This window comes from Paraburkholderia sp. OAS925 (genome assembly GCF_040543975.1).
Lineage (GTDB): Bacteria > Pseudomonadota > Gammaproteobacteria > Burkholderiales > Burkholderiaceae > Paraburkholderia > Paraburkholderia graminis.
Genome location: NZ_JBEUNO010000002.1, coordinates 2,644,358 through 2,759,700, shown reverse-complemented (window position 1 = coordinate 2,759,700; position 115,343 = coordinate 2,644,358). Strand labels below are relative to the sequence as shown.

General features: G+C 61.8%; 104 protein-coding genes and 3 pseudogenes (2 of these 107 running past the window's edge). 57 read left to right on the top strand and 50 right to left on the bottom strand.

Annotated elements, in window-relative coordinates:
- The 4 genes from ABIE53_RS31075 to ABIE53_RS31060 all read left to right on the top strand — a co-directional run.
- Positions 1-258 carry the 3' end of an aspartate:alanine exchanger family transporter gene (locus tag ABIE53_RS31075; protein ID WP_192700269.1) on the top strand. It extends 1,332 nt beyond the left edge of the window, so only the last 258 of its 1,590 coding nucleotides appear in the window; its start codon lies beyond the left edge, outside the window; its stop codon occupies positions 256-258.
- Positions 259-314: 56 nt separating this feature from the next.
- Entirely contained in the window at positions 315-1,310 is a 996-nt protein-coding gene (locus ABIE53_RS31070; protein WP_192700268.1) for a 2-hydroxyacid dehydrogenase, read from the top strand.
- Positions 1,311-1,508: 198 nt separating this feature from the next.
- Positions 1,509-2,078: a BPSL1445 family SYLF domain-containing lipoprotein gene (locus ABIE53_RS31065; protein WP_192700267.1), complete on the top strand. Its 570-nt coding sequence runs from the start codon at positions 1,509-1,511 to the stop codon at positions 2,076-2,078.
- A 92-nt stretch (positions 2,079-2,170) separates the two neighbouring features.
- Positions 2,171-3,790 (top strand): tetratricopeptide repeat protein, encoded by a 1,620-nt coding sequence (locus tag ABIE53_RS31060; RefSeq protein ID WP_376916647.1) that lies wholly within the window; start codon positions 2,171-2,173, stop codon positions 3,788-3,790.
- An 82-nt stretch (positions 3,791-3,872) separates the two neighbouring features.
- On the opposite strand, the gene ABIE53_RS31055 is transcribed toward ABIE53_RS31060, so the two are convergent.
- Both ABIE53_RS31055 and ABIE53_RS31050 read right to left on the bottom strand, forming a co-directional pair.
- Positions 3,873-4,328, bottom strand: a complete 456-nt coding sequence (locus ABIE53_RS31055; RefSeq protein ID WP_132384610.1) for a hypothetical protein — start codon at positions 4,326-4,328, stop codon at positions 3,873-3,875.
- Between the two features lie 317 nt (positions 4,329-4,645).
- On the bottom strand, positions 4,646-5,500 hold the full coding sequence (locus ABIE53_RS31050; protein ID WP_310076433.1) for a DUF2092 domain-containing protein: 855 nt from the start codon (positions 5,498-5,500) through the stop codon (positions 4,646-4,648).
- 1,342 nt (positions 5,501-6,842) lie between these two features.
- Between ABIE53_RS31050 and ABIE53_RS31045 the strand changes: the two genes are divergently transcribed.
- The 10 genes and pseudogenes from ABIE53_RS31045 (at position 6,843) to ABIE53_RS31000 (ending at position 20,077) form a co-directional block, all read left to right on the top strand.
- Positions 6,843-9,554 carry a TonB-dependent receptor plug domain-containing protein gene (locus ABIE53_RS31045; RefSeq protein WP_192700265.1) on the top strand — a complete coding sequence of 904 codons (2,712 nt, stop codon included), beginning with the start codon at positions 6,843-6,845 and terminating at the stop codon, positions 9,552-9,554.
- A 116-nt stretch (positions 9,555-9,670) separates the two neighbouring features.
- Complete coding sequence (locus tag ABIE53_RS31040) at positions 9,671-10,282, top strand: MotA/TolQ/ExbB proton channel family protein (protein WP_006051606.1); 612 nt, start codon at positions 9,671-9,673, stop codon at positions 10,280-10,282.
- 22 nt (positions 10,283-10,304) lie between these two features.
- Positions 10,305-10,724, top strand: a complete 420-nt coding sequence (locus tag ABIE53_RS31035; RefSeq protein ID WP_006051605.1) for an ExbD/TolR family protein — start codon at positions 10,305-10,307, stop codon at positions 10,722-10,724.
- Entirely contained in the window at positions 10,721-11,491 is a 771-nt protein-coding gene (locus tag ABIE53_RS31030; protein ID WP_192700264.1) for an energy transducer TonB, read from the top strand. The genes ABIE53_RS31035 and ABIE53_RS31030 overlap by 4 nt, the downstream gene beginning before the upstream one ends.
- A 115-nt stretch (positions 11,492-11,606) precedes the next feature.
- Positions 11,607-13,475 (top strand): extracellular solute-binding protein, encoded by a 1,869-nt coding sequence (locus ABIE53_RS31025; protein WP_192700263.1) that lies wholly within the window; start codon positions 11,607-11,609, stop codon positions 13,473-13,475.
- A gap of 34 nt (positions 13,476-13,509) precedes the next feature.
- Complete coding sequence (locus ABIE53_RS31020) at positions 13,510-14,562, top strand: microcin C ABC transporter permease YejB (RefSeq protein ID WP_006051602.1); 1,053 nt, start codon at positions 13,510-13,512, stop codon at positions 14,560-14,562.
- Positions 14,516-15,631, top strand: a complete 1,116-nt coding sequence (locus ABIE53_RS31015) for an ABC transporter permease (RefSeq protein ID WP_029968817.1) — start codon at positions 14,516-14,518, stop codon at positions 15,629-15,631. Before ABIE53_RS31020 ends, ABIE53_RS31015 begins: the two co-directional genes overlap by 47 nt.
- A complete protein-coding gene (locus tag ABIE53_RS31010) occupies positions 15,628-17,286 on the top strand; it encodes an ABC transporter ATP-binding protein (RefSeq protein ID WP_192700262.1) in 1,659 nt (552 codons plus the stop codon). The genes ABIE53_RS31015 and ABIE53_RS31010 overlap by 4 nt, the downstream gene beginning before the upstream one ends.
- Positions 17,279-18,715 (top strand): TldD/PmbA family protein, encoded by a 1,437-nt coding sequence (locus ABIE53_RS31005; protein WP_192700261.1) that lies wholly within the window; start codon positions 17,279-17,281, stop codon positions 18,713-18,715. The genes ABIE53_RS31010 and ABIE53_RS31005 overlap by 8 nt, the downstream gene beginning before the upstream one ends.
- Positions 18,715-20,077, top strand: a pseudogene (locus tag ABIE53_RS31000) (metallopeptidase TldD-related protein). The gene ABIE53_RS31005 and the pseudogene ABIE53_RS31000 overlap by 1 nt, the downstream one beginning before the upstream one ends.
- Before the next feature lie 28 nt (positions 20,078-20,105).
- Here the strand turns inward: ABIE53_RS31000 and ABIE53_RS30995 are convergent.
- From ABIE53_RS30995 to ABIE53_RS30950, 10 genes and pseudogenes are all read right to left on the bottom strand, one after another.
- Positions 20,106-22,907 (bottom strand): ATP-binding protein, encoded by a 2,802-nt coding sequence (locus tag ABIE53_RS30995; RefSeq protein ID WP_192700260.1) that lies wholly within the window; start codon positions 22,905-22,907, stop codon positions 20,106-20,108.
- Positions 22,904-24,038, bottom strand: a pseudogene (locus ABIE53_RS30990) (substrate-binding domain-containing protein). Before ABIE53_RS30990 ends, ABIE53_RS30995 begins: the two are co-directional and overlap by 4 nt.
- Positions 24,039-24,215: 177 nt before the next feature.
- On the bottom strand, positions 24,216-25,124 hold the full coding sequence (locus ABIE53_RS30985) for a LysR family transcriptional regulator (RefSeq protein ID WP_192700259.1): 909 nt from the start codon (positions 25,122-25,124) through the stop codon (positions 24,216-24,218).
- Between the two features lie 94 nt (positions 25,125-25,218).
- Entirely contained in the window at positions 25,219-26,211 is a 993-nt protein-coding gene (gene iolG, locus ABIE53_RS30980) for an inositol 2-dehydrogenase (RefSeq protein WP_192700258.1), read from the bottom strand.
- 40 nt (positions 26,212-26,251) lie between these two features.
- On the bottom strand, positions 26,252-26,488 hold the full coding sequence (locus tag ABIE53_RS30975; RefSeq protein WP_029968829.1) for a hypothetical protein: 237 nt from the start codon (positions 26,486-26,488) through the stop codon (positions 26,252-26,254).
- Between the two features lie 27 nt (positions 26,489-26,515).
- A complete protein-coding gene (locus ABIE53_RS30970) occupies positions 26,516-27,292 on the bottom strand; it encodes an SDR family NAD(P)-dependent oxidoreductase (RefSeq protein WP_376916640.1) in 777 nt (258 codons plus the stop codon).
- A gap of 119 nt (positions 27,293-27,411) precedes the next feature.
- Positions 27,412-27,696 carry a YciI family protein gene (locus tag ABIE53_RS30965; RefSeq protein WP_192700256.1) on the bottom strand — a complete coding sequence of 95 codons (285 nt, stop codon included), beginning with the start codon at positions 27,694-27,696 and terminating at the stop codon, positions 27,412-27,414.
- Positions 27,697-27,706: 10 nt separating this feature from the next.
- Positions 27,707-28,795, bottom strand: coding sequence for a maleylacetate reductase (locus ABIE53_RS30960; RefSeq protein ID WP_192700255.1), 1,089 nt, complete (start codon positions 28,793-28,795; stop codon positions 27,707-27,709).
- The gene (locus ABIE53_RS30955) at positions 28,782-29,132 is read right to left on the bottom strand and encodes a Dabb family protein (RefSeq protein ID WP_006050462.1); all 351 of its coding nucleotides are present in this window, start codon (positions 29,130-29,132) and stop codon (positions 28,782-28,784) included. The genes ABIE53_RS30960 and ABIE53_RS30955 overlap by 14 nt, the downstream gene beginning before the upstream one ends.
- Positions 29,129-30,010 carry an intradiol ring-cleavage dioxygenase gene (locus ABIE53_RS30950; RefSeq protein WP_192700254.1) on the bottom strand — a complete coding sequence of 294 codons (882 nt, stop codon included), beginning with the start codon at positions 30,008-30,010 and terminating at the stop codon, positions 29,129-29,131. The genes ABIE53_RS30955 and ABIE53_RS30950 overlap by 4 nt, the downstream gene beginning before the upstream one ends.
- Positions 30,011-30,325: 315 nt before the next feature.
- Between ABIE53_RS30950 and ABIE53_RS30945 the strand changes: the two genes are divergently transcribed.
- The gene (locus ABIE53_RS30945) at positions 30,326-31,249 is read left to right on the top strand and encodes a LysR family transcriptional regulator (protein WP_029968837.1); all 924 of its coding nucleotides are present in this window, start codon (positions 30,326-30,328) and stop codon (positions 31,247-31,249) included.
- Positions 31,250-31,260: 11 nt separating this feature from the next.
- Here ABIE53_RS30945 and ABIE53_RS30940 read toward each other — a convergent pair whose 3' ends face one another.
- From ABIE53_RS30940 to ABIE53_RS30920, 5 genes are all read right to left on the bottom strand, one after another.
- Positions 31,261-32,235, bottom strand: coding sequence for an ABC transporter permease (locus ABIE53_RS30940; RefSeq protein WP_192700346.1), 975 nt, complete (start codon positions 32,233-32,235; stop codon positions 31,261-31,263).
- A gap of 14 nt (positions 32,236-32,249) precedes the next feature.
- Positions 32,250-33,260, bottom strand: a complete 1,011-nt coding sequence (locus tag ABIE53_RS30935) for an ABC transporter permease (RefSeq protein ID WP_192700253.1) — start codon at positions 33,258-33,260, stop codon at positions 32,250-32,252.
- Positions 33,253-34,836, bottom strand: coding sequence for a sugar ABC transporter ATP-binding protein (locus tag ABIE53_RS30930; RefSeq protein ID WP_192700252.1), 1,584 nt, complete (start codon positions 34,834-34,836; stop codon positions 33,253-33,255). Before ABIE53_RS30930 ends, ABIE53_RS30935 begins: the two co-directional genes overlap by 8 nt.
- Positions 34,837-35,232: 396 nt before the next feature.
- Entirely contained in the window at positions 35,233-36,354 is a 1,122-nt protein-coding gene (locus ABIE53_RS30925) for a Gfo/Idh/MocA family protein (protein ID WP_192700251.1), read from the bottom strand.
- An 88-nt stretch (positions 36,355-36,442) separates the two neighbouring features.
- On the bottom strand, positions 36,443-37,408 hold the full coding sequence (locus ABIE53_RS30920) for a sugar ABC transporter substrate-binding protein (protein WP_192700250.1): 966 nt from the start codon (positions 37,406-37,408) through the stop codon (positions 36,443-36,445).
- 361 nt (positions 37,409-37,769) lie between these two features.
- Between ABIE53_RS30920 and ABIE53_RS30915 the strand changes: the two genes are divergently transcribed.
- Entirely contained in the window at positions 37,770-38,627 is an 858-nt protein-coding gene (locus tag ABIE53_RS30915) for a sugar phosphate isomerase/epimerase family protein (protein WP_192700249.1), read from the top strand.
- A gap of 253 nt (positions 38,628-38,880) precedes the next feature.
- On the opposite strand, the gene ABIE53_RS30910 is transcribed toward ABIE53_RS30915, so the two are convergent.
- Positions 38,881-40,053, bottom strand: coding sequence for a TIGR03118 family protein (locus ABIE53_RS30910; protein WP_192700248.1), 1,173 nt, complete (start codon positions 40,051-40,053; stop codon positions 38,881-38,883).
- A 173-nt stretch (positions 40,054-40,226) separates the two neighbouring features.
- Positions 40,227-41,093, bottom strand: coding sequence for a LysR substrate-binding domain-containing protein (locus ABIE53_RS30905; protein ID WP_029968854.1), 867 nt, complete (start codon positions 41,091-41,093; stop codon positions 40,227-40,229).
- 127 nt (positions 41,094-41,220) lie between these two features.
- Between ABIE53_RS30905 and ABIE53_RS30900 the strand changes: the two genes are divergently transcribed.
- The 6 genes from ABIE53_RS30900 (at position 41,221) to ggt (ending at position 48,553) form a co-directional block, all read left to right on the top strand.
- A complete protein-coding gene (locus ABIE53_RS30900) occupies positions 41,221-42,243 on the top strand; it encodes an ABC transporter ATP-binding protein (protein WP_310076434.1) in 1,023 nt (340 codons plus the stop codon).
- Positions 42,240-43,397 carry an ABC transporter ATP-binding protein gene (locus tag ABIE53_RS30895; RefSeq protein ID WP_310076435.1) on the top strand — a complete coding sequence of 386 codons (1,158 nt, stop codon included), beginning with the start codon at positions 42,240-42,242 and terminating at the stop codon, positions 43,395-43,397. The genes ABIE53_RS30900 and ABIE53_RS30895 overlap by 4 nt, the downstream gene beginning before the upstream one ends.
- 105 nt (positions 43,398-43,502) lie before the next feature.
- Positions 43,503-45,005 carry an ABC transporter substrate-binding protein gene (locus ABIE53_RS30890; RefSeq protein WP_192700246.1) on the top strand — a complete coding sequence of 501 codons (1,503 nt, stop codon included), beginning with the start codon at positions 43,503-43,505 and terminating at the stop codon, positions 45,003-45,005.
- 6 nt (positions 45,006-45,011) lie between these two features.
- Positions 45,012-45,956 carry an ABC transporter permease gene (locus tag ABIE53_RS30885; protein WP_029968859.1) on the top strand — a complete coding sequence of 315 codons (945 nt, stop codon included), beginning with the start codon at positions 45,012-45,014 and terminating at the stop codon, positions 45,954-45,956.
- Entirely contained in the window at positions 45,956-46,852 is an 897-nt protein-coding gene (locus ABIE53_RS30880) for an ABC transporter permease (RefSeq protein WP_192700245.1), read from the top strand. The genes ABIE53_RS30885 and ABIE53_RS30880 overlap by 1 nt, the downstream gene beginning before the upstream one ends.
- 63 nt (positions 46,853-46,915) lie before the next feature.
- On the top strand, positions 46,916-48,553 hold the full coding sequence (ggt, locus tag ABIE53_RS30875) for a gamma-glutamyltransferase (RefSeq protein WP_192700244.1): 1,638 nt from the start codon (positions 46,916-46,918) through the stop codon (positions 48,551-48,553).
- Positions 48,554-48,567: 14 nt separating this feature from the next.
- Here ggt and ABIE53_RS30870 read toward each other — a convergent pair whose 3' ends face one another.
- From ABIE53_RS30870 to ABIE53_RS30860, 3 genes are all read right to left on the bottom strand, one after another.
- Entirely contained in the window at positions 48,568-49,530 is a 963-nt protein-coding gene (locus ABIE53_RS30870; protein ID WP_107707933.1) for a Dyp-type peroxidase, read from the bottom strand.
- A gap of 182 nt (positions 49,531-49,712) precedes the next feature.
- Positions 49,713-50,234, bottom strand: a complete 522-nt coding sequence (locus ABIE53_RS30865; protein ID WP_006050444.1) for a DinB family protein — start codon at positions 50,232-50,234, stop codon at positions 49,713-49,715.
- A 15-nt stretch (positions 50,235-50,249) separates the two neighbouring features.
- A complete protein-coding gene (locus tag ABIE53_RS30860; protein ID WP_376916632.1) occupies positions 50,250-50,834 on the bottom strand; it encodes a GntR family transcriptional regulator in 585 nt (194 codons plus the stop codon).
- Positions 50,835-51,089: 255 nt separating this feature from the next.
- Here ABIE53_RS30860 and ABIE53_RS30855 point away from each other — a divergent pair, with 255 nt between their 5' ends.
- The 3 genes from ABIE53_RS30855 to ABIE53_RS30845 all read left to right on the top strand — a co-directional run bounded on the left by ABIE53_RS30855 (position 51,090) and on the right by ABIE53_RS30845 (position 55,018).
- On the top strand, positions 51,090-51,821 hold the full coding sequence (locus tag ABIE53_RS30855; RefSeq protein ID WP_192700242.1) for an enoyl-CoA hydratase/isomerase family protein: 732 nt from the start codon (positions 51,090-51,092) through the stop codon (positions 51,819-51,821).
- Between the two features lie 264 nt (positions 51,822-52,085).
- On the top strand, positions 52,086-53,486 hold the full coding sequence (locus ABIE53_RS30850) for an MFS transporter (RefSeq protein ID WP_107707931.1): 1,401 nt from the start codon (positions 52,086-52,088) through the stop codon (positions 53,484-53,486).
- A gap of 20 nt (positions 53,487-53,506) precedes the next feature.
- On the top strand, positions 53,507-55,018 hold the full coding sequence (locus ABIE53_RS30845; protein ID WP_006050440.1) for an aldehyde dehydrogenase: 1,512 nt from the start codon (positions 53,507-53,509) through the stop codon (positions 55,016-55,018).
- 229 nt (positions 55,019-55,247) lie between these two features.
- Here the strand turns inward: ABIE53_RS30845 and ABIE53_RS30840 are convergent, their stop codons facing one another.
- Together ABIE53_RS30840 and ABIE53_RS30835 are read right to left on the bottom strand one after the other, a co-directional pair.
- Positions 55,248-56,081: a class I SAM-dependent methyltransferase gene (locus ABIE53_RS30840; protein WP_192700241.1), complete on the bottom strand. Its 834-nt coding sequence runs from the start codon at positions 56,079-56,081 to the stop codon at positions 55,248-55,250.
- 137 nt (positions 56,082-56,218) lie between these two features.
- Entirely contained in the window at positions 56,219-56,653 is a 435-nt protein-coding gene (locus ABIE53_RS30835; protein ID WP_006050438.1) for a GFA family protein, read from the bottom strand.
- 146 nt (positions 56,654-56,799) lie between these two features.
- Between ABIE53_RS30835 and ABIE53_RS30830 the strand changes: the two genes are divergently transcribed.
- Positions 56,800-57,882, top strand: a complete 1,083-nt coding sequence (locus ABIE53_RS30830) for an AraC family transcriptional regulator (RefSeq protein WP_310076436.1) — start codon at positions 56,800-56,802, stop codon at positions 57,880-57,882.
- Between the two features lie 54 nt (positions 57,883-57,936).
- Here the strand turns inward: ABIE53_RS30830 and ABIE53_RS30825 are convergent, their stop codons facing one another.
- On the bottom strand, positions 57,937-58,962 hold the full coding sequence (locus ABIE53_RS30825; protein WP_192700239.1) for a porin: 1,026 nt from the start codon (positions 58,960-58,962) through the stop codon (positions 57,937-57,939).
- A gap of 275 nt (positions 58,963-59,237) precedes the next feature.
- Between ABIE53_RS30825 and ABIE53_RS30820 the strand changes: the two genes are divergently transcribed.
- The 13 genes from ABIE53_RS30820 (at position 59,238) to ABIE53_RS30760 (ending at position 74,475) form a co-directional block, all read left to right on the top strand.
- Positions 59,238-60,212 carry an ABC transporter substrate-binding protein gene (locus ABIE53_RS30820; protein ID WP_107707927.1) on the top strand — a complete coding sequence of 325 codons (975 nt, stop codon included), beginning with the start codon at positions 59,238-59,240 and terminating at the stop codon, positions 60,210-60,212.
- A gap of 24 nt (positions 60,213-60,236) precedes the next feature.
- Positions 60,237-61,262 carry an amidohydrolase family protein gene (locus ABIE53_RS30815; RefSeq protein ID WP_053860503.1) on the top strand — a complete coding sequence of 342 codons (1,026 nt, stop codon included), beginning with the start codon at positions 60,237-60,239 and terminating at the stop codon, positions 61,260-61,262.
- A 96-nt stretch (positions 61,263-61,358) separates the two neighbouring features.
- Positions 61,359-62,210: an amidohydrolase family protein gene (locus ABIE53_RS30810; RefSeq protein WP_053860504.1), complete on the top strand. Its 852-nt coding sequence runs from the start codon at positions 61,359-61,361 to the stop codon at positions 62,208-62,210.
- A 191-nt stretch (positions 62,211-62,401) separates the two neighbouring features.
- Positions 62,402-63,526, top strand: coding sequence for an MFS transporter (locus ABIE53_RS30805; RefSeq protein ID WP_376916627.1), 1,125 nt, complete (start codon positions 62,402-62,404; stop codon positions 63,524-63,526).
- 59 nt (positions 63,527-63,585) lie between these two features.
- Positions 63,586-64,572 (top strand): DODA-type extradiol aromatic ring-opening family dioxygenase, encoded by a 987-nt coding sequence (locus ABIE53_RS30800; RefSeq protein ID WP_006050431.1) that lies wholly within the window; start codon positions 63,586-63,588, stop codon positions 64,570-64,572.
- Between the two features lie 61 nt (positions 64,573-64,633).
- A complete protein-coding gene (locus tag ABIE53_RS30795) occupies positions 64,634-65,491 on the top strand; it encodes an HpcH/HpaI aldolase family protein (RefSeq protein WP_006050430.1) in 858 nt (285 codons plus the stop codon).
- Positions 65,492-65,524: 33 nt separating this feature from the next.
- A complete protein-coding gene (locus tag ABIE53_RS30790) occupies positions 65,525-66,433 on the top strand; it encodes a substrate-binding domain-containing protein (RefSeq protein ID WP_192700238.1) in 909 nt (302 codons plus the stop codon).
- An 81-nt stretch (positions 66,434-66,514) separates the two neighbouring features.
- Positions 66,515-68,443, top strand: a complete 1,929-nt coding sequence (locus ABIE53_RS30785; RefSeq protein ID WP_376916624.1) for a hypothetical protein — start codon at positions 66,515-66,517, stop codon at positions 68,441-68,443.
- A gap of 2 nt (positions 68,444-68,445) precedes the next feature.
- Positions 68,446-69,756 carry an MFS transporter gene (locus ABIE53_RS30780; RefSeq protein ID WP_192700237.1) on the top strand — a complete coding sequence of 437 codons (1,311 nt, stop codon included), beginning with the start codon at positions 68,446-68,448 and terminating at the stop codon, positions 69,754-69,756.
- A 131-nt stretch (positions 69,757-69,887) separates the two neighbouring features.
- Positions 69,888-70,913 carry a porin gene (locus ABIE53_RS30775; RefSeq protein WP_006050426.1) on the top strand — a complete coding sequence of 342 codons (1,026 nt, stop codon included), beginning with the start codon at positions 69,888-69,890 and terminating at the stop codon, positions 70,911-70,913.
- A gap of 298 nt (positions 70,914-71,211) precedes the next feature.
- Entirely contained in the window at positions 71,212-72,153 is a 942-nt protein-coding gene (locus tag ABIE53_RS30770; RefSeq protein ID WP_006050424.1) for a helix-turn-helix domain-containing protein, read from the top strand.
- 129 nt (positions 72,154-72,282) lie between these two features.
- Entirely contained in the window at positions 72,283-73,464 is a 1,182-nt protein-coding gene (locus tag ABIE53_RS30765) for a lactonase family protein (RefSeq protein ID WP_310076438.1), read from the top strand.
- Between the two features lie 57 nt (positions 73,465-73,521).
- The gene (locus ABIE53_RS30760; RefSeq protein ID WP_006050422.1) at positions 73,522-74,475 is read left to right on the top strand and encodes a LysR family transcriptional regulator; all 954 of its coding nucleotides are present in this window, start codon (positions 73,522-73,524) and stop codon (positions 74,473-74,475) included.
- Here ABIE53_RS30760 and ABIE53_RS30755 read toward each other — a convergent pair.
- From ABIE53_RS30755 to ABIE53_RS30730, 6 genes and pseudogenes are all read right to left on the bottom strand, one after another.
- Positions 74,456-76,135, bottom strand: coding sequence for a thiamine pyrophosphate-binding protein (locus ABIE53_RS30755; protein ID WP_192700236.1), 1,680 nt, complete (start codon positions 76,133-76,135; stop codon positions 74,456-74,458). The genes ABIE53_RS30760 and ABIE53_RS30755 overlap by 20 nt on opposite strands.
- Before the next feature lie 149 nt (positions 76,136-76,284).
- On the bottom strand, positions 76,285-76,683 hold the full coding sequence (locus tag ABIE53_RS30750; protein ID WP_006050420.1) for a hypothetical protein: 399 nt from the start codon (positions 76,681-76,683) through the stop codon (positions 76,285-76,287).
- A gap of 11 nt (positions 76,684-76,694) precedes the next feature.
- Positions 76,695-77,363: an RraA family protein gene (locus tag ABIE53_RS30745; RefSeq protein ID WP_192700235.1), complete on the bottom strand. Its 669-nt coding sequence runs from the start codon at positions 77,361-77,363 to the stop codon at positions 76,695-76,697.
- Positions 77,360-78,400, bottom strand: coding sequence for an amidohydrolase family protein (locus ABIE53_RS30740; RefSeq protein WP_006050418.1), 1,041 nt, complete (start codon positions 78,398-78,400; stop codon positions 77,360-77,362). The genes ABIE53_RS30745 and ABIE53_RS30740 overlap by 4 nt, the downstream gene beginning before the upstream one ends.
- A 42-nt stretch (positions 78,401-78,442) precedes the next feature.
- A pseudogene (locus ABIE53_RS30735) lies at positions 78,443-79,766 on the bottom strand (MFS transporter).
- 127 nt (positions 79,767-79,893) lie between these two features.
- Complete coding sequence (locus ABIE53_RS30730) at positions 79,894-80,793, bottom strand: LysR family transcriptional regulator (RefSeq protein ID WP_006050416.1); 900 nt, start codon at positions 80,791-80,793, stop codon at positions 79,894-79,896.
- Positions 80,794-81,013: 220 nt separating this feature from the next.
- Between ABIE53_RS30730 and ABIE53_RS30725 the strand changes: the two genes are divergently transcribed.
- On the top strand, positions 81,014-81,697 hold the full coding sequence (locus ABIE53_RS30725) for an HD domain-containing protein (protein ID WP_006050415.1): 684 nt from the start codon (positions 81,014-81,016) through the stop codon (positions 81,695-81,697).
- A 47-nt stretch (positions 81,698-81,744) separates the two neighbouring features.
- On the opposite strand, the gene ABIE53_RS30720 is transcribed toward ABIE53_RS30725, so the two are convergent.
- From ABIE53_RS30720 to ABIE53_RS30705, 4 genes are all read right to left on the bottom strand, one after another.
- Positions 81,745-83,091 (bottom strand): epoxide hydrolase, encoded by a 1,347-nt coding sequence (locus ABIE53_RS30720; RefSeq protein ID WP_006050414.1) that lies wholly within the window; start codon positions 83,089-83,091, stop codon positions 81,745-81,747.
- 55 nt (positions 83,092-83,146) lie between these two features.
- Positions 83,147-84,499 (bottom strand): epoxide hydrolase family protein, encoded by a 1,353-nt coding sequence (locus ABIE53_RS30715; protein ID WP_006050413.1) that lies wholly within the window; start codon positions 84,497-84,499, stop codon positions 83,147-83,149.
- Between the two features lie 106 nt (positions 84,500-84,605).
- Complete coding sequence (locus ABIE53_RS30710) at positions 84,606-85,616, bottom strand: carbon-nitrogen hydrolase family protein (RefSeq protein ID WP_006050412.1); 1,011 nt, start codon at positions 85,614-85,616, stop codon at positions 84,606-84,608.
- 73 nt (positions 85,617-85,689) lie between these two features.
- The gene (locus ABIE53_RS30705) at positions 85,690-86,172 is read right to left on the bottom strand and encodes a MarR family winged helix-turn-helix transcriptional regulator (RefSeq protein WP_006050411.1); all 483 of its coding nucleotides are present in this window, start codon (positions 86,170-86,172) and stop codon (positions 85,690-85,692) included.
- Positions 86,173-86,528: 356 nt separating this feature from the next.
- On the opposite strand from ABIE53_RS30705, the gene ABIE53_RS30700 reads away from it, so the two are divergent.
- Positions 86,529-87,383, top strand: coding sequence for a PA4780 family RIO1-like protein kinase (locus ABIE53_RS30700; RefSeq protein ID WP_006050410.1), 855 nt, complete (start codon positions 86,529-86,531; stop codon positions 87,381-87,383).
- Between the two features lie 37 nt (positions 87,384-87,420).
- Here ABIE53_RS30700 and ABIE53_RS30695 read toward each other — a convergent pair whose 3' ends face one another.
- Positions 87,421-88,125 carry an SDR family oxidoreductase gene (locus tag ABIE53_RS30695; RefSeq protein WP_006050409.1) on the bottom strand — a complete coding sequence of 235 codons (705 nt, stop codon included), beginning with the start codon at positions 88,123-88,125 and terminating at the stop codon, positions 87,421-87,423.
- A gap of 287 nt (positions 88,126-88,412) precedes the next feature.
- Here ABIE53_RS30695 and ABIE53_RS30690 point away from each other — a divergent pair, with 287 nt between their 5' ends.
- Positions 88,413-88,991: a TetR/AcrR family transcriptional regulator gene (locus ABIE53_RS30690; protein WP_006050408.1), complete on the top strand. Its 579-nt coding sequence runs from the start codon at positions 88,413-88,415 to the stop codon at positions 88,989-88,991.
- Between the two features lie 57 nt (positions 88,992-89,048).
- On the opposite strand, the gene ABIE53_RS30685 is transcribed toward ABIE53_RS30690, so the two are convergent.
- From ABIE53_RS30685 to ABIE53_RS30670, 4 genes are all read right to left on the bottom strand, one after another.
- Complete coding sequence (locus ABIE53_RS30685) at positions 89,049-89,444, bottom strand: nuclear transport factor 2 family protein (RefSeq protein WP_006050407.1); 396 nt, start codon at positions 89,442-89,444, stop codon at positions 89,049-89,051.
- Between the two features lie 62 nt (positions 89,445-89,506).
- Positions 89,507-90,127, bottom strand: a complete 621-nt coding sequence (locus ABIE53_RS30680; protein ID WP_192700234.1) for an NADPH-dependent F420 reductase — start codon at positions 90,125-90,127, stop codon at positions 89,507-89,509.
- Positions 90,128-90,277: 150 nt separating this feature from the next.
- Positions 90,278-91,219: an SDR family oxidoreductase gene (locus ABIE53_RS30675; RefSeq protein WP_006050405.1), complete on the bottom strand. Its 942-nt coding sequence runs from the start codon at positions 91,217-91,219 to the stop codon at positions 90,278-90,280.
- A 52-nt stretch (positions 91,220-91,271) separates the two neighbouring features.
- Positions 91,272-91,907, bottom strand: coding sequence for an NADPH-dependent F420 reductase (locus ABIE53_RS30670; RefSeq protein WP_006050404.1), 636 nt, complete (start codon positions 91,905-91,907; stop codon positions 91,272-91,274).
- A gap of 141 nt (positions 91,908-92,048) precedes the next feature.
- Here ABIE53_RS30670 and ABIE53_RS30665 point away from each other — a divergent pair, with 141 nt between their 5' ends.
- The 6 genes from ABIE53_RS30665 to ABIE53_RS30640 all read left to right on the top strand — a co-directional run bounded on the left by ABIE53_RS30665 (position 92,049) and on the right by ABIE53_RS30640 (position 94,360).
- Positions 92,049-92,501, top strand: coding sequence for a winged helix-turn-helix transcriptional regulator (locus ABIE53_RS30665; RefSeq protein ID WP_006050403.1), 453 nt, complete (start codon positions 92,049-92,051; stop codon positions 92,499-92,501).
- Between the two features lie 332 nt (positions 92,502-92,833).
- Positions 92,834-93,067, top strand: coding sequence for a hypothetical protein (locus ABIE53_RS30660; protein WP_175130895.1), 234 nt, complete (start codon positions 92,834-92,836; stop codon positions 93,065-93,067).
- Positions 93,068-93,156: 89 nt separating this feature from the next.
- On the top strand, positions 93,157-93,390 hold the full coding sequence (locus ABIE53_RS30655; protein WP_175130894.1) for a hypothetical protein: 234 nt from the start codon (positions 93,157-93,159) through the stop codon (positions 93,388-93,390).
- A gap of 89 nt (positions 93,391-93,479) precedes the next feature.
- Positions 93,480-93,713: a hypothetical protein gene (locus ABIE53_RS30650; RefSeq protein ID WP_006050401.1), complete on the top strand. Its 234-nt coding sequence runs from the start codon at positions 93,480-93,482 to the stop codon at positions 93,711-93,713.
- Positions 93,714-93,802: 89 nt separating this feature from the next.
- The gene (locus ABIE53_RS30645) at positions 93,803-94,036 is read left to right on the top strand and encodes a hypothetical protein (protein WP_006050400.1); all 234 of its coding nucleotides are present in this window, start codon (positions 93,803-93,805) and stop codon (positions 94,034-94,036) included.
- A 90-nt stretch (positions 94,037-94,126) separates the two neighbouring features.
- Positions 94,127-94,360 carry a hypothetical protein gene (locus ABIE53_RS30640; protein WP_006050399.1) on the top strand — a complete coding sequence of 78 codons (234 nt, stop codon included), beginning with the start codon at positions 94,127-94,129 and terminating at the stop codon, positions 94,358-94,360.
- Between the two features lie 430 nt (positions 94,361-94,790).
- Here the strand turns inward: ABIE53_RS30640 and ABIE53_RS30635 are convergent, their stop codons facing one another.
- The 7 genes from ABIE53_RS30635 to ABIE53_RS30605 all read right to left on the bottom strand — a co-directional run bounded on the left by ABIE53_RS30635 (position 94,791) and on the right by ABIE53_RS30605 (position 102,525).
- Positions 94,791-95,759, bottom strand: a complete 969-nt coding sequence (locus tag ABIE53_RS30635; protein ID WP_192700233.1) for an ABC transporter permease — start codon at positions 95,757-95,759, stop codon at positions 94,791-94,793.
- Positions 95,756-96,763 (bottom strand): ABC transporter permease, encoded by a 1,008-nt coding sequence (locus ABIE53_RS30630; RefSeq protein ID WP_029968922.1) that lies wholly within the window; start codon positions 96,761-96,763, stop codon positions 95,756-95,758. Before ABIE53_RS30630 ends, ABIE53_RS30635 begins: the two co-directional genes overlap by 4 nt.
- Positions 96,760-98,316: a sugar ABC transporter ATP-binding protein gene (locus tag ABIE53_RS30625; protein WP_192700232.1), complete on the bottom strand. Its 1,557-nt coding sequence runs from the start codon at positions 98,314-98,316 to the stop codon at positions 96,760-96,762. The genes ABIE53_RS30630 and ABIE53_RS30625 overlap by 4 nt, the downstream gene beginning before the upstream one ends.
- A 10-nt stretch (positions 98,317-98,326) precedes the next feature.
- Positions 98,327-99,346: an ABC transporter substrate-binding protein gene (locus tag ABIE53_RS30620; protein WP_006050394.1), complete on the bottom strand. Its 1,020-nt coding sequence runs from the start codon at positions 99,344-99,346 to the stop codon at positions 98,327-98,329.
- Positions 99,347-99,416: 70 nt separating this feature from the next.
- A complete protein-coding gene (locus ABIE53_RS30615; RefSeq protein ID WP_006050393.1) occupies positions 99,417-100,754 on the bottom strand; it encodes a metal-dependent hydrolase family protein in 1,338 nt (445 codons plus the stop codon).
- 106 nt (positions 100,755-100,860) lie between these two features.
- Positions 100,861-101,646 carry an alpha/beta fold hydrolase gene (locus tag ABIE53_RS30610; RefSeq protein ID WP_006050392.1) on the bottom strand — a complete coding sequence of 262 codons (786 nt, stop codon included), beginning with the start codon at positions 101,644-101,646 and terminating at the stop codon, positions 100,861-100,863.
- Positions 101,647-102,525 (bottom strand): fumarylacetoacetate hydrolase family protein, encoded by an 879-nt coding sequence (locus tag ABIE53_RS30605; protein WP_006050391.1) that lies wholly within the window; start codon positions 102,523-102,525, stop codon positions 101,647-101,649.
- A gap of 139 nt (positions 102,526-102,664) precedes the next feature.
- On the opposite strand from ABIE53_RS30605, the gene ABIE53_RS30600 reads away from it, so the two are divergent.
- Positions 102,665-103,402: a FadR/GntR family transcriptional regulator gene (locus tag ABIE53_RS30600; protein WP_006050390.1), complete on the top strand. Its 738-nt coding sequence runs from the start codon at positions 102,665-102,667 to the stop codon at positions 103,400-103,402.
- A 45-nt stretch (positions 103,403-103,447) separates the two neighbouring features.
- Here ABIE53_RS30600 and ABIE53_RS30595 read toward each other — a convergent pair whose 3' ends face one another.
- Together ABIE53_RS30595 and ABIE53_RS30590 are read right to left on the bottom strand one after the other, a co-directional pair.
- Positions 103,448-104,344, bottom strand: coding sequence for an oxidoreductase (locus ABIE53_RS30595; protein WP_006050389.1), 897 nt, complete (start codon positions 104,342-104,344; stop codon positions 103,448-103,450).
- A 270-nt stretch (positions 104,345-104,614) separates the two neighbouring features.
- Positions 104,615-106,024, bottom strand: a complete 1,410-nt coding sequence (locus ABIE53_RS30590; RefSeq protein WP_006050388.1) for an amidase — start codon at positions 106,022-106,024, stop codon at positions 104,615-104,617.
- A 188-nt stretch (positions 106,025-106,212) separates the two neighbouring features.
- Between ABIE53_RS30590 and ABIE53_RS30585 the strand changes: the two genes are divergently transcribed.
- A complete protein-coding gene (locus ABIE53_RS30585; RefSeq protein WP_006050387.1) occupies positions 106,213-106,788 on the top strand; it encodes a TetR/AcrR family transcriptional regulator in 576 nt (191 codons plus the stop codon).
- Between the two features lie 177 nt (positions 106,789-106,965).
- Positions 106,966-107,379, top strand: coding sequence for a VOC family protein (locus ABIE53_RS30580; RefSeq protein ID WP_006050386.1), 414 nt, complete (start codon positions 106,966-106,968; stop codon positions 107,377-107,379).
- 98 nt (positions 107,380-107,477) lie between these two features.
- Here ABIE53_RS30580 and ABIE53_RS30575 read toward each other — a convergent pair whose 3' ends face one another.
- A complete protein-coding gene (locus ABIE53_RS30575; protein ID WP_044021367.1) occupies positions 107,478-108,707 on the bottom strand; it encodes an MFS transporter in 1,230 nt (409 codons plus the stop codon).
- Between the two features lie 148 nt (positions 108,708-108,855).
- On the opposite strand from ABIE53_RS30575, the gene ABIE53_RS30570 reads away from it, so the two are divergent.
- From ABIE53_RS30570 to ABIE53_RS30545, 6 genes are all read left to right on the top strand, one after another.
- Positions 108,856-109,308: a winged helix-turn-helix transcriptional regulator gene (locus ABIE53_RS30570; protein WP_006050384.1), complete on the top strand. Its 453-nt coding sequence runs from the start codon at positions 108,856-108,858 to the stop codon at positions 109,306-109,308.
- 560 nt (positions 109,309-109,868) lie between these two features.
- Positions 109,869-110,921: a glycosyltransferase family 2 protein gene (locus tag ABIE53_RS30565; protein ID WP_006050383.1), complete on the top strand. Its 1,053-nt coding sequence runs from the start codon at positions 109,869-109,871 to the stop codon at positions 110,919-110,921.
- A gap of 48 nt (positions 110,922-110,969) precedes the next feature.
- Positions 110,970-112,016, top strand: coding sequence for a glycosyltransferase family A protein (locus ABIE53_RS30560; protein WP_006050382.1), 1,047 nt, complete (start codon positions 110,970-110,972; stop codon positions 112,014-112,016).
- 68 nt (positions 112,017-112,084) lie between these two features.
- The gene (locus ABIE53_RS30555; RefSeq protein WP_006050381.1) at positions 112,085-112,537 is read left to right on the top strand and encodes a hypothetical protein; all 453 of its coding nucleotides are present in this window, start codon (positions 112,085-112,087) and stop codon (positions 112,535-112,537) included.
- A gap of 203 nt (positions 112,538-112,740) precedes the next feature.
- Entirely contained in the window at positions 112,741-114,747 is a 2,007-nt protein-coding gene (locus tag ABIE53_RS30550; protein WP_376916608.1) for a haloacid dehalogenase, read from the top strand.
- A 283-nt stretch (positions 114,748-115,030) separates the two neighbouring features.
- A protein-coding gene (locus ABIE53_RS30545; protein ID WP_053860539.1) for an ABC transporter permease subunit crosses the window boundary here: on the top strand, positions 115,031-115,343 show its start. The gene runs 527 nt beyond the window's last position; the window shows 313 of its 840 coding nt (coding positions 1-313); the start codon lies at positions 115,031-115,033; its stop codon lies beyond the right edge, outside the window.

The following is a 115,343-nucleotide window of genomic DNA, read 5'->3' as shown; positions in this document are numbered from 1 at the left end:
CTGCTGCTTTATGGCGCGATAACTTTGCTCGTGCTCGTCGGCGTCACGGCGATATGCTGCCTCTGGGTTTTCAAGCTGTCTTTCGATACATCGGTGGGCGTGATTTGCGGTGCAACCGGCAACCCCGCGATTCTCGCCTTCGCGAACCGCGTTGCGCCGACGGATCAGCCCGACATCATGTACGCAATGATTTTCCCGTCGATGACCATCCTCAAGGTGCTTTTCGTGCAGCTTGCCATAGCGATTGCGGCCGGCTAGACAAAGCTGCGCCGCACGAGGACGGACGTTCAATCCGGACACTGAAGGAGTCGATCATGGAAGTAGCGGTATTTAGTTCGACGCGCTATGAACGCCGGTATCTCGACGGAGCGAATCGCAACGGTGCGCACAAGCTGCATTACTTCGACGTGTTGCTGGATACGGATACCGCCGGCCTCGCCGCCGGCTACGGCGCCGTCTGCATCTTCGTCAACGACAAGGCGGACGCGGAAGTACTCGGCGCGCTGCACAGGGGTGGGACGCGTCTGCTGGCTCTGCGCTGCACGGGCTTTAACAACGTCGATCTCGCCGCCGCCGCCGGGCTCGGCATGAAGGTGGTGCGCGTGGTGACGTATTCGCCGAACTCCGTGGCGGAACATGCCGTAGCGCTTCTGCTCGCAATCAACCGAAAGGTCCACCGTGCCTACAATCGCACGCGTGACTCGAATTTCTCGCTTGACGGGCTGACTGGCTTCGACCTTTGCGGCAAGACGGTTGCGGTGATCGGCACCGGCAAGATCGGCTGCGTGTTCGCAAAGATCATGCTCGGCTTCGGCTGCAGGGTGATCGGTTTCGATCCGCAACCGTCGGCGGAATTTCAGGCGCTCGGCCTGAGCTATGCGAAGCCCGGCGAGATAGGGGAGCAGGCCGACGTTATTTCGCTGCATTGTCCGCTTACACCGGCGACACACCACGTGATCAACCCGCAGACGCTCGCACGCGCGAAGCGAGGCGCGATACTCATCAATACCAGCCGCGGGGGCCTGCTCGACACCGAGGCTGCCATCGACGCGTTGAAGACCGGGCAGCTTGGCGGCCTTGGAATAGACGTGTACGAACAGGAGAGCAATCTCTTCTTTCGCGATCTATCGAGCGAAATCATCACCGACGATGTCTTTCAGCGACTCGTGTCGTTCCCCAACGTAATTGTGACGGGGCATCAGGCCTATCTCACGCACGAGGCGTTGACGACCATTTGCGAAACCACGCTTGAAAGCGTCTCGGCATTCGAGAACAATCGGACTTTAGAGAACGAGGTGAAGACCCAGTAGCAGCGTGCGCTATTGACTACGCGAAGCGAGGCTAACGAGGTCGCGACGCATCGGACCAAGGTCCTATACCTGCCCGCGTGCGCGAGGCCTATCGTTCATGTGCGGTGTTGCCGCGTTACTCCGTCGCGTGGCGGATACGAATCGCAATCTCATCTGTTTCCAGGCGCAAATCTGGCGCACTTCAATAAGGGAACGCTCATGAACCGTCGCACTTTTTTTTCGGTTAGCGCAATCGCACTAGCCAGCTCGCTCGCCGCGTGTGGCACGACCTCGAATCCGACGGAAGCGGCCAATAAGCGCAATGAAATCGACGACGGCGTCGATGGCGCCCTCAAGAAGCTATACAGTTCGACGCCGGGTGCTCAGGCGCAGGCCGGCAACGCCAAGGGGATTCTTGTCTTTCCGTCCGTGTTCGCGGCAGGCGTGGTGGTCGGTGGCGAATACGGCGAAGGCGCGCTTCGCGAGCGAGGCGCGTCCGTCGGGTATTACAAGACCAGTACCGCCTCATTTGGCTTGCAGATCGGCGCCCAGTCCAAGGCGGTGATACTCATGTTCATGACGCAGGACGCGCTCGACAAATTCCGCACCACCGACAAGGGCTGGACAGCCGGCGTGGATGGCTCCGTCGCGGTGGCCAAGACTGGCGCCAACGGTTCGCTCGACACTGCAACGACCAGTTCGCCGATCGTCGGTTTCGTGGTCACGAACTCCGGCCTGATGGCCAACCTCAGCTTTGAAGGCACGAAGGTCAGCAAGCTCGACATCTAGAAGCGGTGGCGGACCGGATGAATCTCCGCTGAATCTGGCGGTAACCAACCGGAAGCATCGCTCGTAAGACCCGCTAGACGCGATTCCGTACAATGGGCCTCTACGATCTTTGGACAGATCGCACTTGCCTGGTGCCCAGCGTAATGAGTCACGATACTGAACACATTCTCGCCGCCGCGCAGGCGAACTTGCAGGCCGGTCGGCTCGACGATGCGGCAAGCCTGCTTCACGGCATTCTGAAGACCGCTCCCGACCACGGCGAGGCGCTCACAGGCCTTGGCTATATCGCCGCCCAGCAGGGCGATCATGCACGCGCCGCGGACTATCTGATCCAGGCATCGGAGCGTGCGTCACTCTCGTGGCATCAACTGAAGTTCGCCGCGCAGGTTTGTCGGCTGGCGCAGCGCCGCGATGCTGCTATAGCGCTGCTCGAACGCTGCCTGGCGCAGTGTCGCAACGATGCCGCCGCGTTGCATGGTGTGGCGGTGTCGCTGATAGAGCTTGGCCAATCGCAGCGGGCACTCGAGGTGTTCGTGCATCTTTGCAAGGTCCATCCGCAACTAGCCGAAGCACACTACAACCGGGGAACGCTGCTAGGCACGATGGGGCGCTATGACGACGAGCTCGATGCCTACCGGCAGGCCATCGCGCTCAAGCCGCGGTTCGTGCGCGCATACGTTAACCTCGGGGTCGCCTTGCGAGATCTCCGGCGCTTTGATGAGGCGTTGCTTCAATTCAGGAAGGCGCTTTCGATCGATCCGAACGACGCCGGCGCACGCACGAATCGAGCACAGACCAATTTACTGCTGGGCGAATTCGAACACGGCTGGCGCGAGTACGAATGGCGCTGGCGCGATGGCACGGGCGACCACGGATTTCCGCAGCATTCGCTATGGACTGGCGCGCAACCGATAGGCGGCAAGACAGTGCTCGTTCATCATGAGCAAGGGTTCGGCGACACGCTGCAATTCGTACGCTTCGTGGATCAGCTAAGTGCGGCCGGCGCGCATGTCGTGCTGCGTGTCCAGGACGCGTTGTTACCGCTCCTCCGACATTATCCTGGCGCAGCGGAAGTTATCGGCGAGACCGACCAGGTAAAGCATTTTGACTATCACATTCCAACCATGAGTCTGCCGTTTGCGCTCAAGGTGGGTACACCCGGTCCCGCGCTATCCGGTCCCTATCTGCAGGCCGACGAAGAGCTTGTCCGTCAATGGGACGAGTTGTTGCCGGTCTCCAGACGACGGCCGCGGATTGGGATTGTGTGGTCGGGAAGCTGTACGCATCTGAACGATCACAATCGATCGATTCCGCTTGAGCAACTAAAGCCGGTATTCGAAACCGACGCGGAATTCTTCGCGTTGCAACCGGATGTGCGCGATAGCGATCGGGCGTGCCTCGCACAACTTGAGCAAAGCGGGGCGCTACGCGATGTGTCAGGACGGCTAACCAGCTTTGCCGAAACCGCTGCGCTGATCGCCCGGCTCGACCTGGTAGTCAGCGTCGACACAGCCGTGGCGCACCTGGCCGGGGCGCTTGGAAAACCCGTCTGGATCGCTCTGCCGTTCATGCCGGACTGGAGATGGCAACTCGATAGAAGCGATAGTCCGTGGTACGCAAACGCGCGGTTGTTCCGGCAAACCACGAGAGGCGATTGGACGGATGTAGTCGATGCGCTTCGCGCAGAGATCGATGCATTGCCGGACGTCTAAACGGTGGCTTTCGTGCTGACATTCGAGAGTCAGCAGGACCCAAGCGATGCTCAACCCCCAGCCGTGCGAGAGGCGACCGCGATCAATATCCAGGCGGTGGCGGAACTTGTGTGTACACCACGCCGCCGCTGCCATACCCCGTCGCGAACCACGTCGCGCCGCACTTATAGTACGGCACCTCGTTAACGGCGATTGGTGCGACGTTGCACGGCGGCGCGACAGGCGCAGGCGCTGCGACAACCGCAGCGGTTGCGGGCGGCGGTGCGGTTGCGGCAGCGGTCGCACCAACCACCATTGCCCCGGCCACAAATCCGACTGCCGCAGAGCCGCCGTCCCAATCCGAGTTGGAGCAGTTGTTGCAATCGCCATGGTAGTTGTTCTGCACGTTGCTCACGGTGTTAGCCCGCGTGTTCTGCATCTCCTTAGCGGTGGATTGACGTGCACCCTGGTTCTGGCTCGACGCAGCCTGGCGCTGGGACTGGTTCTGGCTCGCGCTCTGCTGGCGGTTCGCCTGGTTCTGGCTGGAGGTTGCCTGCATCGAACTCGCTGAACTCTGACGCGCGCTCTGATTCGCACTTGAAGTCGAGGTCGCTGTAGCCTGGCGAGAGGTCTGCCGTTGTTGGGCCGTTGCCTGCTGTCCGCCGCGAGATCGTGAACCGCCTTGCACAGCGGTCGAGCCGCCGGAAGAGAGGCCCCCAGCCGACGCTGCCCCGCCACGCGAAAAGCCACCTTCGCTGCCACCGCCACGGGCGCCACCACCTCGCTCGCCTCGTGCATCGACCTGGTTGATCAGCCCCAACGTGAGCACTGCGGCGAACAACGCCGCAATGGCACGGTCCCACGGTCCTGTTTTCATTATTTGGCTCCCTTCTTCGCAGACGACTGGCGAGCCGTGTGCGACGCACGCGGGAGTTGCGCTGCGAACGCGACTTTCTGCAGGCCCTCGGGCACCTGTGCCGAGAAGGTCGCATCGTTAAGTTGGGGCGCGAGATTCCAGTCGATAAAATCCGCCCAGAACTGGGGCTGGCCTACAGCCTTCTTGTAAGTCAGTACGATCCGCTGCAGCAGGGGCTTGTCGCCATCGGCTACCCACACCTGAAAATCCACCGTGTCGGTACGCGCGGCCAGATGATGGGACGCAGTTCCGTAGATACTCGTCTTCTCGACATAGTCCACCGAACCTACCCTGGTTTGCAATTCTTCTGGCAACCGGTTCAACAGCAGCGCAGCGAGCGGCAGGCGCATGCCGAGATCCTTGACGAAATACACGATGCTCTGGTCCAGCGCACCTGGTTGCGGCGCAGTCGCATAGACTTTGCTGGCGAGATCGACCAGAACGATCTCTTTTCCAGTCAGGACAACTAGTGTTTTTGCGCCATCGCTGCGCTCGGTTTCTACTCGCATGCGATCCGGCCGGCTCAACGTAACGGTGCGGTATTCGCCGAATTCGATTTTTTGCCCAGACGGCTGCTCCGCGTCGTAGCCGCTGCGCACACCGACACGAAAGTTCTGCGTCCCGCCAAGGAACTGCGCCATTTTCATGAGAATCGCGCGAGCCTCGGCTTGTGAGGCGGTTTCAGGCTGAACTCGCGCGGCACGCACCGGCGGTTCTTTTTGCCCGGAGGCAGGATAGGCGTGAGGAGCGCTGCTCAATAGCAGAACTAATAGCAAGCTCGCCCACGATGAGCGGCGCAATAAGTTAGTGATCAATTTATTAACTCCTCAGCTGGAACAGCCCTGACAGCTGTCGGTCCGCCCATATAAAGAATAGTGGATTACAAAGTTTTTACCATGCAAGGATGCGCATCTTAGCCAGCTAACGCGCAGCCAGGGTCTGATCAGGTGTAGTCATGGTTGCTCGATTTCGAGCCACGTGAAGTGTATTTCCGCCGGGCGTCAAGGCGTCTTGCCGGTACAGAAGGATTGGCTTGTGGATTTAAAGCCCATCGGACTACGAATGATTTGCGAAGGGATGGTCTCAAGCCACGCGGGCGTTGCTCTAAACGGCTGCTCGAACCTGAGCCGGCACCAACGACTAGCGCCCCACCATTGCATCGCAACAAGCAAGCGCACCGTCTATCTGCCACTCGCATTGCGCTCAGTCTCGTGGCGATAGCTCACCCTTCACAGGCAGTGAAAAGCACCGGAAAATTCGAAAGCCCTAGAACGATCCATCTAATGACAGGTGCGGTGCAAGTTTGAAACAACGGCATCAAAAAAAGTTTGACGACCGATTTTGATTTGTTATTGTCCCTGTCCATTGAGCGCTTTGGTAACACGCAGCGCGCGGCCGTGAGATCCGTGAGTTTCTATCTCCACGCTTTTCCCGCCTGAGCAAAAGTCAGCGTTCCGGTATTCGGACGCCGCTTTCGCTCGCGCTCGAAAGTCGTGGCCGGGTTCGCGTCGTATGGGACACGTCGGACGAGACACTGTGCGGCGTCCATACACCAGATGAAGCCTGGCCAAAAAGGCATCAAACAAGATTTGTATATATCAAACAAATTTTGACTCTGCGTTTCTGGCTTGCTATGTTTCATCCCACCCAAGGCAAGGGCCGCCATGCGCATGCAGGCGTTCCTGGCTGCGCAACGAAGATAGTAGCCAGGTGTCCGCAAACCTTTCGATAGGCTGACGAACCCACCGGCAAGCCGCGGCGCGCGAACCGGGGGGCGAGTCCTGCTGACCGGAGGCGGGGAGAGGCAAACTTAGGCATCCGTACTAGTTACCGGCTGCGCAAGTGATACAGGCGATGCGAAAAAGTCGAATGCCCAACGCTTCGAATTTTTATCGAACCTGAAATGTTCCAGAAAGAAAATACCTTTCATTTTGTTATTTAGTTAGGCATCCATATTTAAAGCCATTGAATAGATGGCTGATCTCTGATTTAACAAAAGTGCACCTGATCAGATTTATCCGTTTTGGACGTATTTGCACACATGCGGGGCATATCCGGTAAAGCGTGGTGCGTGGGCGTTGTAAAAAAGGCGGAGAAGTCCATAAGACTTTTCTTTGCACAACAGGTGTGGTCTTACTGACAAGTGAGAAGGGGAAAATGAAACAAAGGGCATTGGCGTTGGCCATCAGAAAAATGCTTTGGGCAGAACTTGCGCTGTCAGCGGCGATTGCCGCACCCGCGTTTGCACAAAGCCAACCGGCCCCGACCGGTAGTACCGCAGCCGCCACGACGTCGGAAGCCGCGCCGGCCGCGCCGGCCGCGACGGACACGGGTAACGTCACGAAGATGCAGCGCGTGGAAGTCACCGGTTCGCTGATTCGCACGTCGGACAAGGTCGGCAACACGGAAGTGCAGACCATCACGCCCAAGGAAATCGAGCAAAGCGGTTATACGACGGTGGCCGATTTCCTGCGCGGCACGTCGGCGAATTCGGGCAGCAGCTGGGGCCAAACGACCATGAACAGCTCCGCGCAAGGTGGCGGCGGCATCGCGCTGCGCGGCTTGAGTGAGAAGTACACACTGGTCCTGGTCGACGGCCAGCGCGTCGCGAATTACGGCAAGGCGGTCAACTTCACGGACACCTTCTTCGACGTCAATTCGATTCCGCTCAACATGGTGGATCACATCGATATCGTGAAGACCGGCGCCGTGTCTGTGTACGGCTCGGACGCGATTGCGGGCGTGGTCAACATCATCACGAAGAAGAACTTCCAGGGCCTGCAGATAGACGGCCAGCTCGGCAAGGCGCAGCATCCTGGCGATGCCCAGGGCAACTTCGGCGTGCTCGGCGGCTTCGGCGATCTGAACGCGGATCGCTTTAACGTGACGGCCGCGGCAAGCTACTACCGCGACAGCGGATCGTCGCTGGCGGACCGGTCGATGACGGCCAATCAGGACTTCAGCCAGTTCCCCGGCGGCCTGGCAGGCCCGCTCGGCCCCAATCAGCAGTCTTACTGGACAGCACCCGACGGCACCCAGACCGCGCTCAGCCCATGCCCGCCCGGCAGCGTCTCGGCAAACGGCGGCGCGACGTGCAAGAGCAACCCCGCCAGCGCGACATCGCTGGTGCCGTCCACCACGCGTCTGAATGCGAAGGTGCACGGCACCTTCAAAATTAACGACGACGTGCAGGCCTACGCGGACTTGTGGGTGAGCCGAAACGAAACGGTGCAGAACGAAGGTCCGGCCGTGCTTGCAAGCACGACCAACGCGTTCAATCCGGCGACCGGCTCCGCGTTGCCGCTGTCGCGAACCGTCCCGGGAAGCAATCCGTACAACCCGTTCGGCGCGCCGGCGCAAATCAATTACACGTTCCCGAATACGGTTTCAGCCGATACGGTGTCCACATTCTGGCGCGCGACGACCGGCGTGAAGGGCTCGTTCACCACGCAGAAGTTCGGCGACTGGGACTGGTCCGCGGACTACGGCCATTCGCAAAGCACGGTCGACACGACGTACAGGAATGCCCTGAACGTGGCGGGTGTCGAAAACATCTTGCAGAACGGCGTTTATGATTTCTCGAATCCGGCGGCCACGCCTAACGGATTGAACGGCGTGTTCCAGAACGACTACGAGCAGGCCATCTCCAAGCTCGACAGCGTGACGGCCAAAACCTCCACGGGCAATCTCTTCAACTTGCCGGGCGGGCCTGTGGGCGTCGGCTTCGGCACGGAGTTCCGTCACGAGAGCTCGCTGATCAATTCGCGCACCTACAGCGCGCTCGGCATCACCGCGCCGGCCAACGTGCAGACGGTCGACGGCGAGCGCAACGTGGCCGCGGTCTACTACCAGATCGACATTCCGATCATCCGCAACCTGACGTTCACGCAGGCCGGCCGTTACGACCACTACAGCGACTTTGGCGGCGCGTTTTCGCCGAGCTTCGCGCTGCGCTTTCAGCCGGTGCAGGCGCTCACGACATTCGCGTCGTACAGCCGTGGTTTCCGTGCGCCGACGCTCGTCGAAAATTCGCAGGCGACCTATCTCGCGCACCAGAATCTGGTGGACCCGAACGACCCGAGCGGCGTGCCGACCAAGCACTTCACGACCGAACAGGTGAACGGCAATCCGAACCTCGGGCCCGAGCGGACCAAGAACTACAACATCGGCTTCCAGCTATCGCCGGACTCGTCGACGGATATCGGCGCGGCGTTCTACAAGATCCATATCGACGGAGTGATCGGCACCAACGACCCGAACGCGGTGATCAACGCGAACGATCCGTCGACGGTGATTCGCAATGCGGACGGCACGGTAGCGTACATCAAGGAACAGTTCGTCAATCTTGGCTCGCTCGACACCGACGGCTTCGACATGAACTTCCGCAAGTCGGTCGGCACGAAGTACGGCACCTTCACGCTCGCGGGCGACTGGGCCTATGTGTGGCACTTCAAGCTCAATAGTCCGGGCGCGCCCACTCAGGATTTCGCCGGCAACAATCTCGCGCTGCTGCAACCGTTCGGTGCGAGCAATCCGCGCTGGAAGGGCAATACGAGCCTGAGTTGGGACTACCGCAAGTTCACGACGACGCTCACCTGGCAATACACCGGCCCGTACACCAACGCGGTGGCGGACGAGTTCGGCGACGGCGGCACCTTGTCTGTCGCGTCGTATAGCCAGTTCAACCTGATGGCCACGTATCGCGGCTTCAAGCACTGGACCATCTACGGCGGCATCAACAACATCTTCGATCGCAAGCCGCCGTTCGACGTGGAGTGGCAGGCCACGCCGGATATCACCGGCTACGACCAGTCGCTTTACACCAACATTGGCCGCTTCTTCCAGGTCGGCGCGACGTATCGCTTCTAGGCCGCGCGATGTCTGTTTTAGAAACGCAGTCTGTCTAGTCTGGTCGGTCGCCGCCTCGGCTCAGGTCTTCGGACCGAGGCGGCTCAACTTTGTTAAAGACGTAACCGGAGTTTTTCGTGCTCAATACCCTTATCAACTATTCGGTTCAATCGATGGGCCTGATTCCGCTTCTGGCCTTCATCTTCCTGCTCGGCATCTCGATCATCGTCGAGCGCTTCATGTTTTTCTCGCGAGCGGTCAAGGCAGGCAAGACGCTCGAACACGATCTCAAGATGGTCGAGCCGGCCAACCTGTCCGACGCGCAAAAGGTCGCCGAACATTACGGACAGACCGTGCAAGGGGAACTCGTCAAAAGCGCGCTGAAAGTGCGGGGCAAACCGGAAGCGGTGGTCGAGCGCGAACTCGAGGAAACCATCATGTTCCAGATGCCGCGGCTCGACCGCAACCTGTGGATTCTCGACACGGCGGTCACGCTCGGCCCGCTGCTCGGTCTGCTGGGCACGATCATCGGCATGGTGGAGTCGTTCAACGTGCTCGGCACGAGCGGCACCGCGAACCCCAACGGCGTGACGGGCGGCATCGGCCATGCGCTGACGGCCACCGCCTGTGGCCTGACCATCGCGATTGTCTGCGTGATCTTTCTGAACTACTTCAACAAGCGCATCCGCATGACGGTGAATCAGTTCGATCTGATCAAGTCGCTGCTCGTGTCGCGGTTCGCCGCCTGAATGCGCGCTAAGGAGAACGATCATGCGTAACCATCGCAGCCATTACCTGGGCGCGGAAGAGAAGGCGCGCATCGAGATCATTCCGATGATCGACATCATGATGTTCCTGCTGGTGTTCTTCATGCTGGCCACGCTGAAGATGATCCAGGGCGCGGGCATCAAACTCGACCTGCCGCAATCGAGCACGGCGGAGCAGTTGCAGCAGACGGTGAAGGTGTCCATCGGCGTTACCAAGACCGACGAAATCTATCTCGACGCAAAGCCGGTCACGCCGACAGAACTGACCGCGCACCTGCAAGGGCTCGTGCACGATTCGAAGAAGGTCGACGTGGCGATCGCGGGCGACGAAGGCACGAGCTACAAGAACATCGTCAAGGTCATGGATCTGGTGCGCGCGGCGGGCATCAGCTCGGTTGCACTGGCAACGAACCCGACGACATGAGCTCTCCGGTACTCGACATGAAAGACCCGCAAAGCCGTCTGAACGGCGCGCTATGGGCGTCGTCCAATCCGGCGCATCATGGCCGCATGTCCATGAAGACAGCGCTCGCGATCGCGCTCGTCGTCGAACTGCTGATCGTCGCGGGGCTCTCGCACGTGAGCTTCAAACAGGAGCCGCCGCCCGCGCGCGAAGTCATGCAGGTGACCATGCCGCCGCCACCGCCTCCGCCGCCGCCCGAGGTGAAGAAGCTCGAACCGCCGCCCGCGCCGACGCCGGTGAAGCCGCCGCCCAAACCGCAGCAGCCCAGGCCGTTGCCGGTGGCGAAGCCGCCGCCTGCGTTGCCGTCCGCGACGCCTAAGCCCGCCAACATCGCGCCCGCTGCGAATCCGAGCGCGAATGCGCCTGCGCTCGCCACCGCCAATGCAACGCCAGGTCCCGCTACGGCGCCCGCGGCTCCGCCCGCGCCGGTGGCGCCGCCCGCGTTGCACGGCGTGGTCGACGGACGCGGTCACTGTCAGGCGGTGCAGCCGCAGATTCCGCGCCGCGCGCTGCAAGACGGTATCTCGGCGACCGTGATCGCGCATCTGTCGATTAGCCCGGACGGCAGCGTGAGCGACGTCAAGATCGTGCGCGTGACGCCGCCGACCTCGGTCTTCAACGAGGCGGTCGTCACTGCGGGGAAGGCGTACCGGTGCGAGAAGAATGCCGAGCCGTACGTCGGCGAAGTGGCGTTCTCGTTCAAGACCACGCCGGCCGACGACGAGTAACGCGGCATCAGCATTGAAGCAGCGGCGTGCGCGATGAGCATCATCATCGTCGCGCCGGTTCGATGTATCGCGCGCCGGCTCGCAAGCGGCGCGCGACCTCTGGCATTTGAAACAGATGACACCTGTGAAGTTTCGCTGGCCGCGCGCTGTCGGCCTGAGCCTTGCGTTCGGTGTGCTGTGCGCGGGCGCGCACGCGAAGCCCTCCATATCGCAATACGACGAGCCGAAATACGCCGCGAATTTCACGCATTTCGACTACGCCGATCCCACGGCGCGCACGGACGGCACACTGAATTTTCAGAACTACAACGAATTGCAAAGCTACGATTCGATGAATCCGTTCCTCGTGCGCGGCGCGCCCGCGCCGGACGTGCTGCATCTGATGTTCGACACGCTGATGCAGCGAAGCTGGGACGAACTCGCGTCGGAGTATCCGTTGATCGCGAACGATGTCGAAGTCGCGCCCGACCTCTCGTCCGCGACGTTTCACATCGACCCGGCCGCGCGCTTTTCGAACGGCGATCCGGTCACGGCAGCCGATGTCAAATATTCGTTCGACACGTTGACGAGCCCGCGCGCCTCGCCGATGTTCAACGCGCAGTTCGCGGTGATCAGGCGCGCGGTGGTTATCGATCGCGCGACGGTGCGCTTCGACTTCCGGCACGCCGAACGCGATGCGCCGCTGATCGCCGGCGACTTGCCGGTGTTCTCGCCGAAATGGGGGATGCGCGCTGACGGCACGCGTCCGCCGTTCGATCAGATCGCGAACGAGCCGCCGATCTCGAGCGGCCCGTATCTCGTCGAGTCGCGCAAGAACGACAAGGAAATCACCTACCGGCGCAACCCTGCCTACTGGGCGGCGGACCTGCCGTCGCGGCGCGGCATGTACCGCTTCGCGAACATCACGTTCAAGCTGTATCGCGACCATTACACGCAACTGGAGGCGTTCAAGGCGGGCGACGCCGACGCGATCGTCGAATACAGCGCGACGCAATGGGCGCGCAAGTACGTGGGCAAGAACTTCGCGAACGGCCTGCTGAAGAAGGGCGATTTCGCGGACGGCCCCGCGCAGATGCAGGGCATGCTGATGAATCTGCGCAAGCCGATGTTCCAGGACGTGCGCGTGCGCCACGCGCTGACGCTCGCGTTCGACTACGACTGGATGAACCGCATGATGTTTTACGGCCAGTACAGGCGCACGAAAAGCTATTTCGATGCGAGTCCGTTTGGCGCGACCGGCATGCCGGGACCGAAGGAACTCGCGCTGCTCGAACCGTTCCGCGCGAGTCTGCCGCCCGAAGTGTTCGGGTCCATGCTGCCGCCGCCCAACACGTTGCCGCCGAACTCGCTGCGCGGCAATCTGCGCGTCGCCCGCGATCTGCTTGCTCAAGCCGGCTGGCACTATCGCGACGGCGCGCTGCGCGATCAGCACGGCACGCCGATGACGATCGAGATCATCGACGATCAGCCGGGCATGGACCGTCTGATTTTGCCGTACATGCAGGCGCTCGCGAATCTCGGCATAGACGCGCATTTGCGCGAGATCGACAGTGCGTTGTATCAGAAGCGGATCGACAACTTCCAGTTCGATATGACCACGTACATCTATCCGCCGGTGACGATTCCGGGCGTGGAACTGGAACGGCGCTTCGGCAGCGCGGCGGCTTCGCAGGTGGGCTCGGAAAACTATTCTGGCATTCGCTCGCCCGCGGTCGATTCGCTGATTCGCGCGGCGCTCGCCGCGACCACGCTCGACGACCTGCAGGCGGCGACCCGCGCGCTGGACCGTGTGCTGATCAACTCGTATTACCTCGTGCCCGAGTACTACGCGCCGGGGGCGCGCATCGGCTACAAGACGACGCTCGGGTTCCCCAACGTCGTGCCGGCGTCGTATGGATACGAGGACTGGGTGATCAGCTACTGGTTCGCAAGACGCCCGCGCGGCGACGCGGCTACGGCGACCGTCACATCCGCGGCTCACTAGCCGTTATCGAGGGATCGAGGAATCGAGGAGCAGCATGCTTGCCTACATTCTCAGACGATTGTTGTTGATGGTGCCGACGCTCCTTGGCGTCGTCACGCTCACGTTCGTCGTCACGCAGTTCGTGCCGGGTGGGCCGGTCGAGCAGGTGATGACGCAACTCCGCCACGGCGCCGGCCGTGGCGGAGAGGCGGGCGCGGGCGGCGGCGGATATCACGGCAGTCAGGGCGTCGACCCGCAGCAGATCGCGCAGATCAGGAAAGAGTTCGGCTTCGACAAGCCGCCCCTCGAACGCTATGGGCTGATGCTCGAACACTATGCGAGCTTCGATCTCGGACAGTCGTACTACCAGCATGCGCGAGTATGGGACGTGATCCGCTCGAAGCTGCCCGTGTCGATCACGCTCGGGCTATGGACGGTGCTTCTCACGTATCTGGTCTCGGTGCCGCTCGGCATCGCCAAGGCCGTGCGCAACGGCTCGCGGTTCGACACGGCGACGAGCGTGCTCGTGCTCGCGGGCTATGCGATCCCCGGCTTCGTGCTCGGCGTTCTGCTGCTGATGCTGTTCGGCGGCGGCACTTTCTGGCAGGTGTTTCCGATGCGCGGACTCACATCGGACGACTTCGGCGAACTCAGCCTGTTCGGCAAGCTGCTCGACTACCTATGGCATATCGTGCTGCCGGTCACGGCATCGGTGGTCGGCAATTTTGCAATCGTCACGATCCTCACGAAGAACACGTTCCTCGAGGAGATCGGCCGGCAGTACGTGCTGACCGCGCGCGCGAAGGGCGCCTCCGAGCGCGACGTGCTGTGGAAACACGTGCTGCGCAACGCCGCCATCCCGCTGTTGACCGGTTTGCCCGCGGCCTTCGTCGGCGCATTTCTGAACGGCAACCTGCTGATCGAAACATTGTTCTCGCTCGACGGCATGGGCCAGCTTTCCTACGATTCCGTGATTCGCCGCGATTATCCGGTCGTGCTGGGTTCGCTGTTCCTCTTCACGCTGATCGCTCTCGTAACCAAACTCATTGCTGACGTCTGCTATGTCCTCGTCGACCCGCGCATCCAGTTCAACCGGCTGGACCGATGATGTACCCGGCGCGACGCGCCGAGCCGTGACTTCTCCGTGGCGGCGGACGTGGCTGCGCTTCAGGCGGCAGCGTCTGGGCTACTGGAGCCTCGTGATCTTCATGTCGCTGTTTGTCGTGAGCCTTCTGGGCGAAGTGCTGTCGAACGACCGGCCGCTCGTGGTGCGCTACGACGGCCATTACTATTTTCCGATCGTGAAGGACTATCCGGAGACGCTCTTCGGCGGCGACTTTCCGGCACGCGCCAATTACCTCGATCCGTATATCCGCTCGCGGCTTCAGTCGAACGGCAACTTCGCGATCTATCCGCCGAACCATTTCCGCTACGACACCATCGACTATTTCGCCGCGCATCCGTATCCCGCGCCGCCCACCGCGTCGAACTGGCTAGGCACCGATCAATACGGACGCGACGTGCTTGCGCGCCTGCTATACGGCTTCAGGCTGTCGGTGCTGATGGCGCTCGCGCTGACGGTCTCGGGCGTGCTGATCGGCGTCGCAGCGGGCGCGATACAGGGCTTCTACGGCGGCCGCACCGATCTGATCGGCCAGCGCCTGATCGAGATCTGGAGCTCGATGCCCGACCTCTATCTGCTCATCATCTTCGCGTCGATCTTCGAGCCGACGCTATGGCTGCTGTTCATTCTTCTGTCGATGTTCGGCTGGCTCGTGCTGTCCGATTATGTGCGCGCGGAATTCCTGCGCAACCGTTCGCTCGACTACGTGAAAGCCGCCCGCACGATGGGTCTGTCGAACTCGCAGATCATCTGGCGTCACGTGTTGCCGAACAGTCTCACGCCGGTTATCACGTTTCTGCCGTTCCGCATGAGCGCCGCGATCCTGTCGCTCACGAGTCTCGATTTCCTCGGGCTCGGTGTGCCGCCGCCGACGCCGAGCCTCGGCGAATTGTTGCAGGAGGGCAAGAACAATCTCGACGCATGGTGGATTTCGGTGTCGGCATTTGCCGCGCTGGTTGTCACGCTGCTGCTGCTGACGTTTATCGGCGACGCGTTGCGCAATGCGCTCGACACGCGTTCGCGCGGCTCGGCATTCGGTGGAGCGCCGCGATGAACCGCACTGCAAACGAGCGGCCCTTGCTCGAAATCGAGGGCTTTTCGGCGCGTTTCGGCGATAGGCTAGCGGTTCGCGATCTGAGCCTGTCTATCGCGCGCGGCGAGCGCGTCGCGCTGGTCGGCGAATCGGGTTCGGGCAAGAGCGTCACCGCGCTGTCCATCCTGCGGCTCGTCGATCATGCGGAACTCGGCGGGCGCATTCTGCTCGACGGCGACGACCTGTTGCGCAAGACCGAGCAGGAGATGCGCGGCGTGCGCGGGGCGGACGTGGCGATGGTGTTTCAGGAACCGATGACCGCGCTCAATCCGCTCTTCACGATCGGCAAGCAGATTGCCGAAAGCGTGCGTCTGCACGAGGGCGTGCGGCCCAACGCGGCGCGGGCGCGCGGCATCGAACTGCTCAGACGCACGGGCATTCCCGAGCCCGAGCGGCGCATCGACAGTTTTCCGCATCAGTTGTCGGGCGGCCAGCGTCAGCGCGCGATGATCGCGATGGCGCTCGCATGCCGTCCGCGTCTGCTTCTCGCCGACGAGCCCACGACCGCGCTCGACGTGACCGTGCGCCAGCAGATCGTCGATCTGCTGATCGAGCTTCAGGAACAGGAAGCCGCCGAGCGCGGCATGGCCGTGCTGCTGATCACACACGACCTGAATCTCGTCAGACGCTTTGCGCAGCGCGTCGCGGTCATGGAGAAGGGCGTGCTCGTCGAAACCAATACGACGGAGGCACTGTTCGGCGATCCGCAGCATCCCTACACCAGGCGCCTGCTCGACAGCGAGCCGCGCCGTTCGATTGCGCCGCTAGGCAAAGGCGCGCGCCGTCTGCTCGAAGTGCAAGGCTTGTGCGTCGACTACAGCACGCCCGCGAAGGGCTGGCGCTCGCTGGTCCGACGCTCGACATTTCGCGCGGTGCATGACGTCGATCTCAGCTTGCGGCGCGGCGAAACGCTCGGCATTGCCGGCGAATCGGGCTCGGGCAAGTCGACGCTCGCAGCCACCGTACTGGGCTTGCAGCGCGCGGCCGCGGGTCATGTTCATATCGACGGCATGCCGCTGTCCACGCTGAGATCCGCAAGTTCCCGGCGGGCCTTGTATTCGCGCATGCAGGTCGTCTTTCAGGACCCGTTCGGTTCGCTGTCGCCGCGCATGACGGTCGAGCAGATCGTCGGTGAAGGGCTCGCCGTGCATCGCCCGGAGATCGACGCGAAAGCGCGGCGCGCGCGAGTCGCCAGTCTGCTGGACGAAGTGGGGCTCCCCGCTGATGCCATGCCGCGTTACCCGCATGAATTTTCGGGCGGGCAGCGTCAGCGGATCGCCATCGCGCGCGCACTTGCAGTCGAGCCGGAACTGCTGGTGCTCGATGAACCGACGAGCGCGCTCGACGTGTCGATCCAGCAACAGGTGCTCGCGCTGCTGGTACATTTACAGAACACGCGCAAGCTGAGCTACCTTCTCATCACGCACGACCTGGCGGTTATGCGGGCCGTCGCGCATCGCGTGATCGTGATGAAGTCGGGGCGCGTCGTGGAGAGCGGCGACACGCTCGACGTGCTGCGCGCGCCGTCGCATCCCTACACGCGCTCGCTGCTGGCCTCGTCGCTGCTGTCGCCACTGCCTGAGCCCACGCCAAACCTACGGAGCCTGAATGATTGACGAACGCTGGGTGCAAGCCGCCCGTTCACTGACGAGCCGCGCCGGATTCTGGTCGCTGCGCATTGTCGATGAGCGGATCGACGATCACGAAGTCCGCAACGACGTCGCGCAGCCGCTGCGCACCGTGCGCGATCGGGGTGCGATGCTGATCGCGTGGGTCGGGGCGGGGGCCGGTTATGCGGCGACGGCCAACCTGTCGGCGGCGGGCCTTCAGCATGCGCTCGATCTCGCAAGCGCGCGTGCCGAGGCGAGTGCGGCATTGTCGTTGATCGATCATCGCGAGGTGGCGCGGCCGTCGGTCAGCGGCGAATATGTGTCGCCGAATGCACAGCACGCGCTGCCGGGCCGCGCGGAATGGATCGACCGCCTGAGCGCGGAATGCGCGGCTGCGAAGCTTGATTCGCGCATCGTCGAACGCGTGGCGGCGGTGCAGATCACGCATACCGATCAGTTCTATATGACCGGCGACGGCGTGCGGATCGATCAGCGCTTTCGCTTCGTGATGCCGCAACTCAGCGTGGCCGCGCATGCGGACGGCGACACGCAGGTTCGCACGCTCGGCGGCAATTACGGCACGCTTGCGCAGGGCGGCATGGACGTGCTGGCGCGTTTCGGCTTCGACGGCGCAGGTCCGCGCGTCGCCACGGAAGCATTGCAATTGCTGGCCGCGCCCAACTGCCCATCGGGCAAGCGCGATCTGCTGCTGATGCCCGACCAGATGATGTTGCAGATTCACGAGTCGATTGGGCATCCGCTGGAACTTGACCGCATTCTCGGCGACGAGCGCAACTTCGCGGGCTGGAGTTTCGTCAAGCCCGACATGTTCGGCTCATATCGCTACGGGTCCGAACTGCTGAACGTGACCTTCGATCCTGAACTGCGCGAGGAAGCCGCGTCCTATGCATTCGACGACGACGGCACCGAAGCGCGCAAGGAATATCTGATCCGCAACGGCGTGCTGGAGCGGCCGCTCGGCGGCGCGCTGTCGCAGCAACGCGCGGGCATGCCGGGCGTCGCGAATTCGCGTGCGTCGAACTGGAACCGGCCGCCCATCGACCGCATGGCGAACCTGAATATCGAGCCCGGCGACAGTTCGCTCGACGAGATGATCGGCAACATTGAACACGGCATTCTGATGCGAACGAACACCTCATGGTCGATCGACGACCATCGCAACAAGTTCCAGTTCGGCTGCGAATTCGGGCAGCTGATCGAGAACGGCAAGCTCACGCAGATCGTCAAGCAGCCGAACTATCGCGGCATCTCCGCGAATTTCTGGCGCAGCCTGAGCGCCGTGGGCAACGCCGACACGCGCGAGGTGTTTGGCACGCCGATGTGCGGCAAGGGCGAGCCGGCGCAGGTCATTCGCGTGGGGCATGCGTCGCCGGCTTGCGTGTTCAGCAACGTCGACGTGTTCGGAGGCGCATGATGAACCACTTCATGTCGACGCGCGCCGGGCAACTGGTCGACTGGCAGGGGCACTTCACGTCGCTTGCCGACGCTATCGAGCGCCTTCAGCAAGGCGGCGAAACCGCGCTGAGCTCGTTCGCCGGGCGAGCAGTCGGACTTCATCCGCTTCAACGCGGGCAAGGTGCGCCAGAGCGGCACCGTGTCGCAAGGCAAGCTGACTTTGCGGCTGATCGACGGCGCGCGCCAGGCGTATTCCACGTTGACGGTCTGCGGCGATTTGCAGCAGGACATCGACGAAGTGAGCGCCGCGCTGGCGATGTTGCGGCAAGCGCTGCGCGATGCCGCCGACGATCCGCATCTGCTCGTCGATACGTCCGCATGGCAGCGCACGACGCGGCGTTCGGGCAAGTTGCCCGACCCGCACGGCTTGTCGCGCATCGTCGGAGAATGCGCGCGCGGCCTCGATTTCGTGGGCTTCTACGCGGGCGGCACGATCGTGCGCGGCTTTGCATCGACGCACGGCAGCCGCGGCTGGTACGAAGTGGACAACTTCAATTTTAGCTGGTCGCTGTACGACCCGAGCGGCCGCGCGATCAAGACCACTTATGCCGGCGACGACTGGAGCGATGCCGTTTTTGCGGCGAAAGTCGAGCAGGCCGCCGGGCGGCTCGCGGTGCTCGCTCGCGCACCGCGTGTGCTCGCGCCGGGCGCGTATCGCGCGTGGCTCGCGCCGGCCGCGCTCGCGGAGCTGCTGGGTGTAACGGCATGGCGCGGCTTCTCGGCGCGCGCGCAGGCCAGTTCGCGCAGCGAGTTATACAAGCTGCACGTGGGCGAAGTCGCGCTTGACCCGCGCGTCTCGATAGCCGAGGAACTGGAGCTGGGCATCGCGCCGGCCTTCAACGAAGACGGTTATCTGCGTGAGCGGGTCGCGCTCATCGACGCGGGGCGCAGCGCCGGCACGCTGACCAACGCAAGAAGCGCACGCGAATACGGCTTGACGCCGAACGGCGCGCTTGCTGAAGAAGCGCCAACGTCGCTTGCAATGCAGGCCGGCGGTCTCGCGGATCACGACGTTCTCGCCCGGATCGGCACGGGTCTCTATGTCGGCAACTTGTGGTACGTGAACTTTTCGGACCGCATGAATTGCCGCCTCACCGGCATGACGCGATTCGCGACGTTCTGGGTCGAGGACGGGCAGATCGTCGCGCCGCTCGACGCGATGCGCTTTGACGACAGCCTGTATCGGCTGCTCGGCAGCGAGCTCGAGGAGCTTGGCGCGCAAGCGGAATTGCTGCTCAGCGACGGCACGTGGGGCGAGCGGGCGACGGGCGGCATGCAATTGCCGGGCATTCTTGCGCGTTCGTTCCAGTTGACGTTGTAAGGGGGGCGCGGTGGTGATCTGCCCACAATCACGGCACGCTCCTCCTTTCCAGACATCGGTCGACGAAACTTAGGATTGCCTTCGACTGGTAGTCCTTCGCCAACTGGCAAAGGTGATCGGCGAACGGACGATATCGCTCGTCAAGCCCGGCAACCTGCGTGGCGTGTTGCGCGATGGCACGCATGTCGCCGAGTCGCGCCAGGTGGTGCAGCGCTTCAAGTTCCCCTGGCGGCGGCATGATGAAGCTTTCCATCGACGGAGCGGCGGCTTGCGTCCGCGGAACTTCGTAGATCCACTCGATCGAAAGAAGCATCTGGATCTGCGACAGCAGCGCGCTGAAGTCGATTGGCTTTGGCAGAAACGCGTTTGCACCGGCCGCCAGACTTTTCGCGGCGTCGCTCCCCGAGGCGCCGGCGGATACGGCAATGATGGGCCGATCGGCGAACTCGGAAATCGAGCGAAGCTGCCGCGTCGCTTCAAGTCCGTCCATCTCTGGCATGACCACATCCATCAGGATGAGCGCCGGCTGTAGCGCTTGCGCTTTTTCCAATGCTTCGAATCCGTTGATGGCCCCGACCGCGTCGAATCCGAGCTGACCGAGCATATCGATCGCCACAGCACGGTTTACCGCGACGTCATCCACGACGAGAATCAGCTTGCGCGGTCCCTTGTAACCGCTGACCGCTTGCTCGGGCGGAATGGCAACTGACTGATGCGCCACTACCTGCACGTTCAACTCGAAGGAAAACGCGCTGCCCGCGCCGTGGCGGCTGTCGACGCGGATCTCGCCGCCCATCAGGCGCAAGAGCTGCCGGCTGATAGTGAGGCCCAGCCCGGTGCCTCCTATCTGGTGCCGGGCATCGCTTACCTGCTCGAACGGCCGGAAGATTGCCCCCAGACGCGCTTCGTGTATACCAATGCCCGTGTCCCGCACTTCGAAAGACAACCGCGCGGGCGGCATCCACCCGACGCGCAGGCGCACGCTGCCCGTCTCCGTGAATTTGATTGCGTTGGAGAGCAGGTTGAGCAGCACCTGGCGCAGCCGTTTTTCATCGACTCGCACAGCCGCAGGAAGATTGGGCGCCAGCTCGCACGCGAAGGCCAAGCCCTTTTCCATTGCCTTAACCCGGATCGTCTCGGCGATGAAGTAGATAAACCCCTCGAGCGGAACGTCGGACAAAGTGAGCTCCGCCTTTCCGGCCTCCATCTTTGCCATGTCCAGAATGTCGTTGATGATTGCAAGCAGATGTTCGCCGCTGCGCTGGATCACCGTGATTCCATCGACGTGGCGTCGGTCCAGGTTCTTATCGCGCTTCAGTATCTGCGCGTAGCCCAGAATTCCGTTCAACGGCGTACGCAGTTCATGGCTCATGTGCGCGAGAAAGGCGCCCTTGGCCTGATTGGCCGCATCGGCGCGCTCCTTCGCGACGGCCAGTTCGGCCGTTCGCTCGCGGATCATGTCCTCGAGGTGTTCGCGATAGCGCCGCAATTCCTCTTCGGCTCGCCGTTGCCCGGTTATGTCGCGCGAGATGCCGAGCAGAAACTGCGGCTCGCCGCGCTCGTCGACGATGGGGATCTTCATCGTGTGCAGCAGACGCTGCCCGTGAACGGTTTCGACCGGCTCCTCGGGCACGTCGACCATCTGATGCGACTTCAGCACGTCACGATCCTTCAGCGCGAAAAATTCTGCCTCTTGCGCCGGAAACATGTCATGCACGGACTTGCCGATGATCTGTTCGCGCCCGTAGCCGAGCAATTGCTCGCCCGCCTTGTTGATGCGCACGAAGCGCAGCGTCGCCGCATCCTTTACGAAAATCGTGTCGGGGATGTTCTCGACAATGCTGTCCAGGAAGTGTTCGCTCGCTCGCGCAACCTGCTCGGCACGCTGTCGTTCGACGATTTCCGCCGTCTGACCCGCGAGCGCAGCACTGAGTTCAGCCGTGCGCTCCGCAACGCGCGCCTCGAGTCCGGCGTTGAGTTCCTTGAGCGCATCCTCGGCCTGCCGACGCTGGCGCCGATCCTTCAGGAACTGCTCGACGGCGCGCGCCATGTCGGCAATCTCGTCGCCGCCATGAACGGGCACGCCTGCCTGGACGCCGCCGACATCACCGTGACGCAGGAAGTGGCTGACCCGGCGCAGCCGCGCCACGACGTGACGACCGAGGAATGCATGGGCGATCAGCCAGGTAAGCAGCAGGCTCACCGCCACCTCGCCGGCCACCCACATGCGGGTGCGGTTTACATCGTCGGCGAGGCCTTGAACGGCTTTCCGATAATCTCGCGTGAAATAGTCAGACTGATCGCGGGCTGCGGCCGCCAAGGCGTCGGCCTGGCGGCGAAGATCGTCGTCGAGGCTGGCCAATGACGCGCCAGGCCGAGGCACGGCCTGCGACATCGTGTCGGCGCCGAGCGCGGTCTCGCGCAACTGGGCCTCGATATTGACCGTGTTGCGAAAACGCTGGCTCGACCGATGCAGCGTCAGCGCGTCGACGCCCAGGTTGTCGCTGGTGGTCGCGGAGGCCAGGCGGTCCACCGAGCGATCGAACGACACCAGTTGTTCGAGCACACGCCGATGCGTCTCGCGCACCGCGTCGACGGTATCGTCACGCGAGAGCTGTAGCGCGAGGCGCTCGATGATCAGGGTTTGCTGCGCCAGGTCTTGTGCATCCTCCTGGCGAGCCAGCCGCTCTTCGGCCAACTGACGAATTGCGTGGGCAGAGCCGGCCAATGAGTACAGGGTCGTGGCGCCGACCGCGACGACGAGCGCCGCGAGGCAGGAAACCACGAAGGTGAATTGCGCGGTGAGCGAGCGGGGCAGAGGAGCTTTCACGGGCGTTGCCAGATGCGGCGATAGACGTCACGATAACCGTTGGCCGGGTCATAGATCAGACGATCGCCGCCGTCCGCGGCGACATTGTTCGCCGTCACGAGGTGCACGGGGAAGACGTAACCCGTGACGCCTGCACCGGCGAACAGCCGGTTCATTTCATCTACCAACTGCCAGCCATGCAGATTCAGTGGTTCGGCCACGGTGCCGGTCTGGAAGCTGCCCGTCCGGATCCGCAGGAAGGCGGACTCGCTGCCGTCGCCGGCCGACAGCATGGCCATCGCGGTGGTTGGAATCCCGGCCTGCGTCAGTACGGGCGCGGCGTAGTCGAAATAGATGTCGTTGACGGCCAGCGCATACGTCCAGCGCTCGCCAAAACGTGCGAGCAACGCGCGTGTCGTGCGCGGCATCAGGTCCTGGCTGCGCGAGATCGCCACGTCGCGCACTTCAAGCAGGGTACAGCCGCTGCACGCACGCACAACAGCGGCCATTTCGTCTGCCTTGCTTCGCGCAATCCGGAAATTGGAGTCGGTGAAGATGACGACTTGCGCTTGCCCGCCGGACTGCACGATGGCCGCGAGCGCAGTCACGCGCGCGACCTCGAGTGGATCGGTCGCCACGTTCATCGCCACGGGCGTGCCCGGCACCGGTCCGGCCTGGGCGGCGACATGCCAGCCGACGATAGGAATGTCGCGTTCGGCAAACGGCTGCAGGCCGGACAGCAGGGCGCGTGCGTCGCTGCCGACGATGATGAGACCGTCCGGGCCACTTGCCAGCGCGTTCGCAAGCATCTTTAGCCGCAGGTCGGGCGTGCCGCCCGAGTCGAATATTCTTACGTTCCAGCCGATGACCTTGGCCGCCTCGAGCACACCGTCGACCACGCCAATGATGCCGCCGTTGCGCAAATCCTCGGCAACGATGGCGACGCGTCTGCCGGGCCTGGGCGCGCGGACCGCTCCGCGGCCCGTTCCAGGGTGCGGCGGGTTGCGCCGCCGCATCGACGACGCGCTCCGCTGCGGCCAGATAGTCCCTGGCCGCGACAGTGGTCCCGGGCGCTGGCACGAGCGGCATACCTTGCGCTGCGGCAACCGACAGCGCACACACGCACTCCAATGCCACCAGCAAGCGCCTCATGCTGTTCCCCAAGGGCTTCATCGCGGTCGATCAACCGCTGTTGAACACGTGCCCAGACGCCGCACCGCATCTGCCCTGCGGATACGATAGTACACCGCGATGACCGCGTCTTCTATCGTGCGGCTGGCGCTTGCAAAGGGTGATTTCGCAGCGAAAACGATTAACAAACCGGCAGGTTCAATCCAGTCTGCCCTGTTCGGCCAGCTCGACAAAAGTGTCGACCACATGGCGGACTTTGGAGCGTAGATGCGCCACCTTCGGCCAGACCGCGTGCACGTCGATGAACTCACTCGAAACGTCTTCGAGAACTGATATCAACATGCCCGACTCCAGATGAGGTCGCAGCAGAGACATTGGCATCTGGCAAAGTCCCAGGCCCGCGAGCGCGGCCTCCACGATCGAGTCGCCGTCGCTGATTTGATGGGTTGCAGGCGGCGAAATCCGGGAGACCTCGCCATCGACATTCACGCGCCATGAAAGCGGCTGACCACGGCGATGGCCGACAATGCATGAGTGATTCTTCAGATCTTCAAGCGTGCCCGGAGTGCCGCGCTGCGCAAGATAGTCAGGCGATGCCGCAATCACCATCCGTTGGCTGGTCAGACGACGCGCAACGAGACCACTCGAGCTTTCGAGTTCGCCGAATCGAATCACAAGGTCAACGCCTTCCTCAATCGGGTCAATGAGATGGTCCGAGAACGTCATCGTGAACTGCAGGTCAGGATGCTTTCGACCAATGTCCAGCAGAATTGGAACGAGAATGCGTCGGCCGAAAGCTGCCGGCATGTCGATCCGCAAGCGACCGACTGGCCGCTGGTTTCCCGGGCCAAGCGCGGTTTCCGCTGTGCTGATTTCGTCGAGTGCAGAAGCGCATGCCGCAAAATAGGCGTCGCCGTCGGCCGTGAGCGAGATGCTTCTCGTCGTGCGATGGAATAGCTGCGCGCCGAGCCGGTCTTCGAGCTTTGCGATTGCTTTACCGACGGCCGACTTGGTCAGCCCGAGTTCTTCGGCTGCGTCGGTGAAGCTGCGCGACTTCGCTGCGGTGACGAATATCAATATCCCGCTGAATGTGTCGACCTGCGCCATGTCATGCCCCGTTGACGAGTTTGATTCCACCTATAGGGCACGAACGCGAGCACTGTCAACCTGCAACGCGGAAGTCAACGGCCAACGGTCCCGATTAAATCTTGACCGCGCAGCCTGTGTTGGCCGCCTCAAGGGCGCAGTTCGCAATTCGCAGCGCGCGAATACCGTCCCGAGGCGTTGCAGGCATCGGTGCGTTGTTTTCGAGCGCCGTCAGGAAGCGGTCCAGTTCGACCTTGTATGAATCGGCGTGCCGCTCAAGAAAGAAATTGAGCAGCGGCTCGCGCGCTTCGGTCCTGTCGCTCGTCCACCGGCGCAGGCTCGACGGCCTGTGGTTTTCATTCAAAACCATCCCTTTCGAACCAAAGACTTCGACCCGTTGGTCGAAGCCATACACGGCCTGGCGTGAACCGTTGATGTGACACTGCTTGCCCGACGCCGTCCGCAGCAGCACCATCACACTGTCGTAGTCCGGAAGCTCTTCCAGACCCGGGTCGACCAGGCGGTTGCCCATTGCCATCACTTCGACCGGTTCTTCGCCGAGCAGCCAGCGAGCAGTGTCGAAATCGTGAATCGTCATGTCACGGAAGATTCCGCCCGAGTGCTGCAGATACTCTCGCGGCGCGAGGCCGGGATCGCGACTCGTGATGACGACCTGGCGAACATCGCCGACTTCGCCTTCGTCGATAGCCTGCTTGAGCCGCATTGCATCCGGGTCGAAGCGTCGATTGAAGGCGAGCATCACGCGCCCGTTAAGACGCTCGATTTCTTCGACCGCGGCGAGCGCCCGGTCTATGTCGAGGTCGATGGGTTTCTCGCAGAGTACCGGCTTGCCCAGCCGGACGGCCTGCAGCGTCAGGTCGATATGTGTATCTGTCGGTGTGCCGACGATGATGGCGTCGACATCTTCCCGATCGACTACGGACTTGCAATCCACAGACGAGTCGCAACCGAGTTCTGCGGCGAGCGCCTCAACCGCTTGCTTGTTCGGGTCGGCCACAACGACGAGCTTCACTCGACGGTCTGCGGCAACATTGGCCGCGTGAATTTTTCCGATGCGTCCGGCACCGAGAACAGCGATACGCAACATCTGAGTCTCCTATATTTCGTCGGCGCGTGAAGCGCCCCGGCTATTCACTCTTGATTTCGGTAAGCGCCGATACAGCGATCTGTCGGCTAAGCCGCAGGATGTCGTCAAGACCAAACTCCTGGACTTCCGGCACTCGGTCTCCACGCGCTTTTGCTACATCCGTCGCGATGCGAAGCGCGTTTGAGCGCTCACGCATCAACAACTCCAGCGCCTCGACAAGAAATGCGCGTTCTCTCTGCGATACCTTCGCTGCAACCACATGGTCGTAAGCAGACATACGCGGGTCCCCGGAACAATGCGGCCTTCAAATCAGGCTGCGGATACTGCCGCCATCGACACCCCAGACGGCAGAGGTGACGAACGACGCGAGGTCGGAAGCCATGAAAACAATCACGTTGGCCACTTCATCCGGCTGGCCCAGCCGCTTTAACGGCAACTGGCGCAGAGACAACTCATGCTCGACCGCGTCTTTCGGAGCCATGCCATGAAACTTGCCCATCGTGTCGGCGAATCCCCCGTCTTTCGTCCAGAACGGCGTCCAGACCGGACCCGGTGCAACCGCGTTCACGCGAATTCTCGGAGCTTCGGCTCGCGCGAGACCTTTTGTCAGAGCGAGTACAGCCGCCTTGGATGCGGAGTAATCAATCGGAACAGGTTCGGGCTGGCGGGCGAGGTCCGACGCGTTGTTGATAATCACCGAGTTCTCGCGAGCACGCAGTACCGGCAGCAGGTATCGACACGTCCGGACATAGCTCATGAAATTAAGGCTCATCGTGAAGTCCCATTCCTCGTCCGAGAGTTCTTCGAACGTACGGACCTTCCCCGCGCCGACGTTGTTCACGAGAATGTCCACCTGCCCGTTGTGCGGCTTAAGGGCCGCGTCGATGCCGCTTTTCACGCCATCGGCCGTGGATAAATCTGCCTGCGCAGTCGTGACGTCAGTGCCGAGCGCGCGCAATTCCGACTCGGTTTCCTTCAGCGCATGCGCGTCGATGTCGATGATGCAAAGACGTGCGCCTTCACGTGCGAAACCCAAAGCGGTCGAGCGTCCGATACCCTGGGCTCCGCCCGTGATGAGCACGATTCTCCCTTCGAGGCCTGTCTGCATGATGTCTCCATTCAATGTTCTGTAGTTTGCGAGCGTTCAGGAACTCGATGCCATTTCCATTCGCTTTCAAACAGCGCCGTGATACGACGGACTTAGCGGTTGTCGACCCGCTTGATGAAAGGCCTGATATCGACCGCGTCCCAAATTCCGGCTTTGTTGAACGGGTCGGCTTCTACGAATTTTTGAATCTCTTCAATGCCATCGGCTTCATAGAGAAAGAAGCTGCCAATCATCGTCTGGCCGTCAGCTTTCGTCAGCGGCCCGGAGATGAGTGTCTTTACAGGTGCTGTCTGTAAATGGGCCTTGTGCGCGTCATAGTTCTCAAGGCGACGCTCGACCATATTCGGATGATCAAGACAGTAGACTGTGAAGTTCATTTTCGTCTCCTTACTCTGATTGAGTTGTTGTTGCGCCGCGCGGTGCGACGCCATCGAAGGCATCCTGCAGAAGCGCAAGCAGCGCGTCTCGCTCGATTTCACGCGGATTCCAGTAGGGGTTCGAGCTGGCTATATCGGCGGCCTTCGACACATCTTCGGCGGACATCCCGATGTCTTTCAACGCAAGCGGCGCACCGCAGCGTTTAGCGAGCTCATAGACACCCAATGCCGCGTCTTGCGAACCTAGAGCGCGGGCTATCCGTTGCATCGCGTTTGGAGCGGCTTGCCGGTTATACGCAAGCGCATGTGGGAGAACGATGGTGTGTGTCTGAGCGTGCGGCAGGTTGAAACTTCCGCCGAGCGTGTGACACAACTTATGATGAAGCGCCATGCCCACGCTGCCCAACACCGTTCCGCAGAGCCAGGCACCGTACTGTGCTTCAGCGCGAGCTTCCACGTTGTGCGAGTTGGCCACGATAAGCGGTAAAGCACGCGCCAGAGCAGCGATGCCTTCTTCCGCCATCAAACTCGTCACGGGGTTCTCGTCACGCGAGTAGAGCGCTTCAGCGGCATGGGCAATTGCGTTGATGCCGCTCGTGATCGATAGCGCGACAGGAAGCGACATCGTCAGGTCCGCATCGTAGATCACTGTCTTAGGCAACACGCGCAGGTCCGTTCCGGTCTTCTTCAGGCCCGCATCGGTGATGCCATAGATAGGCGTCATTTCGCTGCCTGCATAAGTCGTCGGCACGGCGAGAATCGGCAAGTCCGATTCGAGCGCGATTGCCTTGCCTAAACCTATCGTCGAGCCGCCTCCAACGGCAATGGCGCAATCGGCGTTCAGCTCTCTTGCCAGTGCGCGAGCTTCCTTGGCCAACTCGAGCGGCACGTGCATGACCGCGCGGTCGAACACAGCGGCGGCTCGCGCGCCCAGGCGCGCAGCGATGGCTTCACCGGTCTCTTTTTGCTCCGGGCTGCACAGAATGAGTGCTCGCTCCGAACCCAGTTGAAGTACTTCGCGCTCGAGGTGCTGCAAACTGCCTGGGCCAAAGACAACTCGACCGGCACGCGCCTGATAAACGAACTCACGCTTTTGCATTGGATAACTCCGCTGTACTCTCGAAACTCAACCCCGCTTCCAACTGGTAATCAACCTGGAACCGTGCAGTGCGAAGGTCGCCGAGTTCGTGACGAACGCGCAGATGTTCGGGGTGAGACGCATAGGCTTCCAACGCTTCCTGCGAGTCGAACTCGGTGATGAGAACGGCGTCGCACGCGTAATCGACCTGGCTAGAGTCAAGTCCGACTTCGAGGTGCCGCATGCCGGGGATACAGCCGCGCAAGCCTTCGAAACTGGTCTTAACGAGGTTGGACGCAGCTAGCCGCTCTGCAGGCGAGTCGCCTTTGACACGCCACATGACGATGTGCCGAATCATGCGTGTGCCTCCGACGGGTTGAGCACGAAGTCGTATTCAAGCGAGTACCACGGCACTGTCATTTCGCGGCCGTCCGGCGCTACACCTGGCTCATGACGCTTCCAATCGGCAATCAGCGATGAGCGCACGCCGAACACGACGTCCGAGTCGAGATACTGGTCGCCATCACGAAACACATGCGTAATGAGCGTCTCGTAGCCAGGCGCTTCAATCATGAAGTGCAGGTGCGCTGGTCGCCACGGATGACGACCGACAGCGGCCAGCATGCGGCCAACGGGTCCGTCGTGCGGGATGGGATATGCCTCGGCAAGAATCGAGCGGAAGTTGAAATACCCTTCAGCATCTGCGTTCAGTCGGCCGCGACAGCGATGGACGGCGTTGCCTGCCTCGTCGAGGTTCTGGACATCGTAGAAACCGTCTTCGTCCGACTGCCAAACGTCAATCTGGGCGTTCGCGATGCTTTCGCCTCTGGCGCCGCGAACCTGCCCCTTCACATAACAAGGCGCACCTTTCGCACCATTCGAAATGTCGTCGCCGTTGTTGTAGAGAGGCGCTCCCTCTACGTAGAACGGCCCGAACACGGTTGCTTCCGTGCAATTCGATGGTTTGCGATTGTTCTGCGACATGACCAGCATTGAAAGGCCAAGCGTGTCCGACAGCAGAATGAATTCCTGCCGTTTGTCGTCGGTGATATGACCTACTTCCGTCAGAAACCTGATGGCTTTAAACCACTCGTCCTCAGTGAGATGAACGTCGCGGGCGAAAGCGTGAAGATGTTGAACCAGGCTCGTCATGACGGTCCTGAGTCTCGCGTCCTTGCACTCCGCGAGCGAGGCGATAACGGCCTGAGTGATGGTGTCTTCGTTGATGTTGCGCATCGTGCGTGTCTCCGTTGTGCGCTCAAGGCGTCTTAAACGAAAGGTAATGGGTCATCCGCGTAAATAAAATGCCTCGAAGTGAAATGACATTTCCTTATCCCGGAAGAATCGGCTAAGCGCGCATTGCAGCTTGCGGCGGACCTGCAAGCGCGCACGTCAACGCTCTTTCATTGTAGAAGTCGATTCTACAAACCGGATACCTTGAGTCGGTTTATCAATGCTCCCGTCTACGGCATATTGGGCCCGGAAGGGGTGGAAGAATCCCTTCCGATTTTTTCACCTGAATGTTTCACCTGAATGGGAAGAGGGCAGGCGATGGACCGCTGGACGCAATTGCAGTTGTTTGTGCTCACTGCCGATCTGGGCAGCCTGTCGAAGGCGGCCGAGCAGCTCGACATGTCGAACGCTGCGGCCAGTCGAACGCTGAGCTCGCTGGAAGAGCGCCTCGGCGCACGGTTGATAGAGCGGACGACCCGCCGCATGTGGCTCACTGACGCCGGCCGTGAATATCATCGTCGCTGCACTGCGGTTATTTCCGAACTGTCCGAAGCCGACTCGATTGCTTCCGAAGAGGCAGTGAGCCCGCGCGGTGTACTGCGCGTGACCAGTTCCGTCTCATTCGCAATGATGCATATTGCACCCGCGCTGCCGGAGTTCCTCACGCGCTATCCCAACCTGTCGGTTCAGATAGTCGCGGCGAATCAGTACCAGAACTTCATCGAAGCCGGGATAGACATCGCCATTCGCACCAGGGAGCACGAGGGAGACTCCGGCATCACCATACGACGCCTTGCTGAGACCAGGCGAGTGCTGGCGGCGTCGCCGGCGTACCTCTCCGCGCACGGTCGTCCCCAGAACCCCGAGGACCTCGCGCAGCACAACATGCTCGTCTATAACCTTGCCGTTGACCCCTATCTGCTTCATCTGCGTCGGGGAACGGAAGAACGCAATATCGCCATTACAAGCGCGCTCGACTCCAACGAAGGCCAGGTCATCGTCGCGGCCGGGCGGGCAGGGCTAGGGATTGTTGTCCAACCGCTTTACATCATTCACGACGACATCGTGTCTGGCCGTCTCGTGCCAGTGCTCGACGATTGGCAATTGCCACGTCTGACCATCAACCTCGCTTATCAAAGCCGACGTTACCAGCCCGCGAAAATCAGAGTTTTCACGGACTTCCTCATGGAGCGCGTCAGAAGCCTGAATCTCGAAGAACGTTGGATGACGTTTGCGACCTGAAATGCCGGCCTTCAATGCACTCGGCGAAATGCAATAAATCGCTCGAGCGGCGACGCCAGCACTGCACCGAGGCGCCCATCGAGCAAAACCACAATCAGAAGCAAAAGGCCGTTGACGAGAAGAATCTGCGTAGACGTAGCGCTCAACAGGCCGAGCCCATTGTTCAGCACAGTAAGAATCAGAACACCCATTGCCACGCCGAGCGGCGAACCGATACCTCCACCCAACGCGACACCGCCAACAATCGCCGCTGAAGCCGCCTGAAGCAGGATATTGCTTCCCATCGTTGCGGACGCAGTCGCGAGGCTCAGCGAGAGAAGGCCGCCGCCCAGTGCCGACAGTCCGCCGGAGATGACGAAGCCGACCGTCAGTGCCTTACCCACACGCGCGCCACTCTGAATTGCCGCCTTCCGATGCCCACCCGATGCGTAGATGTCGCGCCCGAGGGTGGTGTAACGCAAGAACAGCGATACGGCGACAAAGCAGGCGATTGTGATGAGGCTACGGGGGGAAAAGATTGCAGCAATGTTCTGGTCAAGGAAGTCGCTGACATCGAGGTTGGCGTAGCTCAGCACGCGGCCGCCCGCAATCCAGTAACCGATGCCGGTAAGGAACATCATGGAGCCGACTGTCGTCACCAGCGAAGAGACACCGAGCCACGGCAGCAGCGCCGCGTTAGCGATGCCGACCACCACGCCAAAGATGATTGCGTACAGCATGCCGAGCATCGCACTATCGCCACCGAACTTCACCGTGATGAGGCCGGCAACTGTCGAGATTGCAGCGACGCTCAGATCGAACTCGCCCGCAATCATCGTGACCGAAAGACCGAGCGCGATGATGCCGAGGAATGCAAACGCCTGGAAGATTGCGTAGAGGTTCGCCTGCGAAAAATAGTGGTCGACGCAGAGGCCGAAGACAATAGGCATTCCCACGAGCAGTACGAGGCGAATGGCCAGATTGAGAAGTCGTTGAGACTGTTCCATTTTCAAATCTCCTGTTATTTCCGTCCCGGACCGAGCCGGGCAAGCAACGCGCCGAACACGACTGCCGCGAGAACGACGATGCCCTTCGCTACCAACTGGTACTCGTAACTCACACCGCTGACCAGAAGGATGTTGCTGATAACGGCGAGGAAAATGGCGCCGGTTACCGCGTCGGAGATTTGTCCGCGTCCGCCTCGAATCGAGATTCCGCCGACGAGCACGGCAGCAATTGCGTTGAAGTCCAGGTCAATGCCGTAGGTCAGGTTGCCTTGCGCCGACGACGATGCAATCAACGAGCCGGCAAGCGCCGCTGCGGCGCCCGCGAATCCATAGCAAACGAGCGTTGCCGTCATCAACCGAAGCCCTGCGATGCGCGCAACTTCGGCTCGCATACCAATCAGTCGAATTTCCCGCCCGATACGTGACTTTTGCAGAATGAAGCTTGCGATGGCCGCAAAGATAGCCAGCACCAGGATCTGATTCGGCAGCCAGCCAAATAACCGTCCTTGACCGAGCCAGGTCGCGTCGCCTTTTCCGATGACGGTAAGCCCGCCGGTGTAGATAACGCCAGCACCAATGATGATTGACGAGGTGGCAATCGTGGTGATGATGGGATTCGCTCTGCCCAATGCGATGATTCCACCCTGGAGAGCCCCAATCAAAAGGCCGCTCAACACGACAAGCAGCAGCGCTGCGCCGAGACCCAGATGAATGAGCGCAGCGAACATCACAGTGGAGACGGCCGCTGTTGCGCCCATCGAAAGCATGAAGAGATTTCCGCTGAGGGTCACTAGCGCCATCCCGATAGCGCCAATGCCGACTGCGGCCACCGAGTACATCAGAGACTGCATGTTTCCGAACTCGGTGAAGTGCGGAACGATAGCCGCAGCCACTACGATAAGTACAAGGGTAGCGATGCGAATCGACGCAGCGTGAATACTCGTCGTGCCGAACAATGCTGCGGCCCAACGTCGTAGCGCAGTCGTCGATACCTGCACGGTAGGCTCAAGAGCTGTCTTATGCATTACCCACCTCCGCAGTCTGGTTCCGGAAAGAGACATGGCCATGAGATGCATCGCCGTCGCCTGCCACGATGTCGTGCAGGAGCGTGTCGCCGTTTATCTCGAAGCGCGGCTTATGACGGACCATCCGGCCTCTGAAGACAGTGAGAACCGTATCCGCGAGCTCCAGGATTTCTTCAAGGTCAGTCGAATAGAAGACGATCGCCAGGCCTTCGTCCGCCATCTTGCGCAGCGTGGCGTAAATTTCGCTGCGCGCGCCAATATCGACGCCCCGAGTAGGCTCGTTCAGAAGCAACAGACGTGGAGCTAGTGCTACTGCCTTCGCGAGAGAGACCTTCTGCTGGTTGCCGCCGCTAAGCGTCGACACTTCGTGCGGAAGACGCCTCGGGTCGATGGTGAACATCGAGGCCAGGCGTCGTGCCTCTTCCTGTTCCCCTGCGCTTCGCATGATTCCCGCTCGGGTGAACTTCGCCATAACGGACGCAGTGATATTGATGGCAATTGGCGCATCCAGGAAAACGCCTTTGTCAGCGCGGTCTTCTGCCACGTACGCGATTCCCGCTCGCAGCGAGTTGCGAATGCTGTCGAGCTTGACGGTTTGGCCGTCCACTTTCACCGCACTGGAAATATCACCGCGCAGGCCGGCAAGGGCTTCAACGAGGACTTCCGCTCCCGAACCCAACTGGCCGACCACGGCGAGGATTTCGCCCGGCGCGACGTCGACTGACAGTTCCTTGACCTTGTCCGCGACCGTCAGGTTGGAAATCGAAAGACGCGGCGCCACATTGGCGCGTTTCTCCGGCGGCATGACCTTGCTGTGCACCAGCTCGCGACCAATCATTGCCTTGACCACCTCTGCGGTCGTCATATCCGCGGTGCGCTGCGTGAGCACATGCTGTCCATTGCGGAAGACCGTTACCCGGTCTGTGAGCGCAAACACTTCGTCGAGTCGATGACTGACGAAAATCATCGCGGTCCCCTGGTCACGCAGTTTGCGCGCGACATCGAAGACCCGAACAATCTCCGCATCCGACAAGGTCGCGGTGGGTTCGTCCAGCAGCAGGACCTTCGCTTGACGCGACATGCCCCGGGCGATTTCGACGAGTTGGCATTCGGCGAGGCTCAGTCGCGACGCAGGCGCGTCGAGCTTGATATGCGACAGTCCGACCGAATCCAGATGCTCACGGACGGAGTCCCGGTATTGGCTGCGACGGTAGATTGCGCTCTGGTTCGCTCCACCGAGAAGAATGTTATCGAGCACCGACAGCGTCGGGACGATAGCCAGCTCCTGGTGAACGATGGAGATAAGTCTCGGGTCGGTGCGATGCCCCAGCTTAAGTTGATGTCCGTCGATGGTAATTTCACCGTCGTCCGGCTGCACCAGGCCACCAAGAATTTTGATAAACGTGCTTTTGCCTGCACCGTTCTCGCCACATAGCGCGTGAATCTCACCAGGTGCCAGCTCGAGGCTGACGCCGGTGAGCGCCTTCACGCCACCATAGTGTTTGGTCAGATTGCGAGCGCACAGCAGACTCTGAGTGGCGAGCGTCTCGCCGCGTGTTTTAGCGTCTTGCAGCATTGTCTTCCTCCATACGCGGACACTCTTCGGTCGTCCGCTGCTACGGGTCGATGCCCGTCACCGTCACCTTGCTCATACGCGTGATTGCTCACGCTTCGTGACGCATACATGTCGAATAACGAAGCCTTGCATCGAGACTGAAGCGCAGGCATGCCGTGGGCGCTGCCGCATCAGCGATGCCGCTGCTGTGAGTTCAGGAGGAGAGGAATTGGCAAAGAATCGCTGCGTGCGCAGGAATGCATGTCGTCTCCATCCGAAACTCGCTTTAGCGGCTTCGTTATCGTTAAACACAGGTTATTCGTTCGCCGAGGAAAGAAAAATGCGTGGCCGCGAAATGATATTTCCAGCCACCGGAAATATCGGCGTCCGGCTGCAGTCGTACAGAAACGCGGTTGGTTACAGAGAGACTCTCCGTGCCTCGGCCGAAGACCGGATGGCGGCGTCGACAATCCGTTGGATTTCCCACGCTTCCCGAAAGTCCGGGAACGTAGGCGTTCCATGTTCGATTGCGGCGATGAATTCGGCCATCTCTATGGTTTTCAAATCGTTGAAGCCTAATTGGTGGCCGCCCGCCACCGTGAAGTTTTCGTAGGGACGATGTGCGGGTCCGGCTTCGATTCGAGTGAATCCCGATGTCCGTACGTCGCCGCCGGCCTTGAAATAGCGGAGCTCGTTCAAGCGCTCCTGGGAAAAGCACAATGCACCCTTTGTTCCATAAATCTCGAACTCGAGTTGCATCTTGCGGCCAGTCGCGGTCCAGTTTGCTTCGATCGAGCCCGAACACCCGCGGTCAAAGGTCACCATCAATCTGGCAATGTCGTCGACCTTGACCTCCAGGCGCTCGAGCGAACCAGGCGACACTGGGCGCGACTTATTGACGGTCTCGAGTTGCGCGTTCACATGGGTGATAGGACCAAGAAGGAAGCGTGACATTCCGACGATGTGGTTGCCGATTTCCGCCAGCGCGCCAGCACCGTTTTGAGGGTCGACTCGCCAGCTATAGGGAATCTCAGGGTCGGCCATGTAGTCTTCCGCATGGATGCCGCGAAAGCTCGTGATATCGCCCAGTTCGCCGGACGCGATCATCTCCCGCGCCAGTTTGAGAAGGGGATTCTTGATGTAGTTGTAGCCGACTTGCGTGACGACGTTCGCGGACTCGGCCGCCTTCATCATGTCGTGAGCATCGGAAGCGCATGGCGCAATAGGCTTCTCGCAATGCACATGCTTGCCGGCGGCGATCGCTGCCAATGCCATCTCTCGGTGCAAGCTGCATGGCGTCGTGATTGAGACGACTTGAATATCGCGGTCTTCGAGGAGTGACCGCCAGTCATTCGTCGCACGCTCGAAGCCAAACTGCTCGGCCGCTTGCCTTGCTCCAGCCTCGCTGACATCGGCGACGGCCACCATCCGCGGGATCAAAGACCCAGGAAAAGCATTCGGCACCGCTCTGTACGCCAGCGCGTGCGCTTTTCCCATAAAGCCAGTTCCAATCACGGCAACGCCAATCTCTCGTCTCATTCGTGTCTCCGTGCTTAAGCGAAAGCGACCCCGCAGGGTCGCGTTGCGTCCTATTGGCTGCGCAGCAACTGGGTAGCCGTCGCGTGACTTACTTTTTCTGGGAATAGCAGACGTTCAACGTGGCTTTGGTGGCCGCCGGGTTCGGCAGGTACTGCACGGCTTGCGGGGCTTTGCCGGTGGCGAGTTGCTTCGCGGCCTTCGCGGCGTAAGCGCCGTCGTCGAAGGGAGATTGCTCGACCGTGGCATACGCCTTTCCGGCCGAGATAGCTTCCACCGCGCCGGAGTCGCAACCGTGTCCGACAATCACGAGCTTCGAAGGGTCGAGGCCGAGCCGTTGTGCGGCGGTCACCACGCCGCGAAGTTGTGAATCGTTCTCGGTGTAGATGCCTTTCACGTCTTTGAACTGCGTGAAGAGCGCCGACGCGGCGGCTTCCGCCTTCACCGCATCCCAGTCGGCCGGCTGCGAGCCAACTACTTCAATGCCCGGCGCATTCTTCTTGAGGCCATCGACGAAGCCCTGATAGCGCTGGACTTGCGGAGGCGTGCCCATCGGGCCGTTAATGACGATGACCTTGCCTTTATCGCCGTATCCCTTCTCCTTGAAGCCTTGAATCATCGTCTTCGCCGCGACGTCGCCGTTGCTGATGTCGTTCGGCCCAGTGAAGACTTTCCAGTACCGGGAGTACTTCTGGTCGGGCATCGAGTTGGAAATGACGAGCGGGATTTTTGCCTGGTCTATCTTGCGAATCGACGGGACCATTGCGCTCGAATCAACCGGCACGAGGACGATGACATCAGGCTTCTGCGCGAGCGTCTGGTCGACCTGGGTTGCCTGCTCATTCGGGTCGTAGTTGGTGACCTTCACGTCGAGCTTGATGCCTTGCGCCGCGGCCTCCTTTTCGAAGCCTTTGACATAGAGCGCCCAGTACTCGACGCTCTGCGTCGGCATAAGCAATGCGACGCGGGGTTGGTCGGCGGCTTGGGCGCCACTGCTGAAAGCGGTGGCGATAGCGCTGACAGCAAGGCAAGAAATAACGGATTTGCGGATGTTCATGCTGTGTCTCCTGATGGCCCCTGAGATAGGTGAGCCGGGTTTTAATGTTCTCGAGAAGGCACAGTACGGCTTGGTATGGGAAAGAAAAATGCGACAGAACGAAAAGTTATTTCCGCTCACTGGAAAAATTGCGACTTGCAGACGGCGATAACCACGCGGCTTTCGAAGAATGACGCTGCGCGCCGCTTTTGCGGGCCGCGACACGCCCAGCAATCCGCAAAACGCCAGCGTGTAGATTCAAACTCTACGGTGAGACGATTCGAGGGTTGTTTATCCGCTGCCGTTTCTACGCGATAGTTCGGGGCATGGTTTTCTAGCGACGCCCGTCGGGTCGGTCGCTGCTTTCTTAATGAGGGTTTTCATGTCCAGATCTAAAGTCGAACTTGTTGCTGCTTACTTCACCCTGTCGGGCGACGTCTTTCCGTTTGGCCCGACGGAAATCAGTCCATTCAGCTTCAAGGATCGCGTTGAAGCGGCAGCAAAAGCGGGCTGGGACGGCATCGGCCTGATTCATTCGGATATCTATGCAACGGCCGACAAGATCGGCTTCCCGGAAATGCGCCGAATCCTCGAAGCCAACGGCATGAAGCACGTCGAGTTCGAGTTTCTGGTCGACTGGTGTCAAACCGGCGAGCGCCGCCGCACGTCGGACAGCATGCGGTACTACTACCTGAAGGCTGCGGAAGAACTTCGTGCGCGCATCGTGAAGGTCGGTCCAGGCATTGGCGAAGAAACCGCAAACATTCCGCTGATGGTCGATGAATTCGGCAAGCTGGCTGACGATGCCCAGAAGCGTGGTACGCAAGTGATGCTGGAAATCATGCCGTTCAGCAACGTACGCACGATTGAAACCGGCAAGGCCATCGTCGAAGGCGCGAACAGGAAGAACGCGGGTCTGCTGCTCGACATCTGGCACCTGAGCCGCGGCAATGTGGACTTCAAGGAAATCGCCACAATCAAGCCGGAATTTATCAAGGGCATCGAACTCGACGACGCGGACCGTTACGCAATCGAGCCGCTGTGGATGGACACCTGCCACAAACGCCGTCTGCCTGGTGAAGGCGTACTCGACGTGCAGGGCTTCATCAAGGCAGTCCAGGCGACGGGCTTTGACGGGCCGTGGGGCGTGGAAATATTGTCGGAAGTCGAGCGAAAGCTGCCGCTCGAGGAGATGGCCACACGTGCGTACAACGCGACGATTCGGCAGTTCGAGAATTGAGCGCGACGCCTGAACCAGGTAGGCGAACGGCCGCCGCCAGACGCTTGCGGCCGCTTTTTTGGAGGCTTCGACTTGCCGGTCGCTCGTTCCCGACGAGCGACCTTCTCTCCTGAAGAGAACTACTTCCCGCTCAGCAGTTCCTTTGTCCGCAGGGTGATGGCCGACAGGCCGCTGTACGATTCTCGGGCGCTCGCGGTGCTCAAAGCAATACGGCCGCTCGTTCCACCTTAGCGGCCGCACGATTGCCCACAACCTACATGCCGATGCTGGCGCCGCCGCTCGAACTCGTGCCTGTACTCGTTCCCGTGGCGGAACCCGAGGTCGATGCCGGATTCAGATCGATTCTTCCATAGACGCCGTCCGCTTCGTCATTGGGCCCCGCAGCGAAGAAGAGGGTAGTGGCAGGCTGATTGTCGAGCCCGTTGCCGAACGCGATGCCCCACAAACCCGGCTCGACGATCGCCTTGCCGTTCGAACTCCTGATGGCGCCCATCGACTGGCCGCTCGATGCGTTGAACGCGTTGATCGTGCCGTCGCCGAAATTGCCGATCAGCACCGCGCCGCTCAATGAGCCGAAATTGCCCGGCGCTTGCGCAATACCCCACGGCGCATTCAGCGCGCCGCCCGTTGCAAAGCGCTGCTTGAGATTGCCCGCCGTGTCGAATACGTCGACCATACCGAGTCCTGCTCCCGCGACGTCGTCATGTTTGTCGGCATCCTGCTTCGCGTAGGTGACGAACAGATTCAATCCGATCAACTGGATGCCGAACGGCGCGAAGCCGGCAGGAATGGATGGATCCGCAAAGGCGCCGGGCATGGCGACTTTGGCAAAGTTGGTGTCGAAGACGTCAATCTTGCCGTTATGGAAATCGGTGGCGTAGAGAAAGTTGTTGCCGTTGTTCGGCGCGAGAGCGAGGCCCTTGTACACGGCGGCGCCGGTGCCGTCGTCGTACATGACAAACGCATTCGTCGGCCCAACGGCGGGCGCCCACGCGGTGACGGTGCCGCCTTCTCCCACGAAGATAAACGCGGCGACGCCCGTCTTGCCGTTTCGCGTCACGTTGAAGCTTTGCGTGCCGTTGAATACGATGCCGGTCGGCGACGCTGTTCCATTCGTACCATTGGGGATCGTGACGACCAGCGATTGCGGCACGCCGTTGCCGTCATAGAGTGTCGCGAGGTTGGTTCCGTTGTCGGCGACCCAGACGAAGCCTTTCGGATTGAAGGCCACGCCCCAGGCATTCTTCAGATTGGGGTCCGTGTGCGCCGCCGACACGGCGCCATCCGAGACGAGCGCCGTTGCGGTGAACGACGACTGCAAAGGCGGCCCGGAACTGTTCGAGCTGGAACTGCCGCCGCACGACGCGAGTGTCGCGATAGCCGCGCCGCACGCTACGACGGTGAACGCTGCGAGTAGAGACTTCATGGCCGCACTCCTTGTTCCGTCCAAAGATCACAACGCTGAATGAACGGGAAGGCGAACGGGTTTATTTCAGTGGTGGGAAATTATTTGCGCGTGATTTCCATGGCTGAATTGACTATCCGCTGCGGATCGATTGAGTCATAGAACAGAACAGCGCACACGCCATGTCCGGCCGCTCAGTCGCTGTGCAGCGTATCGATAATCGCCTGCGTGATGCCGGGCCGGCCATATGACGCGCGCTGGATCATGCCGACTGTGCGCAGCACCGGCGGATCTGAAATCGGCAGCACTCGCAGTAACGGATCGTTTTGCCAGTTGCCGCGATGCAGAAGCGGCAACACTGCGACGCCGACATTTTCGCGCACCAGCGCGACGATCGTTTCGATCGAATTGAGTTCGAGATATTCGTTGACCGTCACGCCGGCTGTTTGCAGCGCATGCTCGACGACGCGCCCGGTGCGCACGCGCCGGTCGAAGCGCAGAAAGGGATAGCTGCGCAGAATCCGCCGCGGATCGTTGTCGCCGATTTCGCGGCTGACCACCAGCATCAGCGGCTCCGTGTAGAGCGTCGTCCACTTCAGCGTGTCGGGCAGGGTGGTGTCGGCATGCGCGACGACTGCCGCGATATCGACCTCACCCGCCTCGACTGTCCGCGCCAGTTCGTCGGAGCGCGACGACAGCAGCCGCACATCCAGTTGCGGATGCGCGGCCTTCAGACGCGCGATGACCAGCGAGAGCGCGCCGATCACCGACACCACCGCGCCGATGGTCACCGGCCCGACCATCGAATCCGCCGGCGTCGCCTCGAGTTCGGCCAGCAGGTCGAAAATCTGCTCGACCTTCGGCCAGATATCTTGCCCGTCGCGGCTCAGTGCGATCTGCCGGCCGCTGCGGTCGAATAACTGGCGGCCGAGCGCCTGTTCGAGCCCGCGCATCTGCAAGCTGACCGCCGCCTGGGTCAGCGCGACGCTGTCGGCCGCTGCCGCGAATGATCCGGTGCGCGCGACTGCCCGAAAGGTTCTCAGCATGCGCAGCGTGGGCATCGTTCATCCTCAAGAAAAAGTTAAGTACGGGTAAGAAATATTAATATTTTCTGTCGTAAAGCGCACCACATAATCGCCGCGAGACAGCCTTGAACAGGACTAGCAGCACGATATGGAGTTTCCCAGCGTGACCGATGACGCCCGCCGACCGGTTCTCGAGGTTCGCGGCTTTTCGTTAAAGTTTTCGCGCGACGCCGACGCGCCCAACCTCGTCGACGACATGTCGTTCTCGGTCGGCACTGGCGAGACGCTATGCATCGTCGGCGAATCGGGCTGCGGCAAGAGCGTCACGTCGCTCGCACTGATGGGGCTCCTCGCGAGTCCGCCTGCGCAACGCGTCGCCGGCACCGCGCACTTCGAAGGCAAGGACCTGTTCGCGCTGTCCGAGCGCGAACTGGCCGATATTCGCGGCAACCGGCTGTCGATGATCTTTCAGGAGCCGATGACGTCGCTGAATCCGGCGTTCACGGTCGGCGAGCAGATCGGCGAAAGTATCCGCCGGCATCGCAATGTGGAGCGCCGGCAAGCGCGCGAAGAGGCGCTCGAGATGCTGCGGCTGGTGCGGATTCCGGCGCCGGAAACCCGGCTCGATGCGTACCCGCATCAGCTTTCCGGCGGCATGCGCCAACGCGTGATGATCGCGATGGCGCTCGCGAATCGCCCGCGCCTGTTGATCGCCGACGAGCCGACAACCGCGCTCGACGTGACCATCCAGGCGCAGGTGCTGGCGCTCGTGAAGAATCTGCAAGCCGAGACCGGCACCGCGATGGTGTTGATCACGCACGACCTCGGCGTCGTCGCGGAAGTCGCCGACCACGTGGCGGTGATGTACGCGGGACGCATCGTCGAATACGGCACCGTCGCCGATCTGTTCGACGACCCGCAACATCCGTACACGATCGGCCTGATGGGCGCGATTCCTTCGGTCGGCAAGCGGGAAGGCGCGCTTGCGACGATCCGCGGTTCGGTGCCGTCGCCCGAGTTGATGCCGCACGGCTGCCGCTTCGCGCCGCGCTGCCCGTTCGCCGAACAACGCTGCATTGACGCCGCGCCGCCTGATAAGGTGATCGCCGGCGTGCATCGCGTTGCGTGCTGGCTCGCTCCGGTCGAACAGGTCGCCGCGCCGGTATTGCGTGAGGAAATGGCATGACGACGCCCACTGAACCGACCCCGCACGCACCGACGCCGCACGCACAGCCGGCCTCGCAGCCGGCTTCTCATTCGCCGGCGCCGATCATCGAGGCGCGCTCGCTGACGAAGCATTTTGGCGGTACGCGGCAGCTCTTCATGCGCACGCCAACGGTCTATGCAGTCAACGAGGTGTCGTTCGCGGTGCAGGCGGGCGAGACCTTCGCGATCGTCGGCGAATCGGGCTGCGGCAAGTCCACGCTCGGCCGCCTGCTGCTCCGTCTGATCGATTCGACGGACGGCCGCGTCTTCTATCAAGGCAAGGACATCACGCATGAGCAAGGCGCGCCGCTGCGGCGGTTGCGCCGCGAAATGCAGATCATCTTTCAGGACCCGTTTGCGTCGCTGAATCCGGGCATGACGATCGGCAAGATCGTCGGCGAGCCGATCGCGCTGCACGGGCTCGCGCCCGACAGCGCCGGGCACCGTGAGCGCGTCGCTCACCTGCTGCGCACGGTCGGCCTGCAGCCGGCCTACGCGAACCGTTACCCGCACGAATTCTCCGGCGGCCAGCGGCAACGGATCGGCATCGCGCGCGCATTGGCCGGTGAGCCGAAGCTGATCGTCGGCGACGAGCCGGTGTCGGCGCTCGACGTCTCGGTGCAAGCGCAGGTGATCAATCTTCTGGAGACGCTCAAGCAGGACCTCGGCCTCACGCTGATCATGGTTGCACACGACCTTGCGGTGATCCGCCATATGAGCGACCGCGTCGCCGTGATGTATCTCGGCGAGATCGTCGAACTGGCCGATGTCGATGCACTGTTCGACGCGCCGCTGCATCCGTACACGCAAGCACTGCTGCGCGCGATTCCGGCGAGCAGCCCGCACGAGCGGCGTGCGAAGCCCGCGTTATCCGGCGATCTGCCGAGTCCGACCGCGCCGCCTTCGGGTTGCCGTTTCCATACGCGCTGTCCGCATGCGAAGCCGCATTGCGCCGAAGTGCGGCCAGTCAGCGAACGGCTCGAGGACGGACGGCAGGTCGCGTGCCACTTCTGGCGCGAGATCCAGAACGCCGGCAGCGGCGCACCGCTGGCCACGAGCGTCAGTCCGAAATTGATCGAGCGGCTCGCGATCTACCGCGAGCGCCAGACGGCGCTAGCTTCCGCGGGCGACTGAGCCGGTGGCCGCGATGAAATTCGAGCGAACAAGCGGGACGCGCGCCGCGCCGCCAGGCTCTTCACCACACCGTTTGATGAATCGGAATACAAAGGGAAAATGCTCATGCGAAGAATGTTGATTGCCGCGGCGCTCGCACTTGGCGCCGGCGCCGCGATGGCCCAGACCGGTCAGACAATACGGATCGGCTTGCAGGACGACATCGGTTCGCTCGACCCCGCACGCAGCGTGCAGCTCGTCGACCGGATCGTGTTTGCGTCGCTGTGCAACGCGCTCGTCGATATCACGCCCGACCAGAAGATCGTACCGATGCTGGCAACCTCGTGGACGACGAGTGCCGACGGCAAGACGCTGACATTCAAGCTGCGTAAAGGCGTGAAGTTCCAGAACGACGAGCCGTTCAACGCGGCCGCCGTCAAGGCGAACCTCGACCGCGACCGCACGCTGCAGACGAGCAACCGCAAGAGCGAACTGGCGTCGGTCGATCACGTCGACGTCATCGACGACTACACGGTTGCCATCGTGCTGAAGCAGCCCGACGCCGCGCTGCTCGCGACGCTGACCGACCGCGCCGGCATGATGCTCGCGCCGAAGACGCTCGCCGATCCGGCCGGCGTCGCCGCGCATCCGGTGTGTTCGGGTCCGTACAAGTTCGTTCAGCGCGTGCAGAACGATCGCGTCGTACTCGAGAAATTCGCCGGCTACTGGGACGCCGACAAATACCCGATCCAGCGCGTCGTATTCCTGCCGATTCCGGACAGCACCGTGCGCCTCGCCAATCTGCGCTCGGGTTCGCTCGACATGCTCGAGCGCCTCGCGCCGTCCGATGTCGCGTCGGCGAAGAGCGACACGAACTTCAGGTTCGCGCCGGTCAGCGGCTTCGGCTACTACTACGTGACGTTCAATATCGGCCACGGCAAGCGCAGCAACGCGGTGCTCAAAGACAAGCGCGTGCGGCAGGCATTCGAGCTCGCGATCGACCGCGACGCGATCAACCAGGTGATCGGCGCGGGCATCTTCGCGCCGGCGAATCAGGCGGTGCCGAAGTCGAGCCCGTACTACAACGCGTCGCTGCCGATGTCGCATCGCGACATCGCGAAGGCGAAGGCGTTGCTGAAGGCGGCGGGCCACGAGCATGTCGACATCGAGTTCACTTATCCGAACAACACGGTGTCGAGCCAGATCGTGCAGATGATGCAGGCGATGGTCAGCGAAGCTGGCTTCAATCTCAAGCTGCGGCCGACCGACTACGCGACCGAACTCAACGCCGCCCACAGCGGCGACTTCGAGGCGATGTACCTCGGCTGGTCGGGCCGCGTCGATCCGGACGGCAATCTGCATCAGTTCAACACGTGCTCCGGCAACCTCAATTACGCGCATTACTGCAACCCCGAAGTCGACCGCCTGCTCGACGCCGCGCGCGTGAAGCTGACCACCGCGGAACGTAAAACCGACTACGAAGCGGCGTCGAAGCTGCTCGCCGACGACGATCCGATCGTCTATGTCTATAACCAGCCGTGGCCATTCGAGCTGTCGAAGAAGGTGCAAGGCTTCACGCCGTATCCCGACGGCCTGGTCCGCCTGCGCGGCGTCAGTATCAAGGGCTGAGCGGTCATGCTGCGGATCATTGCAAATCGCGTGCTGGTCGCCATTCCGACGCTGATTCTGGTGTCGATGCTGATCTTCGGCCTGCAGAAGCTGCTGCCGGGCGACCCCGTGACGGCGATGGCCGGGGAAGACCAGGACCCGCAGTTGATCGCGTCGCTGCGCGTCAAGTACCACCTCGACGAGCCGGTGCCGACGCAGTACGCGCTGTGGGTCCGTGACGTCGTGCGTGGCGATCTCGGCGCGTCGCTGCGCACCGACGTGCCGGTGACGTCGCTGATCGCGCAGAAGCTGCCGGTCACACTGCAACTCGCGGCGATGGCGATGATCTTCGCGATCGGTATCGGCATTCCGGCGGGCGTCATCTCCGCCGCGAGCCGCGGCGGCGCGCTCGATTACGGAGCGAACGTGTTCGCGCTGTCCGGCATGTCGATCCCGAACTTCTGGCTCGGCATCATGCTGATCTTCATCGTGTCGGTGCGCTGGCATCTGTTGCCGTCGTCCGGCTATGTGTCGCCGACCGAAGACTTCTGGCTCAGCATCAAGACCATGCTGATGCCCGCGTTCGTGCTCGGCGCTTCGCTCGGCGCGCAATTGATGCGTCACACGCGCAGCGCGATGCTGAGCGTACTGCGCACCGACTATATCCGGACCGCGCGTGCCAAAGGGCTGCTGCGCGGCACCGTCGTCGTCAAGCACGCCTTTCGCAACGCGCTGGTTCCGATCGTCACCGTGCTCGCGCTGCTGTTCGGCGAACTGCTCGCGGGTGCGGTGCTGACCGAACAGGTTTTCACGATCCCCGGCTTCGGCAAGCTCATCGTGGACGCCGTGTTCAATCGCGACTATGCGGTCGTGCAGGGCGTGGTGCTCGTCACCGCGCTGTGCTTCATCGTCGTGAACCTGTGCGCCGACGTGTTGTACGTCCTCCTCAATCCCCGACTGAGACGCAGCTGATGGCTACTCCCGCCGCCCCCGTTCATGCCTCGGCCGCTGCGTCGCAGACGACCGTACTGCCGCGCCGCGAGCGCCGCGGACTGGTGAAATTCATGCGCAATCGCGCCGCCGTGTTCGGCGCGGCGCTCGTGCTGCTGATCGTCGTCATGGCGGTCTTCGCGCCCTGGCTGTCGCATTACGACCCGGTGCAGGCCAGCTTCATGACCGTGCGCCAGGCGCCTTCGGCCGCGCACTGGTTCGGCACCGACGAACTCGGCCGCGACGTGCTGAGCCGTCTGCTGTGGGGCGCGCGTGCGTCGTTGCTGGCGGGCGTCGTGTCGGTCTGCATCGCGGTCGCGATCGGCGTGCCGCTCGGCTTGCTGGCCGGCTATTTCGGCAAGCTCGTCGACGGCGTGATCTCGCGAATCGCCGATGCGTTGCTGTCGATTCCGTTCCTGATCCTCGCCATCGCGCTCGCCGCGTTCCTTGGACCGAGCCTGACCAACGCGATGGCCGCGATCGGCATCTCCGCGATGCCGCGCTTCGTCCGGCTCACGCGCGGCCAGGCGATCACCGTGAAGGCGGAGGACTACGTGGAAGGCGCGCGGGCAATCGGCCTCGGCCACGCACGGATCATTGTGCGGTACATTCTGCCTAACGTGCTGCCGCCGATCATCGTGCAGGCCAGCCTGACGATCGCGACCGCGATCATCGCCGAAGCGAGTCTGTCGTTCCTCGGGCTCGGCCAGTTGCCGCCGTCGCCGTCGTGGGGTTCGATGCTCAACACCGCGAAGGACTTTGTCAGCCAGGCGCCGTGGATGTCGATTTTCCCCGGCATCGCGATCTTCCTGGCCGTGCTCGGTTTCAACCTGCTTGGCGACGGTCTGCGCGATGCGCTCGATCCGCGCGAGTCGTGACCGGATTCCGTCACCGCTTTCATCGGCCGACTGGCCCTCTCATCACTTTCGTTTGAGTTTTCAATGACACGTTTCAATTGGCAAAACCCGTATCCGACACCGCGCTTGCCCGTGTTCGCGCGCAACATCGTTTCGACGTCTCATCCGCTTGCCGCGCAAGCCGGCTTGCGCATGTTGTGGAAAGGCGGCAATGCCATCGATGCGGCGATTGCCGCAGCGGCGGCGATCACGCTCGTCGAGCCGGTCTCCAACGGCCTCGGCAGCGACGCGTTCGCGCTCGTCTGGGACGGCAAGAAGCTGCATGGCCTGAATGCGTCCGGCGTCTCGCCGGCGGCATGGAACGTCGATTACTTCAAGCGTAAGTACGGCGAGGAAAACGGTCTCGCGAAGCATCCCAAGCGCGGCTGGGATGCCGTGACGGTGCCGGGCGTCATCGCCGGCTGGGAGGCGTTGCATCAGAAGTTCGGCACGCTGCCGTTCGCCGACCTGATGGAGCCGGCGATCGAGATCGCCGAACGGGGTCATGCGGTAGCGAGCGTGGTTGCGTACAAGTGGGCGGCGGCCGTGCCTGAGCTCAGCGATCAGCCGGGTTTCGCCGACACGTTCATGCCGCGCGGCCGCGCGCCGGAAGTCAGCGAACTGGTGCGCTTTCCCGGTCACGCGAAGACGCTGCGCAAGCTGGCGGAGCAGGGGCCGCGCGCTTACTACGAAGGCGAGATCGCCGAACAGATCGCCGCGTTCTCGCGCCAGGGCGGCGGCGCGCTCACGATGGACGACTTGCGCAACTACCGTGTCGACTGGGTCGAGCCGATCAGCAAGGACTATCGCGGCCACACGGTGCACGAGATTCCGCCGAACGGGCAGGGCATTGCCGCGCTGATCGCGCTCGGCATTCTCGAACAGTTCGACCTGGGCTCGCTGCCGGTCGACGGCATCGAATCGCAGCACCTGCAGATCGAAGCCATGAAGCTCGCGTTCGCCGACGTCTACCAGTACGTCGCCGACCCGCGCTCGATGGAGGTCACGCCGGAACAGATGCTCGACGACGCGTACCTGAAGTCGCGCGCGAAGCTGATCGACCGCAAGCGTGCCACGCAATTCGACTTCGGCATGCCGAAGGCGGGCGGCACGATCTACATGTCGGTGGCGGACGAGCGCGGCATGATGGTCAGCTTCATCCAGTCGAACTACATGGGCTTCGGCTCGGGCATCGTGGTGCCGGACTCGGGCATTTCGCTGCAGAACCGCGGCTACGGGTTCTCAATGGATCCGAAGTCGGCGAACGTGGTCGAGGGCGGCAAGCGGCCGTTCCATACGATCATCCCCGCGTTCCTCACGCAGCAGGTGGACGGCACACAGGAAGCGGTGATGAGCTTCGGCGTGATGGGCGGCGATATGCAGCCGCAAGGGCATCTGCAATCGATCGTGCGCATGCTCGACTACGGCCAGCAACCGCAGGCCGCCTGCGACGCCCCGCGCTGGAAGGTCAACCGCGACTTCTCGGTCGACGTCGAAGCGACGCTCGATGTGGACACGGTGCGCGCGCTCCAGGGGCTCGGCCATACGATCAAATCGGTCGACGATCCGTATATGGATTTCGGCTCCGGCCAGTACATCTGGAAGCTCGACCGCAACGATCCCGAACGCGGTTATGTCGCCGCGAGCGACACCCGGCGCGATGGACTGGCCGCCGGGTTCTGATCGGGGCGTTCCACCTACACCGCTTGCAACAGGGCACTGAGCGTGCGCGGCGCCGGAGCGAAGAACACCGCGCCGGTGTGCGCAGTCGAGAAATCGAGCAGGCGGTCGTGCATGCCCGGCGGATCGCCGAGGAACATGCGCTCCAGCATCTTTTGCGTCACCCAAAGATGCCTGGAGTAGCCGATGAAGTAGGTCCCATATTCGCCGTGGCCGGGGCGGCCGAAGGGCATGTTGTCACGCAGGATATCGTGCTCGGTGCCGTCGTCGTCCACAATCGTGGCGAGGGTCTTGTGCGACTTCTGGCCGCTCGCCGCGTCGGGCAATTCCACGTTGCTGACGATCTCCCGGCCGATGATCTGTTCCTGCTCATTCCTGGGAAGCCGAGCCCACGGCTGCATTTGATGCAGATACTTTTGCACTACCACGTAGCTGCCGCCGGCGAACTCCTGATCCTCACTGCCGACCAGCGTTGACGAGCCTATCTCGCGACCGGTCGGGTTGGCTGTGCCATCGACGAAACCAAGCAGGTCGCGCGAGTCGAAGTAGCGAAAGCCCGCAACCTCGTCGGCCAGCGTCACGCTATCGCCCAGTTGGTCCATCAGCAGGCGTTCGAATTCAAAGCAGAGATCCTCGCGCTCGGCCCGGATATGGAAGAAGAGATCGCCGGGCGTGGCCGGTGCCGTGTGCGTTGGACCCTCGATCGGCGTGAAGGGGCGCAGCTCCTTCGGGCGCTTGCCTGTCTGAAAACGGTCCCACAGCGCCGACCCCAGGGCCGTGATGCACGACAGCCGGCCGTTGAGATCGCGAAAGCCGACCGTCTTGATCAGATCGTCGAGACCGTCCAGGACGCCGGCGACGACCTGTAGCGCCTCGCGACCCTCGGCGACCGTCAAGGTGAGAAACACCGCCGCACGCGACAGTGGCGCATCGATGCTTTGCGAATCGATTGGGACTCGGTCCCAACTGCTGTCAGTCATTTGCCTCTCCCAGATATCCGTTAGCGGGCAGTCGCGGCATGATCAAGGGGCGCCACTACGAGCACAAGATGAACCCTGGTTCGCCCGCCGACTTCCCCGAAGGATACACAGCGCCCCGCAATACCTGTGAGAGTGTTGTTTTTCATAAATACCGGTAGCCATGTCGACACGACTGCTAGCGGCTAAGCGCGCGAGAAACCGGACTCCGGGTGGGCCGCGATAAAAACAGGCAGGTCGGTGGTCGGCGGTCTCGCGGGAACCTCGAAGAACATTTCGCAGACCCACCCGCGATGATACGAAGCGTGGTTCACGAGATGCATGAACATCGCGCCGCGCGACATCGTCGAACGCTCGCCGGAGATGAACGCGAACGTCAACTCTTCAGCCAGCGACGCATCGCTTTGTGCATCGGCCCAACGTTCGAACCATGCGTTCACGTCCTGTTGCGCGCGACGCAAGTCGTTCAGCTCGGCGTGCAGCACCACGCTGCGCGTCGTGAAGCCGTGCTCCTTGCGTTCGAGATGCGCCTTCCAGATCAGATCGACCACATAGTTGTGATTCAGCGTGCCGATCATCGTTTTGAACAACGTCTGCCGCGTCTTGACGACTTCCTCCGGCGCGAGGGCACCGGTGGCGTCGAAAAGCACCGTGTCGGCCCAGCTCTTGTAGCGGGAAAGAATGCGGGCGGTTTGCGTATTGATCATGACTCGTTTCCTCGATTATTCATTTGCGTCGTTTAACACGTCGAGCGCCGCACGGCACGCGCCGGCCAACTGTTCGCGCATCAGGTCCTGCACGTTCGGCGAGCGGTTCACAATGGCGTCGCGAATCTTGACCGCCTGCCTGAACGACGCGAGCATGCGGCCGCCGCGCGCCATCGCAATGCGTCGCAGGCGCCGCACAGGTCCGATCAAAGCTGCGTGACTGTCCTGTAGCGTGCGGTTGTCGGCGATCGTCATCACGAGTGTGTAGAAGCGATCTAGCGCATCGACGTAACTCGCCGGATCGTCGGCATCGACGCTCGCTCGCATTGCTTCGATCACGTCGTCGAATTGCGCGGTGCCGAGCGCCGTGATGCGCTCCGACGCGAGTTGCACGGCAAGACATTCGAGCGCCGCGCGCACCGTGTAAATCTCCTCGACATCGCGCAGCGTCACGGCGCGCACGTACGCGCCGACGCGCGGCAGGACCGTCACCAGTCCCTCGCGTTCCAGTTGCGCGAACGCCTCGCGCATCGGAGTGCGGCTTACGTTCAACTGCTTCGCGACCTGCACTTCCGAAAGGCGGCTGCCCGGCGCGAGCACGCCCCTCGACGATCGCCTCGCGCAACGCGGGCACCACCACACCCTCGCTCAATGAGTCGCTCGATGCATGCACCGTGCGCAGGCGCGAGTGATATTTGATCGCGATCTTGTCTAGCGAATGCGCGCCTGCATGAGGCTCTTTCGCGCGCTTGTGCGCGGCGGCGCCGGCAGTCTTGACCACTGTTTTGCTGGAAGGCATTGACACCTCGTCATCATGTGAATACGCTGTATACAGATTATACAACAGGAGATGTCATGGATCGCAGTCCATTGCCGCAGCCGGTTTTGATCGAGCGAGCGGGCGACGTGCTGAGCTTCACGCTGAATCGCCCGGACGCGGGTAACGAGATTTCCGGCCCGATGTTCGACGCGATGACAGCGACGTTGCGCAGCGAGGCAGCCGAGCCGACCGCGCGCGTGCTGCGCATCCGTGCGAGCGGCGACGTTTTCTGCACGGGACGCGAGCGCGCCGCGCGCGATGCGGTGTCGATCCGTTCGGAAGTCGCGCGGCTGATCGAACTGAAGCGGCTCGTGCGCGGCACGTCGATGATTGCGATCGCGGAAGTGCAGGGCGATGCACACGGCTTCGGCTTCGGACTGGCGATTCTGTGCGACTTCACGCTGGTCTCGTCGCGCGCGACGCTCGCGTTTCCCGAGATGCGCAAGGGTTTGCCGCCTGCCGCGATCATGGCGTACGCGGGCCGCTACGCTTTGCCGAAGGCGCTGTTTCCGATGGTCCTGTTGGGCGACGCGTTGACGCCCGCGGCCGCGTTGCAGGCGGGGTTGATCACGAAGGTCTGCGAGCCAGCAATGCTGCGCAGCGACGCGGACGCGCTCACCGAGCGCATTCTCGCGCTCGACGATGCGGGCGTGCGCCAGTGCAAGGCATTCTTTTTGGCGGCCGAGGAATGCACGACCGAACAGAACTTCCGCAGCGCGACCGACATGCTGACCGTCGCGAGCCTGCGGCTGATGCAGGGGCGCTGAGCGCAGGTTTTGCCATCGAAGTTCATAGACGGCGAGCGCGAACTTTATCGCGGGACGGCTCGTGTTTGCGCGAACGCCGGCGGCAAGCACCTTGCCTGGGACAGCTTTGCATGGAACGGGAGTAAGTGCTTTGCATGGGACCCGAGTAAGTGCTGAAGCACTAACTCGGGCCGACAGCTAAAGCGCTAACTCCCGTCGACAGCTTTGCATGGGACGGGAGTAAGTGCTGAAGCACTAACTCCCGTCGACAGGAGACAGACAGACATGAACGTTAACGCAGGCCCGCGGCTCGACCGTTTGCCGATGTCGGGATTTCATCGGCGCATCATGTGGCTGATCGGCATCGGCATGTTCTTCGACGGCTTCGACATCTACGTCGCGTCGACGGTGCTCGGCGCCACGCTGAAAACCGGGTTCTCGACAATCGGCCAGAACGCGATTTTCGTGTCGCTGACTTTTCTCGGCATGATGCTCGGTTCGCTCGGCACCGGTTTTCTCGGCGACCGCTTCGGCCGCCGCTTCACGTATCAGGCGAATCTTGCAGTGTTCGGACTCGCCTCGCTCGGCGCGGCGCTCGCACCGAACATGAGCATGCTGATTGCGTGCCGCTTCGTGATGGGCTTGGGCCTCGGCGCGGAAAACGTCGTCGGCTATTCGACCTTGACCGAATTCGTGCCGCCGCAAAAGCGCGGCAAGCTACAAGGACTGATGGCTGTGTTCGTCGTGTCCGGGTTGCCGGTCGCGGGGCTCATCGGCCTCGCGCTGATTCCGGCGTTCGGCTGGCGCGCGATGTTTGTTCTCGGCGGCTTCGGCGCGCTGGGCGTCTGGTATGCGCGCAAGTCGCTGCCCGAGTCGCCGCGCTGGCTCGACTCGGTCGGCCGTCACGCGGAGGCGGACGCGATCCTGCGACGCATCGAAGACGAAGTCGCGCAAGCGCACGGCGGCCAACCGCTGCCGCCGCCAGCCGTTGCGAAAACGCCGAGCCAGGCTGCGGCTGCGCTGTCGTTCGGCTCGCTGTTCAGCGGCGCGATGCTGCAACGGATGATCGTCGGCTGCGTGACGCTCGTCGTCATCAATACGCTGCTGTACGGCTTCGTTACCTGGCTGCCGACGTTCTTCGTGCATCAGGGTTTCAGCATCGCGAAGTCGTTCGGCTTCGCGCTGGTCATGTCGCTCGGCGCGCCAATCGGCTCCGCAATCGGCGCATTGACGGCGGACTCGTGGGGCCGCAAGCCGACCATCATCGGCGCGTCGCTCGCGGCGATCGTGTTCGGCGCGATCTATCCGTTCGTCTCGAATCCGCTGCTGCTGCCCCTCGTCGGCCTGTTGCTGACCATTCCGATCTACGTGCTGGTCGCGCTGCTGTTCGCCATCTACATACCCGAACTCTTTCCGACCGAAGTCCGGCTGCGCGCATCGGGCGTCTGCAACACGCTGGGCCGCGGCGCGACGATCGTGACGCCGTTTATCGTCATCGCGCTGTACGCGCGGCACGGCATTGTCGGCGTACTCGCACTGATGATCGGCCTGCTCGCGATTCAGATCGTCGTCGTCGCGTGGCTCGGCGTCGAGCCGACCGGCCAGCGTCTCGAAGACCTGCAACCCGCCGACCCACAGACACCCGATGCGCTGCGCACCGATGCGCATGCATCGCCTCTGAAGTGAACCACCTGGAATCGATCTCTATGGACACAGTGAACCAGACCCATCTCGATGCACAGCTTTTCATCGACGGCGCATGGACGGACGCCGACACCGGCCGCACGCTCGATATCGTCAATCCGGCGACCGGTGAAGTGATTGGCGCGCTCGCGGCCGCGTCGGAGCAGGATGTGGATCGCGCGGTGCACGCGGGCCATCGCGCGTTCGAAAGCGGCGCGTGGCGCGATATGCCGATCCAGCAACGCGCGCGCGTGCTGAATCGTTTCGCCGATCTGTTCGAAGCGGACCTCGAACAGTTTTATCGGCTCGAAACGTTGAACAACGGCCGGCCGATCTCGGAGACACGCGCGCAGATTTCGCGTCTGCCGCAGTTCTACCGCTATTTCGCCGCGCTTGCGCTGACGCGCCGCAGCGACGTGATTCCGGTCGAAGGGCCGTACCTGTGCTACACGCAGCGCGTGCCGCTCGGCGTCGTCGCGTTGATGACGTCGTTCAATCATCCGCTGATGATTCTGTCGAAGAGTCTTGCGCCCGCGCTCGCGACCGGCAATAGCGTCGTCATCAAGGCGTCCGAGCAGACGCCGCTGACCACCGTGCGCCTCGTGCGTCTACTGGATGAAGCCGGCGTGCCGAAGGGCGTCGTGAACGTCGTGAACGGCGAAGGGCGCGAAGCGGGCGCGGCGCTTGCGCGGCATCCGCTGATCCGCAAGGTCGTTTTCACGGGCGGCACTGAAGTCGGCCGCTCGATTGGCGAAGCCGCGGCGCGCAGCTTCGCGTTGACGACGCTCGAACTCGGCGGCAAGGGCGCCGTGATTCTGTTCGACGATTTCGACATGGAGCGAGCGGTGAACGGCGCAGCGTTCGCGGCCTTCATCGGCGCGGGACAAACCTGCGTGTGCGGCGCGCGGATTCTGGTGCACAAGTCGATCCATGCGGAGTTTCTCGAACGCTTCCGCGCGAAAGCGGCGGCCATTCGCGTAGGCGATCCCGCCGATGTGAAGACGCAACTCGGGCCGGTGATTTCCGAGCGCTCGCGTCAGCGCATTCTGGCGATGCTGGAGCGTGCGAAGGCAGCGGGCGCGAAGGTGCTGACGGGCGGCGGCGTGCCGTCCAGCCTGAAGCAGGGCTTTTTCATCGAGCCGACTGTGCTGTATGACGTCGATCCGCGTTCGGAGATCGGTCAGGACGAGGTGTTCGGGCCGGTCACCGTCGTGATGCCGTTCGACGATGAGGCGGACGCGATCCGCATCGCCAACGACACGCAGTTCGGTCTCGCCGCTTCCGTGTGGACGCAGGACGTCGCGCGGGCGCATCGCGTGGCGAGCAAGCTCGAATTCGGCATGGTGTGGGTCAACGATCATCACCGGCTCGATCCGGCGTCGCCGTGGGGCGGTTTCAAGAACAGCGGCGTGGGGCGCGAGACGGGTGTCGAATCGTTCGATCAGTTCAGCGAGCCGCGCGCGGTGACGATCAATACGAGCGGCAAAACCATCGACTGGTATGCGGACGATGGCGAACCCAAACGTCTTAACTGATTCTTCTGGACTGACGCAAGGGGACTGACTTCGCCCGACGGCTGTCGGGGTGGTCGGAGTGAGCTGCGTTTGGACACGCGTGGCATGAGGAAATGGATTGGCTTTGCCGCGCACGAAGGCGCGGCAAAGCAGCAACTTGCAATGGTGCGGCGCTAAGCGGAAAGATCCAACAGCGACCACAGGCGCGACGCGAATCCGTGCAGGACGGCGGCGCTGCGCCCAACGCCGTTCATGATCGTTCAATCACCACTTCGAGGTATTCGCTCGGCAGCACGAGCGTCGCGTCGCCGGACCGGTTGCGGCTTTTTATCAATGTCATCAGATCGCCGAGAAGCGCCGCTTGCCGTTCGCCCGCGAGTGCGCCAAATGCCTTGTTCACCGGCCCATAAAACGTGCGGAAAACTTCCACGAAATGTTCGGGCGAGCGGTAACGGAACGTGAAGTGGCGGCTGTTTGCGACGATCTTCCGGGTTTTTCCTTCGAACAGTGTTTCCAGCCGCGCCTTCGTTCCCCACAGCGCCGGTGACGCCACGCCCGCAGGTGGCGGAATGTGCATGGCAATTGTCTTGAACACCTGGCCGATGAAGCTATCCGGCGTCCAGTTCGCGAGGCCGATGCGGCCGCCCGGCTTGCACACACGAGCCAGTTCAGCCGCTGCCTTCGCCTGGTCCGGAGTGAACATCACACCGAACGTCGACATCACGATATCGAACGAGGCGTCAGCGTAGGGCAGCGCTTCCGCGTCCGCTTCCTGAAACTCGACGGATAGACCTTCTGCTTGTGCGCGGGCACGGCCGGCGTCCAGCAGTGAGGCGACGTAATCCGTGGAGGTGACATCGCACCAGCGGCGCGCGGCAGCCAACGTTGCATTGCCGTTGCCTGCTGCAACGTCGAGCACGCGCGAGCCGGCGCGCAGGTCAAGCGCTTCGCATAGAGCTTCTCCGACGATCTGCAGCGTCGTGCCGACGACAGCATAATTGCCGGTCGACCACGCGGCCTGTTGACGGATCTTGACGGCAGCGAAGTCTGCGACGGGTAAAAAAGAAGAATCGACTGCGGACATAAACGACTCCTGAGAACCGGGGCAGCGATGAGTCAATACTCAGAGTCGCTGCCATTCAGATGACGCCGCGAACTTGCACTGCGAAAAAGCCCGCGCGACGATCGGGCGAATCAAACCAGAACCGCGAGATGCAATGGCTATTCGGCAACGCTGATGCCCGAGCCGCCCATTTCCCCCGGCAGATCCTTCTGCTTGGGCAGACCGTCTTTCATTCGAAGGCGCGACTCCGGGTAATGAACGTGCACACCGGGTTCATAGGGGAAGTCGGCGATGACTGCGGCGTAGACGTCGATCAGTTCGAGCCCGGGATGTTCGGTAAACAGATGGCCGCCGCATGACTTGCACCACTTGCGGTAGCTATGGGCTGTCTTGTTGTAAGTGCCAATATCATCGGCGCCGCGAGTAACGTGCAGCGCCTCGGGCTTCCACAGCGTGAACGCATTGACGGGCGCTCCCGACCAGCTTCGGCACGACTCACAATGGCAATAGCCCATACCCGCAGGCTCCCCGCTTACCGTGAATTGCACGGTGCCGCAAAAGCATTGACCGCGATAAGTCTCTGCGTTACTCATGTCGTTCTCCTGATGGTGGAAGGCGGCGCTCTACCGTTCGTTGTTGCGGATTCGCGTGAGTGCTAGTATCGGGACGCAAGCCATATCGGTGAATGACCGGTCGTCCAGATATTTTGCGCAGGACGCCGAAACTGATGGACGACGTCATGGATGCTCTTTCCGACGTACTTCGCCTCGTGCATCTGAGCGGAGCGGTGTATCTAAGCGCCGACTTCACTGCACCGTGGTGTGTTTTCGGCGAGGCGACGCGGGAGTTGTGCGTATCGTTTTTGCCGCGCGCGGAGCGCATCGTCTCCTATCACCTCATCACAGAAGGAAGCTGTCGGGCACGGCTCGTCGACGACCCGTCTTCCGCTATCTGCGTCGATGCCGGAGAACTTCTCGTCGTGCCGCAGGGCGAAGCGCATCTAATGGGCAGTTCGGTCGAACTCGAACCGGCGCCCTCTCACCAGATGCTGTCGCAGTATCTGGAAACCGCGCCGGGCGACGTCATCAGGTTGAGCTACGGCGGAGGCGGCGCGAAAACGCGGCTCATTTGCGGCTTCCTCGCCTGCGACGATACGCTGACCAATCCGGTGCTATCGGCATTGCCTCGTATGTTCAAGATCGACATGCGCAACGACGCGAGATCCGCGTGGCTGGAGTCGTCGTTGAAACTCGCGGCTCTCGAAGCAGCCGAATTGCGCGTAGGCAGTGCGATCGTACTCGGACGTTTGTCCGAACTGCTTTTCGTGGAGGCGGTACGGCGTTGTGTCGATTCGCTGCCTGCGGACCGCAAAGGATGGCTGGCCGGCGTCAGCGATCGCTTCGTGGGACGATCGCTCGCGTTAATGCACGCGCAACCGGCGCATGGTTGGACAGTCGATGAACTTGCCCGCAAAGCGGGCCTCTCGCGTTCGGCGCTGGCACAGCGCTTTACTCAATTGCTCGGCCAGCCACCGATGCAATATCTGGCGCGCTGGCGTCTGCAAATTGCGGCACAGGCGTTACGTGACGGAGCGCAGTCACTTACGGCTATTGCGGAGAGGGTGGGCTATGAGTCGGAGGCGGCGTTCAATCGCGCATTCAAGCGGGAATTCGGCTTGCCGCCCGCCAGTTGGCGACGCAGCCACTTGACGACGGACCGCCACGATTCGTTGTCCGACGCGCCCGATGCGCGTTTTCTCTCAGGCGAATGTTCGACCGAGGTCGGCTGCAAGACGGGCGTCGGCGGAATCTCGCCGCTATAAGCCGGTTACTGGCCACGCGGTTCATCATGCAGATCGGCAAGCTGTTCGCCGCCGTCAGAACTTATGCGTCATTCCGACGATAGCACCGCGCGCATAAGCGCCGGGTTCAACCGCGATGCCCGAATACTGCGTGCCGTCGAGCGTGTATTGCGCCTGATGGCGGTTCTGGATCAGCCCCGCAGCGGTGTACAGGATCGTCGACTTCGACAGATAGTATTCGTAGATCAGTCCGACCTGCTGCGCGTTGTTGCCCTGGCTCGTGCGGTCGTGCGCATAACCGTACATCACCGAAAAGCGGTTGAATGGATTGAATAGATAGGTGCCCGAAGCTTCGTAGATGTCGCGCTTCTCGGTGTGATCGCTCTGACGCTCCGTTTGATACGCCAGATAGAAGCGCGCGGCGCCGAGCCGATAAGACGCCGCCGCGCGGAAGATTTTTTGCACGGACGTTCCCGTCGCATTCGCCGACGACTCATAGCCGGCCCCCACATGAAAAGGCCCGTGCACATAGCGCGCGACCACGTTATAGAAACGCAGCCCGTTGGACGGGCTCGTTGTCTGATCGCGCAGCGAGACCATGCCCTGGACCGTCAGCCCGCGGAAGTCCGGCAGAAAGTACGCGATTGCGTTGCTCGCGCGCACGGACGCGTCGGTAAAGTTGTTGATCGGCGATGCGAAGCTTTTGACCGCGGTGGGGTCTACTTCGCCGTTCAGGAACAGATATTCGGGCTTCTTCTGCCGCCCAAAGCGCAATTCGCCGAAACGCCCCGATACGCCGATCCACGCAAGCCGGTTGAACGACGCGGTCGGGTCGGTCGCCGCACCGGTCACGCCTGAGAAGCCCTGCTCGAGCTGGAAGTTGACGTGCACGCCGCCGCCAATGTCTTCGTGACCCATCAGCCCATACACGGTCGCGAAGAGTCCGCTCGATACCGCGCGTACCGCGCCTCCCGCACCGCCGTTCTGATATTCGATGCCGTTATCGACAACGCCATAAAGCGTCACCGACGACTGCGCATAAGCGCCGTTAAATGCACATGCCGATGCAACGGCCAATAGCGAATAGGCCAGCTTCTTCATTCTGTCTCCGGGACTGTTTCTTTTGGTGTGCCGCGAAAAGCGAGAACGCAGAATAGGGGATCGCCGCGCGTACGTCCCTGCACAAAATCCAGTTTCACCGGCACTTTTCAAATGCCGATCGACGCTCGCGCGCTGACAAAAAAAGTGCCATTGAAAGTGACTTTTGTGTAGGGACGCGAGCCTCTTACTCAAATATGCTGGGTCCGTCGAAACGATGCGCCCGGCGCCGGTGTGTTCCGCCGGTGCCGGCGGCGAATACTCCCAAGGAGAGGAAGTTGACAAGGAAAGTCCCGCTCAAGATTGCAATTGCTGAGCACCCGCACACCTCGGCCATCCGTGACGGTTCCATTCCCATTGAAGGCGTAGACGCGGAATTCATCACGGTCAAGCCGCAGATCGGCGCGTTTCGCCGGATGGTCCGCGATGTCGAGTTCGATGTCTGCGAACTTGCGCCGACCACTTACATCATCGCCCGCGCTTATGGCGCGCCTTTTGTCGCGCTTCCGGTGTTCGTCGTGCGGCGCTTTCACCACGGCGGGCTGCTCGTGCGCCCGGACGCAGGCATCAAGACGCCTAAGGACCTCGAAGGCAAGAAGGTCGGCGTGCGCGCCTATTCGGTGACGACCGGCGTGTGGACGCGCCAGGTGCTGATCGACGAATTCGGGCTCGATTCGTCGAAAGTGACCTGGGTTGTCGACGACGAAGAGCACGTAACGCAACTGAAGCTGCCGCCGAATGTGGTTCACGCGCCGGCCAACAGTTCGCTATCCGAAATGATGGAGAAGGGCGAACTGGCGGCGGGCTTTGCGGCTGCCGCGGGCATCGGCCGCACCGGCGCGCCGACGGGCGGCTGGCAGGAAGTCGAGGCCGACTATCCCGACCTGCTGCCGAACGCGGCCGAGCTCGAAACGGAGTACTACGCGCGCACCGGCGTCTATCCGATGCACGGCACGATCGTCGTCAAGGATTCGGTGCTGGCCGAGCACCCGTGGATCGCGCGCTCGCTATTCGATGCCTTCGCGCAGGCGAAGCAGGAATGGCTCGCGCGGCTCGATGCCGGCGAAGCCACGAGCGCGAGCGACAGGAAATACATCGAGTTGCGCAAGATCGTCGGACATGACCCGCTGCCTTACGGTCTCGCCGAAAACCTCAAGACGATTCAGGCGCTCGAAGCGACGGCGTTCAGGCAGGGCCTCACGCCGCGGCGCATGTCCATCGACGAGCTGTTCGTCGATCCGCTCGCACGCTGAGCGCACGCAAGTTAGAGAGAAAACATGATTATCGATTGCCACGGTCACTTCACGACCGTACCCGCATCATTTCGCAACTGGCGCGCAAAGCAGGTCGAATTCGCGAACGATCCCGCTAACGCGCCGTCGCGCGCCGACGCTTATGTCACCGACGACCAGATTCGCGAGGCCATCGGCAACGGGCAACTGAAACTGCAGCGCGAGCGCGGCAGCGACCTCACGCTGTTCTCGCCGATTGCCGGTCTGATGAGCCACCACCTGGGCAACGAGCGGACGAGCCTCGAATGGGCCGAAGTGTCGAACGACCTCGTGTATCGCGTGACGGAACTGTACCCCGACAATTTCGCGCCGGTGTGCCAGTTGCCGCAGTCGCCGGGCGCGGCGCCGGCCAACTCGGTTCCCGAGTTGCGCCGCTGCGTCGAGCAACTGGGCTTTGTCGGCTGCAATCTGAATCCCGATCCGAGCGGCGGCTACTGGACCGGCAAACCGATGAGCGACCGCGAATGGTATCCGCTCTATGAAGCGCTGGTCGATCTCGACGTGCCCGCGATGATCCACGTCGCCGCATCGTGCAATCCGTGTTTTCACGGCACGGGCGCGCATTACCTGAACGCGGATACGTCTGTCTTCATGCAACTGCTTCAGTCGGATCTGTTCAAGGACTTCCCGACGCTGCGCCTCGTGATTCCGCACGGCGGCGGCGCCGTGCCCTACCACTGGGGACGTTATCGCGGCATGTCGCTGGAAATGCGCGAGCGTCCGCTGGAAGGGCTGCTCGAGAACATCTTCTTCGATTCGTGCGTGTATCACCAGCCGGGCGTCGAATTGCTGACCAAGGTCGTGCCGGCCGACAACGTGCTGTTCGGCTCCGAAATGATCGGCGCAGTGCGCGGCAAGGACCCGTCCACCGGCCAGTACTTCGACGACACGAAGCGCTATATCGACGCCTGCCCGGCGCTCTCGGACGAAGACCGCTACAAGATCTTCGAAGGCAATGCGCGGCGCGTCTATCCGCGTCTCGACGCGCGCCTGAAGGCTCGCGGCAAGTGATGCCGGCGCGAGCCGCTGCAACTCAACACATCGCGCACCTGAGCACGCACATAAGCATGCACATAGACAGGCACACAGAAAAGCACAGAGACACTCATGACATTTTCAATCGTTGATATTCACCCGCACATCATTTCCGACGACGAAAGCCGCTACCCGCCGGCGCCGTTGTTCGGCAAGCGCTCGGACTGGTCGAAAGAGCGGCCCACGACGGTCGAGACGCTGATCGCGGCAATGGACGAAGCCGGCGTCGCGAGAGCCGCCGTGGTCCATTCGTCGACGACGTATGGCTTCGACAACAGCTACGTGGTGGACGGCTGCGCGAAATACGCGGAGCGTCTCGTGGCCGTCGGTTCCGTGGACGTATTGCAGGCCGATGCGCCGCAAGTCATTCGCGGCTGGGCAGAGCGCGGCCTCGCGGGCCTGCGCCTCTTCACGGGCGGCAGCACGAAGGACTTCGATCCAAGCGAACTCGACGACCCGCGCTCGTTTCCCGCGTGGGAACTGTGCGGCGAACTCGGGCTGCCGATGTGCATCCAGACCGGGCCGATCGGTTTGCCGCAAGTCACGGCGCTCGCGCGGCGCTTTCCGAACGTGCGGATCGTGCTCGACCATCTGGCGCGTCCCGAAGTCGCCGACGGTGCGCCGTATGCAAAAGCGCAGAGCCTCTTCGATCTGGCGGAGCTGCCGAACATCTACCTGAAGCTCACGCCGCGCATTTTCGGCGATGTGAAAAAGGACCAGGCGAGCGCCGAAACTTTTTTCCCGCGTGTCGTCGACGCATTCGGCGCGCAGCGGCTCGCGTGGGGTTCGAACTATCCGACCTCGCCGGGCACGCTCGCCGACATTCTCGCGACCGCGCAAGCCGGCCTCGCCTGCCTGAGCGAAGCGGATCGCGCGTGGATCTTCGGCGACACCGCACGGCGGCTGTATCCCGCCTTGGCCTGAGCAAGCCTCACACAAACCAACGAGAAAACAGAAGATGGAGACAAGCAGATCTGAACGACAGGCAGGCGTGAGCCGGTGGGCGGTGCTCGCACTCCTTGCGCTCGGCGTGTTGATTTCGTTCGTCGACCCGCACCAGCATTTCGTCGACGCTCGCCGACGCGAACTTCATCCGGCACTTCGCGCTCACCAATGTGGATCGCGGCTGGATCAACGCGGCGTTCTTCTGGTCGTACGGCGCGTTCCAGATTCCGATGGGCTGGGTCGCCGACCGTTACGGCGTGAAGTGGCCGTATGCGATCAGCTTCGCGTTGTGGTGCGTCGCCACCGCGATGATGGGCGCGGTCACGGCGCTCGCGAGCCTCGTCGTGATGCGTCTTGTCATCGGGATGGCCGAGGCGATTGTGATTCCGGCGAGCTACCGCTGGATTCGCAATAACTTCGACGAGAGCCAGAACGGTCTCGCGGTCGGGCTGCTGGCGATGGGCAACAAGTTCGGCCCGGCATTGGGCGCGCCGGTCGGCGCATGGTTCATCGTCCACTATTCGTGGCAGGTGATGTTCGTCGCCACGGGCCTCGTCGGGCTTATCTGGCTCGCGCCCTGGCTGCTGCTCGCGCGCAACGATCTGCCGGACAAGGCGCAACTCGCGGCGGCGAACCGGCGCGCGCGCATGGTGAGTCTCGGCAGCATCGTGTCGAGCCCGGTGGTGTGGGGCGGTTTGATCACCAACTTCTGCTACGGCTATTTCACGTTTTACTGCATGACGTGGATGCCCGCGTATCTGGTCGAGCAGCGTCACCTGTCGCTGTCCAAGTCGGGGCTTTTCACTTTCTTCAGCTTTGCCGGCATCGCGATCGTCGCGGCGCTCGCGGGATGGGCGGCGGACCGGATCATCGCAAGAGGGCACAACGCGATTCTCGTGCGCAAGGTGTTCACCATCACCGGCTTTGTCGGCGGGTGCACGGTGCTGCTCGGCGCGTATGCGCAGACGCTCGACATGGCGCTCTTCTGGAATGTGCTGTCGCTCTCGCTGCTTGGCCTCGTGACGGCGAACAACCTGGTGCTGTCGCGGCTCTCCCTGATTCCGAAGCAGGCGATCGGACTCGTCACGGGCGTACAGCAGGTCGCGACGAGTCTCGCGGGCGGCGTGACGGCGAGCCTGTCCGGATGGCTGCTGCATGTGAGCGGAAGCTATGACCTGCCGATGATGGTGATCCTCGTCTTCCTCGCGATTGGAGCGCTCGCCACGGCGATTCTTTATCGCCCCGAATGGGCGCCGAAGGTCACGGAAATGCAGCCTGCGCTGCGCGAGGCGTAGCACGCACGCCGACGCCGTCGAGACCAATGTTGAAACACTAATTCACTGAGAAACCTTACATGGCGAAGATTGTATTCGGGATGGCAGTGCCGCATAGCGGCATGCTGGGTCAGGCACCGGAGGACTGGCTAAAGAACGGTGAGCGCGACCGTAGCAATCCGGAGCTGTGGTATCGCAATCGGACCTGGACTTATGCGGAGCTGGAAGCGCATCGCGAAGCGGCGTTCGAGAAGTTCCTGACGCTCGAGGAGCGCACCGCGCGCGCCGCGCGCTGCCGCGCCGCGCTCGACGTCATGGCCGCCGCGTATCGCGACGCGAACATCGACGTCGCGATCATTCTCGGCAAGGATCAGAAAGAGATCTTTACGCACTGCTCGCCGTCCATCGCCATCTACAGCGGCGAGCAAGTGCATAACGGCCCGCCGCAGCGCTCCGTTTATGCACCGGACCACCACGTCACGCACCAGTGTCATCCAAAGCTGGCGAGTTATCTGATCGGACACTTCCAGCGCGAAGGCTTCGATCTCACCGATCTGTTCGCGTGGCCCGACAACGTGTGGATGAAGCCATTGCCGGCGTATCCGGTCGTGCCGCATGCGTACAGCTTCGTCTATCACCAGATCATGGGCGACGAACCGCCGCCGCATGTGCCGATCATCATGAACTGCTTTTATCCGCCGACGCAGCCGTCCATGTCGCGCTGCATCGAGTTCGGAGCGGTACTGCGCGACGCGATCGACGCGTGGCCGGAGGATGTGCGAGTCGGCATCTTTGCATCCGGCGGTCTCTCGCATTTCGTCAACGACGAGGAATTCGACCGCCGCATCATGAAGATGCTCGCCGACTACGACTACGAAGGTCTCGCCGCGGTGGACAACCGTTCGTATCAGTCGGGCACCTCCGAAATCAAGCTTTACGTCAGCGTGATGAAGGCCGTGCAGGAAACGCGCGCCAGCATGACGCTCGTCGACTATGTGCCGTGCTGGCGTACGCCGGCCGGCACCGGCGAAGGCATGGGCTTCATGTACTGGAAGGCCGACGAATGAGCCACGCCCAACTCAAGTTCATGCATCCACGCCTGCCCCTTTTCATCCTGAGATAAAGACCATGAGCGACACGCGACTCAACAGCATCATCCGCGCATTCGAATCCGGCAAGCCCGCTTTTGCCGCGTTCTCGAAGCTCGACAAGCAGACCGCCATCGAGATGAGCGATGCGCCGTACGACGGCATCGTCTTCGAAATGGAGCACAACCCGTACGACGTGACCGCGCTCGGCGACGCGTTGCAGTACATGCTCAGCCGCAAGCAGATCGCCGAGTCGGGCTCGGTAGCGCCGCGTGTGACGCCGATCGCGCGCATTCCCGCCAACGGCGCCGAAATGAATCAGGCGTTCGCGAAGCAGGTGCTCGACCGCGGCGCTTACGGCGTGATCTGGCCGCATGTGGCGACAGTCGAGCAGGCATACAACGCAGTCGCGTCGTGCCGGTATGCGCGGCCTAAAAGCGCGCCCTTGTATGAGCCGAAGGGCGTGCGCGGCGACGGCCCGGCCAACGCGGCGCGTTACTGGGGTTTGAGCATGGCCGACTACTACCGCAAGGCCGACGTGTGGCCGCTCGCGCCGCAAGGAGAAATTCTCGTCGGGCTGATGTGCGAGAGCACCGAGGCGATCGAAAACCTCGACGACATTCTGTCGAACGTGCCGGGCATCGGCTTCATTCTGATCGGCGAGGGCGACCTGAGCCAGGAGCTCGGCTATCCCCGCGACTATGAGCACCCGGTGGTCGTCGACGCAATGCGCAAGATTGTAGAAACGTGCCGCAAGCACAACGTGGTGGTCGGCAATCCGCACGTGAACGCGAAGAACCACAAACGCCTGCTCGAAGAGGGATATCGCTTTCTGATGTCGGCGCCGTTGCGCAGCTATGGCGTGGTCGGCATGGCGCGCGAGATGGCGGGGTATTGAACCGGATTCATTCAAGCACAGGAAAGAAGCGCAATGACAACGACGTTTACCGAGCGGTCCGCGGACGTGCCCGTCTTACGCACGAATCTGGCCACTTATCCGGTCACGAAGGCGATGAAGGAAGGACGCGTCGCCTCGGACCTCGTCAAGCTCGACTACTGCGGGCCCACGCCGGCGCACAACGGCTTCAAGGCGATGGTGCGCGAGAACGCGTTCGACGCCGGCGAACTCGCGATCGTCACCTTCCTGCAGGCCAAGGCTTACGGCAAGCCCTATGTGTTGTTGCCGACGCCGATTTCGGGGCGCTTCCAGCATCACTGCGCGGGCTACAACATCGAGTTCGGCCAGCTCGATCCGAAGGACATAGAAGGCAGGAAAGTCGGCGTTCGCACTTATACGCAAACCACCGCGCTGTGGATTCGCGGCATTTTGCGCCACGAATATGGCGTCGATCTCGACAAGGTCACGTGGATGACGCTCGGCGACGGCCATCTCGCCGAGTACCGCGATCCGAATAACTGCGAACGTTTGCCCGCCGGTTCGTCGATCCCGCAGATGATGCTGGACGGCGAACTCGCCGCCGCGCTGCTCGGCGAGGACATGCCCAAAGACGAACGCGTACGCACGCTCGTGCCCAACGCGCAGGCCGCGGCCAAAGACTGGTTCGCGCGCGAAGGCGTGGTGCCTATCAACCACATGTTCGTCGTGCACGAGGACATTTCGAAGAAGCGTCCGGACATTGTGCGCGAACTGTACCGGATGATCGTGGAGAGCCGCGCTCAGACCGAAGGCGGTGTGCCGGCAGTGTTTCCGCCTATCGGACTCGAGGAGAACCGCAAGGGTATCCAGTTGGCAATCGACTGGGCGCTCGATCAGAAGATCATTCCGCATCGGCTTTCGGTGGATGAACTGTTCGACGACGTGACCGGCAGCCTCGGCTGAATCGTGCCCGGAAAGCAGGAGCGAACGGAGGTATCGAGGAAATAAAACCGCTTGATCATAAAACTCATGGAGGCATTCGCTGTGTATCTCACTTCGTCCTTAAAGAAGCTTCTCGCGTGCATCGCCATCGGGGCTGTCTCGGTTTCCGCTTCGGTTTCGGTTGCCGTTGCGGGCACCGCGGGCACGGCGCCGAAAGGAACCCTGTTCCTGAACCGGGTCGGCCCCGTCAGTTCAGAGTTGTACATATCGAATGCCGACGGTACTGGCGAACACAAGCTCATTCCGAGTACCGGCTTCGACTATCACGCGTCCTTTTCGAAAGACGGCCAGTGGGTTGTGTTCACGTCCGAGCGCGACGGCGCTGGTCAATCGAACCTGTATCGCGTGAAAGTGGACGGCACCGGTCTCGAGCGGCTAACCGATCACATTGCGGTCGACGATGCGGCCGTCTTCTCGCCGACGGACCCGAACGTGATCGCGTTCGTCTCGTCGCGCCGCGGCAACGACGGCTTCGGCACGACCAACGTGTGGACGCTGAACCTATCGACGAGCGCATTGAACAACGTGACGGGCTCGCTCGGTTTCGATCCGACGCGCCCGCATGGTTACTTCAGGCCGTCATGGTCGCCGGACGGCAAATGGCTTGCGTTGTCTTCGGATACCGGCTCCGACTGGCGCGGCCACAATCTGCCGACGGGCTGGGAGCGCACGCAGGAAAGCAGCATCTATATTGTCCGGCCAGACGGTTCCGGCTGGAAGAAAATTGCCGGCGTTTCCGGCTATGACGAGGGTTCGCCGTCGTGGTCGCCGGATGGCAAGCGCGTGGTGTTCTATGAAACGCCGGTGGAATCGACATGGGGCGCGCACCGTCCCGAGTCGATCAACTCGGTGAACTCGCAACTGGTGTCTGTGGATATAACGAGCCTTTCGCGAACGACGCTCACCTCCACGGCGGGCTTCAAGGTCTTTCCGCAATATCTGAATGCGGCCACCGTCGCGTATCACGTCAAGGGCGGCTCGACCGAAGGGCTTTATACAACGGCAGGTACTTTCCACTCGACAGCCAATACGGGTATCCGCTCGCCGCGTTATTCGCCCGACGGCACGAAGCTGGTCTACGAAAAAGTCGCGTTTAGTCCCGCACGCGCCAATGGCACGCCGCTCTTCAGTTTCGACCCCGCATGGAAGTACACGTATCTGGATGTATTCCCGCAATTGTCGAGGGATCGCGCGAAGCTCGTTTATACGGAGAAGGCAATTAATTCGTCGATTGCCGTTGCGAATCCCAATCTGTCCGGTTACACGCGCATTTACGATCCGGCGACGAGCGGCCTCGACCCCGCTGCCATCGCTCAGGGTCTCGCCGGCGCATTTCAACCGGCATGGTCGCCCGATCGGCAGTGGGTCGCTTTCGGCGTGGGCAACTGGTTTTTCACGCGCAGTACCGGCCCCGCGCAGATCATGCGTATCAGGGCCGATGGCAGCATGAACGGCCAGGCTGAAGCATTGACAGACGGCTCCATCAATTCGGGCTTTCCGAGCTACTCGCCGGACGGCAAGAAACTCGTGTACCGCGTATGGAGCGACGCGGTTCAGGGGCTGCGCATTCTCGACCTGGCCACGCGCAGCACGACTGTGTTGACGAGCGGCGCCGACAATCTGCCGGGCTGGTCGCCGGACGGCAGCAGGATCGTGTTCACGCGCAAGCAGATCGACGCCACGAATCCAAACCGGTTCAACTACGACGTGTTCACGATCCGACCGGACGGCACGGGCCTCACACGGCTCACGACCGACGGCTCGAATCAGGGGCACGCCGTATGGACGTGGGACGGCCGCATCGCATATAGCTCGGGAACGTACGGCTTTCGCGACGAACTCGCGCTCTACGACAACAGCTTCCAGCCCGACGGCCAGAACTGGGTGATGAATGCGGACGGCAGCAATCAGCGGCCGATCACGGATACGCTGTGGGAAGAAGCGATGCCGCTATACATTCCGACGCTGTGAGCATGGAGACGAATCAGTTGACGCACAGACGCGCGGGCGCTGAAAACCCCTGGGGCATCCTCGTGCTTCTCGCGCTAGGTCTGCTGATTTCTTTTGTCGATCGCACGAGCCTTTCCGCTGCGCTCGCGGACAAAAGCTTTGTCCGGCATTTTGCGCTGACGAGCATCGAGCGCGGCTGGCTCAATTCCGCCGTCTTCTGGTCTTATGGCCTGTTTCAGATGCCGATGGGCTGGCTCGTCGATCGCTATGGCGTGAAGTGGCCGTATTCCGTGTGCTTCCTGCTGTGGTGTCTGGCAGCCGCGGCCACCGGCATGGTGACGACATTGTCGGCGCTGATCGTGATGCGTCTGCTTATCGGCGTTGCGGAAGCGGTGGTGGTGCCGGCCACCTATCGCTACCTCGCGAACAACTTCGCGGAAACGCAGAAAGGCACTGCATTAGGCATCTTTTCGATTGGCGGCAAGATGGGGCCCGCACTCGGTGCGCCTATCGGGGCGTGGATGATCGTCGGATATTCGTGGCAACTGATGTTCATTGCAACAGGACTCGTCGGACTCATCTGGTTGCTGCCCTGGCTGCTGATGGTGCGAAACGATTACCCGTCGCGCGATGAACTCGCGGCGGCCATGCATCGGGCCGCTTCGGTGCCGCTCCGTAATCTGCTGGCGAGCCCTGTTGTATGGGGCGGGCTCGTCAACAATTTCTGCTACAGCTACTTCGCGTTCTACTGCATGACATGGATGCCTGCCTATCTGGTGGAACAGCGCGGGCTTTCGCTGGAGAAGTCGGGCGTTTATACGTTTTTTAGCTTTGCGGGGATCGCGGTCGTGGCGGCGCTCGCGGGGTTCGCCGCAGACAGAATAATCGCGCGCGGACACGACGCCGTGTTCGTGCGCAAATGCTTTATCGTGGCGGGTTTTATCGGCGGCACGACGGTTCTGCTCGGCGCCTATGCGCGTACGGCGGACATGGCGCTCTTCTGGAACGTAGCGTCGCTGTCGCTGCTGGGGCTCGTCACGGCGAACAATCTCGCGCTGTGCAAACTGACGTTGATTCCAACTCAGGCCGTCGGCTTGAACACCGGGCTACAGCAGGTCGCGACCAGCCTGGCGGGAGGCGTATCGGCGAGTCTTTCGGGCTGGCTTCTGCACGTTGGCGGAAGCTACGAACTGCCGATGATGGCGATTTTTATCTTCCTGTTAATGGGCGCGGCGAGCACCGTCATTCTGCTTCGCCGCGAATGGGCGCCAAAAATCAACGAGGTCGACGAGGTGCTTTCGCTCGAGCCAGTACTACCCAAAAAATGCCAGTGAAACTGACTTTTGTGTAGGGACGCGCCACCGCTCATTCAATACGCTTGATAGCGCACAGCGACCGTAGCGGCCGTAGCGACCCTGGCGGCCGGGATCAGACTCGCACAAACAAACTATAAACAGGAGACGAAATGAAAAAGACCATCATGGGTTTATCCGTGATTGCATCGGCATGCGCTTTCAATTCTGCATACGCGCAGTCGTCGGTCACGCTGTACGGGGTTATCGACAACGGCATCGAATACCGGAATTCCGCTGCGGGAACGGTTCTTCGCGCGGTGTCCGGTGGACTGTTCGCAAGCCGGTATGGCTTGAAGGGCAGTGAAGACATAGGTGGTGGTCTGCACGTCAATTTCCAGTTGGAGCAGGGCTTCTCCGGCGTGACAGGCGCGGCTTCAAATTCGGCCGCCGCTTTTAACCGGCAGGCGTGGGTCGGTCTATCCGGCGCATTCGGCGAGACGCGCTTTGGCCTGCAAAACACGCCTCAGTACATCTTTATCAACCCCGAGCTCGACCCTGTGGCGGTCATGAGCATTGGCTCGCCAATGAATAACTTCAACAGCCTGACCGTGCGCGTGAACAACGCGATTTCTTATTTCACGCCGACGGTGTACGGCCTGAGCGCGCAGTTCATGGTGGCAATGCGCGATTCCACCACGAAGCCGACCAACGGATTCCAGTTCTATAACGCGGCGCTTCGCTACGAGAACGGACCTTTTCGCATCGCCGCAGGCTACGAGCAGGCGGCAAACGCCGCGGGAACGTCCACACTCAAACTGTTCAACGCGGGGGCGTCTGTCGCTGTAGGGGCCGCGCGGTTCTATCTGGCGTACCACACCGAACACCAGACCGATAACAGTATCAAACGCGATGTGTATGAGGCATCCGGTTCTTATGCATTCAGTCCGGCCGCGCAGTTTTCAGTCATGTATGGCTATGCGCATGACCGGACCGGGCAGGGCAATAATGCGCAGCAGGTCGGTCTGACGTACGCCTATTCACTGTCGAAACGCACGACGCTGTACGGCTCCGCGGGCTTCATCCAGAACCGCAATCAGGCGCGCTTCACGCTCAACGGCACCGGTTATACGGGCCTTGCCGTCGCACCGGGCGCCGACACGCGCGGCGCGATTATCGGCATGGTGCATCGATTCTGATCGCCGCCGCGCTGCGCGTTCGGGTAAATAGCAGGGCGCGTGCTGTTCGAAGATATGCAAAAATCTACGGCGCTCTCGTGGGTTTTTTCCGCTGTTAGCGCTGCTGCAAACTCGCGCATGCGCACCGCAATTCGTGCCGCGTCCATCTTCTCACGCACTTCGCGGTTCCACTCGCCATACGCCACGAGCAGCATGCGGTTATCCGCATCGCGTTGCCCGATGGCTCGCGAAACCGGAATGCTGATAGTGGGCGCGTGAATCAATAGGCGCGTGAATCCGTAGCGGCCAAGGAGACTTTATGACAAACAGTGCGTCGGCAAAGTATCAAACGCGGTCCGGTTCCAAGGCGAAGCTGACAACTGTTCCGAAGGTTCGTCTGTACGTTGAGCGCCCTGAAGAACGGGACTGGTTCGTGCATGTTGGACATGTCACCGAACGAGGCCGCTGGCGAACCGAGCCTCACGCACATCCGGCCTACGGGCAAGTGATATTCGTGCGCAATGGGCGCGGCGTGATGAATCTGGAAGGCAGCAGCGTGCCGTTCGAAGGGCCGTGCGCATTGCTGTTGCCGACCGAGTGCGTGCATGGTCTCGACTATGAAGTCGATGCCGACCGCTGGGTCGTCACGATCGAGGTCGCCTATCTGGCGCAGGTGAACGCCAGGCTTCACGAATTCATCGCACTGTGGGCTGCGCCGCGCGTGATTCCGCTTGCCCATTCCGCAGAAGCGGGAATGGAGTTCTGCAGCTTGATCCACAGCCTGAAGGAAGAAGTGGAATCGGATGCGACCGGCCATGTGGTCGGCACCGAAGCGCTGCTCACCATGCTTTTGCTCAAGCTGGTTCGCGAGGCGCGCCTCGATGCGGCGCACGAAAGCTCGACTCGCAACGACATTCGGCTCGTCGAACGTTTTCGCAAGCTGATCGATGAACACTTCCGCGAGAATCTGCCGCTGCAGGACTATGCATCGATGATGGCGGTGTCTCTCGTGCAACTGCGTGCAGCGTGCGCGTCGGCGACTGAGCAAAGCCCCACCAAGATGATCCACGCCCGCATCATTACGGAGGCGAAGCGCAATCTGATTTTCGGCGACATGTCGGTGGAGCAGATTGCTTTTGGCCTCGGTTTCGCCGATGCCGCGTATTTCACGCGCTTCTTTCGCAGGGAAGTCGGTCAGGCGCCCAGCCAGTTTCGTGCGGCCGCGCGGCAGCAGCCTCATCGCAAGGCTTCGTCGCAGTAAGCGCCTGGACAACGCAGCGCGTGCAGCGAAAAATGCCGGCGAATCGTGCTTTTATGCAGGGACGCACCGCGGTGAATCGAATAGTCTGGAAACATCTCTAGTTCATTCAGGTCTCCAGATTTGTCGCCCATGACCCAGCCTTTAACAAGAATCACGCGTACGCGATACGTTAAAACCGGCGCGCTCGCTGTACTGATGTCGCTCGCGGCGGCATTGAGTGCGTGCAGCAGTGCGGGTACATCGTCGCAAGACGCGCGCACGGAACTCGTCTACATCGGCACGCAGGACCGCCAGATTCACGCCATGCGCTTCGATACGTCCACGGGCCGCCTCACGACGATCGGCAAGGTCGCCGAGGGGCCGCGCTCCACATGGGTCGCCGCGCATCCGGCTTTGCCGGTGCTCTACGCGGTCGACGACGACAACACGAAAGAAGGGCGCGTGATCGCCTACGCGGTGAATCGCTCGAACGGCGCGCTCGCCAGGATCAACGAGGTTGCGACGAGAGGCAGCGGCGCCACGAACCTGTACCTGGACATCCCGTCGATGACGTTGCTCGCTGCGAACTACGGCGGCGGTTCGGTATCGAGCATCGCGGTCAATGACGATGGAAGCCTGGGCGCGGTCGTCAGCACGGTTAAGGAGACCGGTTCGGGCCCGAACCGCAGGCAGGCAAGCGCGCATGCGCATAGCGCGGCAGTCGATCCCTCGGGGCGGTATGCACTTGTTCCCGACCTCGGCGCCGATCGCGTGTTCGTTTACGGCTTTGACCGCGCGGCGCACGCGCTCGTGGCCGACGACGCCACTCCTCCGCGATCGTTCGCTGCGCCGCCGGGCAGCGGGCCGCGTCATATCGCATTCGGCGCGAACGGTCAGTTTGTCTATGTGATCAGCGAATTGTCCGCGCAGGTGCTGGTGTTTCGTTGGGACGCACCGCAAGGGCGCTTGACGTTGCGGCAGTCGTTGCCGGTCAGCGGCGAAAACTTCAAGGGCACGCCGAGCGGAGCGGAAATCGCGGTCAGCGGCGACGGACGCTTCGTGTACGCCGAAAATCGCGCGGAGAATCTGCTCGCGGTCTATCGCGTCGATGCGGCCTCCGGCGAACTGTCGCTGGTTCAGCGCATTTCGTCGGGCGGTGAGAAGCCGTGGGCATTCGCGATCGATTCGTCCGGAAAGTGGATGCTGGTCGCGAATCAGCGCAGCGGCACAGTGAACGTGCTCGCTATCGACAATGCTTCTGGCATGCTGTCGCAGACCGGGCAATCGGCGAGCGTGCCGTCTCCTGTGAGCATAGCGTTTGTAACGCGGTGAACGGTACGACGCACTCGCGCAGTACGGCTAACTATTCCGGCTAACTACTCCGCGTCCATGAACTCAGACGATCTCGCCCTGTTCGCGCGCGTCGCGAAAACCGGCAGCATCTCGCGCACCGCGATGGAGCTGGGCGCGAATCAGTCGACCGTCAGCCGGCGTATCGGCATGCTCGAAGCGGAGCTCGGCGTGCGGCTCTTTCGCCGTAGCGGCCGCGGAGTCGGGCTCACCGCGCGTGGTGAACAACTCCTCGGTTACGCGCTCGCGATGGAAAAGACGCTCGACGAAGCTCGCGTCGCGATGCAGGACAGCGCCGCGCGCGGGCCGGCCACGCTCGCCGTTGCCGCGCAGCCCACCATCGCGCGCATGATGTTCGGCAGTCTCGGCCATCGTCTGAAGGCGCGCTATCCGGCCACGCGAGTGCGTTTCGTCGAAGGACTCGCGACTCATCTTCTCGGCTTGCTGAACGACGGCGAGATCGATCTCGCGATCATGTACGTGCCCGAGCATCCGGGCACAAGCCAGTTCGATGCGCTGCTGTCGGAGCAGGTGTGCCTCGTGACGCCCGCCGCATCGCCGGTGCCCGACGGGCCGTTTGCGGTCAGCGGGCTCGCCGGCGTTCCGTTGATTCTGCCGAGCACGCATCACGGACTGCGCGTGCTCGTGGAATCGCTTGCGGCGCGGCACGGCTTTGCGCCTATGATCGCCCTCGAATGCGATGGCTCGATATCCATCACGAAGCGCCTCGTGATCGAACGATGCGGCGCGACTGCGCTGCCCGCAGCCGCCGTCGTCGACGAAGTGGCATCGGGCACGGTGAAATGTTTTCCGTTGACGGACCCCGTCGTGCAGCGGGAAGTCGCCATCGCGTGGCCGCAAAACCGCGTGATGCCGGAAGGCGTATGGAACGTCGCGCAGATGATCCGCGATCTTGCCGCGGATCTCGTCAGCGACGGCACGTGGCCGAATACGACGTTGCACGCGGCCACGCTCATGCACTCAGACGGCTAACCGGCGTGATCTGCCGCGGATCGGTGCGCAGTTCGATCAGCGCCGCGACGCCGGCCTGTTGCGCGCGCTCGAACGCAGCGGGGAAATCCTCGGTACGTTCGACGCGCTCCGCGTGTGCGCCGAACGCTTTGGCTAGCGCGACGAAATCCGGATTCGCGAGCTGGGTCACCGAGACGCGGCCCGGATACTCGCGTTCCTGGTGCATGCGAATCGTGCCGAGCATCCCGTTGTTGACGACGATGACGATAAGCGGCGCGCCGAACTGTACGGCGGTGGCGAGCTCCTGCGGGTACATCATGAAACAGCCGTCGCCGGCGAAGCAGACCACGCTGCGTTGCGGATCCCGCAGCTTGGCGGCAATGGCGGCGGGAAAGCCGTAGCCCATTGCGCCGTTCGTGGGAGCGAGCTCGGTCGCGGGCATCCTGTAGCGGTAGTAGCGGTGCACCCAGACCGTGTAGTTGCCCGCGCCGTTCGAAATGACGGCGTCGTCGGGCAGCACTTCGTTCAGGTGGCCGACCACATGCGCGAGATCCACACCCGCAATTTCCGGCGATGGCGCGGGCGGCGTCGAATGAGCCACGTAGTCGGCGCGCGCGTCCTTCGTCCATTGCGCCCACGCATGCGAGCTGACCGGCGCGACGCTATCCAGCGCGAGCGCGAACTCGCGCAGGCCGGCGTTGATCGGCAAGCGCGCCTGGTAGACGCGGCCGAGTTCCTCCGGATCGGGATGCACATGAATCATCATCTGCGCGGGCGTCGGGCTTTCGAACAACGTATAGCCCGACGACGTCGTCTCCGCGAGCCGCGAGCCGACCACGATCAACAGGTCGGCGGTGCGCGCGCGTTCGGCGAGCTTCGGCGATACGCCGAGGCCGAGCTGGCCGACATAGTGCGGATCGCGATTATCGAAGAGGTCCTGGCGGCGGAACGAGGCGGCGACGGGTAGATCGTTCGATACGACGAAGCGTCCGAACGCGGCGGTTGCGTCGGCATCCCAACCGGTGCCGCCGACGATCGCGAGCGGCCGCGACGCGCGTTCGAGTAGCGCGCGCAGTTCACTCAGCGCGTGCGCCGTGGGCGCCGCCTCGACGACACGTGCCGCGGGGGCATCGGCTACGGTTGCCGATCCGAACAGCACGTCTTCGGGCAGCGCGATCACCACTGGACCGCGGCGCCCCGACATCGCGATGCTGAATGCCTTCGCGAGAATCTCGGGAATGCGTTCGGTGCTGTCGATTTCCGTGACCCACTTGGCAATCCCGCCGAACATCTGGCGGTAGTCGACTTCCTGGAATGCGCCGCGGCCCATGAAGTCCCGTTCCACCTGGCCGATGAACAGGATCATCGGCGTGGAGTCTTCACTGGCCGTGTGCACGCCGTTGCTCGCGTGCGTGGCGCCGGGGCCGCGCGTGACGAAGCAGATGCCGGGGCGGCCGGTGATCTTGCCGTATGCATCGGCCATGTTCGACGCTGCGCCTTCATGGCGCGTCGTGATCACGCGGATGCCATGCGCGTCGTGCAGCGCGTCGAGCACCGGCAGATAGCTTTCGCCGGGAACGCAATAGACGGTATCGACGCCGTTGCGCGCGAGCGCATCGACGAGAATGCGTCCGCCATTGCGCGGTTGTGCAACGGCATTTGCATTTGCATTGTCAGACATGGATTGGGGTTCCTCGTTGCCGGTTCGCGGGACAAACGCGGCTTCAATGTGAGCGTTGCGTCACGGCATTATGCGGTTGCCGTTTGCGCTGCACATTGCGAGGGATGCATAGCAGTTATGAGTTTGGCGGCTGGTGAGTGCCTGGCCGATTAAGACTCCAGCGGCACGTCTTCAACCAGCCCGGCTTTTACAGCGCGAATCCTGCGATCGACGAAATAGCCGCCGCCTTCCGTGTAGTGCAGATAGAGACGTCCGCATAACTTGCATTCCCATACCGCGCAGCGGTTGTATGGAAAGTAGCGTGGTGCAATAGGCGCATCGACGGACCAGTAGGTCGTCTTGCCGGGGAGATACTCGCTGAAGGTCGGCTCTATATAGTCTTCAGTAGAAAGCGTACCGATTTCCCCGAACTGCGTTTCATCGAGTGACAGCGGTTGCGATTGCCAGCCGTCGAGCGGCGTCTTCATGCACGGGCAGGGCGCGCTTGCGCGTGCTTCCGCGGCGCGCGCGAGTTCAAGAAGCGTTGCAGCGTTCAGATATTGCGCCATGAGGCTCACATTCAGGTGTTCATCATCCTGTCGCGTTGCGGGGCCACCCACGAGCGGTCGAAATTGCCTTCCGCAATCGACTTCAAGGCGGCCGTTTCTTTCGCATGTTGCCGGCGCGCGCCTTCGACAACGGCGTCGACATCGGCGGGCGCGATTGCGAGCAGGCCGTCTTCATCGCCGACAATGATATCGCCTGGACGGACCACCATGCCGCCTACCGTGACAGGCACATTGATTTCGCCAGGGCCGTTCTTGTACGGACCACGATGCGTGACGCCGCGCGCATACACCGGAAAATCGCGCTGACGCAACGCGCCGACATCGCGGATTGCGCCGTCGATCACGAGTCCTTCGACGCCGAGGCTTTGCGCGAAGCTCGCCATGATCTCGCCCATCAGCGCCTGCGTAAGGTCGCCCGCGCCGTCGATCACCAGCACGTCGCCGGGCCGGCAAAAATCGAACGCGCGATGAATCGCGAGGTTATCGCCGGGCCGCGTATGCACGGTCACCGCCGTGCCCGCGAGAGGCTTCGGCCGATGATACGGCCGCAGTCCGATCATGCCGCTCGCTCGCGCCATGTTGTCGCTGAGCAGCGAGACCGCGAGCTCGCGCAATGCGTCGAGCGTCGCGGGCCGAGCCTGCGGTGCGGACTCAAATTCCCGCCATCCTATTGGGTTCATGCAATCGCTCCTTGCGCCGCGAATTGTCGATCGAGTTGACGCGAAAGCCGCGGGTACACCGCTCGCGCATTGTCTTCGTAGATACGTTGCCGGTCCGCGTCGCTGAGCCAACCGATTGCATCGATGTAGCGGCGCGTATCGTCGTAATAGTGGCCGGTTTCCGGATCAATGCCTTGCACCGCGCCTATCGTTTCCGACGCGAACAGAATGTTCTCTACCGGAATGACTTTCGCGAGCAATTCCGCGCCCGGCTGGTGATACACGCACGTATCGAAGAACACGTTGTTCAGCAGATAGTCGCGCAGCAGCGGACGCTTCATGTCCTGCGCGAGACCGCGGTAACGTCCCCAGTGATAGGGCACTGCTCCGCCGCCGTGCGGAATGACGAAGCGCAAGGTGGGAAAGTCGGCGAACAGATCGCCGGTGAGCAACTGCATGAACACGGACGTGTCGCCGTTGATGTAATGCGCGCCCGTCGCGTGGAAATTCGGATTGCACGATGACGACACGTGGATCATCGCGGGCACGTCCAGTTCCACCATCGCTTCATAAAGCGGATACCACGAACGATCCGTGAGCGGCAGTCCGGACCAGTGTCCGCCGGATGGATCGGGATTCAGATTGCAGCCGATAAAGCCGAGTTCTTCGACACAGCGCCGCAATTCGTCGATACAGTTCGCGGGCGGCACGCCCGGCGCTTGCGGCAACTGGCATACGCCGACGAAATTGCGCGGAAACAGCGAACACACGCGATGCACGAGGTCGTTGCATTCGCGCGACCAGTGCGCGTTCGCTTCGGCGGTGGCCAGATGGTGACCCATGCCTGCGGCGCGTGGCGAAAAAATCGTGAGGTCCGTTCCGCGCTCGCGTTGAATGCGCAGTTGGCCCGTTTCGATGCTTTCGCGGATTTCGTCGTCGCTAATGTTGGGGCGTGCCGGTGGCATGTGACCGTCCTTTAGCGCGGCGATCTGCTGTATGCGCCATGCTTCATGCTGCGGCGGCGAGGTCGTGTAATGCCCGTGACAATCGATGATCATGTCTGCAAGTACCTTCGTTCTGGTTGTCGCAAGGGTTATTCGTCAAGCACGCGGCGCGGCATCGCCGGCGGTGAGCGAGGCGGTTTCGTCGTCCGATGCCGTGACTCGCATCACGAGCGCGATGATCGTCGATACAAGAAGGAACGCGGCAATGGTCAGCAGCGCAAGCTTGAAGTTGCCGGTCGCGCTGCGCACGAGTCCGATGCTCCACGGCCCTACGAGCCCGCCGAATTGCGCGATGGTGTTGATGAGCGCGATCGTCGCGGCGCCCGCGGCTCCCGTTCTGAACGATGACGCCAGGCTCCAGAACAGCGGATTGCCCGCGTAGATGAACAGGCCCGTGATGCACAACAGCACATAGGCGATGACGGGGTTAGGCGCATACGCGCTGCCGGCAATGGCAAGTGCACTCATGCCATAGACGAAAGCGAGGTGTTTTCTTGCGATCGCCGGTACGATCGGAACTGCGGCTAATCAGGAAAGTCCCGAGTACGCCGAGCAACGGCGGCGCGGCGGACAGAAAACCGACTTCGAGATTAGTTAGATGTCCAAGGCTTTTGACGATCTGCGGCAGCCACAGGAACAATCCATAAATGCCGACCAGCGCGCAGCCGAACAGGCATGCAAGACTCCACACGCGGATGTCGGCCGCCACGCGCAGCAGCGGAAAATGCGTGTTGCCTCCCAAGGCCTCGCGCTCGGCGGCGAGCGTCGATTCGAGCCAGCGTTTTTCATCGGCGGAAAGCCAGGCGGCGTCGGCGGGGCGCTCGGTCATGATGCGCAGTGTGAGAAGGCCGAGCAGCATCGCCGGCACGCCTTCCAGAATGAACATCCACTGCCAGCCGTGCAGGCCGAGAACGCCGTCCGCGTAAGTCATCAGCGCGGTGGAAATGGGACCGCCCAGCACCGCCGAAAAAGAACCGGCAATGATGTAGCCGCCCACGGCGCGCGCCCGGTAACGTACAGGAAACCATTTCGTCAGATAGACCGCGACGCCCGGCAGGAAGCCCGCTTCCATCACGCCGAGCAGAAAACGCAGCACGTAGAAGCTCGTGTCGTTGAAGACGAACGCGGTGACCGCGGCCACAGCGCCCCATGTCAGAAGAATGCGCGCGATCCAGCGGCGTGCGCCGACGCGATGTAACAGCAGGTTGCTCGGCACTTCGAGCAGCATGTAGCCGACAAAGAAAATGCTGCCTGCAAATCCGAACACAGCGGGGCTGAAGCCGAGCTGCTTGTTCATATCCAGCGCGGCGAATCCGATGTTGATCCGGTCCAGATAGTTGAAAAACATCATGGCGAAAAGCAGGGGCATCAGGCGCCCATAGACCTTTCGCATGGTGGCGGCTTCGTCGATCGGATTCATCCTGTCTCCTACCTTGCGGCGACGGCGAAGTTGCCGTCCCTGCGTTCTTGTCATGTGTGGAATCAATGATAAGAACGCGGCGGTGATGAGTCCAAGACGGGTTGCTTATGCTTCTATAGGTTTTTGCTTATAGTGCTGCGTCCGCAATTGGCGGCGGCAGACAGGCGAGGAATGCACGCAAATGGGGTGAAGCGTCGTCTGTACGAAAAGTTGCGGCGAGCGTCGAGCGATGCGTTGAACCGGGCCCGGTCAGATGGCGATACACGACGTCGCTGCGGCCGAGCCGCGCGACGGATTCGCCGATGAAGGTGACGCCGAGTCCGGCCGCCACGAGCGCGATAGCGGTCTGGATTTCATACGCCTGATGAGCGACGAGCGGCGTCAGACCGGCGTCCCGATACAACGATAGAACCGAGCGCTTGAACTGCGCATTCTGATGCTTCGGATAAAGGATCAACGGCGTATCCGCGAGATCGGCGATTTTGACTTTCTTCTGCGCGGCGAGCGGATGACCGGGCTCCAGTGCGACCATGACCCGTTCGCGCAGCAGCGGATATGACGTGCAACCGTCGATGGCCAGCGGCTGCCGGCCGATGCCGATATGAATGCGCATGTCGCGCAAGGCATCGGTCTGTTCTTCGGTGAGCATCTCGAAGAGCTTCAATTCCACTTGCGGATACGCGTGATGAAATGCCTTGAGCGCGGGCGGCAAGATGCTGTACATCGCCGAGCGCGTGAAGCCGACGCTGAGCCAGCCGCGCCGGCCCACGCCGATTTCCTGCGTCGCGAGGCCGGCCTGCTCCAATGCGCCGAGTATCTGGCGAGCCTCGGTGCAAAGATAGTGGCCGGCTTCTGTGAGCGCGAGCGGACGCCTCGCGCGATCGACGAGCTGCGTGCCGAGCCGGTCTTCGAGTGAACGGATCTGCTGGCTGAGCGCGGGCTGCGCGATATGCAAGCGCTCCGCGGCGCGGCTGAAGTTGAGCTCCTCTGCAAGAATCACGAAGCACTGTAGAGCCCTAAGGTTCATGGCGATGGTGTCTGTCGTCGGTATGCGCAGGATAACCTACGCGGTCGTAGGCGCCGCAGTTGGCAGAAAACGCCGTCTGGTTGGCTGTGTTCCAGGCATCGATCGAATTGAAAGTTGCTTGCCGCACTCCGATACTTTGGGTGCGGGCTTTCCTTCTCAACGTAGCTATCTCAAGCCGCCCGGAATGCGCGGCAACTACGCACACATTGGAGCAACGAACATGACGACGATTGCAGGAATCAAGATTCCCGACAGCGCAATGGCACGCGCAGCCACTCAACTGGTTCGCGACACAGAGTCGGACCTGCTTTTCCATCACTCCACTCGCGTATTTCTTTTCGGCGCTCTCGCCGGCGAGCGCAAGCGGTTGAAGTATGACCCCGAGCTTCTGTATATAGGCGCAATGTTCCATGACATGGGTCTTAGCGAACAGTTTCGCGGATCGCAGAACCGCTTCGAGGTCGACAGCGCAAATGCGGCACGCAGCTTCCTTCAGGGGCACGGCATTCCCGAAGGCGAGGTCGAGCTCGTGTGGGACGCGATCGCGCTGCATACCACACCGGGTATTCCGCCGTTCAAGAAGCCAGTGGTTCAACTCGTGACGGCAGGCGTCGAGATGGACGTGCTGGGCTTCGCGTATGACGAGTTCACCGAGGAACAGCGCAAGGTGGTGGTGGCGGCTCACCCTCGCGGGGAGAACTTCAAGGAGCAGATTATCAACGCCTTTAACGAGGGCATGAAGCACCGGCCGGACTCGACATTCGGTACGGTCAACGACGACGTGCTTGCGTTGAAGGACCCCGGTTTCCGTCGCAAGAACTTTTGCAGCATCATTCTTGGAAACGCTTGGAACGACTCGAATTACGCGTGCACCTGCAATGATCCGGGGCATCGGCACGGCTGAACTGGATTGATGACGGCGAGTGCGGACGGCGGGAGAGGGCACGCCACTTACCGTAGCGACCGGAAAGCCGCCCTCAGTTCCTGAGCAAATATCGTCGGCTGCTCCCACGCTGCAAAATGGCCTCCTTTCTCGGCCTGATGGTAATAGATGAGGTGAGGGTAGGCCTTCTCGGTCCAGCTACGCGGCGCCTGATATTGCTCGCCGGGGAATACGCTGACGGCGACTGGAACCTTGACGCCTTTTGCGTTGAAGAATCCACCCTTATATTCCCAATAGAGACGCGACGCAGACACGCCCGTATTAGTCAGCCAATACAGCGTGATGTTGTCGAGAACTTCGTCGCGCGTCAGTTCGCCTGTTGCGCTCGCACTCCGGTTCAGCGCTGCAGCGACTGCCGCGGCGGGTTGAGCATTGGCGTCGTTGTGATCGAGTAGCCAGGCCGCCAGGCCGACGGGTGAATCGTCAATGCCGTAGAGCGTCTGCGGGCGCGAGCCCATCAAGCGGGCGTAGTCCACTTGCTTGAACGTTTGGGCGAGCTGCCCGTAGGCGCGTTTCTCATCCGCTGACATACCGGCTGGCGCCGGGGCGCCGATTCTTAGCGCCTCGTCTATGTCCGCAGGAACTGTCGCGGGCATGTTGGTGTGGATGCCGAGCAGCCCCGGAGGTGCCTGCAAGCCCATTTGATCGACGACGAACGCACCCCAGTCCCCGCCTTGAGCGACGTAATGCTGATAGCCGAGACGGCGCATCAACTCGGCCCACGCGCGCGCCATGTGTTCGGGACCCCAGCCGGTCGTCGTCGGCTTGCCGGAGAAACCGTAGCCGGGCATCGACGGGATGACGACGTCAAACGAATCGTCGGCTTTTCCGCCATACGCGACGGGGTCGGTCAGTGGCCCGATGAGCTTGACCTGTTCCAGCACCGAGCCGGGCCAGCCATGATTGATGATCAATGGAAGCGCATTCGGGTTCTTCGATCGAACATGGATGAAATGGATGTCCACGCCGTCAATGGTCGTCACGAATTGCGGTAACGCATTGAGCGCCCCTTCCGCTTTACGCCAGTCGTAATCCGTTGCCCAATAGCGCGCGAGTTTCTGCATCGTCTCAAGCTGCACGCCCTGTGACGAGTCCGCCACGGTCTCTTTTTCCGGCCATTGCGTGGCGGCGATACGCCTGCGCAGGTCGTCGATCGCGACCTGCGGCACATGAACCGGTGCAAACGGACGGATGGACTCGTCCTGGACGCTTGCATGCTGTGTTGCCGGAAGTACATCCGGTGTTGGAACCGCGTACGCAGAGCTGAAAGCCGTCGCTAGCGTAAGGCCCAAAGAGGCTGCGACAAACGCAGCAAGCGTGCGCCGCGCGGGCGCTGATGATGCTGAAAAATACATGGTGACTCTCCTGCAATGAGTGCTCCAACGCATGCGGGTCGGAGCGTTTCGCGCTTTACGCACGCAATGGCCTTAACCCCGCTCGCACTTCATTCGCGAAGATGATCGGTTCTTCCCATGCCGCGAAGTGCCCGCCGGTTTCGGGTTTGTTGAAGTACATCAGATTGTGATAGGCCTTTTCGGTCCAGCTCTTCGGCGCCTGGTAGTTTTCTCCCGGAAAAGCGCTCACTGCGGCAGGCACGTTGACGTCGGCCGCAAGGAAGAAATTCGCGTGCGACTCCCAGTAGAACCGCGAAGCCGACACACCTGTATTGGTGATCCAGTAAAGCGTGATGTCGTCGAGAATGTCGTCCCGCGTCAGCGCGCCTGCGGAATGTCCATTGACGGGATGCCCGAGCACGGCCGCGCTCAGCGCCGCTGCGGGCTGGCCGTAGCCATCGCCGTGATCCAGCAGCCAGGACGCCAGCGCAACGGGCGAGTCGGCAAGTCCATAGAGCGTCTGTGGCCGCGTGCCCATTTCGACCGCGTAGCCCCGCTTCTTCTTGAAGTTCGCGCTCAACTGGTCATAAGCGTGCTTCTCCTCGTCCGATAAGCCTTGAGGTATCGGATCGCCGGCCGCCAGCGATTTGAGGATCTCAGCCGGAACGGCCGCCGGGAAGTTCACATGAATGCCGATCAGTTCGGGCGGCGCCTGTTTCGCCATGATGTTGGTGACGATGCCGCCAAGATCGCCGCCCTGCGATGCAAAGCGCTCGTAGCCGAGCCTTTTCATCAACGTGACCCACGCACGGGCGGTGCGCTCCGGACCCCAGCCGGTCGTTGTGGGCCGTGCCGAAAAGCCGTAGCCGGGCAACGACGGAATCACGAGGTGGAATGCATCCGAAGCCGGTGCGCCGTACGCAGTCGGATTGACGAGCGGGTCGATGATCTTGAACTGTTCGATGATCGAGCCGGGCCAGCCGTGCGTCACGATCAGCGGCATTGCGTTCTCGTGCTTCGAGCGGATATGAAGGAAATGAATATCGAGCCCGTCGATCTCCGTGATGAACTGCGGATACGAATTGAGCCGTGCTTCGCATTTGCGCCAGTCGTAGCCGGTCGACCAGTATTGCGCAAGCGTCTGAATCATGGCGAGCTGAATGCCTTGTGACTCGTCGGGCACGGTCTCGCGATCAGGCCAGCGGGTCGCCTTGATACGGCGGCGCATGTCGACGAGTTGTGCCTCGGGCACTTCAACGCGAAACGGGCGAATTGCGGACTTGTCGCCGTTCGCGGGTTCGGTGATCCTGCCGATTGCCGGGCTGGTGTCCGCGAAAGCAAGCCGGCTGAGCGAACCGGCAGCCAGGGCTGCGGCGGCCGCACTGACGAAGTGGCGGCGGGATGAGGATTGGGGCGTGTCTTGTGACATGAGATTGTCTCCTGCTTGATCAGCGTGTTGTGTTGCGGTGAAGTCGGCGGCGTGCGGCCTCACGAATACACACATCATTTGAAATTTGCGAACCAGCATCCTCTGGTCAGCGCGAACCTGCAACAGCGGCCGCCTGCGTGCGCACATCGTCGTCAGCCTTGTCACTGACAGGCAACGAGTGCGGAGCGCGTTCGTGAACATGCGCGGTCGGCGTGCGGTCAATCATCAGACTGAGTAATTCGGGGCGGTTGTAGTGGCCGGCCGCGTCCATCAGCATCTTGCGGCGGTCGATTTGCGCGAAGTCGAGATCGACGATCACCTCGCCTTCTCCCGAGCGGAGCGGTTCGGCCATCAACATGCCGTCAGGCGAGACGATGGTGGTGAAGCAGCCACCCGAGATCGGACCGATTCCACAACCGGTGTCCTTCATGATCTGCGCCTGCTGGTCGGCGTCGAGCCATGCCGTCGCGTTGACGACGAATGCGCCGGACTCGAGCGCATGCTGGCGGATATTGATTTCCATGCGCTGCGCAAACCCCTCGCCAAAGGCAGAGCCGGGGTACATCGCCGAATGGATCTGCTCGCCGTCGGCGATCATTGCGTAGCGGGCGAGCGGGTTGTTGTGTTCGAAGCATGCGAGCTGGCCGATGCGGCCGACGGCGCTGTCGACTGCACGCAAGCCCGAGCCATCTCCCTGGCCCCAGATCATGCGTTCGAAATGCGTCGGCGTGATCTTGCGGCGGCGCTGGATCAGCGTACCGTCAGCATCGAAGAGCAATTGTGTGTTGTACAGCGTGCCGCCATCGCGCTCATTGACGCCAATCGACACGACCATGCCTGCCTCTCGCGCGGCCTTGCCGATCGCGTCAGTCGCAGCGGACGGCACAGTCACAGCCTGCTCGAGCAGACGCAAATGTTCGGATCCCGAAAGAAGTTCGATGCCGGTCTGGACTGCCGCAAAGTAAGGGTAATAAGGCACGACCGTTTCGGGAAAAGTGGCGAACTGCACGCCTTTCAGGCCCAGTTCGTGGATCTTCTGCACCACTTTCGCGACGGTGGCTTCACGGCTATAAAGCACCGGACTGAACTGGACGGCGGCGGCTTTGACAACTTTCATGACGAACTCCTTGATGCGGGGAAGGGTGCGAGGCGTTGGTCGATCTTGCACATGCAACATCGACCGAAAAACTTCAAACGATGCGCGGCGGCAATTGCTGCGCGATATTCATGAGGCCATGTGCGCCGCCCTCGCCGAGGACGCGCGTCGCGTGGCTCTGCGCCGCGGCCCACGCGTTAGCGGCATTCGTGAGCAGCGCGTTGCCTTCGTGCGTGAGCGAAAGAGGGCGGCTGCGACCATCGCTGCCTGGCGCGCCTTCGGCAACCCAGCCCTGGGCGATCAGCGGTTGCAGGTTCCGTGTCAGCGTCGAGCGCTCGTGATAATTGCGTCGGCCCAGATCCGAGCGGCTCATCGGCCCGAACTCCGCGATCATCACGAGCAATGAGAACTGCGAAGCAACAATGCCGAACGGGCGCAACGCGTCGTCGTAGATCGAAGTGAGGAAACGGGAGATCTGCCGGGCGCGCGTCAGCAAACAACTGCGCGCGATCTGTCTGCTCGGCACTTCACGCGCGGTGCGGTCGGATTCAACGGGTTCGTTCCACTTATGCTGCATATGCACCACCTTCAGTTTGCGGAGCGGTGTTTGCTCGCGATGGGCGTATTTGAGCGGACGGACGTATCTCGCTTGTGTCCGGAAGTCGGTTGTTTGTAAGCGTGCGTATCGCTGTCGGACGTGGATACGTTGAGATACATAAAGGCGCGGCGGGGGAAGCAGCAGGGTCGAAGGAGCAGTCGCCGGGGAATTTAAATCGGCTTATCCGCGGCCCCCGTATAATCCGGCATGACTCAATTCATCCCCACAGCAGTAAGCTTGCGCGCAGCGGCACCGGCTGCGCGTTTCATCGGCCCGGTCCATTCACCCTCCACTCGTGCGGAATCCACGTTCGTCGAGCTGCAGTCGGCGGTCGCATGAAAATACCTAAACGGCTTGCCCCGCTTCTCGAAGAAGGGCTCATCGACGAAGTCATCGGCCAGTTGATGAGCGGCAAGGAGGCAACGGTCTACGTCGTGCGCAGCGGCGAATCGACGCGTTGCGCAAAGGTCTACAAGGACGCGAAGCAGCGAAGCTTTCGGCAAGCCGCGTCGTATCGGGACGGCCGCAAGGTCAAGAACAGCCGGCAGGCGCGGGCGATGGAAAAAGGCACGCGCTACGGCCGTCAGATGCAGGAAGCGTCATGGCAGAACGCTGAAGTCGACGCACTGTTCCGGCTCGCCGCGGCAGGCGTGCGCGTGCCGCAACCCTATATTTGCACCGACGGCGTGTTGCTGATGGAGCTGGTGATCGACGAGATGGGCGACGTCGCGCCGCGGCTTAACGACGTCGATATGACCGAAGCCCGCGCCCTCGAACTGCACGCGCTGCTGCTGAACCAGGTTGTCCGCATGCTCTGCGCAGGCATGATTCACGGCGATCTGTCGGAATACAACATCCTGCTCGCAGCGGACGGCCCGGTGATCATCGATCTGCCGCAGGCCGTCGACGCCGCCGGCAACAACGAAGCCGCCTCGATGCTCAAGCGGGACGTCGACAACCTGGCCGCATACTTCGGACGGTTTGCGCCGCAAATTCTCACCGCGAGTTATGGCGCGGAGATCTGGACGCTGTTCGAATCGGGGCAGCTGCATGTCGATATCGAACTGACCGGCCGCATCGAAGTCGACACGCGACCGGTGGATCTCGATGGCGTGCTTCAGGAACTCGAAGAGACGCGTCTTGAGGAAGATGCGCGATTGCGGCGGCAGCAGGAACTGAGCGCGGGTTGATAGCCGCGCTCGGTTTCGGGTGAACGCCGCGACGCCGTCAGCGAGGAGCCGGCTCGTTCAGATAGACGCCCGCGGACAGCGCGGCTTTCACCTCTCGCGTGAACTCGTCGGTGGACACTTCCTCCGCGCCGGCCTCGATCGCGTCGAATGCCTGACGCACGACGTCGGCCGGTGTCGCCTTCGGCACTTCAAGCCCGCGCGTCAGATCGGTGTCGATGAAGCCGGCATGCAGCCCGACAACCTGTGTGCGCTGCTCGCGCAGCGAATGACGCAGGCCGTTGGTCACCGCCCACGCGGCCGACTTCGACACGCCGTAGCCGGAAAGGATCGGCCGGTTGATCCAGCTCGCGACCGACAGCACGTTCAGAATCGCGCCGCCGCCGTTGCCGGCGAGGTGGCCCGCGAACGCGCGCGACATCGCGAGCATCCCGAAGACGTTGGTTTCGAAGTGATCGCGCAACACGTCGAGCGCGCCGTCGTCGGTCAGGCTGCTGAACCGCGCAATGCCCGCGTTGTTGATCAGCAGCGTGACGTCGCGCGCGGCTTCCGCGGCAGCGGCCACAGCCGCCGGATCAGTCACGTCCAGCTTGAGAGGCACGACGCCCGGCAGCGTCACGCTGGCCGGATCGCGCGCGCCCGCATAGACCTTGCGCGCGCCTCGTTCGAGCGCCTGTCTCGCGAACTCGAGGCCAAGCCCGCGGTTCGCGCCCGTCACCAAAACAACAGAACCTTCGATTTTCATGACGCATCCTTTCCTGGGGTTGATCGCCGGCGCGCGGGCTCGCCGGGCGCAAGAAATCGGGTGAAAACAATCGGATGAAACATCGGCATCAAAGACGGCATGACCCACATTGCCGTTTGCACCTTGTCCCGCGTCGCTTCGCGTCATGGGCCAAAGTCGGCTAAACTTATCTCAATGTCGATCGCCATCGTCTTAAGACGCATTGTGTCGACGCAACACGGGCGTGTCAATGGTGATCGACATTGTGTTTATTAATCGATGCGATCGCCTGAACAAAGGAGGAATCGATGGGTGTGTCACGACAGCAGGCCGCCGAGAACCGCAGCGCGATCGTCGCGGCCGCCGAGCGGCTGTTCCGCGCGCGCGGGGTCGACGCTGTGGGGCTCGCGGAGTTGATGAAGGAAGCCGGTTTTACACAGGGCGGCTTCTACAACCATTTCAAGTCGAAAGACGCGCTGGTCGCCGCGGTGATGGAAAAGGCGATGGAAGACTATGCAGATTCGCCGAACGCCGGGAGCCTGGCAAAGCAGGCGGCGCGCTACCTGTCGACGCGGCACCGCGGCAACATCGAGGCCGGCTGTCCGCTGTCCGGGTTCGCGGGCGACGTGCCCCGTATGAGCGACGCGGCGCGCGCGTCCTACACGCGCGGCCTGGCGGCGTATCTCCGCCGGCTTGAAGCCATGATTTCCGCGGAAGGCGCAACGGCGAAGCAGAGCCGTCACGATGCCATTGCGGCGTTCAGTCAGATGGTCGGCGCACTCGTGTTGTCGCGTGCGGTCGTGAGCGCCGATCCCGCCTTCGCCGACGAGATCCTGGAGGTGGGGCGCCGCACGCTTGTCGATAGGACGCCATCTACGGCGCCATGAGCGCCGGGTCCGGATTCGCGGCGGGCGGGCATGTCGCAAGCTGCGGGACCTTCAGCTTCAAAGATCGCAGGCCCGTGCCAGTGCAAGTGTGTCGATGTACTCGCGGATGTTCGTCACCTTGCCATTTCGAACGGTAATGGCGAAGACCCAATCGTCGTCGAACGTCCTGTTCGTCGCTTTGACTCTGCCCGTGGCGAAGCCGACGACCAGAACCCGGTCGCCCTGCGCGACGAATTCGAAAGGGGCTGGGTATGACGTTTCAACCGTGTCGGAAGCCTTCTCAAGCAAATCTGCCAACCCCGCGTGTCCGCGATGGGTGCCGGCCAGTGGCCACTCGCCCGGAATGATCCACTCTATGTCTTCGGCGGAAATCGCGAGCAGGCCCTGCTTATCGCCGCGGCCCATTGCTGCAAAAAAATCCTTCACAATCTGGACATTCTCTTGCGTGCTCATTGAAATTCTCCGTTTCTGTTTCATGTGGCCGAAAAGCCGCCGGAGGACGTCGCGCCGGTGATTCAGCCAATCTCGACGTTCAACGCGATATCCCATGTGCCGGCGCCGTTTTTCGCGAGGCCGATCATCATCAGACCGAGCGCCTCGAGCGTCGCGGCCATGTGCAGGCCACCCACATCCAACTGACGCAGTCCGAGACTCTCGATCAAGGTCGAGACGCGCGCCTTGGCCTGTGCATCGTCGGCTGCGATGAACGCGTCGAGGCGTCCGTTTTTGGCCAGTACGTGGCCAAAGACGGTGTTGAACGCCTTTACGACGTGTGCGGTGGCGGGAAGACCCTTGGCGATCTCCTGCGCGCCGGAACTGCCGTGCGGGGTGACGAGGCCGGAAAGGTCCGGGGCGACCGGATTGGTGATGTCGATGATCACCTTGCCTTCGAGCGCGTTTCCGTAATCGGCGACGACCGCCGCCGCACTGCCGTACGGCACGGCGAGGATGACGATATCGCCTGTCGGCGCGGCGGCGTAAGTCCCCGTGGTCACTCCCGCTGAGAGCTTATCGGCCAGCGCCCGCGCTTTGGCTGGGTCGCGGTTCAGGACCTCGACGGTATGTCCTGCCTTGGCGATACGGCCGGCGACGGCCGTGGCCATGGTTCCTGCGCCAATGATGCTAATCGTGCTCATGTCAAATATCCTTCTGAGTTGGGGTATGCCCGTGATCTGTACGAGGCTTCGCCCATGATGTTTTCCGTGTGCGCCGAGCCACTTGCGTCACCTTCCTGCTACTCCGTGACGGGCTCGGCGCGATGGGCGAGTTCTTGCCGTCCGCTCAACTCAGCCGGCAGGGAAGTAGTGACCATTGTCCATATCGGCAAACAGGCCGGGCTGCGTTGGTGTCCAGCCGAGCGTCTCGCGCGTGATCGCATTCGACGCCGGTGTATCCAGTGTGACCAGATTTGCAAGGAATCCGAAGTACCCAGGCAGCATCAGCACGTCCGCGGGAATGGGTACGGCGGGCAGATTCAAGCGACTGCCGATGGCCTCGGCGATCTCGCGGTACGCAATGCTCCCCTCTGCAACCGCGTGCCAGCTTCTGCCGGCGGCGCCTTTCTCAAGCGCCAGGCGGAACACGGTGGCGACGTCGCGCGTGTGCACGGCGGCCCACCTGTTCGCACCGTCTCCGGGGTAACCGACGACACCCTTTTCCTTCGCCAGCCCGATTAGCAGCGGAAGGAAGCCGGCATTATCGGTCGCGCTGTGCATGATTTCAGGAATCCGAACGACTGAAGACCGCACGCCTTTTTCCGCGAGTCCGATTACGGTAGTTTCCACGATGTTACGGACCCGCAAGGTGTTCCTGTAGGGATCGCCGCCGGGAAGAGGCGGATCCTCCTCGGTGGCCGGCCGGCCCAGGTTGTCCCAGCCGGGCGAGCCGATGCTTCCCGATGAGACCAGCGGCTTTCCGGTTCCGGCCAGCGCCTCGCCATATGCGAGCATGATCTGAAGCTCCGCATCGGCCACGGCGTTGATCCCGCCGACCGGAATCAGGTCTTGCCGGTGCGCGACATGGATGACGCCGTCGGCGGCGGCGGCCGCTTCTTTAAGGCCGTCGAGATCCTCGAGGCTACCGAGACGCGGCTTCGCGCCAAGTGCGGACACCGCAGCCGCCGCCTTGTCCGAACGAGCGAGGGCTGTGACCTGATGGCCTGCGGCGATGAGGTCGGAGATGATGTACGGGCCGGAATGGCCGGTCCCGCCGGTGACGAAAACCTGCATGTGAATGTTCCTTATCAGTAATGTGATGCGGGAAGCGGTGATACCGGTGCACTCAGCCGGGAAGGCTGACGCCGATTGAGAAGTTCGTGTGCTTGACCGAGTGGGCGAGGAGGCCCAGCGACAGCAGGCACGCGTGCTCCAGTGACCTAGCCATTGGCAATGGCCCGGTATCCATTGGACGCAGTCCGAGGCTCTCGATGAACGCCGAGACGCGTGCCTTCGCGTGCGCGTCGTCTCCGGCGATGAACACATCCAATGCGTGGCCCGGGACGGGACCGGCCGCGAGGACGTGGGAGAACTGGGTGTTGAACGCCTTGACGACTTTCGCATCGGCAGGGGCGGCCTTAGTGATCTCCTTCGCGCCGAAACTGTCTCCAGGGGTCACGAAGCTCGTGTGATCGGAGGCGACCGGATTCGTGATGTCGACAAGAACCTTGCCTGCCAGCCCTTCGCCGTACTGCTTCACCACGTCGAGAACGGCGGAGTAGGGAACCGCCAGGATGACAATGTCCCCGGCCGGGGCGGCGCCGAACGCGCCTGTCGTCGCGCCGGCTCCGATCTGCGCGGCGAGCGTCCGCACCTTGACGGCGTCGCGACTCGTCACCTCGACGGTGTGGCCCGCCTTCGCGGCGAGGCCGCCGATCGCTGCGGCCATGCCGCCTGTGCCGATGATGCTGATAGTGCTCATATGCAGCCTCCTGGTTTGTTGGGTGCTGCTCGTACTCCCGAACAACCATGCTAAACACATTGCTTGCAAAAAACAAGTAAACGGCGCAAATTACTTGCGTTATGCAAGCGATGTTAATATCGAGCGATGAAGACGACATCCATGAAGACGACATCTAAAGAAGACATTCGGTCCCATTGCGCAGTGAACTACGGCGTGGAGGTTTTCGGCGACCGGTGGTCGCTCCTGATCATTCGCGACATCGTCTTTGCCGGCAAGAAGACGTATGGCGAGTTCCTGAGATCGGAGGAGGGAATCGCGACCAATGTCCTTGCTTCGCGCCTTGCGTTTCTTGAGGAGCAAGGAATTCTCTCGAGGGCACCCAGTGCCGACGACAGGCGGAAGGACTTTTACACGCTGACCGAGAAGGGCCTGGACCTCATTCCCGTCGTGCTTAACATAGTCGTTTGGAGCGCGAAGCACGATTCGAAGTCGTACGTGCGGCGCTGCAAGGAGTTCGTTGCCCGATTAAATCGAAACCCCATGCAGGTGAGCGAAGATGTGAAGGCGCTGATCCGCAATGGCGGATGTATGTTTCCTGAGAGCAAGGAATAAGCAAGACGGCAAGCGCGCCGTGTCACGTCGCACGAACGATATGCGCACACCACCGGGTGCGTCGCGAATTACCAAAACCCCGCCGCTGTTTTCGCAACGCAGACAGTCCTCAAAAACCTGTTTGCTACGGCACGACACCTTTCTCCCCGTCGCATACCGAAAGCGCTTGAAAAGCCTGCTGGTAAATTTTTAATTCCCCTTTGTTTTCAGCGGCTTGGATGCCTATATCCGCCTTGCGCGATTAAGCCTGGCATACCCTGTGCAAATACCCCTGTGAGCGCAACGAATAGTGCTCTTCCTTCCAGACTGAAGACCCTCACAGGAGATTTACCATGACCTCGCTGATCATCAAAGACATCGCCCATTCCGAAGACCTGTCCGCCAAGGCTCTGTCCGCTGTACGCGGCGGCAGCAACTACAACGTCGGCAACGTCAATGCCGCTTATGGCGGCGGCTTCGCCAGCCCGGGCGTCGTCGTCGCACCGGTCACGCAGACCGACACGCACACGAAGGTCGAGATCCCGACGATCATGAACTTCGGCGGCCTGCAGTTCGCCAAGGCGTGAGTTAAGCGCCGGGGAGAGCGGCGCTCTCCCCGGCGGCACGCCGACTGTACCTTCCAAACCCGAAACAGAGACATCTCAGGAGACTTACCATGACCTCACTGACCATCAAAGACATCGCCCATACCGAAGACCTGTCCGCCAAAGCTCTGTCCGCTGTACGCGGCGGCAGCAACTACAACCTGGGCAACCTCAATGCTGCTTATGGCGGCGGCTTCGCCAGCCCCGGCGTCGTCGTGGCACCGGTCACGCAGACCGACACGTACACGAAGGTCGAGATCCCGACGATCATGAACTTCGGCGGCCTGCAGTTCGCCAAGGCGTGAGTTAAGCGCCGGGGAGAGCGGCGCTCTCCCTTTGCTTGCCGAACCGTACTTCCAAACCCGAAACAGAGAAACATCTCAGGAGACTTACCATGACCTCGCTCACCATCAAAGACATCGCCCACACCGAAGACCTGTCCGCCAAGGCTCTGTCCGCTGTACGCGGCGGCAGCAACTACAACCTCGGCAACCTCAACGCTGCTTATGGCGGCGGCTTCGCCAGCCCGGGCGTCGTCGCGGCACCGGTCACGCAGACCGACACGTACACGAAGGTCGAGATCCCGACGATCCAGAATTTCGGCGGCTTCCAGTTCGCGAAGGCGTGAGTTAAGCGCCGGGGAGAGCGGCGCTCTCCCCCTAGCTCGCCAAACGTACTTCCAACCCGAAACAAAGAAACAGCTCCAGGAGACTTACCATGACCTCACTGACCATCAAAGACATCGCCCGCACCGAAGACCTGTCCGCCAAGGCTCTGTCCGCTGTACGCGGCGGCAGCAACTACAACGCCGGCAACCTCAATGCTGCTTATGGCGGCGGCTTCGCCAGCCCGGGCGTCGTCGTGGCACCGGTCACGCAGACCGACACGTACACGAAGGTCGAGATCCCGACGATCCAGAACTTCGGCGGCTTCCAGTTCGCCAAGGCGTGAGTTAAGCGTCAGGGAGAGCAGCGCTCTCCCTGACGGCACGCCGACCGTACTTCCAAACCGAAACAGAGAAACAGCTCCAGGAGACCTACCATGACCTCGCTCACCATCAAAGACATCGCCCATACCGAACACCTCTCCGCCAAGGCCCTGTGCGCTGTACGCGGCGGCAGCAACTTCAACTTCGGCAACTTCAATGCTGCCTATGGCGGCGGCTTCGCCAGCCCTGCTATCGTCGTCGCACCGGTCACGCAGATCGACACGTACACGAAGGTCGAGATTCCGACGATCCAGAATTTCGGCGGTCTGCAGTTCGCGAAGGCATGAGTCGAAGGGATTGAGCGTTGCGCCCAAGGGGCAAGGCCCGATCGCGTGACGCGGGCTTTCCGCAGCGTCGGGGGCGGCAAGCGTCGTCGACAGGATAGCGCGCGCTGTCTCGTTGACCGTTTCATAACAAGGGGAGCGTAGTGGCAGGACCAAGCGGTTGATCCAGTCACCCTAGTTCGTTATCCTTCCGAACTCTCCGGACTTGTCACCGAGGTTTGGATCTAAGGGCTCGCCGGCCACTCCACCCGGCGGGTTTTTTTTCGCGCGCTTTTTAGTCCTGGTTTCGGCTGCGGCGCGGCCTGGTTCGGTGAATGGTTGTGAGCGACCCTACGTGCCTTAAATGTGTGCGCCGGTTTCTCCAAACGCCGCGGTGATGGATGTGGTATTGGCCGTAGAAAACCGCTGCATCGCCCGCAGGACGATGCCCGCATCAAGCCGCCATCGCCCGACGTCCGACCGACCAGCCGTTCATCGTCAGAAACACGATCAGCGTTGCGCCGAAGATGCACTGACGTCCGGCCTCGCCGATCTGCAGCGCGGTCAGCAAACTGGTCAGCGCGGTGATGAACAGCGCGGCAATCGCCACCGCGATGTAATCGCCGCGTCCGCCGCCCAGCGAGACGCCGCCGATCACCGCCACCACGACACTCGTCAGCACATAGCCGCTGCCGAGTCCGAGAAACGCCTGGCCGACGTAGCCCACCAGCAGCACGCCGGTCAGCGCGGCAATCATCGCGCTCGCCGTATAAGCCGCGATGCGCACCGCTCGCACGCGAGTGCCGGTGAGCAGGGCGGCGGTGGGATTCGCGCCGGTCGCCATCAGGCGGCGTCCCCATGCGGAGCGATCCAGAAACCACCAGACCGCAGTGCCGGCGACGAGCCACAACACGGCGACGGTCGGTACGCCTGCCACGCTACGTCCGGCGAGCGCAACGAGCGTCGCACTGGCCGCGGTATTCACATGCATGAGCGACGACCACACGATGAAACCGCCGTCGACCAGACTCGCCATTGCGAGCGTCATCACCAGCGGCGGCACTTTGAACACCGTGATCCCGCAACCGTTGATCACACCGACCACCGCGCCGCACAACGCCGCCGCAAAAAACGCGAGCGGCAAGCCAACGGGCAAACCCGCTGGCCCCACATTGATCACCGCCGCGCCGATGATCCCGCCCAACGTCGCGACCGCGCCGACCGAGAGGTCGAGCCCCTGGCCGCCGGCCATCATCGCGAGCGTCTGCGAGATGCCGAAGAGGCCGAGGAAAGTGGCAATCTTCAACTGGTTGCCCAACTGGTCCGCGTTCGTAAAGCCGGGCACCGCCCACTGTCCGCCGACCATCACGAGAACGACGAGCACCAGCAGCAACATGCGCCGGGAAGTCAGCGTCGCGCTCATGCCGGTTTCCTCGCGCCGATGAAAGTGCAACCGAGCGCGAGCAGAATCACCGCGCCCTTGAACACTTCCTGATAGTTGCTCGGAATGCCCGCGAAGTAGACGACGTTGCCGATCAGCACGAGCACCAGCGCGCCGCAGATCGCGCCGAGCATCGAGCCGCGTCCGCCCGCGAGCGAAATCCCGCCGATCACGACCGCTGCCACCGAATTCAACGTGTACGGCAAGCCGAGGCGCGCATCGCCCGACGAGGTTTGCGCGGAGATGCAAAGCGCCGCGCCGAACACGAACAGCCACGCGAGCACATAGCCGAGCAGCTTGACAAGCCGCGTATCGACGCCGGACTTGAACACCGCATCCGCCGAACTGCCGGTCGCGATCAATCGGCGTCCGAAGCGATGACGTTGCAGCAGCGCCCACAACGCGCACGCCGCGAGCACCGGAATGGCCGCAAGCGGAAACACGCCGACGCGCATCGCAAACCACTCGCCGAGTATTTCCGGCACTGCGCCGCCGGGCTGCGGCATCAGCAGCAGGGCGCCGCCGAACCAGATCGCGCCGGTGGCGAACGTCGCGATCAGCGCGCTTTGCCGCAGGTAGCCGACCAGCAAGCCGTTGCAGACACCCGCCGCAACCGCGATGACAAGCGCCGCGACGCAGGTCGCCGCCGTGCCCCAGCCGGTGAGCGACGGCACCGCGGCGAGCACGCAATTGATCAGCGAGATCCCGGACCCCACTGAAAGATCCAGCTCGCCGAGCAGCACGATCACCGCCTGCGCCATGCAGACGAGAATCACGGGCGCCGCGTTTTGCAGGTTGCTCGACAGCGAATCGGCGCTGAAGAAATCGGGCTGAAGAAACGCATTGCAGGCCAGCACGATCAGCAGCATCGCGACGCCCGGCAACGCACTGCTGTTGCGTGACGTGATCGCGTGAATGCATTGACGCAAACCGTGGACGGGCTGCTCGCGCGCAGGCTGAAGTCGTTCGGTCAGGCCGGCTTTCATGCGGCGCTCCTGCCGAACAGCGCGCTCGTGACGCGGGCTTCGTTCATGTCGGGTCCTTCGAGTTGCGCGACCACGCGGCCTTCGTACATCACGATCAGGCGGTCGCAAACGGCGAGCAGTTCATCGGTGTCGGATGCGTAGACGATCGCGGCCGCGCCCGCTTCGGTCAGCGCGCCGATCGCTTCGTAGATCTCCTTGCGCGCGATCACATCGACGCCCTTGGTCGGATCGCTCAGCAGCAGCACCTTGATTCGGCGATCGAGCCAGCGGCCTATCACGACCTTTTGCTGATTGCCGCCCGACAGCGCACGCACCGGTTGTCGCGCGTCGGACGTCTTGATCCGCAGACGCTTCACGGCAAAATCGACCAACTGGCGAATGGAAGCACTTCGCAAACGCCACGGCTCGCGCTGAAAATTGGCCGCCACTTGCGCGAGATTGAACTCGACCGAATGATCGAGCCACAGTCCCTGCCGATGCCGATCGTTCGGCACCAGACACACGCCCGCGTCGATCATCTCACGCGGCGAGCGGACAGCGATCGGTGCACCGTCGAGCGTTATCTCGCCATCATCGAGCTTGCGATATCCGGCGAGCGCATCGAGCAATTCTTCCTGGCCGTGTCCTTGCAGTCCGGCCACGCCGAGTATTTCGCCTTGCCGCAATTCGAACTCCACGCCGCGCAGGCGGGCGCCGGCGCGCAGGCCACGCGCGCTCAACGCGATAGGGCTGATGTCGTTGGGCGCGCTAGCTGTAATCACGGCACTCATGCGCGGACTGTGTTGCGAATGCCGGCGAGCGGCCGCACTTTCACCGTGCATATCCACGTCAGCGGCGCCGCCCATCCACGCAAGCACGCGCGCTTCGTCGAGCTTGCCTTGCACCGGAATTTCGCCGGCATGCCTTCCGTTGCACAACACCATCACGCGATCGCACAGCGCCTGAATTTCCGCCATTCGATGCGAGATGAACACGATCGCTGTGCCGCGCGCGGCCAGTGCGCGGATCACGCGCATCAGGCTCTCGACTTCGGCGGCGGCGAGCGCAGCCGTCGGTTCGTCGAAGATCAGCACGCGCGGTTCGAGCGCCAGCGCCTTGGCTATTTCAACGAGCTGCTGATCCGCGACAGAGAGTTGCCCCGCGGGAAGGTCCAGGTTCCAGCCGGCACGCAGGCTCGAGAGCAACTGCGCCGCGCGCCGCCTTGCCGCCGTGCGATTGAGAAAGCGCCCACGCCGGCACATTTCCGCGCCGAGAAACACGTTCTCCCAGACCGGCAGATCGGGTGCGAGCCCCGGATGCTGATGCGCGATCGCAATGCCCGCCGCGCGAGCCGCACGCGGCTCGCCGGGCGGCAGACGATGCGAGTCGAGCGAAAGCGTGCCCGCGTCGGGCCGATTGTCGCCGGCAAGAATGCTCGACAGCGTCGACTTGCCGGAGCCGTTCGCGCCGAGCAAACCGAGCACTTCACCGGCATTCACTTCGATGCTGACGTTATCGAGCGCGACCACGCCGCCATAGCGCCGCGTGATTCCTGTGGCAGTCAGTAAAGGCATGCGCGTTCCGTCAGGGCGTGAAGAGCGCGTCGAGCTCCGGCTCGCTCAGCCATTGCCCCAGAAAATAGCTATCGGGCTTGCCGTTCATCGACGCAAGCGTGGCGTCGAGCGTGTCGGCGGTGACCGTCTTCGTGATCGGGAAGTAGTAGGTGTTGTCCGGCAGCGGCTTGAGCTTGTGGCCCTGCGCGAGCCGCACTGCGATGCCGAGCGCGGTCCGGCTGATGTCGGGCGGATTCACCTGCACGAACACCTTCATCGGATTGCCCGCGTCGCGCTGCTTCTTCCATTCCTGGAGGAAGCCTTTCTGCGCTTCGCCGGTCATCACCGCGACGCGCCGGTTCGCGTTCTCGAACGCACGCAGCACGCCGAGCGCCATCGCGTCTTCGGTAAAGACCGCGTCGATTTTCGGTTGCGCGGCGATCACCGTTGCCATCACCGCCTGCGCCTTCGCTTCGTCCCATTCGCCATAACCGGACCACACGACCTTGATGCCGGGATACTTCGCGAAGGTGTCGAGCGCCGCTTTCTTGCGCGCTTCGGCTGCCGGATGACCGGGAATGCCGTCGAGGACCACGACGTTACCCTTGCCGTTCAATTGCTGCACGATCCACTCGGCGTAGCGCTGCCCCCACTTGTAGTGATCGACGGTGACGTTCACCGCGTATTTGTTCGACACGGCCTGATCGAACGAAACAACAGGAATCTTGCTACGCTGCGCTTCGGAAATCACGCCGTTTAGCGCGGTGGCCGAATTCGCGTCGACCATGATCGCGCCGGTTTTCTGGCGGATCATGTTGCGCATGTCCTGGATCTGCTGGCCCGTATTCGTCCCCGATTGCTGGATCACGAGATTGCCCGCGAGACCCTTGGACTTGTAGGTCTGAAACTGTTCCTTCGCGCCGTCGACCATCTGGTTGCGCCATTCGGTTCCGAAATAACCGTTCGATAAACCGATATCCGGCGCGGCGGCCCAGGCCGACGCGCACACGAAGCTCGCCGCGCAAGCGGCGAGCAGAGCAAGCGATTTCATGCTGTCTCCCGTCCCGTGAACAGGGGTTGCTGTTTTGATGGGCCCGCCGCCGCGCCGAAGTCCGCGCCGCTCAGTGAACCGGCGCGTGAGTCGTCTGCGCGACGCCGGCATCGGCCGGCAACGGCGCGCCCGCATGCAGTTCGCCGCGCGGCGGTACGACGTCGTGCGAGGTCTTGAAGATCTCGCCGTCCTTCATCACGAGCGTGATTTTTTGCGGGTCCTGCAGCACGGCCAGGTCCTTCAGCGGATCGCCATTGACGAGCAGGATGTCAGCCAGATATCCCTCGCGAATCTGGCCGAGTTCATGCGGCCGCATCATCAGTTCACCGCCATATCGGGTGGCCGCCAACAGCACTTCCATCGGCGTCATGCCGATGTACTTCACGAAGTATTCGAGGTCCCGCGCATTCGTGCCGTGCGGCATCCATGCGAAGCCGTAGTCGCCGCCGGGCAGGATGCGGATGCCGCGCTTGTGCATCTTCTGCAGCGTGATCGCCGCGGTTTCGAGCTCGCGTTTATAGCCCATTTGCGTGGCGGCCGCTTCGCTGATGCCCCACGGTTCCGCGTGATACAGCGTGCTGATCAGCCAGCCGATTCCCGGCGCGACGAAGTGCTTGTCCTTGTTCGCTTCGAGCATGTCGAGCGCTTCTTCGTCCGCGAAGCTTGCGTGGAAGATCAGTTCCAGTCCGTGACGCACGCATTGCTTGACCGACTCGCTCGAACGCGCATGCGCGGCGACGCGCTTGCCTGCGCGTTTGGCCTCGGCGGCGAGCATGGCGATTTCTTCTTCCGAGAATGGCGACGATTCCGCCGAAATCCCGGCAATGTACTCGCCGGACAGATTGATCTTCAGATGATCGACCCCGTACTTGACGAACATGCGCGTGGTGGCGCGCATCTCTTCGGGACCGCTTACCACCGCGCCGAAGTTCAGTTCCTTGAACGGCATGTGCGGCAGGGTGTTGTCGGCGAGGCCGCCGAGTATCGTGATCTCCTGGCTGCCGGCCAGATAACGCGGGCCGGGGAATTCGCCTGCGTTGACCGCGTTGCGTAGCACGACATCGAGCCGCGGCTTCGCGGCCGCCGCGCCGAGCGCCGAAGTCCAGCCCATCTCCAGATAGCGTTTGGCGACGCGCACGCACCACAGCATGTGTTCTTCCGGCGGCATGAACTGAATCGCCGACAACGAAGGCTGATCGTTCCATGAGAAATGCGTGTGCGCCTCCGTCATGCCGGGCATCAGGAACGCGCCCTTGCCGTCGATGCGTTGCGCGTGCGGCGCGCTGACCGGCTCGCCTTCGCGTCCTACCTTGGCGATGCGTTGACCTTCGACGAGCACTTCGCCTTTGAAGGGTTGCGCGCCGCTGCCATCGAAAACCGTTACGTTCGTGAATACGATCGAGCTCATGTGTCTCCTCCAGGCGGGCGGACTGCGACTGGCGCGCATCTCGCCCTAAGGGTTATGTTTCGCTAAAGACGTATCACCCGCTTGGGCCTTGTCGGTCACTTCTTTATCAGCGGGCGGCGCTGTAGAACGCCTGCAATTGAGCCTGCGATTCCGCGGGCTTTTCGAACGTCGTCCAGTGTCCGCAGCCGCTCAGCACGACTACCTTCGCGCCCGCGATGCGCTCGCCCATCGCCTGCACGGCTTCGGGCTTGCCCACGCCGTCCTGATCGCCGGTGACGAGCAATGTGGGCACCTTGATCTGTTCGACCGGCGCGGCCTGTGCGCCAGCCAACGCTTCGCAGCTTTGCGCGTAGCCTTCCGGCGACTGGCGCATCACGCTCTCGCGCACCAGCGCGAGGGTGACGGGGCGCTGAGCCTTGGTCTCGTCGCTCGTCGCGCCTTTGACGATCGCATCGGCGATTTCCTGCAAGCCCGCGACGCCCTTGTCGCGTGCGAGCGCCGCGCGCTGACGCATGCCCTCGCGGCCGGCATCGGGCGGCGCGAGCAGCGGCCCGAACAGCGCGAGGCTTTTCACCAGTTGCGGATGTCTGATCGCAAGATGCTGCGCGACGATGGTGCCCATTGAATGCGCGACCACGTCCGCCTGTTCGATCTTCATCTCGCGCAGCGCGGCGGCGATCACGTCCACGTAGCCGTCGATCGACAGCTTCTGCGCCGGCAGTTCCGAGCGCGCGCTGCCAGGAAGGTCGATGCGAATTACCCGCTTGCCTTCGAATGCGCCGAGCACCGGCGTCCAGTTATTCGACGAGCCGCCGAGACCGTGAATGCACACGACGGGCGCGCCGTCGCCTTGCGTTTCGATGTAAAGACCCTGGACCAGAGTTGTTGCCATTTATGCCACCTCGTTTTCAAGGACGCCGACGCGCGGAATTTCCATCCGCACGACGTCGCCGGATTGCAGGAAGCGCGGCGGATTGAAACCGATGCCGACGCCCGCCGGCGTGCCGGTTGCAATCACGTCGCCCGGTTGCAGTTCGATGCCGGCCGAAATGGTTTCGATCAGCGTGGGGATGTCGAAAATCAGATGCCGCGAGTTCGACGATTGACGCAGCTCGCCGTTGACCCAGCAGCGCACGTCGATGTCGTTGGCGTCGAGTTCGTCGGCGGTGACGAGATACGGGCCCATCGGGCAAAAGCCGTCGAGCGATTTGCCGAGGAACCATTGGCGATGCAGCTTTTGCAGATCGCGCGCGGTCATGTCGTTGATCAGCGTGTAGCCGAACACGTGCGCGAGTGCATCCTGCTTGCGAATACCGCGGCCCGCTTTGCCGATCACCACGCCGATCTCAACCTCGTAGTCGAGTTGCTGCGTGACTGCGGCGTGACGCGGAATCTTGTCGCCTGGGCCGATCACCGTCGTCGCGGGTTTGGTGAAGACGACCGGTGCTTCGGGAATGTGTTCGCCGGCCTGGGCGCTTTTGTCGAAGCCGGATTTGCTGAACTCTTCCGCATGGTCGTGATAGTTCTTGCCCACGCAGAAGATGTTGCGACGCGGCTGGTCGATCGGCGCCAGAACCGTGACGCCGCTCAAGGGTCGGCCGTCGTGCTTCGGCACCAGCGCGCTCCTGATCGACGAATAGTCATGTACCAATTGGATCATATCGCCGCGAAAGCCGTCGCTCAATTCCGCTACGGGCCAATACTGTTGCCGTTCTGGATCTACCACAGCAACGGTTTTCGCGCCGTTTACCAGCAAATTTGCCAATTTCATGTCGAGCCTTTAATCTAGGTCCAGTTGGTGAGAATTTGTGTCACTGTAGGACCAAATGCGACCACAACCAACCAGGGTTAACCAAAAGTAAGTACCAATTGGTTCTATGCAAGAGGCTTCACCGGCAAGGAAGAAAGTCATGGGCGACGTTGAGACCGGCAAGATTTCTGTGAGAGCGGAGGGCGCGCGTGCGCTTGCGAGCTATCTGGAAGAGGCCATCCGCACCGGGCGTTTGCGAGAGGGCGTCAAGCTTCCCGCCGAGCGCGAATTGAGCGAGGAATTCGGCGCGTCACGCGGGGCGGTGCGGCGCGTGCTGGCCGATCTGAAGGGGCGCGGGTTCATCACGCAGGTGGTGGGAAGCGGCACTTTCGTGCTGCCGCAGAAGGACGTCGCCGCAGCGGCGGTGCGTGTGGAAGCGCAGAACGCGCAGGTCATGCATAGCTCACAAGAGGTCGTGCAGACCAGTCCCGCCGAGCTGATGGAAGCGCGTTTGCTGATCGAACCGCTGATGCCCGGCTTGATCGTGCGTTATGCGACCGCGGCCGATTTCGCGCGGATGGTCGAATGCATCGAGCGTTCCGAAGCCGCGCAGAGCATCGAAGAGTTCGAGAAGTGGGACGGCGAATTGCATAAGACATTCGCGCTGGCCACGCACAACAGCTTTTTTCTGCGCGTGCTCGAACTGACCAACGAAGTGCGCGAGCAGGGCGAGTGGGGCCGGCTCAAACGCAAGTCGCTGACGGCCGAGCGGCGCGCCGAGTATGAGGCGCAGCATCGCGCGATCGTCGATGCGCTGCGCGACCGCGACGCCGACCTCGCGTGCGAATTGCTGACCGGACATTTGAAGCAGATCCGGCACAACCTGTTTGGCGGATGAGTCCGAGAGTGGGCGCGTCGCGCCGTCACATCCTTCGTGGAAGTATTAGCCCGGTCCGTCGCTCGCGGCCGCGAGGAGCGGCACGACCAGATCGCTGATCGGTGTGGCGATACCGTGAGACCGGGCACGTCGCTGCACGACGCCGTTGCGGCTGTCCCATTCGAGCGGGCGGCCAGCCTCCCGGTCGGCGAGGATCGAAGTGCCCAGGTCGGCCGGATAACCACGAAATGCATCGACGATTTCTTGCGGGACTTCGTCGCCGAGTGTCGCGCCTTCCGCACGGGCAACCTCGAGACATTCCTGCAAGTAGGCGAGAGCCAGGCCGGCGATATCGGCTCGTGAGTACATGCCGGCACGGCGGCCCGCCAGAACCATTAAACCTGCGACAGCATTTTGCAAAAGCTTGCGCCACGCGACGGATGTGAAATCGGCTGCTACGTCGACCGAACACCGTGTGCCACTCAATGCCGCAAGGACAAGGCTGGTTTCCGGCGTGTCCGGCAACGTAATGCGAGCTTTGCCGCGTAGCCAGACAGAGGCGTCCGGTTCGCGTTGAGCAGGAAACCAAACCACCGAGGGTAAGACTGGGCTGCCGGGCACATGCGGCGCGACAAGCGCTTTCTGTTCGACGCCGTTTTGCAGCACGCAGACCACGGTGTTCTTGTTGCACAACGCGGAGAGCCACGGCGCTGTTGCGTCGATTTGCGTTGACTTCACCGCGACAAAAACCAGGTCGAACGTGTTGTCGACTTCGGCCGGATTGGTGCGCACAGGTCCCGGCACCGCGATGCGGCCGCCGTCGAAGCGCAGTTCCAGCTGTTCGTGCGCCGAGCGGCCGAAAATGGCCGGCGTGCGTCCGACTTCATGAAGCGCCGCCGCTACGGTCGTGCCGATTGCTCCCGGCCCAACCAGGGCGATCGTTGGATTTTCTGACATCGTCATCATCGTCCCGTTTCAATAGTCAGTGTAGTTAGTGCGGGTTGGCCCCATGCCGCGCCGCAGTTTGAGCAGTAGTTCGTTGAGCGACCACGCAGGTTTTAGCACATCGGCGAACGCGCTTCAGGCAGGCAAATCGGCGAGGCCGATTTCTCGATCTGCTGCGGGCCGTCGAGCGCGTCGTACATGTTTGCGGCCAGATGCGAAGTCTAAACTTTTGCCGCTTTGATCGCTTGATCCAGGGCGGCGATGGTCGGTTTGCGCAGAGCTGAAGGCTCAAATATGCGGATGTAGATCGCGCACAGGGCTGACCGATTCGAGCAGTGACGCCACGTGAAGAATGGTTGACTCAGCCTGCCAACTCCCGACAATCTGTACGTTGATCGGCAGGCCCTCCTTGCTCGTGCCGAAGCGCATCGAGATGCCAGGCAAGCCCGTGACGTTCAACGGCACAGTTGCGCCCTGCAGATAGGTGGCATCCACTGTGTGGCCGTTGATCGAGAACGTGTCCACGCCGTGCTTGTGAGCCGGGATCGGAAGCACATGCGTAATCAGCGCGTCGTAATTCCGGAAGTATTCGGCGTATCCGTCTCGCAGACGCTCGGCCGCCTGTTCAGCGTCGATGTAGTCCCTCATCGAAGTGTCGGGCAGCGCCAGCATCGTCTTGGCCATCTTGTAGAGTTCGTCCTCAGCGCGGCCTGCTGTCACTTCCGCAAAGGCCGGCTTCATTTCCATGACGTGCAGGCGGTTGAATACGTCGAGAGCGAAGTCACGCTCGAGGGCAGGAATGCGTACAGGCTCCACCACTAGCCCCAAACTTTTGAGCGCTTCCGCCGCCGCCTGCACCGTTGCCGCGACTTGCGGATCGACGGGCCCGAAGCCCGGTTCAACCATCCAGCCCACTCGCAGCGGACGGTCTGGTGAGCGGCCCACGCCGGCATCGAACGGGACGGTACTGCTTGCAAAAGCGTCGTGCCCATCGGGACCGGACAACTGCGAGAACGCGAGCGCCAGGTCGCGGATGCTGCGAGCCATCGGACCCACGTGCCAGAAGCGGCGTGGGGCGCGCGGCCAGATCCCTGTCATGGGCACGCGTCCGTGAGTCGCCTTTAGCGACACGATGCCTGTCTGCGCAGCGGGTCCGCGCACAGAGATCGCCAGATCGGTGCCGAGCCCCAGCGGCGACATACCCGCTGCGATGGCCGCCGATTCGCCGCCGCTGGAGCCGCCCGGAGTGCGCTCCAGATCCCACGGATTATTCGATCGGCCACTGAGCAGATTGTCGCTTTCGATCCAGTACGAGAATTCGGGCAAGTTCGTTTTTGCGAGAAGGATGCCGCCTGCATTTTTCAGCCGGGCCACGCTAGTTGCGTCGGCGTCAGGAACGCGTCCTTTAAAGATGGGCGAGCCACGTTGCGTAGCCACGCCCGCCGTGTCGATCGAATCTTTTGCGGTGAAGGGCACTCCGTGCAGCGGCCCCAACGCCTTGCCCGACAGCACTGCCGTTTCGGCGGCCCTGGCGGCTTCCAGCGCATCGTCCGCGACCGTCACGATCGCATTGATTTTCGGATCGACCGCGTCGATGCGGTCAAGGTGTGCCTTCACGACCTCGACGGGCGAGACTTCGCGTGTGCGGATCAGTTCGGCCAGTCGGGTGGCATCGAGGTAAAGGAGTTCGGAGGTCATGGTTTTTCCCTGGCGCTTGTGGGACGGATTGAGTCAAAACTGATGAGACTACCTAACAGTAGTTAGGCAACGATTATCAAAAAAATGCCGCTCTTGCGATGCGACATGTGGGTTGCCTACCTAACGTTTGTTAGGGGCAACTTTAGGCGATACAATGCGTCAGGTCAACAACTTTTGAGGAGACCGTCGTGACCATTGCAGCCGTCACCGGCTCAGGGGACCGCATCCTTGCTGCTGCGACAAGAATGGCGCAGGCGCACGGCTATACCGGGCTCAATATTCGGGACCTGGCGCAGGATGTCGGCATTAAAGCTGCCAGCATTTACCATCACTTCGCGAGCAAGGCGGACCTCGCGGCGGCAGTCGCGCGACGCTACTACGAGGACGCGGCCGCTGCGCTGGAAGAACTCTCGGCGGCATCAGGCGATCCGCTCGTCAGTTTGCGTCGATACCCGGAGACGTTTCGCCGGTCTTTGGAGTGCGACAACCGCATGTGCCTGAGCAGCTTTATGGCCGCGGAATACGACGATCTGCCTGAAGCGGTCAAAAAGGAAGTGCAGGCCTTCGCTGACGTCAACGTGGCCTGGCTCCGTCGGTCGCTGGAGGCGTCTGGCGTCGTCACCGGCGAGGGGAGCCGCGAACGCGCGTGCGCGATTTACGCCGCAGTCGCGGGAGCTCAGTTGATGGCGCGCGGGCGGGCGGACATTGCCTTGTTCGACACCTTGATCGGCACTTACAGGGCAGTCGGCTTATTGCCGGGGTAAGAGGTCGAACCAACGTCGGCCTAATCCGCGAGACCGTCGAAAGCAGACATGCTATTTCCGAGTGCGCGTTGCGCGTTCAAAAATTTCTTCGCGGCTTTCGTCGATTCTTCTCCATGTCATTCGTCGGTATGTATGGTGGCGGCAATCCTGCCGCGGCTAGATCTCAAAGGAAAAATGATGACCAAGATGATCTTCGTTAACCTGCCAGTGACGGACCTGGAGCGGTCGAAAGCCTTCTACGCGGCAGTTGGCGCGGTCAATAATCCCGCATTCAGTGACGATACCGCAGCGTGCATGGTGCTCTCCGATACCATTTTCGCGATGCTTCTCACACACGACAAGTGGCGCCAGTTCACCAGCAAGCGGATTGTCGATGCGCACACCGACGCGCAGGTGCTGCTCTGTCTGTCTGCGGATGATCGCGAGCAGGTATCCAGCCTTGTCGAAAAGGCGAGTAAGGCGGGCGGCAAGGCAGACCCTACGCCTGTGCAGGATTTCGGCTTCATGTATGGTCGCAGTTTCGAGGATCCGGACGGTCATATCTGGGAAGTGATGTGGATGGATCCCGAGGCGGTTCCGCCACACGGCTGACGAGTACTTCGCCGGGCAGGAGCCTTCGCGACGAGTCGCGAAGGCCGCGACAGTCCGGCTTCGACAGGAACGGGCACAGACGTTCCGGCAAGCGGCATTTATCTCCCGGCATGCCGGACCGTCGCTGCCCAGAATGCGAATGCAGTCATGCTGACGACGAAACCTAGTGCGCAAACGCCTGGCCACCCTGCACGCGAATAAATCACCGTCGACGATATCGCGCCCAAGCCGCTTCCAGCGGAATAAAAAAGCATGTAGCAGCCGACCAGGCGGGCATGCGCCTCGGGACGCGTGCTGAATATCATGCTCTGGTTGACGACGTGTATCGCTTGCCCGCCTATGTCAAGAAGTATGATGCCAACAATCAATAGGATCACTGACTTATCGATAAGCGAGATCGGTAGCCATGACGCGCAGAGAAGAACTAGCGCGACGCACGTTGTGGTCTGACCGTGGCCCCGGTCGGTCAAGCTCCCGGCACGTGCCGCCGCCATCGCGCCGAGTGCCCCGACCAGACCGAATGCACCGATGCCCGTATGTGACATTGCATGAGGCGGCGCACTTAGCGGTAGAACAAGTGCACTCCAGAAAATGCTGAATGCTGCGAACATGAGAAGACCAAGGAAACCTCGTACCTGCAGTACGCGCTCACGCAGCAGGAGTTCGATCATCGAACGCAGCAGGCCGGCGTAGCTCAATTGCACTCGGGACGGCCGCGGAGTCGGTAGAAAGAGAAGAAGCACAATCAGCATGCCGACAGCGAAAATTGCAGACACGAGGTAGACGGCTCGCCAGCCAGCCACATCTGCCACGACGCCGGCGAGCGATCGAGCCATCAGCAAGCCAACGACAACACCGCCCTGTGCCGTGCCGACTACTCTGCCGCGCTCGCTTTCGTTGGCAAGTGCGGCTGCGCATGCGATCAGAACCTGCGTCATTGCCGTGCCGAGCAATCCGACGCCAATCATTCCAGCGAGCAACGCATGCTGCGATCCTGATAGAGCCACGGCTACGCACGCGATGGCGAGCAAAACCAGCTGGCAGACGATAAGCCGCTTGCGGTTGAGCAGGTCGCCGAGCGGCACGACAAACATCAGCGAAAGCGCGCAGCCCACTTGAGTCGCTGTTATGACGCCACCCACATCGGAATGAGAAATATGGAAGTCGTGGGAGATGGCGTCGAGCAACGGCTGGGCGTAGTAGACGTTGGCAACGCTCACCGCACAACACACCGACATCAGGGCGACGAGGCCCGTGGGCATTTCTTTGCGCTCTATTGAGTCAGTGGGCGGATCATGCTGCACTTCGGGGGTACAGGACGTGCTCATGGAAAAGTCGGTTTGTGTAGTTTCAAATTGCAACTACGAAGAGTGTAGGGACAGTTGTTTTAAAATGCAACTTACGATTGAGCTTACGTGCGACCGTCGGTAATGTCGGTCGGGCTCGGACGTTCGCATTGGGATCGAGGAGCGCCAGATGGCCAGACAGAGAAGTCTTGTTGATTTATCGTGCCCGGTTGGCCGGGCGATTGACATCGTGGGAGACAGGTGGGCACTGCTGATAGTTAGAGACGCCTTCGACGGCGTGAGCCGGTTCGGTGAGTTCGTTTCCAGCCTGGGCATCGCCCGCAATATTCTGGCCGACCGCCTCAAGATGCTCGTTGAAGGCGGGGTGTTCGAGGTTGTGCCAGCGTCGGATGGTTCCGGACACCAGGAATACGTCCTGACAAAGAAGGGCGAAGCGCTTTTCCCTGTCATTGTGATGTTGCGTCAATGGGGCGAGGCCAATCTGTTTGCTCCGGGCGAGAAGCACTCGGTACTGGTGGACCGCAAGACGGGACGCGTAATCAAGAAGCAGACATTGAGGCACGACGATGGCCGCTTGCTGAATGCAGCGACCAGCGCGGTCCGAAAGGTGGCGCAGCCGTAACGTTTCTAGCCGCTATTCTCGAAGCGCGAAATTTAGCCGCGCCGTCCCAATGTACGCGAAACGCGTATCGCTCGATTCATAAACGACTGGCCGATTACGGCGGCAACGGCACGTCTTCGATCAGCTCGGCTTTTTACAGCGTGCATCCTGCAATCGACGAAACAGCCGCCGCCTTCCGCGTAGTGCAGAGAGCAGTCTGCATAACCTGTTCCCATTCTGCGAAGCGATTGTGCGAAAAGTAGCGCAGTGCGAATAAGCGCATCTACGGACGACTAAATACGATTATTTCGTACGACGATATTATCGACGATTCAGCGATTCGCGACATTACTACTCGACTTTAGGCCGCGCCGACTGCACTGATTATATGAACGCATAACTTGAATATCGCCAGGCACTCTGTTGCTGCGCGAGGGCAGGGTGCGCGAATCCGGCTCGGGCGAAGTAACGCAACCTACCGTCCGGGCCGGCGGCTGAATCAACGAAAAAGCGTACCGTGAGCGGCTTCGCAAAACGGATGTGTTCAGGATGTATTCATCCAGGCGGGCTGGAGGTAGTCGATGAGAGTTCGATACAGCGAATGTCCAGCGAACCATTCCGAGCTGTTCTTCTCGGTCGTGATCGCCAACTACAACTACGGTCGCTTTCTCCGGCAAGCGGTGGAAAGCGCGCTGACGCAGGATTGGCCGCACGTCGAAGTCATCGTCGTCGACGACGGCTCGACCGATAACTCCGCGGAAGTCATTGACTCGTTTGGCGAAGCGATTACGGCCATCTTCAAGGAGAACGGTGGTCAGCGTGAAGCGAACAACATGGGCTTCGCGAAGAGTTCGGGCGACGTCGTTATCTTCCTCGATGCGGACGACGTTCTGGTGCCCGGCGCACTGCGCTCGATCGCCTCGGTGTGGCGCACCGGCCTCACCAAAGTGCAGGTATTGATGGAGCGAGTCGACGCACACGGGCGTCCCATACACAATGACAACGCCATTCCGAAGATTCGAAACGTGATTCCAAAGGTCCCGCCGGGACTCTCGCCGGAGGCGATCCGTCAGTGGGCATACAGGACGTCGGAGTATCCCACGCCGCCCGGTTCGGGAAATGCGTGGGCGCGCAGCTTCCTCAGAAAGATCTTTCCACTGGACGCGAGTTGCGATTCGTTCACGGATTCGACATGCATCGCGATGGCTCCCTATATGGGCGACGTCGAGACGATTCCCGCGCCTTTGGTGCTCTATCGCATGCATGGCGAGAACGATAGCGCGATGAGCGCGAACACGAATAACTTCGGCCGCGAGATTGCGCGCGCGCTCAAGCGACACCATGCCGCGTGCAAAGCCTGCGCCATGACCGGCAGGCCGCCACCGCCGATTAGCACGCTGTTCTGCGCACCGCATTTGCTTCAATTGCGAGTTGCTTCTTTGCGGCTGACACCGGAAAAACATCCGCTGCCCGGCGACAGCCGATTGCGCGCCCTGCGCGACGCATTGTCCATTCCCTTTCGCCCGAACTTCGAGCGAGCCGCGTTTCGTTGCCTGATTGCGGGATGGAGCATCGTCACGTTGCTCGCCCCCATGAACATTGCAAGATCGCTCATCCGGCGCCGATTCGTTTGAACGTATCCGGTCGGTCAGATCGCCTTGAGCTCTTGCCGGGAAGTCACCATGAAAGAAATGAACGTTGTGATCTGCAACTACAACTATGAAGAGTATCTGGCACAGGCAATAGATTCCGCGCTCGCGCAGGACTACATGAATACACACGTCATCGTCATCGACGACGGATCGACGGATGGATCGCGCGCCATCATGCAAGCCTACGCCACGCGCATAACGACTATTTTCAAGGACAACGGCGGGCAGGTCTCTGCCTACAACCTGGCGCTTCAGCGGCTCAAGACGGGCTATGTTCTGTTTCTCGATTCGGACGACGTACTCTATCCCGGCGCAGTGACCGAAGTGATGCAGAGCTTCGAGAGAGAAAACGTGGCAAAGGTGCAGTTCCGGCTGGATGTGATCGACTGCACCAGCAAATGTACGGGAGTTTATGTACCTCACTCGTTAGCCGACGGCGACTGTTTGAAACCTCTGCTCGACGGATGGCTGTACCCGTCACCGCCTGCGTCCGGCAACGCGTATAGCGTCAGTGCGTTGCGAAAAATCTTCCCCGTACCAGAGACGGCCAAGAGCCGGTATGGCGCGGATTTCTACGCGATTTACGGGGCGGCTCTGGTTGGAACAGTATTGAGCATTCCAAAGTCGCTCGGCGGTTACCGCGTGTATTGCGGAGCGCGAGGCGCTACGTTTGCTAATTCGGAGCAGACCGACAGGGCGCCTAAAGCATTCACGTCGCGGTGGGCGACTCTGCGCGAAATAGCATCGCGCCGCCTGGGCATGCAGTTGCCACGGGACTTTCACGATTTCGCGCTTGAAAGGGCGTATTTCTGCGCGAGTGTCTACAACGCGCCGCTGACGGCCCGCTGGCGCTGGATGTTAAAACATTCGCATGCTTATCTCCATGCGATCGTGGCAAATCCGTTCTGGAGCCTGAAGAAAAAGCTCGGGACGCTCGCGCTTTCCAGTCTTTGTCTCGTTCCATATTCGCCTATTGCTGATTACGCAGTCCGTTATATTTGCAACCCGTTAGCTCGCAATCACACCGCTAAAAAAGGAGTTCGTGTTGTTAGCGAAGCACGAGCGACGCACTTATAGGAGCGAGGCGCGTCACAGAACCCGGCCGTGCTTTACACCGTGAACACCTCAAGGCTTTGAGGATCGCTATGAAAGACGAATTACTGACGAAAGACGTGGCGCGCAGCTTTCATGACGCGGAGCTACTGTCCGTGACACATGATCGCGCCAGGTCCGAATTACGCACGACGTTCGCGCTGAGGGGCGACAACGTGCGAGCAATAACCTGCGAAGGAATACATGCGCTGAGGGCGGCAGACATCATTCGTCACAACGTGGTGTCGAGGGTATTGCTATCTTCGTGGCATCGATTCGCGGAGGGTGAACTGGCGGCGAAAGTCAACTGGGCAAATTCACTCGATGGCACCGAGGTCCGCCTTGGTTCGCCCTCCATGACGAGGTACGAGACGAGCATCGCCAGTGGGGATTGGAATCTGCTGGTGATCGAGCCGTCATATGGCGCGGAGATCGTCGTGATCTGCGACCGGGTAGCTTTAACCGCTTGCGTTGACGATGAGTCATGGTTGATGAGTCATGGCTGACGGCGCGCGTTTTTTAGATCGTTAGTGTTGAACCGGCGTGCGGAAGACCCATGCCGGGCGAGCGAGCAGACAAACTCGGCGCGGTCGAAAGTAGTCCCTCTCTTTTAAGGCGGAAGGCACCGATGAATGCGACGAACCTCCTTCTCGAACGCGTCATCAACCAACGATTTGTATCAGCTGGCATCCAGCAACTTTTTGCGGGGATGAATCCACTACACGACCTGGATGCACAGCGAATCTGGACCGGCGACGGCCTCGTCTCTTTCGATGCGTTCGACACTTTAATAACAAGGCCCTTGCGGCGACCCTCCGATCTGTTCCTCGTGGCGGGATATCGGCTGCAACGCGAATTTGGTTCTGTCGTCGAGCCGGGCGAATGGATGGCGATCAGGCAATCGGCGGAGTGGAGGGCACGCAAGGCCCGTGTCGAGCGTGAAGTGACGCTCGACAACATTTATGCGGAGATCGCAGAGTCGGTGGATTTGCCACGCGAATTCCTGTGTGCGGCGCAGGCCATCGAAGTCGCGCTCGAAAAGCGCTTGTTACGTCCCATAACCGGCATGGTCGAGATATTCAATCGCTTGTCGGCATTGGGAAGAACGGCAATTATTTCGGATATCTACTTTTCACGATCGGATCTGGAAAGCATGCTCAGCGGTTGCGGCGTGCGCGTGCAGCCGGGGCAGTTGTTCATTTCATGCGAGAACCGTCGTACCAAGAGGAGTGGGACTCTCTTTTCGGATGCGAAAGGCAGTGGAGTCAAACACCTGCACGTCGGAGACAACGTATTCTCCGATGTATTCCAGGTATGGCGCGTAGGCGGTCGTGCCGCGCCGTTCTTCAAGACGGCGCCCGGACGGCTCGAGCGCGAACTCGACAAGGCCGCGATCGAGCCGCCGCTGCTTGGGTCTGCTCTGTCGGGAAGCGCGCGCACGGCGCGGCTGCGCGTCAAGCCCGTCAGCGACCACGACGAGACGCTCGCAGAGGTATCGGCTGGCTTCGTGGGTCCGTTGCTGCTCGCGTTTGTCGTGTGGATTCTCACAGAGGCGAGACGCAGGAAAGTCGATCGATTGTTCTTCCTCGCGCGTGACGGCCAGATACTTTTATCGATTGCGAAAAAGATAGTAAGCGCATACGACTTGCCGATCGATTTGCGGTATCTGCACGTGTCGCGGCAATCGCTTCACTTGCCTGCTGTTCTGGACATATCGGAAGGCGACCTGAGTCATTTCGGTTTCAAGGCAGGCAATTCGCTCGCGGACGTGTTCAGGAAATTCGATCTGGATATCAATCACACGGCCATCGCCGGTTTGCAGGAACGTCTTGGTATTCGCTCCCCGCATGCCGCGATGAGTCGCGCTGAAGTAGAGCAGTTGATCCGGTACATCCAGACAGACGATCAGGTTCGCGATCTGATCAACGCGTCCGCTTCTTCTGCGCGACGGCTACTGCTCGACTATCTGGAGCAGCACGCATTCTTCGCGGACGGTAACGTCGGTGTCGTCGATATTGGATGGCGCGCAAATTTGCAGCGCTCGCTGGCAAAGGTTGCATGCAGCCGGGAAGCAGGCTTCGACCGACGCCTCTCGGGCTTTTACTTTGGCCTCTATCATCGTCCGGAAAACTGCGGCAGCCTCGATGACTATCTCAGCGAGTCCGTGGGAGAGCCTATCAGGCCGCTGATTCGCGCGCCCATTTTCGAAGCCTTGTGCGCGGCGGATCATGGCACGACGACCGGATACACGCGGGCAGACGACGGCTCTGTTTTTCCGAAGCTTCTCACTCGCGACAATCCGCAGGCGCTGGAATGGGGCCTGAAAATCCAACAGGATGTCATCAACGCTTATGTCGACGATGTGCTGGCTGTGCTGACGGCGGCTGAAATCGACATACTGGATTGTATGGACGGCTTGGCGCGCGGGGCGGCCGTCGTGACGAGCCAGGTGATAGGTTCGCCGTCACGTAAAGAGGCCATCGCGCTAGGCTCGTTTCCGCATGCGAGCGATCAGTTGCATAACGTGTTTGGGCAAGTCGCGCCTCCGTTGCCGCTCAGCGCGCGCAAGTGGATCTCGAGACTGGTAGCGCGTGATGGCGAGCCGATGATTTCCGAATGGCCTGAGGCAAGCGTGGTTCGCGCAGCGCCGCCGCTTACGGCCGGGATGATGCTGGGCGGTCTCAGCGTGGCGAGATGGTTACGCAGGCGTCTGTAGCCCGCCGGCTTCTGAAGAGGAGAAAACGACTAACAATATTGGATGCTTTGCTATGGCGGCGCAGTGCTAAACACGTCGTTATATTTTCAAAGTACACAACATCGCATGGGAGGGTGACGCAATACGGGCGGAATTCGTCGTTATAACGGCATGCCGGTGCACATTGCATACGCAGCGCATATCGTTAGAAGGATTGATTCGTTGGAGAACAGCAAAGTTTTTACTTAGGCTGCGGGATGTATCTCCACACTCCTTCCCGATGACTCATGACGTCTCCCGCCGCATGGCCGACCTGACTTCCATCCGCAACAGCTATGTCGCCGCGCAACCGTCCCGCGTAGGCGTTTCTCAAGCGACGCTGTACATCTGGCTCTCGTGGATAATTCCCGCGGTCGTCGTGCTGCTGTGGGAAACCGCTGCACGCGCCGGATTCATTGCGCCGCAAGTGCTGCCTGCTCCGAGCAGCGTGCTTGAAACCGCCCTCAACCTGGCACGTAACGGCGATCTTTTCGTTCATCTCGGTGTGTCGCTGCTGCGCGCCGCGGGCGGGTTCGTGATCGGCGGAACGCTCGGCCTCGCGCTTGGCGTCATCGTCG

Bases quoted from the DNA above. Each gene is read 5' to 3' on its own strand.
- ABIE53_RS31070 (WP_192700268.1), top strand. From the start codon at position 315: ATGGAAGTAGCGGTATTTAGTTCGACGCGCTATGAACGCCGGTATCTC.
- ABIE53_RS31065 (WP_192700267.1), top strand. From the start codon at position 1,509: ATGAACCGTCGCACTTTTTTTTCGGTTAGCGCAATCGCACTAGCCAGC.
- ABIE53_RS31060 (WP_376916647.1), top strand. From the start codon at position 2,171: ATGGGCCTCTACGATCTTTGGACAGATCGCACTTGCCTGGTGCCCAGC.
- ABIE53_RS31055 (WP_132384610.1), bottom strand. From the start codon at position 4,328: ATGCAGGCAACCTCCAGCCAGAACCAGGCGAACCGCCAGCAGAGCGCG.
- ABIE53_RS31045 (WP_192700265.1), top strand. From the start codon at position 6,843: ATGAAACAAAGGGCATTGGCGTTGGCCATCAGAAAAATGCTTTGGGCA.
- ABIE53_RS31035 (WP_006051605.1), top strand. From the start codon at position 10,305: ATGCGTAACCATCGCAGCCATTACCTGGGCGCGGAAGAGAAGGCGCGC.
- ABIE53_RS31030 (WP_192700264.1), top strand. From the start codon at position 10,721: ATGAGCTCTCCGGTACTCGACATGAAAGACCCGCAAAGCCGTCTGAAC.
- ABIE53_RS31025 (WP_192700263.1), top strand. From the start codon at position 11,607: ATGACACCTGTGAAGTTTCGCTGGCCGCGCGCTGTCGGCCTGAGCCTT.
- ABIE53_RS31020 (WP_006051602.1), top strand. From the start codon at position 13,510: ATGCTTGCCTACATTCTCAGACGATTGTTGTTGATGGTGCCGACGCTC.
- ABIE53_RS31015 (WP_029968817.1), top strand. From the start codon at position 14,516: ATGTCCTCGTCGACCCGCGCATCCAGTTCAACCGGCTGGACCGATGAT.
- ABIE53_RS31010 (WP_192700262.1), top strand. From the start codon at position 15,628: ATGAACCGCACTGCAAACGAGCGGCCCTTGCTCGAAATCGAGGGCTTT.
- ABIE53_RS31005 (WP_192700261.1), top strand. From the start codon at position 17,279: ATGATTGACGAACGCTGGGTGCAAGCCGCCCGTTCACTGACGAGCCGC.
- ABIE53_RS30985 (WP_192700259.1), bottom strand. From the start codon at position 25,124: ATGGCGCAGGTCGACACATTCAGCGGGATATTGATATTCGTCACCGCA.
- iolG (WP_192700258.1), bottom strand. From the start codon at position 26,211: ATGTTGCGTATCGCTGTTCTCGGTGCCGGACGCATCGGAAAAATTCAC.
- ABIE53_RS30975 (WP_029968829.1), bottom strand. From the start codon at position 26,488: ATGTCTGCTTACGACCATGTGGTTGCAGCGAAGGTATCGCAGAGAGAA.
- ABIE53_RS30965 (WP_192700256.1), bottom strand. From the start codon at position 27,696: ATGAACTTCACAGTCTACTGTCTTGATCATCCGAATATGGTCGAGCGT.
- ABIE53_RS30960 (WP_192700255.1), bottom strand. From the start codon at position 28,795: ATGCAAAAGCGTGAGTTCGTTTATCAGGCGCGTGCCGGTCGAGTTGTC.
- ABIE53_RS30955 (WP_006050462.1), bottom strand. From the start codon at position 29,132: ATGATTCGGCACATCGTCATGTGGCGTGTCAAAGGCGACTCGCCTGCA.
- ABIE53_RS30950 (WP_192700254.1), bottom strand. From the start codon at position 30,010: ATGCGCAACATCAACGAAGACACCATCACTCAGGCCGTTATCGCCTCG.
- ABIE53_RS30945 (WP_029968837.1), top strand. From the start codon at position 30,326: ATGGACCGCTGGACGCAATTGCAGTTGTTTGTGCTCACTGCCGATCTG.
- ABIE53_RS30940 (WP_192700346.1), bottom strand. From the start codon at position 32,235: ATGGAACAGTCTCAACGACTTCTCAATCTGGCCATTCGCCTCGTACTG.
- ABIE53_RS30935 (WP_192700253.1), bottom strand. From the start codon at position 33,260: ATGCATAAGACAGCTCTTGAGCCTACCGTGCAGGTATCGACGACTGCG.
- ABIE53_RS30930 (WP_192700252.1), bottom strand. From the start codon at position 34,836: ATGCTGCAAGACGCTAAAACACGCGGCGAGACGCTCGCCACTCAGAGT.
- ABIE53_RS30925 (WP_192700251.1), bottom strand. From the start codon at position 36,354: ATGAGACGAGAGATTGGCGTTGCCGTGATTGGAACTGGCTTTATGGGA.
- ABIE53_RS30920 (WP_192700250.1), bottom strand. From the start codon at position 37,408: ATGAACATCCGCAAATCCGTTATTTCTTGCCTTGCTGTCAGCGCTATC.
- ABIE53_RS30915 (WP_192700249.1), top strand. From the start codon at position 37,770: ATGTCCAGATCTAAAGTCGAACTTGTTGCTGCTTACTTCACCCTGTCG.
- ABIE53_RS30910 (WP_192700248.1), bottom strand. From the start codon at position 40,053: ATGAAGTCTCTACTCGCAGCGTTCACCGTCGTAGCGTGCGGCGCGGCT.
- ABIE53_RS30905 (WP_029968854.1), bottom strand. From the start codon at position 41,093: ATGCCCACGCTGCGCATGCTGAGAACCTTTCGGGCAGTCGCGCGCACC.
- ABIE53_RS30895 (WP_310076435.1), top strand. From the start codon at position 42,240: ATGACGACGCCCACTGAACCGACCCCGCACGCACCGACGCCGCACGCA.
- ABIE53_RS30890 (WP_192700246.1), top strand. From the start codon at position 43,503: ATGCGAAGAATGTTGATTGCCGCGGCGCTCGCACTTGGCGCCGGCGCC.
- ABIE53_RS30885 (WP_029968859.1), top strand. From the start codon at position 45,012: ATGCTGCGGATCATTGCAAATCGCGTGCTGGTCGCCATTCCGACGCTG.
- ABIE53_RS30880 (WP_192700245.1), top strand. From the start codon at position 45,956: ATGGCTACTCCCGCCGCCCCCGTTCATGCCTCGGCCGCTGCGTCGCAG.
- ggt (WP_192700244.1), top strand. From the start codon at position 46,916: ATGACACGTTTCAATTGGCAAAACCCGTATCCGACACCGCGCTTGCCC.
- ABIE53_RS30870 (WP_107707933.1), bottom strand. From the start codon at position 49,530: ATGACTGACAGCAGTTGGGACCGAGTCCCAATCGATTCGCAAAGCATC.
- ABIE53_RS30865 (WP_006050444.1), bottom strand. From the start codon at position 50,234: ATGATCAATACGCAAACCGCCCGCATTCTTTCCCGCTACAAGAGCTGG.
- ABIE53_RS30855 (WP_192700242.1), top strand. From the start codon at position 51,090: ATGGATCGCAGTCCATTGCCGCAGCCGGTTTTGATCGAGCGAGCGGGC.
- ABIE53_RS30850 (WP_107707931.1), top strand. From the start codon at position 52,086: ATGAACGTTAACGCAGGCCCGCGGCTCGACCGTTTGCCGATGTCGGGA.
- ABIE53_RS30845 (WP_006050440.1), top strand. From the start codon at position 53,507: ATGGACACAGTGAACCAGACCCATCTCGATGCACAGCTTTTCATCGAC.
- ABIE53_RS30840 (WP_192700241.1), bottom strand. From the start codon at position 56,081: ATGTCCGCAGTCGATTCTTCTTTTTTACCCGTCGCAGACTTCGCTGCC.
- ABIE53_RS30835 (WP_006050438.1), bottom strand. From the start codon at position 56,653: ATGAGTAACGCAGAGACTTATCGCGGTCAATGCTTTTGCGGCACCGTG.
- ABIE53_RS30830 (WP_310076436.1), top strand. From the start codon at position 56,800: ATGGATGCTCTTTCCGACGTACTTCGCCTCGTGCATCTGAGCGGAGCG.
- ABIE53_RS30825 (WP_192700239.1), bottom strand. From the start codon at position 58,962: ATGAAGAAGCTGGCCTATTCGCTATTGGCCGTTGCATCGGCATGTGCA.
- ABIE53_RS30815 (WP_053860503.1), top strand. From the start codon at position 60,237: ATGATTATCGATTGCCACGGTCACTTCACGACCGTACCCGCATCATTT.
- ABIE53_RS30810 (WP_053860504.1), top strand. From the start codon at position 61,359: ATGACATTTTCAATCGTTGATATTCACCCGCACATCATTTCCGACGAC.
- ABIE53_RS30800 (WP_006050431.1), top strand. From the start codon at position 63,586: ATGGCGAAGATTGTATTCGGGATGGCAGTGCCGCATAGCGGCATGCTG.
- ABIE53_RS30795 (WP_006050430.1), top strand. From the start codon at position 64,634: ATGAGCGACACGCGACTCAACAGCATCATCCGCGCATTCGAATCCGGC.
- ABIE53_RS30790 (WP_192700238.1), top strand. From the start codon at position 65,525: ATGACAACGACGTTTACCGAGCGGTCCGCGGACGTGCCCGTCTTACGC.
- ABIE53_RS30780 (WP_192700237.1), top strand. From the start codon at position 68,446: ATGGAGACGAATCAGTTGACGCACAGACGCGCGGGCGCTGAAAACCCC.
- ABIE53_RS30775 (WP_006050426.1), top strand. From the start codon at position 69,888: ATGAAAAAGACCATCATGGGTTTATCCGTGATTGCATCGGCATGCGCT.
- ABIE53_RS30770 (WP_006050424.1), top strand. From the start codon at position 71,212: ATGACAAACAGTGCGTCGGCAAAGTATCAAACGCGGTCCGGTTCCAAG.
- ABIE53_RS30765 (WP_310076438.1), top strand. From the start codon at position 72,283: ATGACCCAGCCTTTAACAAGAATCACGCGTACGCGATACGTTAAAACC.
- ABIE53_RS30760 (WP_006050422.1), top strand. From the start codon at position 73,522: ATGAACTCAGACGATCTCGCCCTGTTCGCGCGCGTCGCGAAAACCGGC.
- ABIE53_RS30755 (WP_192700236.1), bottom strand. From the start codon at position 76,135: ATGTCTGACAATGCAAATGCAAATGCCGTTGCACAACCGCGCAATGGC.
- ABIE53_RS30750 (WP_006050420.1), bottom strand. From the start codon at position 76,683: ATGGCGCAATATCTGAACGCTGCAACGCTTCTTGAACTCGCGCGCGCC.
- ABIE53_RS30745 (WP_192700235.1), bottom strand. From the start codon at position 77,363: ATGAACCCAATAGGATGGCGGGAATTTGAGTCCGCACCGCAGGCTCGG.
- ABIE53_RS30740 (WP_006050418.1), bottom strand. From the start codon at position 78,400: ATGATCATCGATTGTCACGGGCATTACACGACCTCGCCGCCGCAGCAT.
- ABIE53_RS30730 (WP_006050416.1), bottom strand. From the start codon at position 80,793: ATGAACCTTAGGGCTCTACAGTGCTTCGTGATTCTTGCAGAGGAGCTC.
- ABIE53_RS30725 (WP_006050415.1), top strand. From the start codon at position 81,014: ATGACGACGATTGCAGGAATCAAGATTCCCGACAGCGCAATGGCACGC.
- ABIE53_RS30720 (WP_006050414.1), bottom strand. From the start codon at position 83,091: ATGTATTTTTCAGCATCATCAGCGCCCGCGCGGCGCACGCTTGCTGCG.
- ABIE53_RS30715 (WP_006050413.1), bottom strand. From the start codon at position 84,499: ATGTCACAAGACACGCCCCAATCCTCATCCCGCCGCCACTTCGTCAGT.
- ABIE53_RS30710 (WP_006050412.1), bottom strand. From the start codon at position 85,616: ATGAAAGTTGTCAAAGCCGCCGCCGTCCAGTTCAGTCCGGTGCTTTAT.
- ABIE53_RS30705 (WP_006050411.1), bottom strand. From the start codon at position 86,172: ATGCAGCATAAGTGGAACGAACCCGTTGAATCCGACCGCACCGCGCGT.
- ABIE53_RS30700 (WP_006050410.1), top strand. From the start codon at position 86,529: ATGAAAATACCTAAACGGCTTGCCCCGCTTCTCGAAGAAGGGCTCATC.
- ABIE53_RS30695 (WP_006050409.1), bottom strand. From the start codon at position 88,125: ATGAAAATCGAAGGTTCTGTTGTTTTGGTGACGGGCGCGAACCGCGGG.
- ABIE53_RS30690 (WP_006050408.1), top strand. From the start codon at position 88,413: ATGGGTGTGTCACGACAGCAGGCCGCCGAGAACCGCAGCGCGATCGTC.
- ABIE53_RS30685 (WP_006050407.1), bottom strand. From the start codon at position 89,444: ATGAGCACGCAAGAGAATGTCCAGATTGTGAAGGATTTTTTTGCAGCA.
- ABIE53_RS30680 (WP_192700234.1), bottom strand. From the start codon at position 90,127: ATGAGCACGATTAGCATCATTGGCGCAGGAACCATGGCCACGGCCGTC.
- ABIE53_RS30675 (WP_006050405.1), bottom strand. From the start codon at position 91,219: ATGCAGGTTTTCGTCACCGGCGGGACCGGCCATTCCGGCCCGTACATC.
- ABIE53_RS30670 (WP_006050404.1), bottom strand. From the start codon at position 91,907: ATGAGCACTATCAGCATCATCGGCACAGGCGGCATGGCCGCAGCGATC.
- ABIE53_RS30665 (WP_006050403.1), top strand. From the start codon at position 92,049: ATGAAGACGACATCTAAAGAAGACATTCGGTCCCATTGCGCAGTGAAC.
- ABIE53_RS30660 (WP_175130895.1), top strand. From the start codon at position 92,834: ATGACCTCGCTGATCATCAAAGACATCGCCCATTCCGAAGACCTGTCC.
- ABIE53_RS30655 (WP_175130894.1), top strand. From the start codon at position 93,157: ATGACCTCACTGACCATCAAAGACATCGCCCATACCGAAGACCTGTCC.
- ABIE53_RS30650 (WP_006050401.1), top strand. From the start codon at position 93,480: ATGACCTCGCTCACCATCAAAGACATCGCCCACACCGAAGACCTGTCC.
- ABIE53_RS30645 (WP_006050400.1), top strand. From the start codon at position 93,803: ATGACCTCACTGACCATCAAAGACATCGCCCGCACCGAAGACCTGTCC.
- ABIE53_RS30640 (WP_006050399.1), top strand. From the start codon at position 94,127: ATGACCTCGCTCACCATCAAAGACATCGCCCATACCGAACACCTCTCC.
- ABIE53_RS30635 (WP_192700233.1), bottom strand. From the start codon at position 95,759: ATGAGCGCGACGCTGACTTCCCGGCGCATGTTGCTGCTGGTGCTCGTC.
- ABIE53_RS30630 (WP_029968922.1), bottom strand. From the start codon at position 96,763: ATGAAAGCCGGCCTGACCGAACGACTTCAGCCTGCGCGCGAGCAGCCC.
- ABIE53_RS30625 (WP_192700232.1), bottom strand. From the start codon at position 98,316: ATGCCTTTACTGACTGCCACAGGAATCACGCGGCGCTATGGCGGCGTG.
- ABIE53_RS30620 (WP_006050394.1), bottom strand. From the start codon at position 99,346: ATGAAATCGCTTGCTCTGCTCGCCGCTTGCGCGGCGAGCTTCGTGTGC.
- ABIE53_RS30615 (WP_006050393.1), bottom strand. From the start codon at position 100,754: ATGAGCTCGATCGTATTCACGAACGTAACGGTTTTCGATGGCAGCGGC.
- ABIE53_RS30610 (WP_006050392.1), bottom strand. From the start codon at position 101,646: ATGGCAACAACTCTGGTCCAGGGTCTTTACATCGAAACGCAAGGCGAC.
- ABIE53_RS30605 (WP_006050391.1), bottom strand. From the start codon at position 102,525: ATGAAATTGGCAAATTTGCTGGTAAACGGCGCGAAAACCGTTGCTGTG.
- ABIE53_RS30600 (WP_006050390.1), top strand. From the start codon at position 102,665: ATGGGCGACGTTGAGACCGGCAAGATTTCTGTGAGAGCGGAGGGCGCG.
- ABIE53_RS30595 (WP_006050389.1), bottom strand. From the start codon at position 104,344: ATGACGATGTCAGAAAATCCAACGATCGCCCTGGTTGGGCCGGGAGCA.
- ABIE53_RS30590 (WP_006050388.1), bottom strand. From the start codon at position 106,024: ATGACCTCCGAACTCCTTTACCTCGATGCCACCCGACTGGCCGAACTG.
- ABIE53_RS30580 (WP_006050386.1), top strand. From the start codon at position 106,966: ATGACCAAGATGATCTTCGTTAACCTGCCAGTGACGGACCTGGAGCGG.
- ABIE53_RS30575 (WP_044021367.1), bottom strand. From the start codon at position 108,707: ATGAGCACGTCCTGTACCCCCGAAGTGCAGCATGATCCGCCCACTGAC.
- ABIE53_RS30570 (WP_006050384.1), top strand. From the start codon at position 108,856: ATGGCCAGACAGAGAAGTCTTGTTGATTTATCGTGCCCGGTTGGCCGG.
- ABIE53_RS30565 (WP_006050383.1), top strand. From the start codon at position 109,869: ATGAGAGTTCGATACAGCGAATGTCCAGCGAACCATTCCGAGCTGTTC.
- ABIE53_RS30560 (WP_006050382.1), top strand. From the start codon at position 110,970: ATGAAAGAAATGAACGTTGTGATCTGCAACTACAACTATGAAGAGTAT.
- ABIE53_RS30555 (WP_006050381.1), top strand. From the start codon at position 112,085: ATGAAAGACGAATTACTGACGAAAGACGTGGCGCGCAGCTTTCATGAC.
- ABIE53_RS30550 (WP_376916608.1), top strand. From the start codon at position 112,741: ATGAATCCACTACACGACCTGGATGCACAGCGAATCTGGACCGGCGAC.